We start from the raw sequence: 115,343 nt of genomic DNA, 5'->3' as shown, positions 1-115,343 counted from the left end.
ATGGAACGTTGACTGCTTTTTTACGCGTTTTTACTGTTATTTCTATTGTAACAAACTCACCATCAAAAGCAGTTAATTTTCCTTCAAATGTTTTTGATCCTTCATATGGTTCGTATAAGGAAACAAATATTGTTTTGCCGATATTATCATTAAAATCTTTTTCTTTTTTAAGCGGTCTTTCAGCACCTGGTGAGGACACTTCTAGATAATAAGGTACAGATACAGGATCTTGTTGATCGAGCTGTTCGCTTAATTTTTCGGAAACAATCCCACACTCTTCAATATCTATGCCTCCAGGTTTATCAACAAAAACACGCAGAAACCAATTTTTACCTTCTTTTTCAAACTCAATATCTACAAGTTCTAAATTCATTTCATCTAAAATAGGTTGAACAAGTTTATTCGTTTGATCGGTTACCTTTTCTCCCACAATTGCTACCTCCTTCATTGATCATTTTCTATTTTCTTAAGGTTAGTGATTCAATCATTTTACATATACTAATGTCTACTTAGCTTATACCTTTTCTGAATTTTCATCATTCAAGTTATAGAATTATAAAACCCTTGCCGACTGATGGCAAGGGGAAGCTACTTTCTGAGTGGAATCAATACTTGTTGTCCTTACGTTTGATACGTCACACTAAAAACAAGTATTTATGTGTGAAGAAAGAGTGGGTTTCCCCACTCTTTCTTTAACGTATCTCTTCTTGACAACAATAACTATAGCATAATATGCGGGATTATGCAAATAATGCCTTTAAAACAATTAGAACAATGATAGTTGATTCTTTTCTTCCATACCTTCTAAACACCCATGGTTATCTAAATATTCCAATACGGTTTTTGATATGCGACTTCTCTCGCGCAAATCTTCTTTTGAAAGAAATTCTCCTTGTTCTCTTGCCTTTACGATATTTAATGCAGCATTCGTACCTAATCCATCGACTGAATTAAAAGGAGGGATTAATGTGTTCCCATCTACTAAAAATTCCGTTGCACTTGAACGATATAGATCTACTTTTTGGAAAGAAAATCCTCGCATATACATCTCAAGAGATAATTCTAAAACGGTTAATAAGTTTTTCTCTTTTGGTGAAGCGTCGTTACCTTTTGCGATTATTTCTTCAATTCGTTTTTTCAGTGCGTCGCTTCCTTTAATCATTGTATCTAATTCAAAGTCGCCTGCACGAACAGAGAAGTAAGCAGCATAAAACAAAATAGGATGATGTACTTTAAAGTAGGCTATACGGATTGCCATGAGTACATAAGCTGCTGCGTGTGCTTTAGGGAACATATATTTTATCTTTTTACATGATTCAATATACCAATCTGGTACATCATGCTTTTTCATTTCAATAATCCATTCATCTTGCAGACCTTTACCTTTACGAACAAACTCCATAATTTTAAAGGCTAGAGATGCATCTAATCCTTTATGCATTAAATATACCATAATATCATCACGGCAACCTATTACGTCAGGAAGTTCACATATGCCATCATCAATTAATTCCTTCGCATTTCCTACCCATACATCTGTACCATGTGATAGCCCAGAAATAATTACTAATTCTGCAAATGTTTTTGGCTTTGTATCTTCTAACATTTGTCTTACGAAACGCGTACCGAATTCAGGCACTCCTAATGTTCCTGTTTTACACATAATCTGTTCAGACGTCACCCCTAAGACTTCAGGTCCTGAGAATATTTTCATCACTTCATCATCATCAGTTGGTATTGTTTTAGGATCAATACCACTTAAATCTTGTAACATCCTAATTACGGTAGGATCATCGTGTCCTAATATATCTAATTTCAATAAATTGTCATGTATAGAGTGGAAATCAAAATGCGTCGTGCGCCACTCTGACTCTCTATCATCTGCAGGAAATTGAATTGGCGTAAAGTCATAAATTTCCTTATCATCTGGAACGACGATGATCCCACCTGGATGTTGACCTGTCGTTCGTTTAACACCAGTACATCCTTGAACTAATCGATCAACTTCCACATTTTTAAATTGCAGCTGATTATCTCCTGCATATCCTTTCACATAACCATAAGCTGTTTTTTCTGCTACGGTACCAATAGTTCCTGCTCGATACACTTTGTCTTCACCAAATAACACTTTAGTGTAATTGTGGGCTTTAGGTTGATATTCACCGGAAAAGTTGAGGTCTATATCTGGAACCTTATCTCCTTTAAAGCCTAAAAAGGTTTCAAACGGAATATCCTGTCCATCTTTTCTTAGATCCGAATCACACTTTGGACATTTTTTATCAGGTAAATCAAAGCCACTTCCCACTGACCCATCTGTGAAAAATTCATGATACTGACAGGTTGGACAAACATAGTGCGGTGGCAATGGATTCACTTCAGTAATTTCTGTCAATGTAGCAATTAATGAAGAACCAACAGAACCACGCGACCCTACTAGATACCCATCATCTAAAGATTTTTTAACTAACTTGTGTGAAATCAAATAAATAACAGCAAAACCATGTCCAATGATACTTTTCAATTCTTTTTCTATTCTTTTTTCAACAAGATCTGGTAAATCATCTCCATAAATACTTTTAGCGAAGTTATAGCTCATCTCACGAATTTCTTCTTCTGCACCATCAATATTCGGCGTGTACAAATCTTCTTTCACAGGCTTAATCGATTCGATGTTGTTTGCCATTGCTTGTGTATTCGTTACAACAATCTCATGTGCTTTGTCTTTTCCAAGAAAAGCAAAGCAACCTAGCATTTGATCAGTGGATCTGAATTCTACATCTGGTAATGTTTGACGACTTAATGGATTACCGCTTTGAGACTTGATCAAAATTTTACGATACATTTTATCTTGTGGTTCAAGATAGTGTACATTGCCAGTTGCTACACAAGGCTTGTTCAATTTACTAGCAAGCTCCACTAAATTGTTGATAATGTCAAGAATCTGCGCTTCGTTTTGAACTAATTCCCGATTAATTAAAGGGTAGTAATTAGCTGGGGGCTGTACTTCAATATAGTCATAAAAACTAGCAACCTTTTCAGCCTCTGCTTGTGATTTTTGCATCATTGTTTCAAATACTTCACCTTTATCACAACCAGAACCTACTAATATCCCTTCTCGATAAGCTTGTAACTTGGATCTAGGTATTCGTGGCACACGATAAAAATAATCAATATGCGCTAGTGAAACGAGTTTATAGATGTTTTTTAAACCAACTTCATTTTGAGCAAGTAATGTTGCGTGAAATGGTCTTGCTCTTTGATAAGCATTCCCTTCTCCCATATGGAGATTAAACTGATTATGATTTTCTATTCCTTTTTCTCTTGCCTCTTTTACGAGCTTCCATAATAGATAACCAGTTGCCTCCGCATCATAGATTGCTCGGTGATGCTGTGTTAGTTCAATATCAAACTTCTTACACAACGTATTTAATCGATGGTTTTTTAAATTCGGTAATAAAAATCTAGCAAGTTCTAATGTATCAATGACAGGATTTGTAGATTGCGGAATATCTGCTTTGTCAAAACCTTGATTTAAGAAACCCATATCAAAACTTGCATTATGCGCAACGAGAATATCTGAACCGATCCATTTGTGAAAGTCATGAAGTACTTCAGCTATTTCTGGTGCGTCATTCACCATGTCATCTGTAATACCTGTTAAATCAATCGTTGTTTGTGATAATGGATGGTGCGGATTAGCAAAGGATTCGAATCGATCAACGATATCTCCATCCTTAATTTTCACAGCCGCTAACTCAATAATCGTATCGTAAACGGCTGATAGACCAGTTGTCTCTACATCAAAAACGACATATGTAGCAGTCGCGAGATCAATGTCGTGCTCATTATAAGCAATAGGTACACCATCATCAACAATATTAGCTTCTAAACCATAAATAACTTTGACTCCATGTTTTTGACTAGCTGAATATGCTTCTGGATAAGACTGTGCAACTGCATGGTCTGTAATTGCGATCGCAGGATGTCCCCATTTAGCAGCCTGCTCAACTAATTTCGATGCAGATACAACTGCATCCATTTGACTCATTGTCGTATGCGCATGTAATTCAACTCGTTTTTCATCAGCTGGTGCTTTATCTTCACGCACTTTTGCTTTGACTTCATTTAAGTCACTGATCATCATCGTTAGTTCGTTACTAAAAGTGTCTGTTTGAATGGTACCCCGTGCTTTAATCCACATACCTTTTTTAGCACGTTTAAAGTTCTCAGCATCTTGATCACCTTTTGAAAACATTTTTAAAGTAAAAGAATCCGTGTAGTCTGTTACTTTTAAAATTAGAAGATGTCTACCAGAACGTAGCTCTCTAATTTCAACATCAAAAACGTAACCTTGCATCGTTATGCGTCTTTCTTCTTCAATAATTTCTTTCATCTCTATTGGGTCATCATTAATCGGATAACCTAACATTAATGGTTGATTGTTTTGTTGGCTTTCTGCTTTCTTTTCTCTTTCTTCTTTATCTTTTACTGCTTTTAAAACCATCTGTTGATCTTCAAGCGCTGTTTGTTCTCTAAATTTTTGAATATCTTCGTCTACGGTTTTCGCTTCGACATTTAATGAAAAACTTGCCGAACCAATTTGTTTACAGTACTGTTGAAATGCTGGCTCCAGTCTTTTTTTGAGCGCACTTGCTTCTGCTTCATTTCTTGCTATTAACTTTATTTTGTTTCCTTCCACTACTGGAACTTGTTGATGAATTAGATCATAATAAGCAGGTGAAAGATTTTCAGTTGATGTAATAAATTGCTTCCAATACGAACAAACTTCTTCAGAATCCATGACAGTATCTTCCGCATATAAAGTTAATTGCACAGTAGCAATATGTTTAAATGCTTCTTGAAGCTTTAAGTTAAAGGATTGATAAATTTTAGCGGGTAATACTTTTGGGATGGTGATATGAAAATGCCAGTGCTTTTCTTTTTTATACACTTCTAGTTTTGTTAACTTACTATCATTAAAAAATGACTTATCTGATTCAGTTAACTGAACTTGCTCTAATAGCAGATTTAGTTTCTCATTGCTAGATATGGCCATGTACTTTCCTCCTATACTCCCATTATCCTATATGTAAGCAAAGATTCATAATGACCAATAAACACCCTAGCCATAATGTGACAAGGGTGCTTATTGCTTATGAAATAATTTTACAATAATTCATACATTATTGATAAAAATTCTGAATGTAATCTTTTACTTCCGTGTGATGAAGTTCTAGCTGTTCACCAGTTTCTCTTCGTTTACATTCGACATAACCTTCGCTTGCGCGTTTACCTACAGTGATTCGAAGTGGAATTCCAATTAAGTCACTATCAGCAAATTTAATACCAGCCCGTTCGGTACGATCGTCATACAAAACAGTTATTCCTTGTGATTGAAGCGATTGATATAAATCGTCTGCTAATGCAACTTGATCATCTTTTTTTCCGTTCATAACCAGTAAATGCACTTGTGATGGAGCAATTTGCTTTGGCCATACAATCCCTTTATCATCATGATATTGCTCTACAATTGCTGCTAACGTTCTAGAGACACCAATTCCATAACAGCCCATAATTAACGTCTTCGCTTTTCCTTGCTCATTTAAAAATGTCGCATCAAGCTTTTCTGCATAAAATGTACCGAGTTTGAAAACTTGTCCGATCTCAATTCCTCTAGCAAATTGAAGTTTTCCATTTCCATCTGGAGAAGGATCGCCTTCTTTAACAAATCTGATATCAGCATATTGTGATACTTCAAAATCTCGATCTGGATTTACATTAACAAAATGGTAGCCCTCTTCATTCGCTCCACAAGTCGCATTTCGAATATATTTCACTGCATAGTCTGCTACAATCTCAATATCTTCCGTCGAGTGGATCGGTCCAATTGATCCAAAACCAGCACCTAATAATTGTTTTGCTTCTTCTTCGGAAGCTAATTCAACCGAAGATGCTTGGTAAAGATTTTTTAATTTGATATCATTTACCTCGTGATCTCCCCTTGTAAGTACTAATACAAAAGACTGATCTATTTTAAATAATAGTGTTTTCAAACCTTGTTCCACTGAATGACCGATAAAATCAGATACTTCTTGCATTGTTCTTTGATTCGGTGTCGCTAATTTCTCTAAAGACAACATACTCGCTTCTGATTCTTGATAGGAATCAAGTGTAATAGCCATTTCAATATTGGCAGCGTATGAAGACGTATCTGAAAATGCGATAACATCTTCTCCAACATCAGATAATGCCATGAATTCATGTGTGTCTTTTCCACCCATTGCTCCAGAATCGGCAATAACTGCTCTGAAATTTAACCCCAATCGTGTAAATATTCTGCTATACGCTTGATACATTGTTTCATAAGCTTGATCTAAACTCTCATAAGAATCATGAAACGAGTATGCATCCTTCATAATAAACTCTCTTCCACGTAACAAACCAAAGCGTGGGCGTTTCTCATCACGATATTTTGTCTGTATTTGATACATCGTAATCGGTAGTTTTTTGTAACTATTCAATTCATTTTTAACTAAGCTTGTTATTACTTCTTCATGTGTTGCACCTAAAGCAAATGAACGATCATGGCGATCATTTAAGCGCATTAATTCCGGACCAAATGCATCCCATCTACCTGTCTGATGCCATAATTCAGCAGGTTGTAGAGCCGGCATTAACATTTCATTTGCACCAATCGAATCTAATTCTTCACGAATAACAGATTCCACATATTGTAGTACTTTTTTTCCTAAAGGTAAAAAACTATATATACCAGAAGCAGTCTGCCTAATAAAACCAGCTCGTAGTAGTAATTGATGACTAACTATATCTGCATCGGCAGGTACTTCTTTTAATGTAGGAATAAACGCTTGACTTTGTCGCATAATATCTTACCTTTCTTCACTAAATCATACAACACATCACTGAACTACATTTTCCGTTAATGTTGTTAACGGCTCAAATTATAGTATATGAGCGTATGTTGTATCGATTTCAAATTATATTATTTTGTGCATTAATTGAACATATTTAATTAAACCTTATAAAAATAATCGCTGAATATCGTTCCATGTTACAACGATCATTAATAGCATTAATAATGCAAAACCAATGAAATGTACTATTCCTTCTTTCTCAGGAGACATTGGTTTTCCTCGAATCGCTTCAATTCCAACAAACAATAATCTACCACCATCAAGTGCTGGTAAAGGTAATAAATTAATAATACCTAAATTCACACTTAAAATTGCAGTCCAAGTAATATAGTTAATAAATCCTGTTTGCACAACTTGGTCGGTTGCGTCATAAATTCCTACTGGACCTGAAAGCATATCTATTGAGAATTGTCCGGTAACTAATTTACCTAAGTTAACTAGAATTAATTTAGAATATTCATATGTTTGATTAATACTGTGAGGAATGGCACGCCAAGATGAACTTTCTAACGTTTGCATTACCCCCAACTGACCAATGTCACCCTCTGGTCCTTCCACGGAACGAGGTGTAACAGTTAAGGTCTTTTGTTCGTTATCACGAAGTACCACCATTGTCATCTCTTCACTCGGGTTAGCACGAACAATCTCTTGAAAGGCTGTCCATGTAGAGATCTTTTGGTTATTAATTTGGATTACTTCATCACCAGCTTGAAAACCAGCTTGTGCCGCTGGACTATCTTCTTGAATCGAAGCTAATTTTGCTTCTTCTGATGGGACACCTTGCGTGAAACCAAGAATTGCAAAAATAACAACGGTTAGAATAAAGTTCATTAGTGGCCCAGCAAATAGTTGCATTGCTCTTTGACGTTTTGTTTTTGAAGCGAACTGACGGTCATACGGAGCAATTTGTGTTTCTGTCTCATTCATCACAAAGTCAGCAGTTGGTTCGATGTTAAAAGTAAATAATTCATCTTCTCCAATATCATAACCTTTGATAAACAGATCATGCTCCAAATCAGCCTTTTCCACTTCTATTACTTGTGCATTTGGATGCTTCGATTTATTATTGATAATAATTTTTGAAACAGTCCCCTGATCAGTAAATTCTAGACCGATGTGTTGACCAGGTTTAATATCGATTATCTCAGGATCTTCACCTGCTACACGTACATATCCTCCCATTGGAAGGAGTCTTATCGTATATAATGTTTCATTCTTTTTTATTGAGAAAACTTTTGGTCCAAAGCCAATTGCGAATTCTCTAACAAGCATTCCTGTTTTTTTAGCAAAAATAAAATGTCCAAATTCATGCACAAAAACAAGTAATCCGAACATTAAAATGAATGCAATAATTGTATTCAAAAACAACACACTCCTTTCCAATTCATAAATATGTTACCGTTCATTCTATTGTATCGCATCATTAATATTTCACCTTAACAAATCAGCTTTATTTTGAGTTTATGAAATAAATTGGATAAAATGCAAGAACGGAAAGACAAATAGCCAGCTATCAAAACGATCTAATATTCCACCATGACCGGGTAACAGTTTTCCAGAATCTTTTACATGGTAATGACGTTTAAATGCAGATTCAACTAGATCACCTATTTGCCCAAAAATACTAGCAAATACCGTTACTATGATTACAATAATCATCGATGAATGTACCGGAGCGAGCAGTTGAAATATGATCGCAACGAAACAAGCGAGTAAAATACCTCCAATTGCTCCTTCAATTGTTTTGTTTGGACTTATCTCAGGCCAAAGCTTATGTTTTCCAAATGCCCTTCCAAAAAAATAAGCTCCAGTATCTGTAGCTAATATTACTAGAATGCCATAAAAAATATATTCCAAACCTAACATTTGTGTTTCAATGAAATAATAAAATCCTAAACCTACGTATATTGCTGACAAGACAAGAAACCCAGCATCCTCAAACGTAAATTTATTTTTCACTAAAACCGTGTACCCTAATAAGAGAAGCACAATAAATAAAGTGAATTCAGATTTATTCGTGTCAATTCCATTAAATAATGGATTATCGTTAGGTAATAATAGTATCCATAATAGTACAAGCGTAAAAAAGATTGGAATTGGGTAACTCGTCATTTTTCGCATGTGTAATAATTCCATTAAACCAATAGTCCCTATTAGAAACATTACTGAGTAAAATGGAATTCCTCCAATAAAAATAAAAGGGAAAAATAACAAAATTGCTATTATAGCAGTGATAATTCGTTGCTTCATTTCTTCACACCTATTCTTGTTTCAATTTATTGTTAGTAAGACCGCCAAACCTTCGCTTACGACTTTGATAATCGTGTAATGCCTGTTCAAATACAGTTTCATCAAAATCTGGCCAGTAAACATCTGTAAACCAAAATTCGGCATAGGCAATTTGCCAGAGTAGGAAATTACTTAATCGTTGCTCACCACTTGTTCGGATGACTAAATCAGGATCAATAAAATCTTTTGTGTAAAGATAATTTGATACGATTTGCTCATCTAACTTTTCAATATCCAAAGAATTGGATTGCACATCCCTAGTTATCTGTTTGATTGCTTGCAGTATTTCATCTCTACTTCCATAGTTTAACGCAATATTTAAAATCAAACCATTATTCGCCTCAGTACGTTTCTTTGCTTCATTCACTGCTTGTTGAGTATGTTCTGGTAATAAATCAAATGCACCGATCGTTTTTATTTGTACATTTTCTTCTATAAGTTCAGGCAGATAAATATGTATAAATTCTTTGGGAAGTTTAAGAATGTAATCTACTTCACTTTTTGGTCTTTTCCAATTCTCTGTTGAAAAAGCATATAATGTTAGTATTTTTACTCCGTGTTTATTAGCAGTTCGAACGATGTCTTTAATATTATCCATACCTTGCTTATGACCTGCTAAACGAGGTAGACCGCGTTGCTTTGCCCATCTACCATTGCCGTCCATAATAATGGCTATATGTTCTGGAACATTATGTATCGTATCTATTTGTTGTTTATTTTGTTTGCTTTTTTTAAAAAAAGGTAGTCTAAACATGTATCTATTGATCCTCCAGTATCCAAATCCTAAGCTCAGCGATTATTACCTTTTATCAGTTTACCATGTAATTCTCTTATAAGCACTAGCAAATATTATATCAATTAAATTTCATAAGCTATACGGTAAATTATTTTATATATTCATTTTATTAGGATGAAGAGCATACATAACACTATTCCCCAACTAACAATTTGACTCTCTATTAAAAATTCTATCATAACATTAATTGTGGTTTTCAAAGAAGTGTCTTCTTATTTTCACATGTTACTGATTGTAATTTTTTCTTAATTGTTTGTCAATCAATTTTAATGACAGTAAAAAAGAGGGATTGTCGTTAGACACTCCCTCTCCTAGTATTTTCGTTAGAATTGAATGGAGGTAAAGTAAAATGATACCGAAAAAGTCGGGATCACACTTCCATAATTTCTACTTCTTTTTCTTTAACTAGTGAATCGATCTTAGTAATATGATCATCTGTTTCTTTCTGCACATCATCTTGAAAACTTCTTAAATCATCCTCAGTCAAATCACCATTTTTTTGATCTTTTTTCAATTGATCATTAGCATCTCTGCGAATATTTCTAATTTGGACTTTAGATTCTTCAGCATATTTACCAACAACTTTAACTAACTCTTTACGACGTTCTTCAGTTAAAGCAGGTATATTAATACGAACAACATTTCCATCACTTGAAGGTGAAAGTCCAAGATCTGCTTTTTGAATTGCTTTTTCAATTTCTGAAATAGATGACTTATCAAAAGGTGTAATCATCAATAATCTTGCTTCAGGAACAGATATTGTAGATAATTGATTTAAAGGTGTTGCAGCACCATAGTAATCGACAAGCACACTGTTTAATATGGCTGGATTAGCACGTCCTGCTCGCACAGTCGCTAATTGTTTAGAAAAAGACTGAACTGCTTGCGACATTTTTTCCTTTGCTTCTTTAATAACTTGTGACATAGTTATTTCCCCCTTATAATAGTTCCGATTTGTTCACCTAGTACAGCACGTTTAATATTACCCTCTTCAGAAATAGAGAAAACAAGCAATGGGATCTTATTATCCATACATAGCGAGGAGGCAGTTGAATCCATTACTCCAAGCCCTTCATTTAACACTTGTAAATAAGATAACTCTTCATATTTTTCTGCGTCTTGATTTTCTTTTGGATCTGCAGTATAAACTCCATCGACATTATTTTTAGCCATTAAAATGACATCTGCTTCAACTTCTGCTGCTCGTAACGCAGCGGTTGTATCTGTGGAAAAATAAGGATTTCCAGTACCTGCAGCAAATATTACTACACGTTTCTTCTCTAGGTGTCGTATTGCTTTACGTCTAATGTAAGGTTCAGCAACTTGGCGCATCTCGATTGATGTTTGCACTCTTGTAGGAATACCGAAATTTTCTAAACTATCTTGCAGTGCGAGAGAGTTCATAACAGTTGCTAACATTCCCATGTAGTCTGCATTCGCTCGGTCCATACCCATCTCACTGCCGACTTTACCTCTCCATATATTACCGCCACCTACAACAATAGCGATTTCTATACCTAACTCAGCAATTTCTTTTACTTGTAAAGCAATGGATTGAATTACACTTGGTTCGATTCCATAACCTTTCTCTCCACTTAATGCTTCTCCACTTAATTTTAACACAATTCTTCGGTAGCGAGCAGTTGTCATAATAACCTCCATTTATGTCGTTTTATTATATAGTAATAAAAATGGTTCTATTTATCAATTCTTAAGAAAAGGGAACACCTCGTGTCCCCCTTTTCATTTCATAGTAAAGCAAATACTGTCACTATGAAAAGTTATTTTTTAACTTGGTTCATTACTTCTTCAGCAAAGTTTTCTTCTCTTTTTTCCATTCCTTCGCCAACTTCATAACGAACAAAACCTTTTACAGTTGCTCCTTTATCAGCAACTAGCTTTTTAACTTTTTGATCTGGGTCTTTAACAAAGCTTTGCTCTAATAAACAGATCTCTTCGAAGAATTTTCCTAAACGGCCTTCTACCATTTTTTCAACAATGTTCTCTGGCTTGCCTTCATTTAATGCTTGTGTCTTTAATACTTCACGTTCTTTTTCTACTTCTTCAGCATTAACCGCATCACGTGATACGTAACGAGGGTTAACAGCTGCGATATGCATAGCTATATCTTTAGCGAACGCTTCATCTGTTGTACCTTCAACAACAGTTACAACACCAATATTACCACCCATGTGAATATATGCACCGAATGCGTCTGCATCTGTTTTTTCAAAAATAGTAAAACGACGTAAAGATAATTTTTCACCAATTTTTGCAATTTTAGAATTAATGAATGATTCTAAAGTTTCTCCATCACCATTTAGTGATTGTTGTAATGCTTCTTCCACATCCGCTGGTTTTTGAGACAGAAGGTGACTTCCTAAGTCAGCCAATAATTCTTTAAACTGATCATTTTTTGTTACAAAATCTGTTTCACAGTTCATTTCTAATAGTACTGCTTGATTACCATCTACTGCAACATATGCAGATCCTTCAGCTGCAATACGATCGGCTTTCTTCGCAGCTTTAGAAATCCCTTTTTCACGCAAGTAATCTATTGCTTGTTCCATGTCACCGTTTGTTTCAGTTAGTGCTTTTTTACAATCCATCATTCCAGCACCAGTTTTTTCACGTAGTTCTTTAACCATTTTTGCTGTTACTGCCATTATATTTCCTCCTTATAAGCCTTGTTTTATTAGATGATTTGCTACAAAAAGAACTGAACATCAGAAGATATTATACATAACCCAAATGGATTTATCTTCAAATTAATTTCTTTTAAAAGAGGTGATAAAAGGTTCCCCTCTTATCACCTCTCGCAAACCTTTTTTATTCTTCTACTGCTACTTCTTCAGCTTCTACTTCTTCTGTAACTTCACCTTGTTTTGCTTCTAAAATAGCATCTGCCATTTTACCAGTTAGAAGTTTAACCGCACGAATTGCATCATCGTTTGCTGGAATTACGTAATCAATCTCGTCCGGATCACAGTTTGTATCAACAATTCCTACAATCGGAATGTTTAATTTGTGAGCTTCCGCTACAGCAATACGCTCTTTACGTGGATCAATAATGAACAACGCATCAGGGATTTGCTTCATTTCTTTAATTCCGCCTAGGAATTTAACTAGACGATCTTGTTCTTTTAACAATCCAACAACTTCTTTTTTAGGAAGTACATCAAATGTACCGTCTTCAGCCATACGCTCGATAGATTTCAAACGATTAATACGCTTGCGAATTGTATCGAAGTTAGTTAATGTACCACCTAACCAACGTTGGTTGATGTAATACATTCCTGAACGAATTGCTTCTTCCTTAACAGATTCTTGTGCTTGTTTCTTTGTACCTACGAAAAGTACATTTCCACCGTCTTCTGCAATTTGCTTAATAAAGTTATACGCTTCATCAACCTTTTTCACTGTTTTTTGTAGGTCAATGATGTAAATGCCGTTTCTCTCCGTGAAAATATACTTCTTCATCTTTGGATTCCAACGACGAGTTTGGTGACCAAAATGTACACCAGCCTCAAGTAGTTGTTTCATTGAAATAACTGCCATTCTTTTTTCCTCCTAAAATTGGTTTTATGCCTCCGCTCATTTCATCTTTACAGAAAAACTAATAAAGATTAGCACCTTTTCTATAATCCATAAGCGTGTGTGATTAACACCAAGAATTAATATATCATATACCATGCTTCCGTTCAAGCAATTTAACTATTTTTTTGTTGAAATTTCACTAATAGCTCAACTTCTGTTTTCCCACAATTCAATTTGCGGGCAATTGATTCTATATTATCACCATTATTATATAGTGAAAGTACTTGTGCTTGAAGAGAGGGTTCAAATGTTTCTTCTCCCTCTTCAATTTCTGGCGGCTGATAAGATGCTGTTTGATTTACGGTTGAATAATCTTCAGATGATGAGCGAGTTGATGTATGATTATTCCCATCGTTTGATTCTACAGTTTGGCTTACTTCGCTTTTGTCTTTTTTCTTTTGTATAGTATTTGTTGAATTGTTTAGTGTTTCTACTAGGGTTTCGTTTTCTTCTCTAATTTCTAATAAATATACCGCGAGTAGTTCTTCGATTTCTTTTTTCTGTTCTTTTTGTTTTTTGGCTAATGCCTCAGCACTCAATACTCTATTGTTTAGCGTTTTTATATATATAAAAATAACAATATGAACAATAAAACTAATAAAGATTAATAAATATAACATGCTACATCCCTCTTAACTGTTTATATCAAAACGCCCACCTAGATATGGGTGAGGTATTTTAGAGTCTGGTATATTGTGTTGCTTTCTCTTTCTAGAAATAACCTGTTCTTTCTTGTTACGTTCATTTTTTAATCTGGCACTGTACTCCGACTCATTCACGTTTTTCCGCCTTAACTCATCTTGGATTAATTGTTTAGCTGCTAACGTATCTTGGATGAACTGACCTCTTTGCTGTATTTGCTCTTGAATTTTACTAGCATCCTGCACTCTTGGTAAGGCAACTTGCATCTCAACAGCTTTCCAGCTCATTTGATTCACATCCTTTATATTTTATAGTGAAGTAGTAGTAATTTCACCATTTTTCAAATACATCTGTGAATATTTTCGTGGCTCAGTAATCGTTTTCTTATATTTACCAAAGCTCAGTTCTACATTAGGATAGACAGTACCTTTAACAATTAAACGAACTTCTTCTTCGTCTCCTAAATCAACTTCTAAATCTTCTAGTTGCATTTCTATATCTTTTAATTTATCATCACTTTGCTTTAACGAGTTTCGTTGTTTCAATAATAAAATACGCTCTTTTGCATTCATTTCCTCAGTAGGTTTAGTTTTTAATTTATCCCCGAGAATGTGTAACTTTTTGATATTATCAATTAGCTCTTTTTTTTCTTTAAGCAAAGTCTTTTCTATTTCATGATTTTTTTGGTTAATTCCAATCGAAATCTCTGTTTTAGTAGCCATTTTGTTACCAGCATCTTTGACTTCAATTGACTTTCCAGACGAACACGAACCACCAATAATATGTCCGGACTGACAAATAATCCGCTCTTTTGCAACACAATGACTGTGCATAATAGAATTATTCACAATTATATCCTTACCCGCGTCAATAATTGCTTGATTAGCATATCCAATGGTAATATCCCCATTTGCAATTATCGTTCCTTTTCTAAGTCCAGCAACCCCTTCAGAAATAAAAATATTTCCTTTTGCTTCTAAATATGCACCTTCAACTAGGCCATATACATGAATATCTCCTTCAGCTTCTACACGATAACCGGTTGGAACATTCCCTCTAATAACAATCGAACCAACGAACTGCAAGTTACCAGTTTCTAGTGAAAGATCTTTATTCAATTCATACGTATCAAATACATGAAGTACTTTGCTGCCGACACTTAGTTGACCATCGATTGTGGAATAAAAGGATAGATCTTTTTCATTATAGACAACATTTTTTCCTGCTCTAATTTTCACCGGTTTACCTGGCTTTGCTGGAATCTCCTTATCAAAAACGGATCGACCATCTTGTCCTGTTGTTGGATGAGAAATCACTGCAATTTTTTCACCTTTTTTTAATGAAGGGATTTTTTTCACATCTCGAAAATTTCTTCTCTCGTCATACTCAACCGTGTCATTTTGAGCACATACGTATGTTATTTGACCGTCTGTTCCATTTATAGCCGGTAATCCTTCAGCTATTTGAATTGGATACTGATGCTTTTCTATATCATTATTTACAAGTTCCTTTATATTTTCTCTTTTAATCCCAAATTCTATTTGATGTTCTGATAAAAAAGATAATAGTAAATCCTCTGTTAATTCTTCTGCAGCAAAATCCTCTATTTTATTAAGTGCAACTGACATTTTATCTTTGGATATTTCTATTTTAAAAATTCCATTTAGAGATTCCATCGTTTTATCCCTCTTTTTTATAACAAGTTTTTAAAAGCTGTGGTTAAAGATTTTTTCAATTTAAAAATAGCTTGTTTATGTATTTGAGATATACGGGAGGTAGTTAAGTCTAATATTTTTCCTATCTCTGTAAATGTCAATTCTTCGTTGTAAAATAGACTAATCACCATTTGTTCATTTTCATTTAATAAAGTAATACAGTCTGCTAAATCACTCAAAATCTCTGTGTTAACGATTGTTTCTTCTGGAGATGGATTTCGCTCATCAGGAAGGTTATAACCAACACCTTCTTTATAATTATCTTTTTGGTCCGAAGATCTATCTTCAATAGACAACAAATTAGAGAAAAGTGAATCCTTCATCACTTCTTCAACTTCGCTTTTATTTAATTGTAAAAATTCAGCTACTTCTAAGGCAGTTGGCTCCCGATATAATTGTTGTTCAAGGGTATGAACGGCCTGATCAATTTTTTTTGCTTTTTCACGTGTAGACCGCGGTAACCAATCCTCTTTACGCAAACCGTCAATAATGGAACCACGAATTCGAAAAGAAGCATAAGTCGCAAACTTTAAATCACGTGTATGATCAAATTTATGCAATGCATCAAATAGCCCATATAAACCTAGACTTCGTATATCATCTTTTTCCACATTTTGTGGTAAGTGAGCAGAAATACGTTGAGTATGATAATGAACAAGGTAATGGTAATGTTCAACAAGTTGATTCGCTATTTCATTATCTTTTGTTTGTATCCATTGATCCCATAATAAATCAATGTCCGGGTTCGATGTAGACAAGCTTATCACCTCATTGTTAGCTAATTTCTCTAGAAACTAAATCTGTTTTTCACCCATATTAACTGTTCTTATATACAAAGCACCAGTTGACAAGTTAAATTCAATTGTCCTACCACTACTTCCACCTACATCTTCTGCAATAATAGGAATACCGATTTGTTCAAGGTGCTGTTGTACTGCTTCTTCATTACGTTTTCCTATTCGTAACATGTCGTTTGACGAACTAAAAGAAAACATTTGTGCACCACCTGCAATTTTTGCCTTTAAAGCAAATTTCCTTGCACCTAAATCAATCAATTGTTGATATAACATAGGAATTGCGGTATCCGCATATTTATAATGATTAAACTCACTTTTTTTTGATAAAGTGGAGTCTGGTAACATGACATGAGCCATCCCTGCCACTTTCATTGACAAATCGTATACAACCACACCTACGCAAGACCCTAACCCAGAAGTTCGCAAATAATACGTAGGATCTGTGACTGTTTTTAAATCAGCAATACCGACTTTCACAATATCTTTTGTCTGTAATGTCATTATTTCGAAACACCTAGCTGATCGAAAATCTTTGGAAAGGATTCAGGATCTGGTAATAAGAAAAAATGTCCTTTAATTGGCTCACGTTCGCTGTTAACATCATTTATAAATGTGTCAATAATAATAGCATAGTCACTTTCTTGAGATAACTCTATCAACCCTTGTGTTAATATTGCACCTGCCATATCGATGTGTAATAACGGTACTGATGGTTGTAGTAATATGTGAATAAAATCAGATAAGGCAGATAGATATGAACCTGCCAAAATATTACCCATTTCCTGTAATGCAGACAAACCCATTTCATCAAATGGTGGTTGCATAACCGAAAAATTATCAATACCGGTCATTTCTTTAACAAATGCCTCCGCTTCATCTGGTGATAGGACAAAAAACATATTGCCAGGTGCTTCTCCGTTAATTCTTAGAAAAACAGATACAATTAAAGTGTCAGGTCCTCCAACCAAATCCATCATTTCATCAAAATCTACTACTCGAACAGCAGGAACTTTCATATCTACCTTTCGATGTAAAAGTGTAGAAAGAGATGTAGCCGCATTTCCTGAACCAATATTGCCAACCTCTTTCAATGCATCTAACTGATTTTCATTTAATGATTCAATATAAGACATGCAATCACCTTCTAACTTTCTGTTTGGTATTGCTCTTTTGTTTCGACAATATTCAATACTCGCTCCATATCCAATAAAATAAGTAAACGATCTTCTAATTTTGCCACACCGTGAATGTAATCTACTTGTACGGATCCGATTACATCTGGAGAAGGTTCAACTTTACTTTTAGGTATATCTACAACATCATAAGCTGCGTCAACAATTAAACCTACTTCTACATCATTTATTTGTAAGATAATAATTCGAGTGCTTTTCGTATTCTCATAGTTTGATATATCAAATCTTTCTCTTAAATCAATAATTGGCGTTACTACACCTCTTAAATTAAATACACCTTTAACATATCTTGGTACACCAGGTACACGTGTGATTGGCATCATTGTTTCAATACCACCTACATAGGAAACAGGCAATGCATATTCTTCATTATTTAATTGAAAAACGATAGACTGTAAATACTCATTCTGTGTTTCTGTTATTGAATCTGTCATTTTTTACATCCCCCTTATTTAATTAATGCATTTGTATCAACAATTAAAGCAACCTGTCCATCACCTAAGATAGTTGCTCCAGATATTGCAAATACATCTGTTAAATAGTTTCCTAATGATTTTAGAACAATCTCATTTTGTCCAATGAACGAATCAACAATTAAGCCTGCCATCTTCTCTCCTTGTCTAATAATAACAATGGAGTGGAACGTATCATCTTCTTGCTCACCTGGAACTTCAAAAATTTCTTTCAGATTAATCAACGGCACTACTTTCCCTCTAAAATCAATTACTTGTTTATTGTGTGCATTCATAATATCTTTATTATTAATGATTGCTGTTTCAATAATTGAAGATAAAGGTATGGCATACTTTTCTTTGCCTACTTCGACTAATAGAACAGAAATAATTGACAATGTTAGTGGTAACTGAACAGAGAATAATGAACCTTTACCATACTCTGATTCAATTTTAATGGAACCACCTAATGATTCGATTGTATTTTTAACTACATCTAAACCAACTCCACGACCAGAGATGTCAGATATTTGATCCGCAGTAGAAAAGCCACTAGCAAGAATTAATTGATTGATTTGTGAATCATTCATTGTTGCTACTTGATCTTCCTCAATCACACCATTGCTGATTGCTTTTTTAATAACTTTTTCTTTATTTATACCCGCACCATCATCAGATATTTCTATAAAAACATGATTTCCACTGTGATATGCATTCAATGTTAGTGTGCCTTTTTCTGGCTTACCTTTTGCTACTCTTTCTTCTGGTGTTTCAATCCCGTGGTCTAATCCATTACGTATTAAATGAACTAAAGGATCACCGATTTCATCAATTACCGTTCGATCCAACTCTGTTTCAGCTCCGTGAATAGTCAGATCTATTTTTTTGTTAAGATCTTTTGCCAACTGACGTACCATACGTGGGAAACGATTGAACACTTGATCAATTGGAACCATGCGCATATTTAGAATAATATTTTGAAGATCTCCAGAAATCCTTGTCATATGCTCGACTGTTTCTTGTAACGCTGCATCTTTCATCGTTCCAGCAATTTGCTCTAAACGTCCGCGGTCAATAACTAGCTCTTCAAAAAGATTCATTAAAGCATCTAGTCGATCAATATTCACTCGAATCGTTTTACTTGTTAACTGACCTGTTTTACTTGTATTTTGTTTCTTAGCTTCTTCACTTTTTGAAACTGGAGCACTTTTATTTTCTGATGATTGTGCACTCTCCTCCATTTGAGATGTTTCAGCAGCTGCATTCATTTCAAAAGCAGAAACAAGAACTTCTGAAACTTCAGAGACTTTCATAATTTTTTGTTTTACTGTATCTTGATCATCTTGTGTGATAAGTATTACAGCGAAATCATTTTCAAACTTCTCTTCTTCTAACTCAGCTACCGTAGGCTCAGATTTAATCACTTCACCCATCTGCTCTAAAACTTCAAATACCATGTACACACGAGCAGCCTTTAACAAGCAGCCTTCATCTAATTTAATACTTATATGAAAGTTGTTAAATTGTTTTTCTAATGATTGCTGTAAGACGGTAATCTCAAATTCATCAAGTGAACTTAGCGGAATCATTTGGGCTTCAGTATTAGTTGATTCTGTTGAGGCTAGATTGTCTCCATTTGATTTAAGCTCTTGGATAGGTTCTCCTTCTTCAATAGCTTTTAATTGTGCAACTAGTTCAGAGACATCCTTTTTACCATTTCCACCATCTATAATATCAAACACCATGGATTCCATATGATCAACAGCTTCAAATACAATATCGATGATCGTTGAATCCAAGTCTAATTTATCATTTCTAGCAGCATCCAGGACATTTTCCATTTTATGCGTTAGATCTGCTAAATCTTGATACCCCATTGTTGCAGACATCCCTTTAAGTGTGTGTGCAGAACGAAATATCTCATTAACTGTATCCATATTTTTTGGATCTTTTTCTAATTCTAACAAATTACTATTTAGTGCTTGGATATGTTCCTTACTCTCTTCAATAAAAACATCTAAGTATTCATTCATTTCCATTGCTTTCACCTCTGGATTTCATTTGTTTGATTAGCACATCACTTATTTGTGGCAATTCTGCAACTACGTTTACTAAATTTGTCTTTTCTGCTGCTTGTGGCATGCCATACACAACACACGTTTCTTTCGCTTCTGAAATAGCTATAGTATTTGCTTTTTTCTTTTTTAATCTGATCAGACCATTTGATCCGTCATGTCCCATACCGGTCATTATCACCGCATAAACTTGATATGCATGTAATGAAGCCATTGATTCAAATAACACATCAACAGATGGCTGATGGCCATTTCTCGGATCTTCTTTTGAGATGCGAATTTTACTTATACCACCATTTGTTTCCACCCGCATTTGATACCCACCTGGCGCAATATAAGCAGTACCATTTTTAAGTACTTCTCCATTCTCCGCTTCTTTTACTTCAATTTGTGACATATTGTTAAGCCGCTTCGCTAGAGATTCCGTGAATCCTGCTGGCATGTGCTGAACAATCACGATAGGGGCCGGAAACTCTTTTGGTAGACGAGTTAGAACTTGTTGGAGTGCTCTTGGTCCACCAGTAGATGTGCCTATCCCAACAATGGGTTTCGTGTTTCTAACAGATTGCCTTACTTGCTGTGTAAATGAAGGAACAGTGGGTTCTTTCTTCGGTGTTTCTGCTAGATTAGGAATATTTGCGTCCACTGCCTGCAATACCTTAGCTTTAATCTCGTCTTCTTTTTCTCTTATATTTAAAGAAATAGATCCAGATGGTTTCTCGATAAAATCAACTGCTCCCAGCGAAATAGACTCAATTGTTCTATCCGCACCTTCTCTAGTTAAACTAGAAAGCATGACTACTGGACGAGGTTGTTCTGACATAATCTGCTTTAATGCTGTTATACCGTCCATTAGTGGCATTTCCACATCTAGAGTGACAACATCTGGATTAAATTGCTGTACCTTTTTTAATGCGTCTTTCCCATTACGCGCGGTATCTACCACATGAATTCTAGGGTGTGATTGAAGTATATCTGTAATCATTTTCCGCATAAATGCAGAGTCATCAACAACTAAGACATTTATTGTTTGCATGGCAGTCTACCTTTCTTTTACAAATTTTATTAGCTTGTTTATAAAAGTCGAAGAACCATTCATTCGTTTCCTCGCAGTCCCCGTTTCGTAATTAGCGACTAACTCTTCAAGCGCACGCGAGATCTTAGCATCAGGGTTGAACATTGAAAATGGTGTTTGAGTTAAAACAGCTTTCGACACAACCTTATCTTTGGGCAATACTCCTAACGATGAAATATCTTTTTGTAAAAAACGTTTCATCACTTGTTGTAAGCGCTTTGTTGTTTGCTCTCCTTCTTTTTTAGAAGACGCTTGATTGACTAATAGATGCATAGATTTACTTTGATCGTAGTAATGGATATGCTTCATCATCGCATATGCATCCATAATCGATGTAGGTTCAGGTGTGGAAATTACAAATATCTCATCGGAAGCCAAGATATAATGAATCGTATCTAATGAAGCACCTGCACCCATGTCAAAAATAATATAATCATATTCAAGAATAAGTTCATCTAACTGATTTAAAAAGAAGCGCTGTTTTTCTTCGCTCATTTGAAATAATTCTTTTAATCCAGACCCGCCTGCAATATATGACAGTGAATAAGGTCCTGATTCAATAATATCATAAACAGACAATTCTTTTTCATATAAATCGACAATTGTCTGTTTCGCTTGTAACCCCATTAAGATATCTACATTACCCATTCCTATATCTAAGTCGAATAATAGTACTTTGTTATCTCTCTTAGCGAGAGTAATTGCAAAGTTCAGTGAAAAGTTAGACTTGCCAACTCCACCTTTTCCACTAACTACCGAAATTGTCTTTGCTGAATTCTCTCCATTCATTTGATTAATTCTTTTTCTTAAATTTGCTGCTTGATCAGACATTTTCGTTCGCTCCGACCACTAATTGAGTTATATTATTTGCAGTTACTTCAAGAATATCGTCTGGAACATCTTGTCCAGTCGTCATATAAGCTATACCAACTTCATTTGGAAGACTTAGGTTTAACATCGAGCCGTATGTTACTGTTTCATCTGATTTTGTAAAGATAATCCCTTTTAAAGGAATTTGATTAAATTGCTGATAGATAGACACTAAATCATTTGACTTTGTTGTTAATGATAAAACAAGATATGTGTCAATATCATGTTCTAAATCTACAACCTTTCCTAGTTCTTGTACATACTTAGGATCTCTGAAGTTTCTCCCAGCTGTATCAACTAAAACAAGGTCATAATCTTTAAATTTTTCTTTTGCCGTTTTATAATCTGTCAAGTTGTAAACAATTTCAATTGGAACATCAAGTATTTTTGAATATGTTTTTAGTTGTTCAATTGCAGCAATTCGATACGTATCAGTTGTAATAAGAGCTACACTTTTCTTATCTTTTAACATGGCATTTGCCGCTATTTTAGCAATGGTTGTCGTTTTACCTACTCCAGTAGGACCAACTAAATGAATGAATTGTTTGTCATACGTAATACCTCCACAACCAATTCTATTTAATTCCGCTTGAATATCTGTTCTAATATGTTGCTTTATTTGATCAACAGTTAATTCTTCCTCTGAAAACTGTTCTCTTACTTTGGATACAATATCTTTTGCCAGAGATGCATCAACATCTTGCTCAACTAAACTCGTATACACCGACTCGTAATTCTGAGGGAAAGAACCTATTTGTTGACTTGCATTATTTTCTTCCACCCACTTACGTAATGACCTTACTTCATCTAATACAAGTTTCTGTTCATTTGTCTGCTCAGTCTTGTAGAAAACAGGCTTTGCTGGCGAGGCATTAACCTCTTTCTTTGGTTCAGCGAAATATTCCTGTTTGGTAATATCAGGGTCAATTGCAGCTATCACTTCTATATTTTTCTTTTTAAACAGACCAAAAATGCCACCCGTTTGAATTACTTTTGAATTAAGTATCACAGCGTCATTACCTAACTCTTTACGAATTTTCGACATTGCTTCTGGCATTGTAGGAGCAATATACTTTTTTATCTTCATGCCACATTCACCACCCCTATACTTTGAACGTCCAGATCTGGTTCAAGTTCATTATAAGATAAGACAACAACATGTGGGAAGAAACGATCCAATAATTGCTTGACAAACATTCGAATGGTTGGAGAGCATAATATGATTGGTATCTCTTCTTCTAGGGAAATTGCTTCAACCTTTTCTGTTACAGAACGAATAATTTTTTGTTGTGTATTTGGATCTAGTGCTAGATAACTGCCATGTTCAGTGTTTTGAATATGATCAGCAATCATTTGTTCAACTTCGCCTGCAATGGTTATCACCTTTAACATGCCACCTTGTTGCATATATTGTTTTGTTATTTGTGGAGCTAACGCTTGTCTAGCATACTCTCCTAATAACTCTGTATCGTTTGTCATTTTCCCAAAATCTGCTAATGTTTCAAATATCACCGGTAAATTACGGATAGAAACTTGCTCACGTAATAATTTTGAAAGTACTTTTTGTACATCTCCAATCGATAACGGTTCAGGTGTTACCTCTTCAACCAATATAGGATTAGACTCTTTTAAGTGGTCAATAAGCTGTTTTGTTTCTTGCCTACCCAATAATAAATGGGCATGCTTCTTGATAACCTCTGTAATATGTGTAGACACAACTGAAGGAGGATCAACTACTGTATAGCCAGACAGCTCAGCATTATCCTTATCTTCCTCATCAATCCATTTAGCCGGTAAGCCAAACGCGGGCTCCGTTGTATCTATACCATCAATTTCATCATCTTCACCCGGTATCATCGCTAGATAATGATCTAGCATCAACTCACCTTGAGCGACTTCGTTACCTTTTACTTTTAATTGGTAGGTGTTTGGACTGAGTTGGATATTATCACGAATACGAACAACCGGAATAACAATACCTAATTCAATTGCCAATTGTCTACGAATCATTACAATCCGGTCCATTAGGTCCCCACCTTGATTGGTGTCTACTAATGGTATAAGCGAATAGCCAAATTCAAATTCAATTGGATCCATACTTATTAGATCAACTACATTTTCAGATGATTGCATTTGTGCACTTTCTGCTTGCTCTTCTTCAATTTCATGATCAACAACTGGCTGAGCAGGTGGTCGCGATAACCAATATGCACTAATTCCTAAGATTAAAGCAATACTAGTTGTTAAAAAGAAATTTATTGGAGTAAAACCAAATAAAAATATTGTTCCAGCTGCAATGTATAAGAGCTTAGGGTATCGTAGTAATTGTTCTGTTACATCACTCCCAAGATTCCCTTGCGAGGAGACTCGTGTAACGACAATACCAGTAGCAGTAGAGATTAGCAATGCTGGTATTTGACTTACTAGACCATCTCCAACCGTAAGCTGCATGTATGTACCAATTGCTTCTTGAAAAGTCATTCCCATTTGCATCATACCAATGATTAAACCAAAAATAATATTAATAAGAACGATAATAATTCCGGCAATGGCATCACCTTTTACAAATTTACTTGCACCATCCATTGCACCATAAAAATCAGCTTCTCTTTCAACTTTTTCACGTCTATCTTTCGCTTGTTGTTCGTTAATCATTCCGGCATTCAAATCAGCATCAATACTCATTTGTTTACCAGGCATCGCATCTAAAGTAAAACGGGCAGCTACCTCTGATACACGCTCACTTCCCTTTGTAATAACTAAGAATTGAATAATAACTAAAATAGTAAATACAACGAAACCAACTAACGGATTACCACCTATTACAAATGTACCGAAAGTAGCTACAACACCACCTGCATCTGCTTCTGATAGGATTGAACGAGTTGTTGAAACGTTTAAACCTAGTCTAAATAAGGTTAAAAGAAGTAGTAAAGAGGGAAAAATAGAAAATTGTAAGGGTTCACTTGTGTTCATTGATACAAGTATTACAATTAATGCTAAAGAAATATTACATAATATAAGAACACTCAGCAGCCAACCTGGTAAAGGAATGACTAGCATAACAATAATTAAAATAACACCAAGTAGTACGGACAAATCTCTTACTTTCATCATTTTCTCTCCTAACTTCTAACTATCACGCTTTTTGTTCCATTTGATATACATACGCTAAAACTTCCGCAACCGCTTGAAAAAATGTCTCATCGATGATATCGCCAATTTCTACATTTGCATACAATGCTCTTGCTAAACGTCGATTTTCAACTTGTGCTACTTGATTTGCTTCTGCAATCTCTCTAATTTTCAGTGCAACAAAATCAACACCTTTAGCAACAACATAGGGAGCATCTGCTTTGTTTTCGTCATATTTAATTGCAACAGCATAATGAGTAGGGTTGGTAATCACCACATCAGCATTAGGAACTTCACTCATCATTCTTCTCATCGCCATTTGACGTTGGCGTTCCTTTATTTTCGCTTTAATTTGTGGGTCCCCTTCAATATTCTTATATTCATCTTTAATGTCATTTTTAGACATTCGAATATTTTTTTCATAATCATAACGTTGATAGGCGTAATCAATTACAGAAAGAACGAGTAATGCAATAGCAGAAAAAATACCCATTAATACTGTAACATTACCAAAAAAAGCTAATGCACCATCGACGCTTTTTCCTGCTAACATCATCATGTCATCTTTGTTTAACCACAGAATTGAAAAAGTAATCGAAGCTATTACAACAATTTTCAACAAGGATTTAACTAATTCAACTAAAGCCCTTGCCGAGAAAATTCGTTTTGCTCCTTGAATAGGATCAATTTTATTTAGCTGCATCTTTAATGGCTCACCAGTAAAAAGAAAACCAATTTGCATAAAATTAGCTGCTAAACCTGCTACAATTGCTACCACCATTACCGGGGCGAGCGTTTTTGCTACATAAGCAGTCACTTCAACCATCATCGTATGTAGATTATTCTCTGTCACTTCCCAATGAATGTACTCAGTAAATGACTTTTGATACAACTCCGTCATTTGCCCTTTCCACATACCGCCAATAACGATAAATAACAAAAAAACTAAAAATAATAAAATGGCTGTATTCACGTCTTGACTTTTAGCAACTTGTCCTTTTTTCCTAGTATCCTGACGTTTTTTTGGAGTTGCTTTTTCTGTTTTTTCACCAGCAAAGAACTGCAGGTCTAGCTTTAATTGCATGTTGATCAAGCTCCTCCAAATAATTTAATCAGCACTTGTATCGCTTCTAACATAAGTGTGAAAAGATCTTTTACAATTGAGATGTACATCACGATAAACATGGATATTACAAATAAGGCAACTAAAATCTTTAACGGCAATCCAACCACAAAAACATTTAACTGTGGCACTGTTCTCGCAATAATCCCTAACGCTACGTCTACCAAAAACAAACAACCAACGATAGGAATTGCTAATTGAAAGGCTATTAGAAACAATTGATTGAAAGTCGAAACAATAAATAACGCTAAATTTTCATTATTAAAATTAATTAATTGATCTAAAGGAATTATTTCAAAACTAAACATCGCACCATTAAGAAGTAAATGATGACCGTCAACAGTTAATAAAAAAAGTATTGCTATCGTATAAAAATATTGTCCTACTAAAGGTCCTTGTGCCCCTGTTTGAGGGTCAATGACATTGGCAATCGCAAATCCCATTTGAAAATCAATAAATCCACCTGCAATCTGCACAGCGGCTAGAATCATATATGCGATAAGACCTAATAATAAGCCAATTAATGCTTCTTTTCCTATCAACATGATAAAAGAAAGATCAATTGCAATTTCGGGAGCTTCGATTGTATATAAGGTAATCCACGCTAAGAAAAAAGCAATGCCAATCTTAAATTGATTTGGTATATTTCGATATGAGAAGATTGGTACAGTTGCAAAAAAAGCAACAAATCGAACTAGTATAAGTAAAAAGGCTGGTAAATAATTTAAATTAATCGATTCTAACATTCTACTAACCTACAAACTGATTTAAATTTCGAAATATATTACTCGCAAACTCTACCATCCTTACAAGCATCCAAGGTCCAAAAACTACTAGACCTACTAACACAGCAACGATTTTAGGAATAAAAGCTAGCGTTTGTTCTTGTATTTGTGTTGTAGCTTGAAATATACTTACCAATAAACCAACAATAAGTGCTAATAACAACAATGGACCTGTAACGATTAACACAGTATAAATTCCTTGCTCAGCTAATGTAATGACATATTCTGCACTCATGTGTTCACCTCTTTATACAACTAACTAAACCCTTGCAGTAATGATTCAGTTATCAAATACCAACCATCTACTAAAATAAACAATAATATCTTAAAAGGTAATGAGATCATAACCGGAGGCAACATCATCATACCCATTGACATTAGAACACTAGCTACAGCCATATCTATTACTAAGAATGGAATAAATATCATAAAGCCCATTTGAAAAGCTGTTTTTAACTCACTGATTGCAAATGCTGGTATCAATGTTGTTAACGGAATATCTTCTACCTGTTCAGGCTTTTCGGATTCGCTATAGTTTAGAAACAATGCTAAATCTTTTTGTCTTGTATGTTTTGACATAAACTCCTTCAAGGGTACACTTGCTCTATCGTACGCTTCATCGAGAGTGATCTCTTCTGCAAATAATGGTGAAATGGCCTCTTGATTCACTTGATGAAAAGTCGGTGCCATTATGAAAAAGGTTAAGAATAAAGCAATTCCTATTAAAACTTGATTTGGCGGCATTTGTTGAGTTGCCAATGATGTTCTAACGAAAGAAAGGACTATAATAATCCTAGTAAAACTAGTTAATAAAATAATGATACTTGGAGCTAATGAAAATACGGTTAATAACAGCAGTAATCGAACAGCTGTTGAAACATTACTTGGATCAGTACTTGAAAATAAGTCAACAAATTCATTCATTTTTATCTTCTTCCTTACGTTTGTAGCGATTCGTAATTTTCGTTCTTGTCTGTTTTAAATGATTTAATTCAGACTTAAACATGTTAGAAAAAGAATCTGATATTTCATCTTGATTCTTTTCTTTTTTATTCGATAGATTGCTAAATGTGTTACCAAGTATTTTTGCAACGCTGGCACCGCTTGAGTTATTTGTATCATTTTCTTCCAGCAACTGTTCTTTCATTTCTTGTTCTTTAATTTCTGTTAGAAGTTCAATATTTTCACCAACACCTACTACAAATAAACGGTCACCAATCTGAATGATCTGTACTGATTTATTTGTCCCTAGCGGAATACCACCTAGATTATTCAATAGATTAGATGAACGAGTTAACTTATTTTTTTTGTTAAGTAACTTTAGCATCCCATAAATTAAAGCAACAATGAGCAACAATGCAAAGATAATACGAACGATAATTTCAAAAAAATTAGTTGAGCGATTTTCGTCGATTATCACTTCTTTTGATTCATCAACTTTATTTACTTGATTATCAGTGTTGTTTCTTTCTGAATCATCCTGTTTATTGGCATCATCATTTAACCATTCATAAACATTATCATTGTCTGATGAAGCAACTATCGTATTAGGTATTAAAAAGAGACCTATCAGTAACAAAAAACAAACTGTTATATATTTTTTCTTCATTACTTACTCAACTCAATGCTTTTTGGATTGCTTCTATTACACGGTCAGCTTGAAATGGCTTTACAATAAAGTCTTTTGCGCCTGCTTGAATAGCATCAATAACCATTGCTTGTTGTCCCATCGCTGAACACATAATGATAATTGCATCAGGATTCATTTGTTTAATTTCTTTTAAAGCTGTGATTCCGTCTTTTTCAGGCATTGTAATATCCATAGTAACCAAATCAGGTTTATGTTCTTTATACTTTTCTACTGCTTCTTGCCCATCTTGCGCTTCACCAACAACCTCAAAACCATTCTTCACCAATATATCTTTAATCATCATACGCATGAAAGCTGCATCATCAACAATCAATATTCTCTGTCCCATTTCATTACCTCCATCGGTTCTACTTTAATTTTCTTAATCGGTCTGATTGACTAACAATATCTGTAACTCTCACTCCGAAATTCTCGTCAATTACAACAACCTCACCTTGTGCAATCAATTTATTATTCACATGAATATCTACAGGTTCTCCTGCAAGTTTATCCAATTCAATAATTGATCCAGAAGATAATTCTAATATATCTTTTACTGTATGAGATGTTCTCCCCAATTCTACTGTTACTTGTAGAGGGATATCTAATAACATATCTAGATTTCTTTTTTCATTTTTAGGTAAATCAACTTCCTCAAAGTTAGAAAAAGATGCTGAATGAACCGTCGCATTTTCATGTGTGCTTTCACCTAAATGCTTAGGTGCGGATGGTGTATTTTCACTCATGGCTTGCACATCATTTGTCTGTTGTGTTCGTACTTCCGGTTCTGGAGCTTGACTAGCAGCTTCCGGCTTATCTTTCGCATCATTTGTTGGAGGATTTAATAACCCATCCACCATCTTTTTCGCAAACGGTATAGGCAATATTTGCATGATATTCGAATCAATTAAATCACCTATTTTTAATTGGAAAGATACTTTAATTAACACATCATCTTTAGGAATATATTCGTTATTTTTTTCAGCTTGTACATCAAAAACCATAATTGATGGAGGTGATATATCTACACGCTTGTGAAATACAGTAGACATACTTGTAGCAGCTGTACCCATCATTTGATTCATTGCTTCTTGAACAGCACTTAAATGGATATCGTTTAAATCTTCATTAGCTGATCGGCCATCACCACCAAGCATTAAGTCAGCAATAATTGCCGCATCACTTGATTGTAATACGAACAAATTGACGCCCTCAAAACCATCTGTGTATTGAACCTCAATTCCTACATGTGGTTTAGGAAATTCCTTTACTAAATCACTTTGCTTTATAGTAGATATTGTTGGTGTTGTAATTTCTACTTTTTGACTTAGTAGCGTAGATAGAGTTGTAGCTGAGCTTCCAAATGAAATATTGCCAATCTCACCTAGCGCATCTGTTTCAATTTCAGATAGAACCTCTTCTATTTTTGTTTCTTCATTTTCACTTGAATCACTCAATTGATTATCATCTGTTCCATTAAGTAGTGCATCAATTTCGTCTTGTGACAACATTCCGTCATTCATCAATTGGGTTACCCCCTTTTATTTCTTCTAAAATCTGAACCGCAAGTTTATTCTTTTTCTTACCTGGTTGAACATAAAACAACGGCTCTTGGTCAGCCATCATCACTAATGGGTCTGTGATAGATTGACTTAATTGCATCACATCATTTTTTTGCAAGTTTAATAGATCATTCATAGTAATGCTCGTTTTGCCTAATAATACTTGCATGTCTAATGTTGCACCTTCTAAGTTTTTCGTTAATTTATCATATTCTCCAGGCTTTCTTTCTTTATTCTTTTCTGTTTGCATCCAATAATGAACAGACAATTTAGGTATGATTGGTTCTAATACAACATGAGGAATACAAATATTAATCATTCCACTACTTTCACCAATTGTCGTATCTAAAGACACAACAACAACAGTTTCGTTTGGTGATACTAGCTGTAAAAATTGTGGATTAACCTCAAACTCTTCCAATATTGGATCTATGTCTACAAAAGAAGCCCAAGCTTCCCGTAAATTATCCAAGCCATTTTCAAATAGTTGAGTCATTAAAGTAGATTCAATTTCTGTTAGCGAATCTACCTTATTCACTCCACCACCTTTTCCGCCTAACATTCTTTCAAGCATAGCGTATGCTATATTCGGATTAAACTCAAAAATAATTCTACCCTCTAGCGGTGACATACTATAAATGTTCAATATGGTCATTGTTGGAATGGAACGGATAAACTCCTCATAAGGAATTTGATCAACCGATGCTACAGAAATATGTACATAGGTTCTTAGTTGTGCTGAAAAGTAAGTCGTTAATAACCGTGCAAAATTCTCGTGTATGCGTGAAATACTCCTAATTTGATCTTTGGAAAAACGTAATGCACGTTTAAAATCGTATACACGCACCTTATTCGTCGCTTCATCTTGTTTCAGCTGGTTGGCATCCATTTCACCAGATGACAACGCAGATAACAGGGCGTCAATTTCATTTTGAGATAATATTTCATCAGCCAATCTTCTTCACCTCCTGGACAGGAGCTCTATCATTGTATAATTTTACTAATAATATACACATCGATGATCTGACCATCATCCATAAGCTCGTTCATTTGATCTTTTAATTTTGTTTCTAAAGCTGACAGTCCTTCTTGAAAATCTTTTTCTGTTAAATCAACAGACTCTTTAATAAAAATATTTTTCAATTGGAATTGTCGATTTATTACTTCTTCTTTCGCCTTTTTACTGTCTGTTATCAATTGGAATTGTATTTGTACAAAACTACCGTCTTTTAGATCTGTATTCATTTCTTCTGTTGTATGTGAGTATTCAACCATCTTTTCAATGCTTAATTCTTCTGATGATTCGTTACTATTAACAACGATATAAGCGATAGCACCAACTCCTGCAATAGTGATAACAATTAGTGAAACAATCATCATTTTAAATAATTTAGGATTCATTTTCCTCACTCACTTCTTTAAGAGATCCTTGTAAACCAATACTATGATAATATTGATTGACAGCTTCAACCACTTCCGGATGAGATTCACGAACAACTAGTTTTCTACCATTTGTTAGTGTGATTGTTGTATCAGGAAAAGATTGAATTTGCTCAATATATAGCGCATTTAATGTAAATGTTTCTCCAGTGAATTTTGTAAGCTCAATCATGGATAGTTGGAGCAAGTAATTTAAACTTGCTCCATGCCCCCTTTATTATCGTTTCAGATTAACTAATTCTTGAAGTATTTCATCTGAAGTTGTTATGATTCTAGTATTTGCTTGGAAACCACGCTGAGCAGTAATCATTTCTGTGAATTCTTCAGCAAGGTCTACGTTTGACATTTCAAGTGCACCTGAAACGACAGAAGCTGAGCCTTCACTTTCAGGAATTACAAGATCATTTAGGTTATTAAAAACACCATCATTGTTTTCTGTAAACACGCCAGAGTTATTTGTTAACTGGAATGTATTCGAGCCGCTCTTCTGTAAACCGCCTGGGTTGGAGAATGATGCTAAACGGATTTGGCCGGCAATTTGAACATTATTGTTTTCATCAACGTAATTGACCTTACCATCTGCAGAAATACTAAAACTAGCTGCATTAGATGGAATTTGAATTCGACTTAAATTGCCGCTTAACTCCATATCTCCACCTGCATTTGCTGCACTTCCCTCACCTAATAAATACAAACCATTAGGATTAACGATGAAACCTTCATCATCTAAGTAAAAGTTTCCAGAACGACTAAAACTAATATCTGATGCTTCCATATCAATGTTTGCAGGATCATCTAAATCTCTTCCTAAAACAAACATTCCATCACCTTCAAGCGCCATGTCTAATGCTCTATTTGTGGTTTGACGGTTACCTTGTGTTTGGATATTGTCAATTGTTCCAACTTGTGAACCTAACCCTACTTGAGACGGGTTAATACCACCACGAATATTGGTTGGAGCTTGTGCACCAGACATCGTTTGGCTCATCATATCTTGAAACGTTGCGCGCCCCTTCTTGAATCCAGATGTATTAACGTTAGCGATATTATTACCGATAACATCTAATTTTGTTTGAAACCCTCTCATTCCTGAAATACCAGCATACATTGAACGTAACATGTGACATTCATTCCTCTCGTTTTATAAGTTATAAGTAGCTGCTTCGATCATTCCACAGCTTTTGGCTTCCCGGATAGGGTCCAGCCTAATCAATTACTATCGTTCCATTAATGTTTGTGAAAATTCGACTTTGCATTTCACTTCTATCTAATGCGGTTACGACTGTATTATTTTTTGCGCTTACAAGTAATGTTGCTTCATCTGTAATGACAAGGGAATCAGTAACACCCTTTTGCTTTGCTTCTTTAACTTTTTCAAATATATTATCCCATTTTGATGCATCAATCTTGATATTTCTTTCGTCTAAGCGCGCTTGAGCATGCTTGCTAATTTTAAATGATTGGGCATCTGTTAATACATCTTTAAAATTAGCTTTACTGTCCGCTTTTTTAGATATTTTTGTGTTATTCGGTAATAAAGCTTGTTGATGTACCTGTTGGATACGGTGATCCACAATCATCCCCTCTTTTCTCGACTAATCTACTCCTTTGTAGGCTCTTCTATTTTAATAACCTCATCTGTGTAAATGTTTTGTCCGTTTTCTAACTCAAGAACGGCAAACCCTTTTTTTTCACTAACCGCAACTACGGAGCTTTTTACTTCTTCTTTCGGTTCAATTATTTCTCCAGTTTCCTCATCAAACTTATAGAAAGTTACTTCTTTACCAATTAAGTGACTATATTGTATTACTGGAGAGACAGATTGATTGTTTACTAGATGACTGATTGACTCATTCATGTTCATCATTTGTTCTAAAGAAGAGAATGTTGCCATTTGTGAAATAAACTCTTTATCTTCCATTGGGTTTAATGGATCCTGGTTTGAAAGTTGTGCCATTAAGATTTTCAAAAATTCATCTTTACCTAAATTCGATCCACTAGTACTTCTAGGTTGATTGCTTAAATAATAAGATGGATCAATTTTTGTCACCTTGTCTCACCTACACTTTCTCATTCATTAACAATTCCTTAAAGCTTAATGATTCTTCTGTCATTGATTCGTCTTGATTATCTTTAGTCTCGTCTTCCTGATGTGATGACTCTGACATCTGATCACCAAACTCATGCTGAACATCTTGTTGGGATAAATGCATTTGTTGTGTGTCTTGCTTTTCAATAACAACTTGTTGTGGAGAAAACATATGCTTTAGTTGTTGTAGGTTACCTTCTAATGCATCTTTAGCAAGTTGTGTAGTAGTAGTAATCTTAACAAGCATCTCTCCGTTTTGCTGAATCATTTTGACAGTTATATCTCCAAGTTGCCTTGGGTTTAGACGTAGCAATAATTCATTTGATCCCTTTGCTTTTGAAAGAAACTTACTTGAATTCAAAATCTGTTGAAACTTTTCGATTAACTCATTTTGATTTACTTTCGAATGGTTAGCGTTGGATTGATTCATGTAAATCATATGCTGTTCTACTTTTGAGATAGCTTGACCTGTCGCGCTAGGAGCGACATTTGGATGTTTCACTGCTTCGTTCGTTTCATTTGAATAGTTGCTAAGTGCATTTTTTAACCATTTCGTGACATCTGTTGAAGTAACAGTAGCATTGGATTGGTATGCGCCTTTCATTACACCATTCATTCTTTTTTGGTAAAGACTCATTAACTGATCCCACAGCTTCGTTTCTGGGCCTTTTTGATTGGCAAGCACTTGGTTAGCGATTTGAGGAGCAGTTTGGTTAACATCATTCCATTGCTTCATTAGCTTTAATAATTGAACACTTTGCTCATTTGTTAAACTATCAGCATTCACCTGCTGAAGCACTGTTTGAATTTTACCCCACAATTGGTTAGCTTGATTCAACATCAGTTGGTCATTTTCACCTAGTTTAGCTGAGCCCTGAACATTCACTAACCCTTGAAGCGCAAAAAATTGTTCAGTTTTGAGACCTTGTTCTGTCAAATCTTTTCCAGCACTACTCATATACAGTTGCAACATGGCTGCCTCGACTTCATCTAACTCTGCTAGATTTAGCTTCTCTTGTAGTTGTTGCACTTCTTCTTGACTTATTTTTTCTGCTAGTTCTTCAAGTTGATTATTATCAATCCCTAACAATTCCAATAATTGACCTTTGTCTTCAGTAAATTGTTGTAAAAGCTTCATTAATTCTTGTTTTACACTATCTTTATTCGATAGCATTAATCGAATGGAACTTGTTTCACTATTCAAGCTGCCACTTGAAATAACTTCTAATATATTACCGAAGCCACTTTCATGCCCTTGACTAGAACTAGGTAGGTTTTGGTTAGACTGTAGCATTGGAACTTGTGTAAATAACGCGCCGATATTCATTTTTTCACCCCCTTTCAAATTTTCGCTTACTATTCTAATAAGCTTTGAGTTAATTTAGCCGCAACTTCTGCATCCATTTGACTCAAAATTTCACCACGATTTTCATCCTTCATTTCATTAAGGATTGCAGTAGCTAAACCTTCTTCAACACTGGTTAGTATAGATGCAGCGCGCTCTGGTTCCATTTCTTCATATGATTTTGTTAATTTAGATAAATTTTTTGTTTCTTCTTGATTTCCTTCTTGATTCTCGGTAGCTTGTGTTAATTTTTCTGTTAATTTCACAACTTCTTGATTTAACTCGTCAATTGTCTGACTTTGAGAGGATACCTCTACCTCTAGATTCTCAATCTGGCTATCTTTTTCAGAAATGATTTTTTCAAAGTTGTTTTGTTCTCGAACTTGCTCTTCTTCCTCTTGAGTGGTAACTACTGAAGAAAGGAAAGGAACATTGTTAGCAAATTCTTTCGATGTATTCAAAACATCAATACCCATTAGCGATAGAACAATAGATAGAACGATTATTCCAAAGACAAGTGGGACAATAATGACTAATACCCATTGAAAAAAACCAGCTTTTTTACGTTTTGTTTTTTCTTCTGTTTGAGCCATTGCATTCACCTAATTCCATTCTTTAAAAACTGTCGCATCGACGTTTCATCAAGTTGTTTCGCTTCCTTATATAAAACGTTATTTTTTTCAGTTAATTGTTTGTTTTCAACAATCTTTTCGAATTTTTTCACTTCGATATGTGCTTCCGTTAAACCAGCCTGCTTTATTTCCATCTGTGTTCTTGCTTGATTTACCTGCACTTGAATCGTTTTAATTTTGTTATTTATTTCATCAATGTAAGCATGATGTGTAGCTAACGTTGTAACGGAACCAGTAGATTCTAGATAGTAATTATATTGCATTTGAACTTCTTCTTTTTTCTTTAATAATTGATATAATTTCGTCGCTACCGCTTCAAACTGATCGACAGACTGTTGATACTCCATCTGTGCATTTTTCTTTATTCTTTCTTGGTGGGATAGTATTTTTTGAAAAGCATGTATGCTTGCCATTAATGATTCCCTCCATACAGTGTTGATTTCATCATTTCAAGGGCTTCTTGTCTAGAAATCGATTCATGCATTTCTTGTTTTAAAAAATGAATCACTTTAGGATGAAATTGAATGGCATGATCGACATCTTTACTAGCACCCTTTTTATATGCTCCAATTTGGATTAATTCATAATTTTCTTCATAGGTTGCTAGGATAGAACGCATCTCTTGAGCTAACTGTTGTTCTTTTGATGTCGTAATTTGTGGCATCACACGACTAATCGATTTCAGTACATTAATAGCAGGATATTGCCCTTGTTCTGCTAACTTTCTGTCTAGAACAAAGTGCCCATCTAATATTCCTCTCGTTGTATCTGCAATCGGGTCATTTAAATCATCCCCATCTACTAACACGGTATAAAAAGCAGTAATTGTACCTTTACTACTTGTCCCCGTTCGTTCTAATAGTTTTGGTAACATAGCGAATACAGAGGGTGGATATCCTTTTGTTGTAGGTGGCTCTCCTGTTGCTAATCCTACCTCACGTTGTGCCATCGCAACACGGGTAACAGAGTCCATCATTAAATTCACATTATAATTTTGATCTCTAAAGTATTCAGCTATCGCAGTTGCTGTATAGGCACCTTTAATACGCATTAATGCTGGTTGATCAGATGTAGCAACAATCACTATTGACTTTTTCAACCCTTCTTCTCCGAGGTCTTTTTCTATAAACTCTCTTACTTCTCTACCTCGCTCACCAATTAAAGCAATTACGTTGATATCTGCTTCGCTATTTCGAGCAATCATACCTAGTAAAGTACTTTTACCAACACCACTACCAGCAAAAATACCTACACGTTGCCCTTTTCCTACTGTTAAAAGGGAATCAATCGTTTTAACGCCAATTTGAATAGGTTCCAAAATTCTTGGTCTTGCTAATGGATTAGGTGGTGATTGTTCCGTGTGAAAAGGTAACAACCCTTTTGGTAGAGATGAATCATCTAAAGGTTCACCAATAGCATTAAGCACATTTCCAACTAGTCCTTTTCCAACTTTGATTGTTAAAGGGGCATTTGTGGCTTCGACTAAGCTACCTGGACTTATTTCATTGATAGAGGAATATGGCATTAGCAAAACATTTTCATTATTAAAACCAACTACTTCTGCTAAAATCTTCGTTGTATCAGATGTGTGTATGTAACATACATTCCCAATACTAACAGCAGGCCCAACAGATTCGATCATTAAACCAATTACTCGTTTTATTTTCCCATAATATTTATACAAATCTGCATGCTTAACTTGCTCTCTAAACAGTTCAAGATTCACTATCCATTTCCTCCAACAACGCATGTAACTGATTGCGTAAGTTTTCAAGTTGTGTATCAACACTTGCATCGATTTTTCCAATTGGGGTTACCATTATACAACTGCCTATTTGCAAAGAATCATCCGGATAAAAACTTAATTCAATTTTCGGATCAACAATTGCAAAAAGTTCATCCCTATATTTCTGACAAGTTTGATAATCATCTGGATGGGCATATATCTGGATTGATGGTTGCTCTTTTGCTTCTAGTATTACGTTTTTAACTACCTCGATATATGCGTCCTTCTCTATTAATGACTGGTGAATTATTTTTGTAGCAACTTCCAGACTAACATTTAAAATAAAACGCTCATTCTGTGTAATCATTTCCATTCGATCATTTCTAGTCATATCGATGATGTTCTTTGCTTGTGCAATTAAATCTTGATAGTGTAATAAACCATCTTGCTTCCCTTGATCAAATCCAGCATTATATCCTTCTTTTTTTGCATTTTCAATCCATCTTAACTTTTCTTCTTCCCATGCTTTTTTCTCTTTTTCGATTTGTTGACGTGAGGCCTCTATCCATTGTTGTGTATGCTGCTTTCGTTCTTCTAAGTTTTGCACTTCTTTTTTAACTTGAAGTCTTTCGTTTTCAAAATTTTGTTGATCTGTTTTAGCCTCGGAGTTAGGTACATAAATCGGTCGTAAACCAATCACTTTATTTGAATGGTTAGACAATGATATCATCCCCTCCACCACGAGCAATCACAATCTCTCCAACTTCTTCTAAACGGCGGATAGCAGAAACGATTCTAGTTTGCGCTTCCTCTACATCACGTAACCTGACAGGTCCCATGAATTCCATCTCTTCTTTAAATGTCTCTACCATTCTTGTAGACATATTACTGAAGGCAACTTCTTTAACTTCATCACTAGCTACTTTCAACGCTAGACGTAGGTCATCATTTTCAACTTCACGGATCACACGCTGAATAGCTCTGTTATCCAATGTCACAATATCTTCAAAGACAAACATACGTTTCTTAATCTCTTCTGCTAGTTCAGGATCTTGAATTTCTAAAGCATCAAGTATTGTTCGTTCCGTACTTCGATCTACACCGTTTAACACTTCAACCACAGCTTGAATACCACCTGTTTGAGTGTAATCCTGTGTAACTGTTGCAGATAGTTTTTTCTCTAAAATTTGTTCCACTTCATTAATGATTTCTGGTGAAGTAGAATCCATTATTGCAATACGCTTTGCAATATCTGCTTGCATTTCTTGTGGAAGCTCTGAAAGTATTTGTCCCGCTTGTTCCTTTTCTAGATAGGACAAAATAAGTGCAATGGTTTGCGGATGTTCGCTTTGTATAAAGTTTAATATTTGGGCAGGTTCAGCTTTTCTTGCAAAATCAAAAGGCTTAACCTGTAAAGATGAGGTTAAACGATTTACAATGTTTGTTGCTTCTTCTGCTCCAAGCGCTTTTTCCAATACTGTTTTGGCGTAGTTAATTCCACCTTGTGTAATATAGTCTTGCGCTAACGCTATTTGATGAAATTGATCTAAAACCACTTCTTTTTGATCTGTGTCTACCTTTTTTACAGAGGAAATTTCTAAAGTGAGTTTTTCTATTTCCTCTTCTGTTAAATGTTTGTAAACTTGAGCAGAAACATCCGGACCTAAAGATATTAATAAAATCGCAGCCTTTTGCTTTCCTGTTAGTTGTTTATTTCTTACTACCATAAAGGTCTCCCCCTAATCCTCTGAAATCCAGCTTCGTAATAGCTTAGCGAATTCTTCTGGTTTGTCCTTAGCCATTTTTTCTAGTTGCTTCCTTCTAATTGATGATTCTGTATCAGCTGGATTTTCAATATCTGGTATCTCAATGTTTTGCTGTATGTTTACTTCTTCACCTACAACTTCATCTTCCACTTTTCTTTTTCTTACGAGCATAATAATTAAGCCGATAATACCGAGTAATAAAATAGCTCCCACAATATAAATCCAAGTTGGTATTCCTGTAATTAAGCCATTTTGACCTTGTCCTTGTGTATGTTTGAATGTTTGAAATACGATAGATGTTTTATTCTGAGGATCAATATCTCCATAAGACTCATCTACAGATGTTGATATAATTGAATCTAATATAGATGAGATACTTGCTTCTACATCTGCTTGTTCTTGGGCAGTTAATAGTTCTGGTTCACCATTTTCATCTAGAGTTTCTTTCGAATTATCTACAGCTATTTGAATACCCAAATCTCGAACTTTATAAGGGCTTTCAACGATCTCTCTTGTAATACGATCAAATTCATAATTGATTGATTCTTGAACCATTTCATAATCGCCACTGTTTCCGTCTTCAGCAGCAGGATAATTCGCTATATCTTCTTCACCTACTCCAGGTTGTCCTGCAGCTGCTGCACCTTCACCAGTATAGGTTTCAGTAATTTTCTCGACACTTACCGGCAAACCTTCTTTCTCTTCTTGGTCTACTGGTTCTACAATCTCTTCAAATCTATTTTCTTTCGTAAAATCTATATCAGCTGTAACAGATGCTACCACTTTATCCGCACCAATCATTGTCCCTAGCAACTGTTGCACACGACGCTGAATATCTCGTTCAATATCTTGTTTTATTTGTTGTTGTGTTGCATATGTATCGCCACTCCCGATATTGTTTGATCCATTTTGATCATAATAATTAAAATTTTGATCCATAATGACTATATTATCAGTAGAAAGATTTGGTACTGTCTTCGATACTAAATGATATAAGGAATTAATCTGACTCTCTTCAAATTGATAACCTGGTGTCGTAGTTAAAACAACTGACGCTGATGCAGCATCTTGATTATCACTTATAAAGACTTGCTCTTCTGGCAAATTAATCATAACCGTCGCATCTTCAATACCAGATATACCGGCAATTAAACTAGCTAATTCGGTTTGCATCGCATCTAATTTCATCACATCAAACTCGTTATCTGTCATACCCCACGAAGTGTTCTGACTAAAAAACGAGTAGTCTATACTCCCACTGTCCGGAATACCTTGAGCAGCCAAGTCCACTAATAACATGTCAGCTTGATCACTAGGTACCATAATCGTTGAACCGGCATCTTTTAATTCATATTTAATTCCGCGCGTATCCAATTCAGCTTTGATTTGTCCAATTTCTTGAATTGATAAATTATTATAAAGTGCGACCATGTTTGACCTGGCTAACAAAAGTGTTCCACCTATAACGATAACAAGGAACAAAAGAATCATAGAAAAAAAGAACCCTTTTTGTTTTTTCGTTTTTGTCTGCCAATATTCTATTATCTTGTTTTTGTAGATTTCTATTTTTTGTTTCATCCTTTGCCTCCATAAAACATAAGCAACGCATCTTTCATGTTAATTAAATCTGCATTCGCATTATTTCGTTATAAGCATCTATTGCTTTTTTCTGCACTTCTACTGCTGTGTTCAATGTAATACTAGCTTTTTGAGCAGTAATCATAACATCATGCAAGTCATCAATCTCGCCGTTGACAAGTGCTTTCGTTTTTTCATCAGAAACCACTTGTGAAGTGTTGAGTTGATTAATCGCCTCTTTTAGAGAAGATGCAAATTGTGCTTGTGCTTTATTTGGCGAAATCCTTGTTGACTGATTTGTTTGCACTGAATTATTTGGTGTTAATTGTAAATTAACAATGCCGTTTGTCATCATTCACACTCCTATATTTCAAATTTATTTACCAATTTCCAACGCTTTCATCAGCATGCTTTTCGTTGCATTTAGTGAAGTTACGTTTGCTTCGTATGACCTAGTAGCACTCATTAAATCAACCATTTCTTCCAAGGTATCAACGTTTGGCATTGCTACATAACCATCTTGATTTGCATCTGGATGTCTTGGATTATATACCATGGTAAATGGTTCATCATCCTCTGTAATATTCGCAACTCGAACACCTGAACCAACTGTCGAATTTCTTGTTGCTTTATTTAAGTACGATGAGAATGATGCCCCACTCTCTTGAAAGGTGACCATTTTTCTTCTATAAGGTTCATATTCACCCTGTTCATTAACTGTTGCTCTTGTTGTTTCAGCGTTAGCGATGTTTGAAGATATCGTATCCATGCGCAGTCGTTGAGCCGTTAAAGCACTAGCACTTGTATTAATTGAATGAAAAATGTTCATTAGGCACCTCCTCCTCTTATCACAGTTTGAAGACTATTAAACTTACCATTCAATCGATCTACTAAAGCTTGATAATATAACTGATTAGTAGCCAGATCCGACATCTCTTTATCGACATCTACGTTGTTCCCGTTATGATTGTACTGCGTATTTTTACTAGACACGATTTGAAATGGTTGATTTTTAAATTGATTAAAGGTAATATGCTTTTCATGAGTTCTTTTTGCTTGAAATTCTGACTTTAATTGGTTGTTTAGCACGTCTTTAAAAACAACATTTTTTGCTTTATAATTTTCTGTATCAACATTTGCTATATTGTTTGAAATTGTTTGGTTTTTCAGAGTTGAATAGTCCAATCCATTCTGAAGTGCACTGATCGATCCACCAAATAACGACATAGTATAAACACCTCCTACAAAAACCCCTAAAAAAAATGTATTTTCTATCGAATATTGTAAATTAAATATCACAAAGTGTCTATCCTATTTATGTATATTCTGACTATAGTTTTTACTAGAAAGTCCTTAATTGAGCATAAAGAACCACCATTATTCATAACCTTTCAAATAAAATCCCATTTTATTGTTCAACTTAGTGAATGTTTATACATGTTTACTCATTTTCTGAATGATAACTACATTCCTTCAACCGAACGTTTTAGGTATTTATGCTCATCTTTTGTAATAATCGATTTTTTCTTTTGTTTTTAGGTTTAAAATGCTATTTTTTATTTTTCATCCATATATTTGCGCACAAAAAAAGGCGCTCTGTTAAGAGCACCTTTTTAAAATTAATTTGATTTAATTCGTTGTAATTCTAATAGAAACTTATTGTTTAGAACTTTAATATACGTTCCTTTCATACCTAATGATCTCGATTCAATTACTCCTGCACTTTCTAATTTTCTTAGTGCATTAACAATTACTGAACGAGTAATGCCTACACGATCGGCAATTTTACTTGCCACAAGTAAACCTTCATTCCCATCTAGCTCTTCAAAAATATGCTCAATTGCTTCTAATTCACTATAAGAAAGTGAGCTTATTGCCATTTGTACAACAGCTTTACTTCTCGCTTCTGTCTCAATTTCTTCTGTTTTTTCATGTAGAATTTCCATACCGACAACAGTTGCGCCATATTCCGCAAGTAAAAGATCATCATTGTTAAAACTGTCTGTTAAACGACTTAATATCAAAGTACCAAGTCTTTCACCACCGCCAATGATCGGGACAATAGTTGTTAAACCATTTTTAAATAGATCCCTATTCTCTACTGGGAAAGCCGTATACTGACTATCAATATCAATGTTTGATGTTGTTTCACTAATGTGAAAAAGACTATCTGTATACTCCTCTGGAAATTGTCTTTCTTCTAGCATCGCCTTCATTCGACTATTTTCGATTTGTTGATTTATGGCAAAACCTAATAATTTACCTCTTCTACTTACAACAAAGATGTTAGCAGTAATAATATCTCTTAAAGTAGCTGCCATTTCATTAAAGTTTACTGATTTACCTGTTGTTTTTTGCAAAATCGAGTTTATTTTTCTAGCACGGTCTAATAGTTCCATGATAATCCTCCGTTCAATTGTTCAATTTAAAATACTTTTTCATTTAGCTTCTGTAAAAGAACATTTACTATAGAATAAATTGGCTTAAGTCTTTATCTTTCACAATTTGACCTAGTTTTTCTTCTACATAACCTTTTGTTATTTCTATTGTTGGCATCATTACATCAGATGCTTCAAAAGATAAGTCTTCTAGGAGCTTTTCGAGTATCGTATGAAGTCTTCGTGCGCCAATATTATCTGTTTCTTGATTTACATCGTAAGCCACCTTAGCTATCTCAGCTATTGCTTCATCATTAAAAACTACTTCAATATCTTCTGTTTTTAACAAAGCTTGATATTGTTTCAACAGTGCATTTGATGGCTCTGTTAAAATACGTTTAAAATCCTCAATTGATAGCTTTTCAAGTTCTACTCTTATTGGGAATCTACCTTGCAATTCTGGAATTAAATCAGACGGCTTAGCCATATGAAACGCGCCTGCAGCTATAAACAATATGTGATCAGTTTTTACAGGTCCATACTTTGTAACAACCGTTGATCCTTCAATTATTGGTAAAATATCACGCTGCACACCTTCCCGAGATACATCAGCAGAGTGTTCTGATTTCCCTGCAACTTTATCGATTTCATCAATGAAAATAATACCTGATTGTTCTACTTTATCTAAAGCCAACTGTGTCACTTCATCCATGTCAATCAACTTTTGTGCCTCTTGATGGATTAGAACTTGCCTTGCCTCTTTGACAGGTAGCTTTCTTTTCTTCTTCTTCTTTGGCATAAGTGACCCTAGTGCGTCTTGCATATTCATCCCCATTTGATCCATTCCCGAACCTTGCAGCATATCAAACATATTAGCCGATTGTTCTTCGACTTCGATGGTAACCATTGTATCCTCTAGTTCACCTAATGCTAATTGATGCGCAATTTGTTTTCGTTTTGTTTGAATTTCTTGATTTGCATCAGAAGAATTCTCTTCAGTTTCATCCGCTGCTTGTTGCTGATTGAATAGCATATCAAATGGATTCTTCGTTTGATTTTGTTGTTTTTTTGCAACTGGAACAATGAGTTTTACTAAACGATCATTTGCGTGTTTCTCCGCTCGATCTTGAACTTGTGTCATTTTGTCTTCTTTTACCATTCTAATTGAGGTCTCAACTAAATCACGTACCATTGATTCTACGTCTCGTCCTACGTAACCTACTTCAGTAAATTTCGTTGCTTCAATCTTTAAGAAAGGAGCTCCGACTAATTTAGCTAAACGCCTTGCAATTTCTGTTTTCCCTACACCGGTCGGACCAATCATTAAAATGTTTTTTGGAACAATTTCGTCTTTAATGCTATCATCTAATTTTGAGCGTCGATAGCGATTTCTCAACGCTACCGCAACTGACTTTTTAGCTTGATGCTGACCAATAATGTAACGATCTAATTCCGCAACAATTTGTTTAGGGGACATGCCCATATCCACCTACATAACCTCCTTAAACTAATCAATAACTTCTAATGTTATTTGATCGTTCGTATAGACACAAATCTCGCCCGCTATTTCTAACGCAGATTGTGCAATCTCTTTCGCAGTTTTATCATTACTGTATCGCTTTAATGCTCTACCTGCTGCCAAAGCATAATTACCACCCGAACCAATCGCTAATATACCATCATCTGGTTCGATAACTTCCCCCGTACCAGATACTAAAAGTAATGTATCCTTATTCATCACAATGAGCATAGCTTCTAGTTTCCTTAAAACCTTATCACTTCTCCACTCTTTAGCTAATTCTACAGACGAACGCTGAAGATTACCATTATATGTTTCAAGTTTTGCCTCGAATTTTTCAAAAAGTGTAAATGCATCAGCAACAGAACCGGCAAAGCCTGCTAATACTTGACCTTTAAATATTTTTCGTACCTTTTTAGCTGTATGCTTCATCACAACAGCATTACCCATTGTGACTTGGCCATCACCACTCATTGCGCATTGACCATTATGCTGAATGGCAAAGATTGTTGTTGCATGAAATTCATTACTCATCCTATCACCTCAATCTTTTTTTGCTCTTGGATGACTATTCATATAAATGTTACGTAAACGATCGGTTGTAACGTGTGTATAAATTTGTGTTGATGACAGGTGTTCGTGTCCAAGTAGTTCTTGCACACTACGAAGGTCTGCACCTGCATTTAACATATGTGTTGCAAAGGAATGTCGCAATTTATGTGGATGAAGTTTGATTGTTAACGCTGCATCCTCGACCATTTTATTTAAAATTAACCGAATTCCTCTTGAGGTAATCGGTGTCCCCTTTGCATTTAGAAAAATAGCATTTGTATTTAAATTCGATTTTTCTTTCAATTGTTTTCTTCCATTTTCAATATAACCACTTAACGCATTAGCAGCAAAACTTCCAAATGGAACATATCTTTCCTTACGTCCCTTTCCTAACACGAGAATCGTTTGTAAATCAAAATCAATTGATTCTAATGTAAGGTTAGCACATTCACTCACGCGAACACCGGTAGCATACATCACCTCTAATATTGCTTGATTACGTTGCCCTAAAGGTGTGGTAAGATCACTAATCGAAAATAACTTTTCTAATTCTTCTTCATATAGAAAGTTTGGAATGCGCGATTTATCTTTTGGTAATACGAGTTGCATAAATGGATTGTCTTTTACAACATTTTCTCTTTCTAGGTATGTATAATAACTTCTTAAACTAGAAATTTTTCGAGAAACACTAGATCTCGCCAGTGATTGATCATATAAAGTAGTTAGATACAATCGAACAGTTTGATGTGTTATCTCATGTATCTGATCAATTCCTTCCAAATGTAAAAAATGATAAAACGATTCTATATCTTTTTTGTAAAATTCTATTGTATAACTTGATGCATTCTTTTCTATTTGAAGATAGGATTGAAACGATTGAAGTTGTTTCGTAAATTCGTCCATCTGCACCTCCACTAAGCGATTAAAGCTTAACATAACTATAGTAATCATGCAATAAATTTTACCAAATTGCCACAAAATTCTGAAAGGTATTAATTAGAAATATTAATTAATTGTTTTCTGTAAAGTAAATATACTTACCAATCGAAAATTATAGTATCTTGCATGTGACTTGTCAAACAATTTTTGAAATTGATTAATCTTTCGCACGATTTAAATGAATTATTCCTATTTATCCCCTTATTATTAACTTGTAAACATTTTCGTGACACAAAAAAATACCTGTAGAGAAAACACTTTTTTAAGTGTCCTAACTACAGGTACTATTTAAATCTCTTTTTATTTTTGCGTTTCTTCTTTATAGTCACAAGAAGAACATTGTATTTGAACACCTTTTTTAGATTTTTTCTCAACTAGTAAGTTGTCACATTTTGGACAGGAGCGTGCAATTGGTTTATCCCAAGATAAAAATTCACAATCAGGATAATTATCACAACCGTAAAAGGTACGACGCTTCTTTGATTTTCTTTCTACGATATTACCTGTTTTACAAGTTGGACATTTGACACCTACCTCTTTAAGAATTGGCTTTGTATTTCTGCACTCTGGGAAGTTAGAACAAGCAAGAAACTTTCCATACCTGCCCATTTTATAAACCATTTCGTGCCCACATTTCTCACAATCTATACCAGCAGGTTCATCTCTAATTTCTACTTTTTCCATTTCTTCTTCAGCAATTTTCAAGCGCTTTTCAAAGCCTTGGTAAAACTGATCAATAATTTTCACCCAATCTGTTTTACCATCTTCAATAGCATCTAAATCGCCTTCCATTTTGACGGTGAATTCCACATCAATAATTTGAGGGAAAAATTCTTTTATTAAATCGATAACAATTTCGCCTAATTCTGTTGGGATAAATCGTTTGTTATCCAATGAAACATAGCCTCTACGCTGAATCGTATCTAAAGTTGGAGCATAAGTAGACGGTCTTCCTATCCCCTGCTCTTCCATCACTTTTACCAATCTTGCTTCAGTGTATCGTGGTGGCGGCTGTGTAAAATGTTGATTTGGTTTAATTTCTTTTGCCTCAACAATCATGCCTTCTTCTAATTCAGGTAAAAACTTATCTTCTTCTTTCTTATTGTCATCTGTTCCTTCAATATAAACTTTCATAAACCCTTTAAATTTAATTTTGGAGCCACTTGCACGGAAAATTACACCATTTTGACTCATATTAACGGTCATTGTATCCATTACTGCAGGCGCCATTAAACAAGAAATAAAACGGTCCCAAATGAGTTTATATAAACGATACTGATCTCTTGTTAAAATACTTTTCAATGTATTTGGAGTGCGAAAAGCTGATGTTGGTCGAATGGCCTCGTGTGCATCTTGCGCACCGTCAGCCTTTTTCTTCGTAGATACATTACCAATGTAATTCTCGCCATAATTTTCGCTAATATATTTTTTTCCTTCTTGCTTAGCCAAATCAGACAATCTAGTTGAATCCGTACGCATATAAGTAATAAGACCGGTAATACCACCATCTTTTTCCCCAAGATCAATACCTTCATAGAGTTGTTGGGCTACCATCATTGTTTTCTTAGCTCTAAAATTAAGTTTTCTAGCTGCTTCTTGTTGCAATGATGATGTTGTAAACGGTGCAGATGGATTTCTTTTTCTTTCCTTTTTCTGGACTTTATCTACTTTATATTGTGTTCCTGTTAGTTTTGCTTGCACTTGTTCAACCGCTTCTTTATTTGGTAATTTTGTCTTTTTACCATCCATGCCATAAAAAGCACCTTCAAAGCTAGAAGTATCCTTCATGAATGTACCATCGATAGACCAGTATTCCTCTGGTTTAAAATTGTTAATTTCTCTTTCACGATCAATTATTAATTTAACTGCAACCGATTGAACACGTCCAGCACTTAAGCCTTTTTTTACTTTTTTCCATAATAATGGACTGATATTATAACCAACTAAACGGTCAAGGATACGACGTGCTTGTTGTGCATCCACCAAGTCCATATTAATTTTTCTAGGGTGTTTAAAAGATTCTTTAATTGCATCTTTTGTTATTTCATTAAAAACAACACGACATTCAGAGTGATGATCAATATCCAAGCTATGTGCTAGGTGCCAAGCAATTGCTTCTCCTTCTCTGTCGGGGTCGGCTGCGAGATATACTTTTTTTGCTTTTTTAGCAGCTGTTTTTAGCTCTTTTAAGACAGGTCCTTTTCCACGGATTGTGATATACCTTGGCTCAAAGTGATTTTTCTCATCTACTCCCATTTGACTTTTTGGTAAATCACGCACATGTCCCATTGAGGCTTTAACTTTGTATTTCTTTCCTAAATAACGTTCAATTGTCTTTGCTTTCGCAGGTGATTCTACTATCACTAAATAATCTGACATTTCGCTTCCTCCCAAGAGGGTTTCTACTTTTATCTATTTGATAAATCTTCACTATTATTAAATACTTATTACCATTTTGTCAAACTCAACTTGTTTTCGATTAATGAAAAAAGGCTTAAAAGTGATCGATATTCGACAAAGTTCTATGCCACTTTTCTTTATTTTCGTTCCAATCCACTGTTAAATCATAAGCATTTCGAACTAATTTAGCACCATCTTGAATCATTTTATGACAGCCTTGTGTCTGAACTAATAAAGGTGAGCCTGGAACTGCATATACCTCGCGACCTTGTTCTAAGGCTTGGTCGACAGTAATTAAAGAACCGCTTTTCTCTTTTGCTTCAATGACGATCGTGCCAAAACTCAATCCACTAATTATTCTATTTCGTTCTGGAAAATGATATTTCCTTGGGGGGATATCTGGGGGGTATTCAGAGATTACCAAATGATCTGTAGTTAACCCTTGAAATAATTCTTCGTGTTGTTTTGGATAAATATGTTGTAATCCACTTCCTAAAACAGCAATTGTTTTCCCTTGATAATAATAAGCTAAACGATGTGCTAATCCGTCAATACCTAATGCCATTCCACTGACAAATAACCAATCTTCTTTGATTAATGGACCTAATATAGCTAACATTTTTACCTTTGCTTCTTTAGAGGGATTTCTTGTCCCCACAACACTTAACGATGGTTGATAAGTTAGAAAATCTCGTTTACCAAGACCATATAAAACAACGGGAGGATCTGGTATGAAACGTAATGAAAACGGATAATCATCATCTATAATCGTCCAAATATGGTAATGTAATAAATCATTTTTTACTTTTTCTGAAATTTTCACTTCGTGGAGGTTGTAATACACTTGGTTAGCTTTTTCCTTTGAGATGAGAAATAGTGATTGCATTTCTGTAGGTGTCCATTGATAGAGGTTTTGTAGTGAAGGGTCGTGTTGTAACACTCGATGAATGAATTTTCTTGAGGCGAAAGAAGCACGATAAAGATGAATAAGTCGAAAACGCGTATCCTGCAATAAACTTCACTCCTTATTTACAAACAACTCAGCCTAACAGTGTTAGTAGCTGAGTTGTTTATATGATTTTATAGCTAACTTCATTGTATAAAATCGCCCGATGTTTGTCTATTTTTTTTATTAGGTAAGCCTATTTCTACCTGTTTATCTATTTGGTATATAAAAGCAAAAACTTCTGCTACAGCTTGATATAATTCTTCTGGTATTTTTTCATTTATATTTAATTTAGACAATAATTCAATCAAGTTATGGTCTTCTTGAATGGGGACATTCGCATCTTTCGCTCTTTGAATAATTTCTTCCGCAATGAATCCCGATCCTGTTGCAGATACTTTAGGTGATACGTCTTTCTTCGTGTCATAACTTAAAGCAACCGCTTTTTTAGGCTTGTATTGATCTGTCATACTCGAAAGTCAACTCCTACGCTAGAAACTTGATAATGTTTTGTTTCTAATAATTGTTGCTCTACTTCTTCAGACATCGGTTTAAATTTTATGGATAATAATTGATATTCCTTACTTTCCAATCCTTTTTGAAGCGTTGGCTCTAATTGGTTTAATAAAGGAATAATTTCTTCATATTCGTTGTATATAGTCATGTTAATTTTCCGATTTATAATCGACATATCGATACAAGTATCACCGATTTTTTCTAAAGATAAGTAAAAAACAATATGGCAGTAGTTAGGATCAATCTGATTTTTTTGATTTTTTTTGCTATCCATATTAATTATAATATTTTTATCTGTTCCAAAAAATCCCGGCAGTTGAATAGACGCTTGAATAAAAGCTCCATCTTCTTGGACACTAGAAATCTGTATGCCATTTAATGTATGAACTAATTTTTCTAAATCTCCTGTTGTTATTGAAGTTTGCATTGCTTGAACAAGCAACTGTTTTAATGAAAAATTTTGTCTTAATTCAGTTGCATCATTCTTTAATATTTGATTTTCATCAAGAATACCAGAAAAGTTCAAAAAGTGTTTCATTTGTAGCAAAAATTGATCTTTTGTATTTAAACCAGTATCTTTAGTAACTGTTAATAATTCAAGCAATTTGTTCATCATTTGATTTGGTAATTGCTGATCTGCAATACTTCTCAACATGGTTAATATAGAAGCCGTATTATCTTGTGTTGGAGACATTCTCCAATTCGAAAAATCTGTTCGCTGATTTTCAGGGAACAAACTTGTTAATCTCGCACTTAAATGATGATTATCCAAAAAAGCTTGCAATTGCTGATTCGCCTTTACCATCGATTCATTCGTTTGATTAGTAGAAACAAGTGCTTTTACAAGCTTTTGAAATTGTGACAGTTGTTGATCCGTTAAACCTAGCTGCTTTGAAAATAACTCACCTAGGGTCTTACTAACATAGCTTTCACCGTGTTGTGCAACGACAGACTGAAGCTGGTTATTAATTCCCTCTATTTGTGTCATTGTTTGTTGATTACTTACTAAACCAGCGTGCTTCATTACTTGCAACATGACCTGATCTTTTTGATTTAGCTGTTGCTTAATCGTTTGTAAAACTGGTATTTTTTCATTATTACTATTCATTTCAAAAAACATGCCTTCGAGTCTACTTAACAATGTTTTATAATCTACAGCACCTTGAGAATTAGTCTGTAATTGTTGATAAACATGATTAAGTTGCTGTTGTAATGTGTTATTTTCTGCATGCATCAATGATTGATAAATAGTAGAAGTAATAGGTAGCTGTTTTGCCATCATGTTTAATAGGAATGCTCTAGAATCTTTTGTATCCCCTTGAGTTAATGATAATGCTTCACTTAAGCTATTCGGGTTAAATGGTATATTAGATTGAATTAATTTTTGTACAAATTGTATATTTTCTTTTGTTAAAGGCAGTTGTAGTTGCTTTAGTAAATTAGCCGCTTGCTGTTCTAGAGACTGCTTTCCCGGTTGATCTAAAAGCACCTTCAAATGAACTAATTGATCCGTTGACTGCACTTGAAACCAATAATTATCATTCAAATTTAATGCAGTTTTTAATTGGGCAACTACTTGTCGATCCCCTAGTTGAATTAATGCTTTTTGGTTAGGATAAATCTCCTTTACTTTACCTGTAAGTATTTGACCCACTTTAAGCGGTGGCGACTTTGTTTGAGTTTCATGCATAGATGAAGTACGTGTTGAAGGAAGTCCGAGTGATGAATAAATAGACACTGTAAATCCTCCTTTCTTACTTTTTAATCGGAGCAAACGATTTTCTATGATAAGGTGTGATACCATATTGTTCTATTGCTTCTAAATGAGCTTTTGTGCCATAGCCTTGATTGCTATCAAACTGATAATTCGGGAATTCCTGGTGTAAATCAGACATGATTTGATCACGTTTTACTTTAGCTAGTATACTCGCTGCTGCTATACTAACACTTTTTTGATCCCCTTTGATAATTGAATCAAATGAATATGGCAGATGAGGCAGTGTCATTGCATCAATCAACAAATGATCTGGTTGACAAGGAAGTGTTTGTACAGCTTGTTCCATAGCTTTAATTGTCGCTTGATAAATATTAACTTGATCAATCATCTCATTATCAATTATTCCGAAACTATAAGCAATTGCTTCGTCTTTTATTTGCTGGTCGAATGCCTCTCTTTTTTGACGTGACATTTTTTTTGAATCATCTATACCCGGAAAATATGATGCAGGGTCTAAAATGACTGCAGCTGCAACTACTGGCCCTACCAATGGTCCTCTACCCACTTCATCAATACCTACAATTAATTCCTTCCCCTGAGCATAGCACTTTCGCTCATACGACATCATTTCATTATACTGATCATGAAGTTGTTTCTCTCGTTCAATCTTTTTATAATATTGCTTTATGGCTAATTGAACGCCTTTTCGATTATCCTCACTTAATTGTTGTAATTCTTGATCAGACAATTTATTTTCAGCTAGCCATTGCTTAATTTCTTTTACTGATTTTTGCGGCACCTTTTCTACCTCCATTTATTTATTTATCGACATTTTCTTAAAAAAATAAAGACACCCGATTAGGAATGTCTTCTAACTTATTATAGATTAGGGGATGGATCATGTTATTCAGGTGATTCCAAGGTGATTCTTCCAATTTTTCCGTCTCTTAAATCCCTAATAATCACGTCTGCCGTCTTCTCTAGATTGATATGTCCACCAGTTTCTATACAACCGCGCAAATGGCCAATTGCTTCCATCAATTGATGAACATCAGCATATTCTTCTTCTACCTGAAACCGAGTCTGCAAAGATGAATAGTAATTTTCCGTTAAATAATTCAAAATAAATAAAGCAACTTCTTCTGTGGGTAAAATCTGATCTTTTATCGTTCCAATTGCAGCTAAACGTAAGCCTACAATCTCATCTTCAAATTTAGGCCATAAAATTCCAGGTGTGTCCAGCAATTCAAAATCCTTCTTTACTTTAATCCATTGTTGTGCTGTTGTAACCCCAGGTCTGTCACCAGTTTTAGCAATTTTTCGTTGTGCAAGGCGATTAATTAATGTTGACTTACCAACATTAGGAATACCAATAATCATTGCTCTTGCTGGTCGAGGACGGATGCCTTTTCTTTTTAATCGTTCCATTTTTTCCTTAGACATCTCTTTTGCCGAAGATATAACTTGTTCAATATCTTGCTTTTTTGAAACATCTACAGCTACTGCTGGTATATTTTTTTCTTTATAATAATTCAACCATTTAGCTGTATAAGCGGGATCTGCTAAATCACTTTTCATTAACACATACATCTTTGGTTTTTGATTCAAAATTTGATGCAGCATTGGATTTTGCGAAGAAAACGGTGCTCTGGCATCAACAAGTTCGATTACAAAATCAACTAGTTTTAGCTTTTCTTGCACTTCACGCTTCGCTTTCGCCATGTGACCTGGGAACCATTGTATTGTCATACGCTACCTCCTATTCATCTACAAAGCCGATTCGATCTAACGGCCAATATATAACGGATGCATTTCCTACTAACTGATCATAGGATATAAATCCAATATCAAAAGAACGACTATCTGTAGAATCATTTCGATTATCTCCTAGTACTAATATGTGATCATCAGGAACGACTGTATCATCCCCTGGTAATTGTTCTATAGAAAAATCTTGTGTATATTTTTGTCCTTCTTGCAGCATCGCTTTCTGTTCAGCTAGAAAAGGCTCAGCTACAGCTTTTCCATCAATATATAAAATATCATTTTGTATATGTACGGTTTCTCCAGGTAAACCAATTACCCTTTTTATATAATCTTTTTGCTCTGTTGCATGAAAAACAACAATGTCGAATCTTTCAGGCTCGTTTAATTTATAATTTAATTTATTAACGAGCATATGATCACCGTCTTGTAAATTAGGTTGCATAGAGGGACCGTCTACAACAATTGGTGTGAAAATAAATGTCCGAACGATGATAGCTATGATTGCCGCTATAAGCAAAGCTTTAAGCCAGTCAATCCATTCACTCTTTCCACTCTTTTTTTTGGCCATCTCTGTTTCCTCCAATACCAACTGCACTCATTTCATTTTGTTTAGTACATTTTATCTTATGCAGTTCCAAGAATGAAATTGTTTTATTATGAAGAAAAAGGAGCTTGACATAGCAAGCTCCTTTTACAGTCATCATTAGCGAATTTCTTTAATACGTGCAGCTTTTCCACGAAGATTACGTAGATAGTAAAGTTTCGCACGACGTACCTTACCGCGACGGCTAACTTCAATTTTAGCAATACGTGGTGAATGTACTGGTAATGTACGTTCAACACCTACACCATAAGAAATCTTACGTACAGTGAATGTTTCACTAATTCCACCGTTTTGGCGTTTAATAACAACACCTTCAAACAGCTGAATACGCTCACGCTCTCCCTCTACAACCTTAACGTGCACTTTAACAGTGTCACCTGGGCGGAAATCGGGATGATCTGTACGAAGTTGCTCTTTTGTGATTTCATCAATTAAATGTTGCATTATGTCACACTCCTTCCAAACCAATGCTCATATTCAATGTTGACTAACAGCGGAACATCGTTTATACGGCCTAAGTATTCACTTAAGCACAACAAATAATATACCATAATTTTATTTAGACTTCAACTATATCTTAGTATTCTTTTCAAATTCATTAATCCATTCTTTTTCTTGATCTGACAGCTTAAATACTTCCAATAGATCAGGTCTTCTCAGCCAAGTACGAAAAATTGATTGTTTACGACGCCATGTGTCAATATGTTTGTGGTTCCCTGATAATAATACTTCAGGGACTTCTAATCCACGAAATACAGCAGGCCTTGTATAATGGGGATGTTCTAATAGACCAGTTGAAAATGAATCTTCTGGAGCGGAGTCTTTATTCCCTAAAACACCCGGCAACAAGCGTGTTACACTATCTATTACGACCATCGCACCTAGTTCCCCACCTGTTAAAATATAGTCTCCTATGGAAATTTCATCTGTTATAAGCTCTTGTCGAATCCGTTCATCATATCCTTCATAATGACCACAAATAAACACGAGTTGCTCTTCTTGTGCAAGCTCTTCTGCTTTTTTCTGTGTGAAGGTTTCCCCTTGCGGACACATAAGAATAACACGTGGATTCTTTTTATGTTTTTTTTTCAAATCATCGATTGCATCAAAAATCGGCTGTGGCATTAATACCATGCCTGCTCCCCCACCATAAGGATAATCATCAACCTTATGATGTTTATTTGTGGTATATTGACGAAAATCAACAGTTTGATAAGAGAAAGCTCCATTTTCTTGTGCTTTTTTTAAAATGGAATTTTCCATCACACCTGTAAACATTTCAGGAAAAAGGGTTAATATATCAACGTGCATCAGTCTAACAATCCTTCCATAAGCTCAATGATTACTTTTTTCTCTTTCACATCAACGGTTCTCACTACATCATCAATGTATGGAATAAGAAGGTCTTTTTTGTTTGGACATTTAACTACCCAAACGTCATTCGCACCTGGTGAAAGAATTTCTTTTATTTCTCCTAACAATTCATTGTCCAGTGTATACACTTTACAGCCAATAATCTCATGATAGTAATAAGCGCCTTCATCTAGCGTTTGCAGTTGCTCCTCTTTAACTGTTAACAAGCATTCTTTAAAAGGTTCCACATCATTTATTGAGTCATATGATTCGAATTGTAATAAATCAAATTGTTTGTGTTGACGATGATGTTTTATTGTTAATGGTATTGGCTCACTTTTTGATTTATCAATTAAATACAGTATATTCCCTTTTTCGAAACGTTCTTCAAAATCTGTAATTCTTACGACTTTAACTTCTCCTTTAATACCATGCGTGTTTACAATCTTTCCGACGTTAAATAGTTTATCTTCACTCAATTCATTCACCCGCTTCATCTATCCGTATAATTTTATTGTTTCTTACCACAATTACTTGTTCAGATACTATTTTGTTCCAATCCATTCCAACTTCGACATCAACAAGTGCTTCTATTTCTCTTTCTACTATTTCACTTTCAGACGGTAAATTATGTATTGTTTCTATTTGATTTTGTACTATTATTTGCTTTTCTTTTCGATCATCAATCTCTTTTTGAAATTTACTGATGATTTTTTGTCTGTGAGAAGGATGTTTACGTTCCATTTTCTTCTGTTCAAAAATTAATTGCTGAATTTCTTGTTCAAGCTGTTCGAACCTTTTTTTAAAGTCAGCTGTTAATAATGATCTGCTCTCTTCTGTTATCACTTGTTTCACTTTGATTTGCTTCATGATTTTCATCGACGACACCTCTTTTCAACATGATATATGAGGCTGTAATCTTAAACTATATTAATATTATACCTTTTTATTGTGTAAAGAAAAACAGGGAAAGGTATTTTGCTCCTCTCCCTGTTTTACATAATATCAAGAAAAATTCGTTTTTTGGAATCTGTATTTGCTGCGTAAACAACGGTACGTATTGCTTTAGCTATACGACCGTTTTTACCAATTACCTTACCAACATCTTCAGAATGAACAGTAAGATGATAAATCACCTTACTAGCTTCTTCTTTTACCTCTACCGAAATCTCGTTTGGATTATCAACTAACGGCTTGACGATGCTTTTAATTAAGGCTTCCATTTTATCACACTACTTTACTTTTGGTTTTTCGTGTCGTGGAATTTCTTCATGATGCCTTCATTAGAGAATAAGTTACGAACAGTGTCACTAGGCTTAGCACCTTTTGACATCCAATCTAACGCTTTATCTTCATCTAATTTAACTTCAACCGGGTTAGCAACCGGATTGTATGTGCCAATCTGTTCGATAATACGTCCATCACGAGGAGAACGTGAATCAGCTACAACTACACGATAAAAAGGATTACGTTTTGAACCCATACGCTTTAAGCGGATTTTAACAGCCATATTTCGCACCTCCATTTATTAATGTTTTACACAATTTTAAATTCTATCAGAAGTTTGGAAGTCTGTAAAGTGTTTTTACATTACATGAAAGGAAAATTAAATCCTTTACCCTTTTTTCCTTTCTTCCCTTTTTGCATATTCGTCATTTGTTTCATCATTTTTTTCATTTCATCAAATTGTTTTAGCAAACGATTTACCTCTGATACAGGACGTCCAGATCCTTTTGCAATACGCTTCTTGCGGCTTGCATTCATTAAGCTTGGATCTTCGCGTTCTTTTTTTGTCATAGATTGAATGATGGCTTCAACATGTACAAGCTGTTTATCATCAAACTGTACATTTTTTAGCCCTTTCATTTTATTTGCTCCTGGGATCATTCCAATTAAATCTTCTAATGGACCCATACTTTTCACTTGATCCATTTGCTCAAGAAAATCATCAAAAGTAAATGTAGCAGAGCGCATTTTTTCTTCTAATTCTTGCGCTTTTTTCTGATCTACATTATCTTGTGCTTTTTCAATTAATGAAAGGACATCACCCATACCTAAAATTCGGGATGCCATACGTTCTGGATGAAACGCCTCTAATTCATCTAGTTTTTCTCCCATACCAGCGAATTTAATCGGTTTATTTGTAACAGCTTTAATAGATAATGCTGCACCACCACGTGTATCTCCATCTAGCTTCGTTAAAACCACACCTGTTACATCGAGTTGTTGATCAAAGCTTTCAGCAACATTCACTGCATCTTGACCGGTCATTGAATCTACTACTAAGAAAATCTCATCAGGAGTTACATTCTGTTTTATTTGCTGTAGTTCGTCCATTAGATGTTCATCTACATGTAAACGACCAGCGGTATCAATAATGACATAATCAAGATGTTCTTCTTTAGCCTTGTCGATTGCTTGGTTTGCAATATCGATTGGGCTTGCTTCCGTTCCTAATGAAAAAACGGGTAAATCTAGTTGCTTTCCTAATGTTTCTAATTGATTAATTGCAGCCGGGCGATATACGTCGGCCGCAACAAGCAAGGGTTTTCTGTTGTGCTTTTTACGAAGCAAATTGGCTAATTTACCAGTTGTTGTTGTTTTACCGGCACCTTGCAAACCTACCATCATGATTACTGTTGGAGGACGTTCACTTACCGCTATCTTGCTTTGTTCTCCACCCATTAAAGCGGTCAGTTCCTCTTTTACTATTTTAATTACTTGTTGACCCGGTGTTAAGCTTTCCATTACATCCTGACCAACCGCTCGTTCCTTGATTCGTTTGACAAGATCTTTAACTACTTTAAAGTTAACATCTGCTTCTAATAAAGCGAGACGTACTTCTCTTGTCATTTCTTTTACATCTTGTTCACTTACTTTCCCTTTACCTGTCATCTTTTTGATCGTCTGTTGTAGACGTTCAGATAAGCCTTCAAATGCCATAAAGAGTATCCTCCTACTCTAATTCTTTTAAGATAGATAATAAATCTAACGCTTCTTCATGATCTTCTAATACTGTTGTCAATTGATCCACTATTTGTTGACGGGCAATAAATTTCTTGTATAATTGTAATTTCGTTTCATAATCTTCAAGCATTGCTTCTGTCCGACGAATATTATCGTATACAGCCTGTCTAGAGACATCAAATGATTCTGATATTTCACCTAAAGAATAATCTTCTAAATAATACATCTCCATATAATTACGTTGTTTTGGTGTTAATAATGATTGATAAAAATCAAATAAAAAATTAACCCTAGTTGTTTTTTCTAACATAACTAAACACTCCTCGTTAAGTGAAACATCTTTACATTTAATAGTAGATGATGGATGAATTCACTGTCAAGCAGTTATGCTTTATCCGATTCAATCATATCAGCGAATAAACCGTACACAAATGCATGCGCATCAAAAGCTTCTAAATCGGTTACTTTTTCACCTAAACCTACAAATTTAACTGGAATATTTAATTCTTTTCGAATGGCTAGTACAATTCCACCTTTTGCTGTTCCATCCAGTTTTGTTAAAACAATACCTGTTACATTTGTTGCTTGAGCAAATGTCTTCGCTTGACTTAATGCATTTTGACCTGTTGTTGCATCTAAAACTAACAACACTTCATGTGGTGCATCCGGAATCTCTCGCTCAATCACTCGTTTTACCTTAGACAATTCATTCATTAAGTTTACTTTATTCTGTAATCTCCCTGCTGTATCACATAATAAAACATCTGCATTTCTTGACTTTGCAGCCTGAATACCATCGTAAATAACAGCTGAAGGATCACTACCTTCACGATGCTTCACTACTTCTACACCGACACGTTCTCCCCATACCTGTAACTGTTCAATTGCACCCGCACGAAATGTGTCACCTGCAACAAGGACCACTTTCTTCCCTTGTTCTGTTAACTGATGAGCTAGTTTGCCGATTGAAGTTGTTTTCCCAACACCATTAACCCCGACGAATAAGTACACAGAAAGATCATTTTCTTTTAGAGTAAGACTTTCTTTTGTAATGTCATCTTCTCCAGCATAAATTTCAACTAGTTTTTCAGAGATAACATCTTTTACACCCTCTGTATCTTTAATATTTTGTCTTTTCACTTCCATTTTTAATTCATCAATTAAATCCATTACCGTTGTTACACCAACATCTGCTTGAATTAAAATTTCTTCAAGATCTTCAAAAAAATCTTCATCCACTTTGCGATATCGCGCAACTAAATTATTAATTTTTGTTGAAAATGTATCTCTTGTTTTTGTTAAGCCTGACTTATATTTGTCAGAAACATCATGTTCTTCTTCTGACCCTGAAAATTTATCTTTTAACTTTTTGAAAAAACTCATATTAAATACTTCCTTTCTAGTTCATTAAACGCCTAAATGTACCATATCGTTCGTTTCCTCTAATTTGACAGAAACTAATCGAGACACACCAGATTCTTGCATTGTTACACCATAAAGCACATCTGCTTCTTCCATTGTTCCTTTTCTATGTGTAATAACAATAAACTGTGTCTTGCTGCTATACTCTCTTAGATATCTAGCAAACCTGTGAACGTTGGCATCATCCAATGCCGCCTCCACTTCATCCAACACGCAAAAAGGGACTGGACGAACACGTAAAATAGAAAATAATAGCGCTATCGCGGTTAAAGCGCGTTCTCCTCCAGATAATAAAGCTAATTGTTGCGCTTTTTTACCAGGTGGTTGTGCTTTTATTTCAACACCAGTTTCTAATAGATCATCTGGATCCGTTAGTTGTAATGCAGCATTGCCACCTCCGAACAGTTGCTGGAATACATAAGAGAATTCTTCTTTGATTTTCATAAATGTTTCTTCAAATCGGCGTTGCATTTCTTCATCCATTTCAGCAATTACTGTATAAAGTGTATCCTTTGCTTCATTTAAATCTGTTTGCTGTTCGGTTAAGAATTGATAGCGCTCTTCAATTCGCTCGTATTCTTCTATTGCACCTATATTTACCGTGCCCAATTCTTCAATAGACCGCTTAAGTAATTTCACTTCTCGACTAGCTTCTTGAACATTTTCTGCCTTTTGGTAAAGCTGTTGTGCTTTTTCAAAGGTAATTATATATTCTGTTTGTAAATGGGTTAATTTATTTTCTAACTCCACATCTAAACGATTTGCTTTTACTTCATTCGCTTGAATTTTTTCAAGAATAGCTTGCCTTTGATTTTGGATTGTTTTAATTTCTCTTTCTGCATCTTCAATCTGTTGTGTTTTAGACATTCTTGTTTGTCTGTTTTGTTGTATTTCTTTCGTTATATTATGCTTTTCATCTTCTTTTATCTTAATCTTTTCTTCAATCTCTTCTTGCATATTTTGTCTTGTTTTAAATGCTAGTAAAGAAGCAAGCTGTTCATCGGCTTCTTGTTTAGATTGATTTAATTCGTCAAGCGTTGTTAACACATTTGTTACCTTTTCTTTTTGGTGATAAACGTTTCTATCTTGCTCGGCTAATTGAATGCGTAGCTGATGTAAATCTTCTTGTAATGTTTGGTGATTTGCTTGATCTTCATTTTGCTTCTGTGTAAGATCTTCTATTTCTTCTTTCAGTTTTGCTACACTTTCGTTCATATGCTCTAGTTGTTCATCGATCTTCTGCTTACGATCAGTTAAAATCTGAATTTCTTGGGCAAATTGATCAGTCTCCTGGTCAAAAACTGTCATCGTTTCATTGATGTGACGAAGCTGTACATTCTTCTCTGTGTACTGTGCTTGTAGTTCATTCTCTTCTTGCTGCATAGCTTGTATTTTTTCTCTGATCGTTTCTAGCTCAAACTCTTTATTTTCCAGTTGCTGTTTTTGCTTATTTACGTTTTCTTCAAAAGCAATCGTGCGCGTTTGATAGGTTTCAATTTTTTCATTAAGTTCTTGTAACTCTTTTTCTCTTGTGAAAAGAGATTGATTATTATTGCGCTTTGCCCCACCTGACATCGATCCACCTGGGTTTACGACATCACCTTCTAATGTAACAATTCGAAAGCGTCGCTCTGATAATTTCGCTAAATCTGTTGCATCCTTTAATGTATTGGCAAAAATTGTGTTCCCTAATAAGTTGTGAATAACGGAATGATAGTTCTGGTCAAATTGAATTAACTCTGCCGCCACTCCAATAAAACCAGAATGACTATCTAATTGTTTCCTTAAAGGAGACGGAATTACTTTTGGACGCATCGTTTGTAACGGAAGAAAAGTAGCACGTCCGTTGTTTGATTGTTTCAACCATTGAATGGCTTGTCGCCCCGATTTTTCATCATCTGTTACAATATGCTGTGATTGTCCGCCTAGAGCAGTTTCCATAGCCGTTAAGAATTGCTTTGGGATATCTATCAGTTCAAGCACAGCGCCATGTATACCTGATAATTGTGACTTTTCTCTTGCTTTCAAGACAGCTTTAACACCCTGAAAATAACCTTGAAAATCTTCCTTCATATCAGCTAACATTTCTTGTTTTGATTTTAGCTTCTCAATTTGTTGATAGCCTTGCATCAATTTTTGTTGCGAATCCTGATATGCGGCTTTCTTGTGTTCGATATCTTTTCTTACGGAGTCAAGTTGTATTTGCTGGTTGTCTATTTGTTCTTTGTGTATTTTCAGCTTGTCGCTTAACTGATTAAGATTGCTTGATAATGAATCTCTCGTTGATAATTGATCAGTAAATTTACCTTTGTGATTTTTTTGTTTAAAATCTAATTGTTCTAGCTGTTGTAAAATAGACTGTTTCTCATTCCGTTTAGCCGCTTGTTGGTTTAAAAAATCAATGTATTCCGATTTTTTTTGTTCAATAATTTCTTCAATATTTTCTTCTTTGCTATCTAATTGTTGCTCTAGTTCTTGCAACTTTTGCTGAATTTTATTGCGAGTAGATGTTAAACTCTCTAATGTTTGTTTTTCGGCGTTATACTGCTCTGAAGAAGTGTTTATCTTTGTCTGTAGTGATTCTATATTAGAAGTTAACTGTGCCTTGTTATCTTCAAAATGACGCGAACGTTCTTGCATTACCTTCTTGTTTCCCTCTAAACTCTCCAATTCTTGTGTGCATGTCAACAACTTATCCTGTAAATGTTGAATCGTTTCATCCATTTCTTGCATAACTTGACGTTCTTTTTCAACATCCGCTTCGTTTTTTTGGAGAATAGTAGTTTTTTCTATATCATCATTTTTTTGTTGTTCAATTAAATTTAAATATGCTTGCCAATCTTCATGTAATTGTTCAATTTCAGCAATTAATAAAGAAATCTCTTCTCCTTTTAACTGCTCTTTTTTATCCAGATATTCTTTAGCAACCGAAGCTTGTTCTTTTAATGGATCTAACTGCCCTTCAATTTCATAAATAATATCTTCTACTCTATTTAAATTCTCTTGTGTCTCTGCAAGTTTATATTCTGCTTTCTTTTTGCGATTTTTATATTTTAAAACACCTGCAGCTTCCTCAAAGATCGTTCTGCGCTCCTCTGCTTTAGAGCTCAGAATTTCTTCTACCTTTCCTTGGCTAATAATAGAAAAGGCCTCTTTTCCAAGTCCTGAATCCATAAACAAATCGACGATATCTTTCAAACGACAATTTTGTTTATTCAATAAATATTCACTTTCACCTGAACGGTAAACGCGTCTAGTGACACTTACTTCTTCATAATCAATTGGCAAGGTTTGATCTTGATTATCCAATACAAGGGTTACTTCTGCGAAATTTAATGGCTTACGCGTATCACTACCTTGAAAGATAATATCCTCCATTTTTGTACCACGTAATGATTTCGCTGATTGTTCACCTAATACCCAACGGATTGCATCTGTAACATTACTTTTTCCACTTCCATTTGGTCCAACGACAGCGGTTACCCCAGGTACAAAATCAACAGATATTCGTTCAGCAAAAGATTTGAAACCAACAGATTCAATTTTTTTTAGGAACATATGCATTCTCCTATTTTATCTAACAATATAAGTATGTATTTTGACTTCATGTTTTCTTTTCAGCTTATTTATTTTATCATAAAGTAGGAAGAGTTAGAAGATTAGTTTGTAATAGAGGCATTATCTATCCATTAATCAAACTAGTTATTAAACGGTAAATAGAAAGGAGAGAAAGATATATGGCACAATTAAATGAGGCGACACCAGAAAATTTAACGTATTTACTTGAAGAAATTACTGCAAAACTAAAAGTAGTTAACTCATCAATCATGGATCCAGCGGATTATGACTTGAGTAAGTATGATCAATTAAAGTTATTGTATGATATGTTACAACAGAAAGGCCAGCTAAGTGTTTCCGAAACACAAGCTTTTATTCAAGAACTTGCTTCAATTAGAAAATAATTACGATTCTTTAATTACGAGAGGAGATATACTTACCCTCTCGATAAAATGATTGTTGGCTTGTTTTTACGAATAAACATTCATAAAAACGAGCCAACCATCACAGATTTATGCGACAAATTATTTTTTGTAATAGTCTAATGCTTGCTTAGCAGCCCGCTGTTCTGCTTCCTTTTTTGTGCGACCATTTCCTTCACCAGAAACGTCGTTATTCACCTTTACTTGTGCTACAAATTCACGGTCATGTGCAGGACCATTTTCTGCTACAATTTCGTATTCAATGTCTGCTGTTCGTTTTTGTTGAATTAATTCTTGCAGTTGACTTTTATAATCCAATCCATGAAAAAAAGCACCTTGACTAATTTTAGGATAAACATATTGTTTTAAAAATTGAATAACAACTTCGAATCCTTGATCTAAATATAATGCACCGATAAATGCTTCAAACACATCAGCTAACAAAGCCGGTCTATGCCTGCCCCCAGTGCGTTCTTCTCCTTTTCCTAAAAGAACAAATTGATGAAAAGTCAATTCTTTAGCAAAATCAACTAAAGCTGGTTCACAAACAATTGCAGCGCGTAATTTTGTTAAATCACCTTCAGCCATATTAGGAAATGTTCGGTATAAAAATTGTGACACACCCAACTCTAGTACAGCATCACCTAAAAACTCTAATCGTTCATTATCACTCAATGGTTGTTTTTTATTTTCATTCACATAAGAAGAGTGAGTAAATGCTTGTCGCAATATAGATTCATTTTTGAATTGTATATTTAATTGATTTTGTAACGGCTGAAAATCCATATCCCTCTCCACCTTGACAAATATTTTTTAGATGTGGTAAAAGTCCCGCTTTTCAGCGAGACTTTTATTTTCGTCATATTTTTTGTTACGATTGGCTATCTATGTAATTCACAGCGTCACCAACTGTACCAATTTTTTCTGCATCTTCATCGGCAATTTCCATATCAAACTCATCTTCTAATTCCATAACAAGTTCAACTACATCTAATGAATCAGCTTCTAAATCATCTTTAAAAGAGGCTTCCATTGTTACTTTTTCCTCTTCTACATCTAAGCGATCAACCACGATTTTCTTTACACGATCAAAAGTCTCTGCCATCTTGCTGTCACCCCCTTTCAATGTATTTTTTATAAGTGCATTCTTACATTACCATACCACCATCTACTTGTATAGTTTGCCCTGTAACATAAGCTGCATCATCAGAAGCAAGAAAACGAACAACATGTGCAACATCTTCTGCTTTACCTAATCGCGCTAATGGAATTAACTCTGCCATTGCCTTATGTTGCTCTTCTGTTAACTGATCTGTCATATCTGTTTCAATAAAGCCAGGTGCAACCGCATTTACTAATATGTTTCTACTAGCTAACTCTTTTGCCGCTGTTTTTGTCATTCCAATCACACCAGCTTTTGCAGCAACATAGTTTGCTTGACCTGCATTCCCGCTAATACCAACGACAGAGGCAACATTAATGATACGACCATGTCGTTGCTTCATCATTTGTCTCGTTACAGCTTTAGTAGTTAAGAATACACCTTTCAAATTCGTTTGAATCACGTCATCAAATTCAGACTCTTTCATTCTCATTAGCAAATTATCTCTCGTAATTCCAGCGTTGTTAACAAGAATATCAAGACTGCCAAATGTAGAAATTGTTTCCTTTACCATTTGTTTAACTTCTGCCTCAACAGCTACGTTCGCTTTAATCTTGATTGCTTTTGAACCCAACTGTTCAATCTCGTCAACAACTGCCTGCGCCTTCACTTCATTACCAGCATAATTCACAGCTACAACTGCGCCCTTTTTAGCTAGTTCCAATGCAATTGCTCGCCCAATACCTCTAGAAGCTCCTGTTACAAGAGCAACTTTTCCTTCAAACATTAGGATTCCTCCTTATACCACATTACAAAATCATTTAATGATGCAGGATCTTGAATTGTAAAAGTCTTCATTCTACGATTAATTTTTTTGATTAATCCAGTCAACACTTTTCCATTACCTATTTCTACAATGGCATCAACATCAGATTCTATTATGTTATTAATGATTTCTTCAAAACGAACACTGGAATACAATTGTTCCACTAATCTTTGTTTAATTTCTTCTTTTGTCGATACAATATCCGCCGTTACGTTTGCATAAGTAGGTAAGGTAATATCGTTCATTTGAATTTTATTCAATGATTCAGCAAATGACTCTGCTGCCGGTTTCATTAGTGATGAGTGAAACGGTCCGCTAACACTTAAAGGTAGTACACGTTTCGCTCCGGCTTCTTTTAATTTCGTCATCGCATCGTCTATTGTTCCTTTATCACCTGAGATAACAATTTGTCCAGGACAATTTAAATTAGCGATTTCTATAATTTCATTTGTCTCCTGTGCAATCTTGTCTAATTCAATTTGAAGCTGATTCTGCTCTAATCCAAGTACTGCAGCCATTGCGCCTTTTCCTTTGGGATAAGCTTCCTCCATCAATCTACCTCTCGTTTGAACTAATGAGAGTGCGTCTTCAAACGAAAATGCCTTCGCTGCTACAAGTGCACTGTACTCTCCTAGGCTATGCCCTGCTACAGCACTAGGAGTTATTCCTTCTTCCTCTAATAGTTTAGTTATCACACTACTAACTAACAAAAGAGATGGTTGTGCATATTCAGTCTGTGTTAATGTTTCAATCGGACCTTCAAACATTAAATTTGTAATATCTGTCTGGAGTATAGCATCGGCTTGTTCAAACATCGATTGAGCAGTAGGTGATTCTTGAAATATTGCTTCACCCATGCCTACTTGTTGTGACCCCTGTCCTGGATACACAAAAGCAACTTTTTTCATTTTATTCCTCCTCTGGGAGTGTACCAATCTTAGCTACTGTTTTTTCTATCGTTTCTGTTACATTGTTCTCTACCATGTAACGTGCTTGTTTAATTGCACTATAAATAGCCCTTGCATCTGAAGAACCATGTGCTTTGATTACTGGTGCGGATAGACCAAATAAGCCTGCACCACCATATTCAGCATAATCAAGCTGATTTTTTAACGCCTTTAAGTGATCTTTCATCATCATTGCTGCAAGCTTAGTTTTCAAATTAGCGAAAAATGATTGTTTTAACATAGCAAACAAGCTTAGAGCTGTTCCCTCAATCGATTTTAATGCGATATTCCCGCTAAACCCATCTGTTACAACCACATCAGCTTTTCCTTCTAATAACTCTCTTGCTTCAATATTACCAACAAAATTAATCGGCGCATCCTTCAACATCGTAAATGCTTGTTTCGTTAATTCATTGCCTTTCCCATCTTCTGAACCAATATTTAATAGTCCTATTTTAGGTTCTTTCACTCCCCGAACCTTTTCAACATACACACTTCCCATAATTGCATATTGTAGTAGATGCTTTGGCTTGGCTTCGACATTAGCACCAACGTCTAATAGTAAAAAACCTTTTTTATCAATCGTTGGTAAAGTAGGAGATAACGCTGGACGTTCTATCCCTTTAATTCTTCCAACATGAAATAATCCTGCACTCATTAATGCGCCAGTATTTCCGGCTGAAATACATGCGTCAGCTCTATTTTCTTTCACTTCTTTGGCCATTAAGACAAGTGACGCATCTTTTTTTCTTCTCACTGCTCTAACAGGTTCATCTTCACCAGTAATAACAGTAGTAGTATGCATAACGGTGATACGTTCAGAATCTGTTAAATATGGTTTGATTTTTTCCTCATCACCAATTAAAATAATCTCCAATTTATTCATATTTTTAATGGCTTTCATTGCGCCTTCAACAATAGCTTGTGGCGCATGATCTCCACCCATGGCATCAATTGCTAGTTTCATTATCATCTGCTCCTTTTTGCTCGCTTGATCGATACATATCAAAAACCCCAGAGAAAACTATTTCATTATCAACATAACTATCAACCGCTACTTTTGTACGTCGATTCTTAGTTGATGAAGAAACAACTTTTGCTTTGGCAACGACTCGCTCTCCTTGCTTTACTTGTCGAGTGAACTTTATATCCGCCTTCATTGTCAAGGCTAGCTCATCATTAATAACAGCAACCGCCAAAGAATTGGCTTGTGCAAATAGATGGTGCCCACGAGCGATATGATTACGTGAAAAGACATGTTCTTGCCCAATATCTAAAATAGATATTGCTCTATCGTCTAATTCCAAATCAATCACTTCACCAATCACTTCATCTATCGGCAAAGCTTTAACCGTCTCATTCCATTGATCTGTAGCAACTGATTTAATTCGTTCTCTAAGCTCAGGTATAGATAATTCCATACGATCTAAACGTATCGTTTGAATGCTAACATAAAATTGATTCGCCAATGCTTCATCTGTTATAAATGGTGACTCTTCTATTGTTTGACGAAGTTTTTCTTGTCTTTGTTTTTTTGGCAATTTCATTACTTCACCATCCTAGTAAAATAAATACGTTTTATGACTAGGTACTAATAGTAATATATAATACCTCTCTCGTTCTTGCAAGTCATTTTTTAATCAAATGTTACCTCACCGTCATTAAACGTTTGTTTTAAATATTTATTTAGAACTTGATAATTAGTATCCTTTGTCAATAGTTGGTTATAAACAATAGATTGCGCATCATTTCTAGCCGTTTCAAGTGCACGATAGTCCTGTACAATATCAGCAACTTTAAACTCTGGAAGTCCACTTTGTTTTTTGCCGAAAAAGTCACCAGGCCCCCTTAATTGTAGATCCTGCTCCGCTAATTCAAATCCATTTGTCGTTTCCGTCATAATCTTCATGCGTTCTTTACCTACATCACCTTTTGGATCAGCGATTAAAATACAATAACTTTGAGCATTTCCACGCCCAACACGCCCTCTAAGCTGATGAAGTTGGGATAAACCGAAACGCTCTGCATCATAAATTACCATTACTGTTGCATTTGGAACATTTACACCAACTTCTACTACAGTGGTGGAAACTAATACTTGTACTTGATTCGATGCAAACTGTTGCATCACTTCTTCTTTTTCATCATTATGTAATCGACCATGTAGTAGTCCTACATCGATTTGGTAAGAAGAATACGCTTCTTGTAATTGTTGGTACAAATCGACTGCATTTTGAATATCCAACTTATCTGATTCCTCAATTAATGGACAGATAACATAAGCTTGAAAACCTTGCTCGACCTCTTTTTGAATAAATTGCAATACTCTTGTTAACATATTGTCTTTTACCCAATATGTTTCTACTGGTTTTCTACCTACTGGCATTTCATCGATTTGGCTAACATCCATATCACCAAAACTTGTAATTGCCAACGTTCTTGGAATTGGGGTTGCTGTCATGAACAAAACATCTGGATCAATTCCTTTATCTCGCAATGCTTTCCGTTGATTTACGCCAAAACGATGCTGCTCATCGACAATAACTGTACCTAAATTAGCAAAATGAACATCTTCTTGAATTAATGCATGTGTCCCAACAATAATATTAATTGATTTCTTCTCAACCATGGCTAATATTTCTTTGCGCTTTTTCCCTTTAACCGATCCTGTCAATAAAGCGATCGAAACATCTTCTCCAAATAATGCTTGCAAAGATAACATATGTTGCTCTGCCAATATCTCGGTCGGAACCATTATTGCCCCTTGTTTACCAGCAATCACAGATGCATAAAGACTTATTGCCGCAACAGCTGTTTTTCCCGAACCAACATCCCCTTGTAATAAACGATTCATCCGATACGGTGAACGCATATCTTGAAGAATCTCTTGTAAAGATCGATTTTGCGCTTTCGTTAATTGGAAAGGCAGTTTATCAATAAATTGATTAACAAGTGCAAGATCGAAAAGCTGACTATTCCCTTGTGTTCGTTCTCTATTATTCTTTCGCAACAATTGCATTTTCAATTGAAAAAGCAACAGTTCTTCATAGATAAACCTTCTTTTCGCTTGCTTTAATGCTTGAAAACTAGTAGGAAAATGTATTTCTTGCAATGCCTTTACGCGTGTAAGCAGCTTATAGCTAGTTAAATAAGTAGAGGGTAATAGTTCATCAATTTGCCCTTCATATTGTGCTAATGCCTTTTTTATTATCTTTTTTAATTGAAAGGATTTAATCGGTTGCTTTACGTAATAAACAGGTTGGATTGGTTGATCTGTTTTCGCCTTCCCTTTTTTATATTGCTCAACCGTAATTTGCAATCGATGTTGATCCCATTTCCCTGTCAATGTGACGATATCTCCTGGCTCAAGTTGTTTTTTTGCAAAGGGACGATTAAACATCACACCCTTTACTATTGCATGTTCAACTTGAATACGTAAGACAAGTCTAGATTTTTTACGACCATAATACGTTACAATAGGATCACCAATGACTTGACCTTCGATGGTAACTTTTTCATCATGTATTAATTCACTTAATGGTTTAATTTCATAATTTTCATAGCGATTTGGAAAATAAAATAATAAATCTTGAACAGTTTTAATCCCTATTTCCTCTAATTGTTCTTTTAATTTTTCTCCTACCCCATCAACAGTATTAATTGGCCAATTCATCAATGCATTCACTCTTTCGTAACATTATTTCCGGCAATTTGAGCTGCTAAGGCTCTACCAGTCGGGGTTGCCGCCAGTCCACCTTCAGCAGTTTCTCTTAACGAACTAGGCATTTGTTTACCTACTCGATACATTGCACCAATTACTTCATCACACGGAATTTTACTCGTTATACCAGCAAGCGCCATATCGGCTGACACAATAGCGTTTGAGGCACCAGCGGCATTTCTTTTCACACAAGGTACTTCTACTAAACCAGCAACAGGGTCACAAACTAGACCTAGCATGTTTTTCAGTGTAATCGCAAATGCCTCTGCACTTTGTTGTGGTGTTCCACCTGCCATCTCTACAACAGCTGCTGATGCCATCGCAGCCGCCGAGCCCACTTCAGCCTGACATCCTCCTGCAGCACCAGATATAAAGGCGTTATTCGCAACAACAAAACCAAATGCACCTGAAGTAAACAGGAAATCAATCATTTCTTCTCTAGTTGGATTCAAACGCTCTTTTACAGCAAACAAAGCTCCGGGTACACATCCTGCACTACCCGCTGTTGGTGTAGCACAAATAATTCCCATTGCTGCATTTACTTCGTTCGTTGCCACAGCTTTACTTACTGCATCAAGTACTAAATCACCTGATAAAGAATTACCGGTTTTTATGTATTCTTGTAAGAGCAATGCATCTCCACCAACGAGTCCTGATTGTGAATGCGCACCCTTTAATCCATCCTCTACTGCTTTTTCCATAACAGATAGATTTTGTTCCATTTGGCCGATAATCTCTTCTCTTGATCTATCATGTATATCCATTTCTTGTCTAATCATTGCTTCAGCTATTGTTATATTTTCATTCTCCGTAATGGAGATTAATTCTGCTACTGTTCGAAACATGATGTAATCCTCCTCAAAACTGTAAAACCTTCATAAAAACCAGCATCATTAGCATACCTGGTAACTTCTATGTACATATTTAGATTTATAGTTAATTATTATTTTTATTAAATTGAATCAATCAACAATTTTTGACACTCGCAAAATATGGTTGGAACTTGATAATTCTTGCTCAATAAATGGTTCTATATTTTGATCTAATTCAATTACCATTAGGGCTTCTTTGCCAACGTCCTTTCTAGACACTTCCATTCTACCGATATTGATCTCATGCTTAGCTAAAACTTGTGTGACAGCAGCGATTGCACCAAATCGATCATTATGCATAATTAAAATAGATGGATGATTCCCAGAGAGGTGGAGCTCAAAACCATTCAATTCCGTAATTTCGACTTTTCCCCCGCCAATTGAAATACCTACAAGCTCCATACTCTCTGAAGCATTTCCTATTTTCATTCTCACTGTGTTCGGATGATCAACAGCTGTATCTTCTTCATGAAAATTTATTTTAATTCCTTTATCTGTGGCAATTTTAATTGCGTGACGGATTTTTTCATTGGCTGTATCATAATCTAACAGCCCTCCAACTACAGCAACATCGGTTCCATGCCCTTTATATGTTTTTGCAAATGAACCATAAAAAATTATTTCGGCATAAGTTGGCTCTTTACCGAACAGATTACGAGCTGCTCTCCCAATACGCGCAGCACCTGCAGTATGTGAACTAGATGGCCCTACCATCACTGGACCAATAATATCAAAAACAGATTTGTATTTCATAAATATACCTCATTTCATTGTCCTTCTATAAACAACAACACATATTATAGTATAACTTTTTCATTGTTAGTTGAAAAGCTAGACTGCATAGTAATTAATGCTTTCCTCATTCACAACTTTGATTGCATAAGAAAAGCCCAGGAATTAACCTGAGCTTGATATATTATTCAATTGAAAAGATAAAAGAATAAATAGGTTGTTGTCCATTATGAACTTCAATTTCTATATCCTCATACGTTTGTTCTAAAAACTCTTGAATAGCCTGAACTTCTGATTCTGTTGCATCTTCACCTTGCAAGATAGTAATAATTTCATCATCTTCAGAAATCAATTCATTCAATAATTGTTTTATAACAGACAGTTTATCTTCATCAGTAGCTTTTATTTTTCCATCAGCTAGTCCCATGAAATTACCGTTGCCAATTGTCATACCATCAATTTTCGTGTCCCTGACAGCATACGTAACTTGCCCAGTTTTCACTTGTTGGCTAGCTTCTAACATAGCCTCTTTATTATCATCTAATGCTACTTCAGGATGAAATGCCAGCAAAGCACTCATACCTTGAGGAATCGTTTTAGTAGGCACAACTACTACTTCATCTTCGCTTAATTGAGCTGCTTGCTCTGCAGCCATTACAATATTTTTATTGTTTGGTAAAATAATAACCTTTTTAGCATTAGCTTGTTTAATTGCTTCAGCAAGATCTTGAGTACTAGGATTCATCGTTTGTCCACCTTGAATAACAACAGATGCTCCCAAGCTCTCAAATAGCTCCTTAATGCCGTCACCCATCGCAACTGAAATAATGCCATACTCTTTCTTTTGCTCTGGCTTTTCTTCTTTAGCAGACTTGTCACCTACAATAGAAGTATGCTGTTGACGCATATTTTCGACTTTGATACTAATAAAGCTACCAAAACGTTGGCCTAGATTTAATGCTTGACCAGGATATTCAACGTGGACATGGACTTTAATAATTTCATCATCTGATACCACAAGTAAAGAATCTCCCAATTCACTTAATTCATTACGAAAAACTTCTTCGTCATATGGATTATCTTTTAATTTATCTTCTTCAAATTGAATCATAAATTCTGTGCAATAGCCGAACTCAATATCTTCTGTTTGCATAAAATCTTGTGCTAACTTATGGTGTTCTGCATTAACCATATCATCCATCTTAGCAGTAGACGTATTAATTTCCGGTAATTCCTCTCCTTTTAATGAAGCAAGGAATCCTTCATATATTACAACTAATCCTTGACCACCACTATCAACAACACCTACTTCTTTTAAGACAGGTAATAGATCTGGTGTAGACTTTAAAGATTTTTTTGATGCTTTTACTACTTCTTCCATGAATGTAATAAAATCATCTGTCTCTTCCGCCAGTTTTTCAGCTTGTTTAGCTGTATCTTTCGCTACTGTTAAAATTGTTCCTTCTACCGGTTTCATTACCGCTTTATATGCTGTATTAACACCAGATGTTAATGCCTTTGCGAATTCTTTTGGTGTAAGTGATGAAGCACCATCTACCCCTTTAGAAAATCCGCGGAATAATTGAGATAAAATTACACCAGAGTTTCCTCTAGCTCCCATTAATAGTCCCTTTGCTAATGCATCAGCAATTTCTCCTACACTATTTGCAGGTAGGTCTCTTACTTCATTTGCACCAGATGTCATAGACAAATTCATATTTGTACCTGTATCTCCATCTGGAACAGGAAAAACATTTAGTGCATCGATCATTTGAGCATTGTTTGTTAAGTGATTTGCACCAAGAAGTACCATCTGCTGAAATGCAGGACCCTCTAACCTTTGTAACACCACTACAACTTCCTCCTTCATAAGCTAAACAACACGATTACATGTGTGTTTATGAACTACTTTGTCATTTATAAGTCAGTAATCTTTTATTATTCTGCTTGTACGCGTACACCTTGGATAAAAACATTTACAGAATGCATAGACAATCCTAAAGTTTTATCGAGTGTGTATTTCACTTGTGATTGTACATTATGCGCAACTTCGGAAATCTTTGTTCCATAACTCACAATGATATACATATCAATACTAATTAAATCATCATCTTGACGTACTACTACACCTTTTGAGAAATTTTCTTTTCGTAAAATCTCAGCGATACCATCTTTTAATTGGTTCTTTGATGCCATTCCAACAATACCATAACATTCAATAGCAGCACCGCCAGCTACTGTTGCAACTACTTCATTTGTAATAGTAACTTGCCCATCTTTTGTTTTTAACTCAATAGCCATTCTACTAATCCTCCTCTAATCTCTGAGAAAATATATTTAAATTAACTGTTTAAAGAGTTTTCTTGACTATCTTTTTTAAAAAAAGGTTTTTATTAAGCCTATTTTACAATAAGCAGATCTTTCATGAAAGTAATTTTAATGTATTTTTAATTTTGAGTTAATTCTTTTTTACTACATAGATAATTTCATTTTACCAAGACAAACCCCTTTATACAATGAACTAAACTTTAAAATCTGTCAAGTGCTTCTACTTTATATCCATTTCATTCCCCACAACACGAATAGCTTCCTATATACAAGCTGTCGATCATGATAAACTTGGAATTCTGTCATTGCAAAAATAAAAAAGGTATGATAAATTATATAAGTATGTAATGAGATAGATGTATGTAGGAGGGATAATTATGGGACGTAAATGTGTCGTTACTGGTCGTAAAACAACTACTGGAAATAACCGTTCTCACGCTTTGAACGCTAATAAACGTAAGTGGAAAGCTAATGTACAAAAAGTACGCATCATGGTTGATGGTAAACCGAAACGTGTTTATGTATCTACTCGTGCGCTTAAATCCGGAAAAGTAGAACGCGTATAATTAATTGATTATCCGGGATAACAAAAAGCACCTTTTTTATAAGGTGCTTTTTGTTGTTTTGGTAGGCTAATGACTAGTTTTTCTTGAATGTACCGATAACTACACGTACAAAGCCACCAATGAACCTCGGGAGTTTAATAGTATAAAACTTCATGAGAACCCTCCTCTTTTCCATCTGACGAAGACATGATTCATCGTAGTATATGAATCTTCTACTTAAGAAGTACATCACAGCTCTTTATTATTATTAATATGCCTCTATCAAATGAAAAAGTACCTTTTTTGGAAAGAAGCTTGTTAGAAAGACATCTAGTTGAGCCCCATGAAAGTGTATATTTATTCAGCGGATAATAAAATCCACTTAAAGATAATCCCTCTATTGTTTCAGTGAAAGAGAGGAAAGAAATATCAGTATATATTTCAGATTGTTCTACCTCATAGATTCCTGGTTCATATAATTGGATTGTATTTTGATTATCTACAATAATGGCTTTGATTTGCTTTTGCAAAAACGGTAATAGTTGTTGCACATTTGCTAAAGTATGGTCCATCCTACCGCCTGTTACTCCAAAGAAATACAATTGCTCTGGAGATCGTTCAAGTGCATATTTTACCGCTAGCTCTAGATCTGTTTCATCCTTTTCAATTGGATATGAAACAATCTGTTTAGCTTGTTCAGCTACATTTTCAAACGCTTGTTGATCGATTGAATCGAAATCGCCAACTGCAAGATCTATTGGCAATTGATATTTAAGTAAAGTGACACAGCCATAATCAGCACCTATCCAATAATCGATGACATGCTTGTACTTTTCAAGGTTAGGAATAGATTCGTCCGGTCCACCAGCAACGATTCCGATCGTGTATATGTTTTTCCTCATGTGTTTATTTTCTTCCTTTAATTGATTATTTCGCAGCGTAGCGAATTCTTTCAATTGCTTCAGCCCTATCCTCTTGACCGAAAATTGCGCTTCCAGCTACTAAAACATCAATTCCTGCATCAACACATCGTTTTGCTGTCTGTTCGTTAATCCCGCCATCAACCTCGAATTCTACATGAGGAGCAAATGCTTGGCGCCATTCATCTACTTTTTCAATTTTTTCTACAACGTCATTAATAAATTTTTGTCCACCGAAACCTGGGTTTACTGTCATAAATAAAACAAGATCTACATCCTTTAAAATAGGATATATTGCTTCCGCAGGTGTGCCAGGATTAATAACAACACCTGCTTTTATACCTTTTTCTTTAATTGCATGAATGGTTCTATGCAAATGAGTACAAGCTTCAGCATGTACAGTAATAATATCTGCTCCAGCCTTCACAAACGCATCAATGTATTGATCTGGATTATCAATCATTAAATGTACATCTAACGGCAAAGTAGTAGTTGGTCGAATCGCTTCAACTATTAATGGTCCGATTGTGATATTAGGAACAAAATGTCCGTCCATCACATCTACATGGATATAGTCTGCGCCTGCTTGCTCAACCTCACTAATTTCTTTTTTTAATTGAGAAAAATCCGCTGATAAGATAGATGGTGCAATTTTAATCATTTTTAATACCTCGGCTTTCTATTTTGAATTTCTTGATAAAATTGAAGGTAATGCTCATAGCGAAACTTAGCAATATCATTTGCTTCAACGGCTTGCTTAATTGCGCATTTTGGTTCCTTGACATGCAAACAGCCTCGGAATTTACAATCTTGCTGCCTTTCTTTCATTTCTGGAAAACATGAGGCCAAAGCTTCAAGCTCTAATGTCTCAAATTCAAGTGAACTAAATCCAGGCGTGTCCGCAACCAAACCTTGATAAATATCAACTAATTCCACATGCCTAGTCGTATGTTTTCCTCTCCCAAGGCTTGTTGAAATTTCATTGGTTTCAATATTCAAATTAGAATTTAAGCGATTTAATAGAGATGATTTTCCAACACCAGACTGTCCCGCAATAACGGATATTCGATTTGTAAAATAGTCACTTAATTGGTCTAAGTCTCTGTCATCTTTAACAGAAATCATTTCAACTTTATAGCCAATCTCCCGATAAATCGTTTGATAATCTTGAATTGCTTCAAATTCTCTACTTGAAAGCACATCTACTTTCGAAATGAATATAATTGGTTCAATATCATTAGTTTCAACTAAAATTAAAAAGCGGTCTAGCAACAGTGTACTAAAATCGGGCTCTTTTGCTGAGACAACGATAATTGCTTGATCGATATTAGCTACAGCAGGTCTTTTTAATTCATTACGTCTTTCTTTTATTTCTGTAATATATCCGTCCTTATTTTCTTGTATATCAAATACCACATTATCACCAACTAGAGGTGTTACCTTTTTTTTGCGAAAAAGTCCTCTTCCTCTACATTGATATATGTCATCTGCTGTTTTCACATAGTAAAAACCACTAAGTGCCTTCATGATTTTTCCTTCAGGCATGCAGTTAATCCCCTTCCACTTCATCATAAGTGATTGTTTTTTGTAATATAACTTCATCATCTCGTTCGACTTTGTAAGTAGCCTCTTGCCCTGGTGCAATGGTTAGTCGAATAGTGAAATCCGTATCTTCTCGAATTGTTTGTGTCTCATACAATGTTGTTAGGTCATTATTCATGTCATCTACATATACACGGACAAACTGGGGCGCATTCCCATTATTTGCAGATTCGCCTTGTCCTTCTGTTTTACCGATATAAGGTACCGTAAATGATACATTATGACTTATTGGCGGTTTTTCCTTTTGACCAAGTGAAATAACTAATTGAACTGTTTCGCCTTCTTCTAATTCGGCACCAGATTTTGGTGAGTGAGAAATAACCTCACCCTTCTCGACATTTTCAGCATACTCTTCTGTTGTATCATAGGACAAATTATTATTAGATAAATAATCTTTCGCTTCCGCTTCGCTCATTCCGATTAAATCATCCAGTTTTAGCTTTTTCTTTCCTTTGCTAATTTCAAATTGAACAACTGTATCAGAAGGAGCAACCTCTGCATCTGGTTGAGGAGACACTTGCGCAATAATTTGACCAGCTGGGTCATCTGAATGAACCTCTACATACTCTACATCCTTGTACCCTTTTTCTAATAGAATTTTTTTCACTTGATTGAAGTCTCTACCAACATAATCTGCTATCTGCTCTTTTTCTTCCCCAAGACTAACATAAACAATAACTTCTTTTCCTTCTTTTGTTTTCGTATTAGCACTTGGATTTGTCCGAATAACATGATCTTCTTCTACTTCATTTGAATATGTTTCTTCTTTCACTACTTTTAAACCAAGATCTGATAAAGTTTGTTCCGCATCAGCAAATGTCTCTTCGGTCACATCTGGTACAGTCACATCATCAGGTTGTAGCCAATTTGGTAAAACGAACAATGCGAACAATCCTGAAGCAATTAAAATAAAAAATGACGCGATCAACCAAATAATCAATTTTTTCTTCTTTTTCTTTGGTTTTTCTTCTTTTGTGCTAGATACTGATGAATTTGGCATCGTACTCGACTTCGTGTGGATAAGTGTGTCTTCATTACCTGCATGCGTATTATACGATTGGTCATTAATTACAGGAATTGCTTTTGTTGCTTCTCCCTCTTCTTCAGGTGAAACATATGGTGGCTCATTTAACCTACTTGGGTCTAGAGCTGTCGCCATATCGTCTTCAAAAGCACGCACCGTGTCATATCGATAAAAAGGATCTTTCGTTGTTGCTTTTAATACAATGTTTTCAATGCTCTGTGGAATATCTGGATCCCACTCTCTAACAGATGGTGTATTTGCTTGTAAATGTTTAAGCGCAATAGATACGGCTGATTGTCCCGAAAAAGGAATATGTCCAGTAAGCATTTCAAAAAAAACAATACCTAATGAATAAATATCCGATTTATTTGTCGCCATTCCACCCCTTGCCTGTTCTGGAGATAAATAATGCACAGATCCTAAGACAGAATTTGTTTGTGTTAAAGAAGTAGCGCTTAAAGCCAACGCAATACCAAAGTCAGTTATCTTAGCTTGACCGTAATCATTTATCAATATATTTTGCGGCTTAATATCACGGTGAACAATATTATTTTCATGCGCATGCTCCATCGCAGCTGTTAATTGCTTCATAATCTCAATTGATTCTTGCACTGGAATCGGTCCATACAGCTGTATATACTTCTTTAATGTCACACCTTCAACATGCTCCATTACCATATAGTAAATGTTATCCTCTTCTCCAACATCGTATATATTTACAATGTTTGGATGAGATAAGCTTGTAGCAGATTGAGCTTCTCTATGAAAACGAGATATGAATTCATCATCATTCGCATATTCCAAGCGCAAAACTTTTATCGCAACTTCACGATCTAGTATCGTATCATGGCCTAAATAAACATTGGCCATGCCTCCTCCACCAATCATTCTAATTACTTGATAACGTTCACTCAACAAGCGACCTTCTAACAAGAGGAATCACCTGCTTCTTCTTTTGGATAATCAGATATAACCAATGTAATATTATCTTCTCCACCACGTTCATTAGCTAGATTAACTAACTCTTTTGCCTTATTTTCTAATGACACTTCCTTTGTTAAGAAAGATAGTAATTCATTCTCTTTCATTTTGTTGGATAAACCATCTGAGCAAAGTAATAGTTTATCTTCAGGCTCCCATGACCTTGTGATAATATCAGGAGCAATCTGCTCTTCTGTACCCAACGCTTTTGTTATTACATTTTTTCTAGGATGAACCTCTGCATCTTCTTTTGAAATTTGACCAGAACGGACAAGTTCATTAACAAGTGAATGATCTTCTGTAATTTGTGTAAGATTACCAGATGATAAATGGTAGCACCTGCTATCACCAATATGCGCAACACTGATAAAGTCTTTCTCATAAATTACCGCTATGACGGTAGTTCCCATTCCAAAGCATGATTCGTTTTCTTGTGATTTTTTAAAAACAAGCGTATTTGCACTTTTAATCGTCTTTTCCAACCAATTTTCAGCAGCAAACTGATCAAGTAATCGCTCAGATAACTTCCATTGTTCTTGTAAATGTTCAACTACAAGCTGGCTAGCTACATCACCTGCTTTATGACCCCCCATTCCATCAGCTACAACGGCCAGATATTGCTTCGATTTGTTTTGAAACACGCCTCCATTATCCTCATTATGCGGTCTAACTTTGCCTCTGTTCGTCAAAAAATAATGCATTTAATTCACCTCATACACTCATTTTACTTTTATCTCATTATTGATTTTTCAAACGTAATCTCGTTAAAAAGAAACCATCAGTATGATAATCGTCAGGAAAGATTTGCAACCCTACGTTAGATAAACCAAATGAAGCTTGTATATCATTTGGCAGAGAGTCAAAAAATGTCGGATCTACTTCGAATTTCGGATTTTCTTTTAAAAACGCTTGTACGACTTGCTCATTTTCTTCTTGATCTATCGTGCACGTACTATATAAAATTTTACCATCTTTTTTGAGTAATGGGGAAATATTTTCTAACAATTGCTTCTGTATATTAGCTAAATTAGAAATATCTTGTTCTGTCTTCTGGTATTTAATATCAGGCTTTCCCCTTATTACCCCTAAACCAGAGCACGGGGCATCAATTAATACTCTATCAAACGTACCTTCAGTATGAAAGTTAGCTAAATTTCTTGAATCTGCGGCTTGTGTAGTGATATTTGTTAAACCGAGATCAGCTGCTTTATTTTTTACAAGTTTTGTTTTCTTTTCATGTAAATCATAAGCAAATATTTGACCTGTATTATTTAATTTTTCACCAATATGTGTTGTCTTCCCACCAGGTGCACTACAAGCATCTAAAACAGTCATGTTATCAGATAAATCCATCATTTCTGCTACAAGCATTGAACTTTGATCTTGGATAGTTAATAAATGCTGCTTAAATAAAGAGCTTTTCAAAACATTTCCTTCTACAATTATGCCTTGGCTTGAGAAAATAGATGGCTTAACCTCATAACCTTCCTGTTGCAGTTGTAACATCGCTTCTTCACGAGATATTTTTTGAGGTTGAATCCGGACAGAAAATGGTTTCGTTATTAAATTCTCTTCACACATCGAAGTTGTTTTTTCATAGCCGTATTGCTCGATCCAGCGATTGACTAACCATTGCGGATGACTAGCTCTAATACTTAATTTCTCGGACTCATCTACTATATTTTCGAAATCTGGAAATCCTTCTCTTTGAGCTTGACGCAACACCCCATTAACAAATGAAGCAATTCCTTTATGCCCACGCTCTTTAGCGATACCAACCGCTTCATGGATAACCGCATGATCGGGTACTCTTTCCAAGTAATACATTTGGTAAAAAGAGAGGTACAGTAACCATTTCACCCAATCATCCAATTTTGCATTTTTCTTGACGAATTTTTTCGTAAAATAAGCTAAAGTCAATTTTCTTTGTATTGATCCATACACAATTTCTGTTAATAAACCGTGATCTTTTTCTGCTACTCGATTTGATTTTATCAATTGATCGATTAATAGATGACTATATGCTCCGCCATTATCAACTCTAAGTAAAATGTCTAATGCACTGGAACGCAATTTAAATTTTGTCATGTTACTCTCCTAATCTATCTCCTATTTGCAGGTTTTTTCCTTTTCCTCGCAAGAAATCTTCTACAGTCATTTGCTTTTTACCTGCAGGCTGTACTTTCGTTATATTAATGCACTGTTGATCACCACAGCAAACGATCAAGCCCTTCGAATGTAACTCTACAATTTCACCAGGACGTTTATCAACTTGCTTTTCCGTCAGCTCACCCCACCAAATCTTCATGTTCTCTCCATTCAAAGTGGTACTCGCTACTGGCCAAGGATGTAACCCACGTATATGGTTATAAATTGCTTCACCTGATTGAGTCCAATCAATTTTTTCTTGATCACGAGTAATATTAGGTGCGTATGTTGCTTGTTGATCATCTTGTTCCATTGGATTAATCTCATCAGTAAATATTTTTGGTAATGTTTGATGTAGTAATGAAGCACCAACGCTAGCTAATTTATCATGTAATGTGCCAACATGATCCGTTGATTCTATTGGTATACTTTCTTGAGAAATAATCGCTCCAGCATCTAATCTTTCTACCATATACATAATAGTAATGCCTGTTTCTTTCTTGCCTTGCAAGATCGAATAATGGATGGGCGCACCACCACGTAGTTCTGGCAATAAAGAAGCATGTACATTTATACACCCATATGGCGGTGCTTCTAGTAGACCATTTGGTAAGATTTGACCAAATGCAGCTGTTACAATGATATCTGGTTCATAAGCTAATATTTCTTCATATGTATCTTTTACTTTCTCTGGTTGATAAACAGGGATGTGGTGCTTTTCAGCTTCTACTTTCACTGGAGGAGGGGTCAAAACACGCTTTCTTCCCTTAGGTCGATCAGGTTGAGTAACAACGAGCACAACCTCATATTCATCTTTAATCAATTGTTGTAAAACCGGAACTGCAAAGTCTGGCGTTCCCATAAAAACTATTTTTTTCATTTTAACGGTTCACTCCTACATTAATTGGTACGGTTGAAGATCAATCTGAATAAACAAATCCTCTTTTTTCATCTCGTCTTCAAAGTAAGCTAATATTTTTTTTAGTATCTTTCGCTGATTTGGTTCGTTTTTGTATTTTACCATGCATTGATAGCGATATCTATCTTTTATCTTAGTAATTGGAGATGGTGTCGGTCCAAGTATTCTAGCTTGATCAGATAAGTGTTTTCGCAATAATAAACTAATGGTTTTCGTAACTTCCATCACTTTCAATTGATTCGGATGAGAAACCGTAATTAAGGTTAAAAAGTAATAAGGTGGATATTGATATGTTTTTCTGATTAACATTTCTTTCTTAAAAAAGGCATCATAATCATATGTGGAAGCAAGATCGATGCTGTAATGCTCAGGTGTATATGTTTGAACGATAACTTCTCCAGGTAATTGATGTCTTCCTGCCCTACCACTCACTTGAGTAAGTAATTGAAACGTCTTTTCTGAAGCACGGAAATCAGGGATGTTTAACATACTATCAGCTGCTAAAACTCCAACTAGTGTAACATTTGCAAAGTCTAAACCTTTTGCAATCATCTGCGTTCCTAATAAGATATCTGCTTGTTTATTTCCGAATTTCGTTAATAGCCTTTCATGCGCTCCCTTTCTTCTAGTCGTATCGACATCCATCCGAATGATGTTAGCTTCTGGCAGCATTTCTTGCAATGCTTCCTCAACCTTTTGTGTCCCAGTTCCGAAATATCGAATCGTATCACTTTCACACTCTGGACATTCACTCGGCATTCTTTCCTCATAATTACAATAATGACACTTTAACCTTTGATTATGCCTGTGATAAGTTAATGCAATGTCACAATGTGGACAGTTGTTGACATGACCACAGTCTCTACACATTACAAAAGTAGAATAACCGCGACGGTTTAGAAATAGTACAATTTGTTCTTTTCTTGCAATTCTTTCTTCCATCGCTTGTTTTAATTGTCTTGAAAACATCGTTCGATTTCCTGCATGTAGTTCATCTCGCATGTCTACTAGTTGCACTGTTGGCATTTCCGCTTCATTCATTCGTTGCGGCATGGATAAAAGTTGATAGATCCCTTTTTGAGCTCGAGCGAAGGACTCAAGTGAAGGTGTTGCGCTACCTAACACAACAGGACAATGATGATATGTTGCACGTTGAATCGCTACATCACGCGCATGATACCTTGGATGTTCATCTTGTTTGTAGCTTGTTTCATGTTCTTCATCAATAATAATTAAGCCAAGATTTTCAAACGGTGCAAAAACAGCTGATCGTGCTCCAACAACCACTTGTACTTCTTTCCGATGGATTTTTCGCCATTCATCATAACGCTCACCTTTCGATAAAGCACTATGCATCACCGCAACCTTCGGCCCGAACCTCGCTTTAAAACGCTCAACCATCTGTGGCGTTAATGCTATTTCTGGAACTAAAACAATCGCTTCTTTATTTTTTTCCATCGCATGTTGAATTGCTTGCAAATAAACTTCTGTTTTTCCACTACCTGTCACACCTTGTAACAAAAAGACACAATGAAGATTATCATCTAGTGCTTCACAAATCGGATCCATAGCTTGTTTCTGTTGATCCATTAGTGGTAAGGGGCTTGATCTTTCAACCTCTTTATTTTGATAAGGGTTGCGATAGACCTCTATTTTTTCTTCTTTTAATAAGCCATCATTAATTAGTTGTTTCACCGTATTATGTGTTGTATTTAATTGATTAAATAATTGCTTTTTTTCTATTGGTTTTGTTTGTTCTTGAAAAAACCTTAATATCTGCTTTTTTTTCGTTGCTTGTTTAGGCAGATTTGCAATTGCTTCTTCCAGTACTAAGGGCTCTACCTTGGAAAAAATCATTGTTCGTTTCTTCGTTGTTTCTTTTGAGTGAACATGATAAATCACTTCAATGTCGCCAGCTTGGATTGCCTGCTGTAAATTTTGATAAGACCCTCCTGCATCAATAAACGATTGATAGGAAATATAATCTCTTCCAGCAAAAAAAGTTTCTAAATTTTGTGGTAATACATCAGTTAAACGATGTATTTCTTTTTCATAAGATGCTTTTAATGCTTGTGGTAGCATAGCTTGAAATGTTGAAATGTAAAAACTTAATGTATAGTCAGCTAACCACTTTCCTAATTCTAATAACTCTTTAGTTAAAACAGGAGTAACATCCATTAAATCATTAATGGGTTTAATTTTATCGATGTCAGAATGGTTCGTAACTTCTAAGACATAGCCCATAATTTTTCGCGGACCAAATGGCACAATTACACGCATACCAGGAAACACTGATTGCTCCATGTGTACTGGTATTTCATAATCAAATATTCGATTAGTTTGTGCAACTGGCACATCGACAACAACTTTTGCAAACCTCACCGCTAATCAACCTTTATATCTTTATTTATTTGAACTAAAATTTGTTTTGCTATTTCTTTCTTTGATGCTAAATCAAACGCCACCTTATCACCAGATTGATGCATATAAATGACTTCATTCGTATCCGATTGAAATCCTGCTCCTGGAGATTTAATGTTATTTATAACAATAGCATTTAAGTGTTTACTTTTTAGCTTTTCCTCTCCGAAAACAAGCGGATCATTTGTCTCAGCGGCAAAACCGACTAAAAATTGTTTGGTTTTCTTTTGTCCAAGTTCCTTTAAAATATCTTTTGTACGCTCTAATTCAATCGTTAAATCTCCATCTTTTTTCTTCATTTTATCATCATAAGTAACTTTTGGACGGTAATCAGCTACAGCTGCTGCTTTTATCACAATGTCACTCTTTTCAAAATAAGAAAGTGTATGTTGATACATTTCTTCTGCAGTTTTAACATCAATTCTATTTACATTTGCTGGTGTTTCAAGAGAAACTGGACCAGCTATTAATGTAACAGATGCTCCCATTTTAGCTGCTTCCTCTGCTAATGCAAAACCCATTTTACCTGATGAATGATTGGTGAAAAATCGAACTGGATCTACCTTTTCTTGTGTTGGACCAGCAGTTATCAGAATTTCTTTTCCTTCTAATATCGACTGTTCTCTTTGATTCTTAATGATTACATTTACGATTGTTTCTGGCTCTTCTAACCTACCTTTACCTACATAACCACAAGCTAAGTAACCTTCCCCAGGTTCAATAAAACGATAGCCCCATCTCTCCAACGTTTTCATATTTTTTTTCACTGCTGGGTGCGCGTACATATGCACATTCATGGCAGGTGCGATGTACACATCTGCTTCAGTAGCTAATAAAGTGGTCGAAAGCATATCATCTGCAATACCGTTCGCAATTTTGCCGATAATATTAGCTGTTGCTGGTGCAATAACAAATAGATCTGCCCAATCAGCCAAATCGATATGAGCAATCTTGCTTGCATCCTTTTCGTCAAATGTATCTATATATACCGGATTTCTTGAAATAGCTTGAAAGGTTATAGGAGAAACGAATTTTTGAGCACTTTCTGTCATGATTACCTTGACATCTGCTCCTTGCTGAACCAATTTACTTGTTAGTGCGCAAGCCTTGTATGCTGCAATACCACCCGACACACCTAATACAACTCGTAGGTTATTTAACATAGCGTTCACCTCTTAAATAATATGTCTTTTAACGATATTCAGTTATAGAAGAAACCCTCGTCTACATATGGTAAACGAGGGAACAATAAAAAAGGAAGTTGTTATCTTCTTTCTTTTACTTCTGTAGCAGTATAAGTAAGCTTTTTTGCTTCAATTTCTTCTAATGCAATACCTACGTTTTTCGCAGACTTAGGATTTTCAAGTTGATACCTTTTTACTTCCTGAATTTGACGTGCTCGCTTGGCAGCTAATGACACCAAAGTATATTTCGAATTAATAATTGTTTGCAATTTATCAATTGATGGTTCTAACATCATTTTTCTTCAACCTCCAGTACTTTTTTATATAGACTCGCAACACGCTCTCGCTTGCAGTGCTCACTCTTAACAATCGCTTGTACTTTATCTACAGCTTTGTTAATTTGATCATTAACAACAACATAATCATAGGCATCCATCATTGCTATTTCTTGTTTAGCTGCATTTAATCTGTTCGTCACAAGATCTTCACTTTCTGTGCCACGATTAACGATTCGATTTTTTAATTCCTCTAGATTTGGCGGTGACAAGAATATAAAAACACCTTCTGGAAAATTCTTTTTTACCTGTAAAGCTCCTTGCACTTCAATCTCCAGGAATACATCTTTTCCTGATTCTAATGTTTCGGTCACATATTTACGCGGGGTTCCATAATAGTTCCCAACATATTCCGCATATTCAAGTAACTGATTATCTTGAATCATTTGCTCAAACTCTTCTCTTGAGCGATAAAAATAATCAACGGCTTCTGATTCGCCTACCCTTTTGTTTCTTGTTGTCATCGAGATGGAATATTGCAAATCCGTAGCTCTTTCAAACAATGCCTTACGAACAGTTCCTTTACCCACACCAGATGGGCCAGATAAAACAAATAAAATACCCTTTTCTTTAATCAAAATAGATCCTCCTGTTTGTCAAACGCAGCAATGGATAGCCGCTTATTCATCTTATTCCTCAGTTATTTCTTCATGACTCAACACACGTTGCCCAACAGTTTCAGGCTGAACTGCTGAAAGAATTACATGGTCACTATCACTTATAATGACAGCTCTCGTTCTACGACCATATGTCGCGTCTACTAGTTTATCATTCTCTCTTGCTACCGTAATAATACGTTTTATCGGTGCCGATTCAGGTGATACAATTGAAATAATTCGATTTGCTGACACAACGTTACCAAATCCAATATTAATTAACTTTATACTCAATCTTGTTCCTCCTCAAAATAAAAACCATACTATATTCATGCATATTCCGTAAGTAAAGTGAGATTCAATCTCTATTCTAATCTTTTTTATTATAGTACAAACTTGAATCAGATGAAAATTATTATTCTATATTTTGAATTTGTTCTTTTATTTTTTCCATCTCTGTTTTTAAAACTACTACCCAATGACTAATCAACGTGTCGTTAGACTTCGAACCAATTGTATTCACTTCACGTTGCATTTCTTGTAAAATAAATCCCAGCTTCTTTCCAATGACCTGTTCTTCATGTACCGTTTGTATAAATTGTTTTACATGACTATGTAATCGAGTGATCTCTTCGGTGATATCACCCTTTTCTGCTAACAAAGCTACCTCTTGATGAATTTGTGCGGAGTCTTCCATTTGACTATTGTTTAGACTGAAGATTCTATCTAAAATTCTATCTCGATACTCCATTATAACAGTTTCTCTTCGATCACCCAACTGATTTATTATCTTCTTTGCTATTTGTAAACGATGCATCATATCTTCAGTAATTAACTGCCCTTCCTCTTCTCGCATATTAATTACTCTATCACAACTAAGTTGAACGGTTTCAAGTATACCATTTACGTAGTGTTGAGCTAATTCATTTTTGTTCTTTAAAATAACCTCTGGTATTTGAGTTAATACAGACAGAGCTTCATTTATGGAAATATTATATTTTGTTTGGACCGCTTGAACGGCATCCATATGTGTGGCCAACAAACTCCAGTTAATTGATAAGTCCGATTGATCCTCTTTTTTATTTTCAATCGTAATTTTACATTCTATTCTTCCTCTTTCAAAATTTTTTTGAATTATTTTTTTTATGTCATTCTCTAAACGATAAAGATTAGTAGGCGTCTGAATAGAAACATCTAGAAATCGATGATTCACTGTTTTTATTTCCACAGAAATTATTTCATTATTTGTAATTATAGAACCTTCTCCAAATCCTGTCATACTTTTTGGCATTTTATCACATCCATTATAAAAGGAGTTTTTTAATCACTTATCTACCTATATATTTTAACAAATTAAAAAGAAAGTAGATAGGAGATTCCCCTTCTACTTTCCTAATTGGTTATTTTTTTGTTGGTATAAAACCAAATAATACAGTAGGTATTGCGGCCATACTTATTACATAGATCAAATCATTTAAACGGATTGGAAGTGTTTCAAAAATAATTTGTAATGGTGGATAATAAATGACTACTAACAATAAAGCGATGGAAGATATTACTGCTATGATTAGATACAAATTTTGAAAAGGATTTCTAGCAAATACAGAACGCTCGCTACGACAATCAAATACATGTATTAATTGGGCCATTACTAAAGTGGTAAATGCGATCGTTCGTGCGTAAGTTAAATGTAATGGATCATTTTGATAAGCTGTCATAAAAGCGAACAATGTAACTAATCCTATCATAAAACCTCGTGTAAGGATTTTAACACCTAATCCCCTAGAAAAAATACCTTCTTTTACCGGTCGTGGAGGCATCTTCATTACATTTTTCTCTGGTTGATCTAACCCCAAAGCCATTGCTGGTAGCCCATCAGTGACTAAGTTTACCCACAAGATTTGGACTGGAATTAATGGTAAAGGATAAGATAACATAATCGCAAACAGCATTACTAATATCTCACCCACATTTGATGCTAGTAAATAACGAATGAATTTTCGAATGTTTTCATAAATATTTCTTCCTTCTTTAATTGCCGCTTCGATAGTAATGAAATTATCATCTAACAGCACTAAAGATGAGGCTTCTTTGGCCACATCAGTGCCCGCAATCCCCATACTAATACCGATATCACTTGCTTTTAATGCTGGTGCATCATTCACACCATCGCCAGTCATTGCTACAATATGGCCTTTTTGCTGTAATGCTTGAACAATTCGTAATTTGTGTGTGGGTGTAACGCGAGCGAATACATAAATATCATCAATTTTTTCAGATAAAGCTTGATCAGACATTTGATTAAGTTGAAAACCAGTTAAAACAGCATCTTCTTTATTAATTAAATGTAATTGTTTTGCTATAGCAGTTGCAGTCTTTGCATGGTCGCCTGTAATCATTACAGTTTTTATACCTGCATCCTTACACGCTTTGATCGCTTGCTTTACTTCTTTTCTTGGTGGATCAATAATTCCCGCTAGGCCAACAAAAGTTAAATTATTTTCAATAGACTGGTGATTTCTTAATGATTCGGTTGATAGTGGTTTAATACATATGGCAATTGTTCGCAATGCATTAGCAGCCATATCGTCGATTTGTTGATTTATTTTATTGCTGTCTTTACTAGTAATTGGCCTTCTTCCTTGCTCATCAAGAATATAATTTGTTCGAGGTAACAGAACATCTGGTGCACCTTTCGTAATCGCAAATCGTCTTTTTGAGTCATCTTCAACAATAACAGTCATTCGCTTTCGATCTGAATCAAATGCAATTTCATCTATAATTCTATATGATTGAAGTGACTGTTCATTTAGATTAGCTTTATGTGCGGCTACTAACAATGCAATTTCAGTAGGGTCACCATCCATCACCCATTTATTTTTTTGTTTTTTTATTGATGCATGACTGCACAACATTCCATACAACAACGCTTCTTTTATTAATCTATGTTGTGTTTTCTGTTGATTCACATAAAAGTTTCCCTTTAACTCATGGCCATCACCAGTGACTTCCATTAATTGATGGTTTGTATACAATTGCTTCACAGTCATTTTATTTTCAGTTAATGTACCTGTCTTATCTGAACAAATAACTGTTGTATTTCCTAACGTTTCAACCGCAGAAAGTTTTCGAACAATTGCTTTCTTTTTGATCATTCGTTGCACACCTAGTGAAAGTGCTACAGTAACAATCGCAGGTAACCCCTCTGGAATTGCAGCAACTGCTAAAGATATTCCTGAAAGAAACATGTCGTATAGTGGGTGGCCTTGCCAGATCCCAACTGCAACTACCATTGCCGTTAAAAATAGAGCAATTACAATTAAAATCTTACCTAAACTTTCTAATCTTCTCTCTAATGGTGTTGGTTGAGCTTTTGTATTTACCAATAAATCTGCAATTTGCCCCATCACTGTCTCCATACCAGTAGCGACAACAACTGCTAGTCCACTTCCTTTTGTTACTAAAGTACCCATATAAGCCATATTATGTTGATCGGCAAATTCAATATGATCTTCATCAATTTTATTAGCAGTTTTATTTACTGGTACAGATTCTCCAGTTAATGCAGACTCCTCAATCTCTAGACTTCTTTCATTAATGATCCGCATATCAGCAACAATTCTGTCACCACTTGATAATTTAATGATATCTCCTACGACGACATCTGTAGAAGGAATAGCCTTCCATTCTCCGCTTCTTAATACATGTGCCACAGGAGCAGAAAGTTCTTTCAACTTCGCCAATGATTTCTCTGCTTTTTGTTCTTGAAAAAAACCTAGTATACTATTCATCAATACAATAACGATAATTGCAATTGCATCTACATATTCACCTAATAAACCTGACAATAAAGTCGCCGCTAACAACACCAACACCATAAAATCTTGAAATTGCTTCAAAAATAAAAAAAGAAGCGAAGAACGTTGTTTCTGATTTAGTTGATTTAAACCGAATTTTTTTAACCGAGCTGCTGCAATATCATCCGTTATCCCTTTTACTTGATTCGTTGAAAGCTTGTCCATTAATTCACGTTCATTTAATTGATACCATTTCACTTCGCATTCCTCCATTACATTCGCTCCTAATCAAATCTATGCAGAATAGGAGTAAAAAATGTATAATATGTTCATGAGGTGATAAAAGTGACATTCGATGGTGTGGTAACACGTGCAATGACAAGAGAATTACAACAAAATATAGAAACAGGTAGAGTATTGAAAATATATCAACCAACACAAACGGAATTAATTTTGACTATACGTACACAAGGGAAAAATAAATCCTTACTATTGTCTGCTCATCCAAGTTACGCAAGATTCCACTTAACGGAAGATATCTATCAAAACCCAACAGAACCACCAATGTTTTGTATGCTTCTACGTAAACATCTAGCCGGTGGATTTATTGAAGCAGTCGAACAACATGAAAATGAGCGTGTTGTGTTCTTTTCTTTTAAAGTAAGGAATGAAATCGGCGATGAAACTAGAAAAACGTTAGTGATGGAAGTTATGGGGAAACATAGTAACATTATTCTTATTGATCAAGATAAGGGGCATGTACTTGATAGTATTAAGCATGTATCTCCCTCTCAAAGTAGACATCGAACCGTTCTACCAGGGCAACCATACATTCTGCCGCCAAATCAAGGAAAAACAAATCCGTTAAGTACTGAAACAGATGCATTTCGTAAAAAATTAGATCTTAATGCAGGTAAAATTGATCAACAAATTGTTGAATCTTTTATGGGAATCTCACCTTTATTAGCTAAAGAAATTGTTCACCGTGCTAACCTAGGTTCTTTAACTGATTATGAAACTGCTTTTAATCAATTAATGTCTAGCATCAACGAAGATAATTTTGAGCCATGTATTTATCAGAATAAAAAAGAAGATTTCTATGTATTACCGCTAACACACATAAAGTCAGAAAAAAATCTATTTGCTAGTACGAGTATCATGCTTGATGCTTTTTACTCTGGCAAAGCTGAACGTGATAGAGTTAAGCAACAAGCAGGTGATTTACTTCGTCTATTAAAAAATGAAATTGACAAGAACAAACGTAAAATTAAAAAACAAGAACAGACACTTAAGAAAGCTGAGAAAGCAGATGATTATCAACGCTACGGGGAACTATTAACAGCACATATGCATAATATCTCAAGCGGCGATAAAGAAGCAGTTGTATTAAACTATTATGATCCAGAACAAAAAGAAATCACTATCCCGCTTGATCCAAACAAAACACCTAGTCAAAATACGCAAGCATATTTTAAGACTTATCAAAAATTAAAAACGTCAAAAGTTAAAGTAGAAATTGAAATTCAAAAGGCCGAACAGGAAATTTTATATTTGGAAGAAATCATGCAGCAAATTGAAGTCGCTAGGGAGCAAGATATTGAGGAAATACGTGATGAACTGAAAGAACAAGGGTATATTAGAAAGCGAGCTAAAGCACGTAAGAAAAACAATAAACCAAAAAAACCCGAGCCCGAGAAGTTCATGTCCAGTGATGGAACAACGATTTATGTTGGGCGAAACAATAAACAAAATGAATACCTCACTACTCGATTAGCAGCTAGAACTGATATTTGGCTGCATACAAAGGATATTCCTGGATCACATGTTGTTATTCGTGGAAATACACCATCTGAAGAAACGCTGGCCGAAGCAAGTCAATTAGCAGCTTTATTCAGCAAAGCTAAATCTTCTTCCTCTGTGCCGGTTGATTATACTGAAATACGTTATGTAAAAAAACCAAATGGTGCAAAGCCTGGTTATGTTACTTATGATAATCAAAAAACCCTATTTGTAACTCCAAATGAATCTTTTTTAAATAGCTTAAAGAAATTAAAATAGAGTAATTAGATACAATAAGTATATTATTTGCATCAATTAAAGAAATGTGTAAAATAGTATAATGCTACTGTAGCATTATACTATTTTTAAATTAGCATTTTGTTACATTAATAGTAAGCAAAATACAAAATGAGGAAAATGCAAACAATGAAAATCACAAAAAAATCTATTCAATTTAACACTCTACTCTTTTTAGGGATTATGTTATTTATCTTTGCTTTTAGTGCAGCTTTTGGTAAAGAAAACTTCCTGATTGGTGTTTCAACAATTACCGCAATGCTTATGTTTTTAGAGCGTGATTTAACCGCTCACCCGATAACAAATACTTTTAAACTAATTTCATTAAACTTATTTATTGGTATCGCAGCTTTTTTAGCAGGATTTAATGTCTGGCTTGGTATACCCATTAACTTTATTGCCATGTTTGTAATTAGTTATTTGTTAATTTTTAACTTAAAAAACCCACTTTATTTTCCATTCTCTTTACAATACATCTTTCTTTTATCTACACCCGTTACGGTTAGTGAAATACCTTTACGGTTAGCATCATTAGTATTTGGTGGTATTGCTATCATGGGGTTACAAATGCTTGTTAACCGTAACCGTGTGAAGAAAAATGGAGACAAAAAAATAAAAACAATAGCAACTTCTTTAATTCAAAAAGTCGAGCAATTTAAGAACAATGAGGACACAACTGAGATCTATGAACAAATTGCATCAGATATTAATAGTTTGCGAAACATGATTTATGACAAGAGAGAAGAAGACTTTTATTTAACAAAAGAAGGACGTCTTAAATTAAATTTATCTGCATCATTTGATAAAATAAATCTACTGTTATCAGATTTAACCAAAGAAGAAATCGATCACGAGATACTAGATGACTTACATCAATGCTTAACACTTGTATGTAATGGAATTGATGACACAAAAACAGCGAAAGAATTAGATGATGCATTTAATACTATCCTTAATAAATATGACGACAAAGAGATTAACACGCTATTTGTTTTACGCCTGCTAAGTAACATCGCATTTCTTAAAGAAGATTTAATCGCAATTCGAGCCTTGGACAGATCCCATTACGATGTCGTGGAAAAATTTGAACAGATTCCAACAAAATTCAAGCAGTTTACGTTGGGTGGAAAAACCGCGCATCATACAACATCCATTAAATTCTCCTATGCCGTTAGAATTGCATTGGCAATTACTATTGGTGCGTTCATAACAGACTTTTTCGATTTAAATGAGGGACGTTGGATCTTATTCACTGTTTTATCTGTGATCATTCCAATTTTCGAGCAATCAAAAAGAAAAATGCAAGATCGTATTTTTGCAACATTTGTCGGTGCAATTCTGATTAGTGTTCTGTTTACGTTATTTGATAGTGAGCTGTCAAGATCGATTATATTAATGATCGCTGGTTACTTAATGAATTTTATTAAAGTATATCGATACAGTACAATTATAGTTACATTTACCGCAATTGGTGGTGTAGCGTTAGCAACTGAGACTACTCCTTTTCTAACAATTGAAAGAATTGCTATGGTTATATTTGGAGTTATACTAGCATTGTTAATTAACCAGTTTGTCTTTAAATATGATCTAGAGGATAGCAATCAAGATTTAAAAGACATGTATGACGATACAATTTTAGCAATGCTGAACGAACTAAGAGGCAATGTTCGAGGTGATGACAACAAGCATAGTGCTATGAACATGTTGATCATTACCAATATGATCGAAGACAGATTAAAGTTAAATAACCAAAACTTAGACGCGCCATGGTTGCTCCATTATCGCCTACTAGCGTCTAATCTGTATGAATTATATCAATGGATTGATGCACACGAACTTAAAAAAGACTTACTTGCACAACTAATTACTCGTATTGAACAATTATCTAAGCATTTAGAAAACAACACATTTGATACTTCGTTAATTTTGGAAATTGAGAATCAAATAACATCGGTACGATATACTGATAGAAAAATCACATGGAGTATCATGCTAGATATTACTTTAGAAGTGCAACAAATTCAGAAAAATAACTAATTAAATAGATAAATAATACAAAAAGCCGATTGATCATTGTACAAGTAGCGCGAGTTTCCTTGACGAATTATTAATCGGCTTTCTTTTTTATTTTGGTTGATTATTTTTTCTAGCCTAGTTCATTTCTCCATTCGATTAAGCTTTGGTACTCTTCGTTGTTAATCTTATTTTCTTCTAATAAATGATGTACAAGTGTATCAAAATTAGTTAGTGTATGTAAGGCAAGATCATGTGCTTCAAATGAACGATTAGCATGTGACAATCCATAAGTAAAAATTGCAATAACAGCTAATACTTCTACCCCTTCTTTACGTAAAGCCTCTGCAGCTTCAATCGCAGACCCACCTGTAGAAATAAGATCTTCAATAACAACTACTTTTTGTCCGCTTGTCACTTTACCTTCAATTTGATTTCCTTTTCCATGTCCTTTTGGCTTGGAACGTACATAAGTCATTGGTAAATTTAACTTTTCAGCTAACCATGCCGCATGAGGAATCCCCGCAGTTGCACAACCAGCAATACAATCAGGCTGTTCTTCTAATTGTTTTACTGCTTCTACAAAAGCATCTGCAATTTTATTTCGAATATCAGGATAGGATAATGTTAATCGGTTATCACAATAGATCGGTGATTTTATTCCTGATGTCCATGTAAATGAACGATCTGGCTTGATTTGAACTGCTTTTATTTGATATAAGTCGTTTGCTAATTGTTTATTTATTGACATTGTTACACTCCTTTAATGCTTGCTCATAGATTTGTTTAGGATTCTCTGCTTCCGTAATACTTCTACCGATAACTAAATAATCCGCCCCGATTTGTTTAGCTAATTTAGGTGTTGCAACTCGTTGTTGATCATTACTATTTGTATCTGCTAACCGTATACCAGGAGTAACAGTTAAAAAATCATCTCCACACACACTTTTAATTTTAGCAGCTTCATGCGCAGAACAAACGACACCATCGGCACCTTGATCCTTCCCCATTTTTGAAAAATGCGTTACCATTTCCGCTAATGGGTGTGGAATTCCTAGTTGATTAGTCAATGTATCTTGATTCATCGATGTCAATATAGTAACGACTAATAATTTAGGCTGGCTTTTACCATGAGGTGTACCATCAACTAACCCCTGTTTAGCAGCTTTAATCATATCCGCTCCGCCAAGTCCATGAACGTTTACAAAGTCAACTCCTAGCTCTGCTAGATTACGCATCGATTTATAGATCGTTGTCGGTATATCATGTAATTTCAAGTCTAGAAAGATAGAATGATTTTGTGCTTGTAATTTTTTTATCACATCAGGACCTTCACGATAAAATAATTCCATTCCTACTTTAACAGGAATTCCTTCTAAATTATTTTTTTGCAAAAAATCGTTTGTTTGTTCCCATGTAGGAAAATCAAGCGCTAAGTATATTGGTTTATTCATTGATATGCCCCTTCCCAATTGCATCTTCTACAGATGAAAAACCGTATTTCTTAAGTACTTCAGGTAATTCCGCAATAATCTCCGGACAGATAAATGGATTTTCAAAATTAGCTGTTCCAACTGCGACAGCATTCGCTCCAGCTAATAAAAACTCTAGTACATCTTCCGCACACGTGATACCACCCATTCCAATAATCGGGATATCAATCTGTTGCTTCACTTGATAAATCATTCGAATGGCAACCGGTTTGATAGCAGGACCAGATAAACCTCCAATTTTATTTGCTATGATAGGTTTTCTAGTTTGAAGATCAATTCTCATCCCAGTTAATGTATTAATCATTGACAATCCATCTGCACCAGCTTTTGCAACTGCATTAGCTATCTCAACAATATTAGTTACATTTGGTGATAACTTGACATACAGCGGAACATCACTTTGCGCTTTAACTCTTTTTGTAACTTCTGAAGCTAAGTACGGATCTGTACCAAATTGTACGCCGCCCTCTTTCACATTTGGACATGAAATGTTTAACTCAAGGGCTTCGACTTGCTCTGTATTTTTAAAAGCTTTGGCTACCATTTCATATTCTTCTATTGTACTTCCTGCAACGTTAGCTATAATTGGTGTATCATATACGCTTAATGCCGGTAATTCATTAGCTATGATATTATCTACACCTGGATTTTGAAGGCCAATCGCATTTAACATGCCTGCAGAAGTTTCTGCAACACGTGGTGTCGGATTACCATATCTAGCTTCTGCTGTTGCTGCTTTAATGATAATTGCACCTAATTGATTTAAATCATAAAATTTACTATATTCTGCCCCAAACCCAAAACAACCAGAAGCAGGCATAATTGGATTTTTCAGCTTTAAGCCTGGTAATGAAACGGATAAGTTCATGCTAAAATCACCTCACTAGCATCGAATACTGGACCTTGTTGACAAATTTTCTTATAGCCACCATTCACACTCGGAATGACACAAGCAAAACATGCGCCTACTCCACACCCCATCCGTTCTTCCAAGGAAATATAACCTTGTTTTTCTTTTAAGTCTGTTGTTATTCCTTTAAGCATAGGCGTTGGTCCACAAGAAAAGTAATAATCGAAGCTAGGTTTTACTGCATGATAGACATCTGTTACAAATCCACTATGCCCGTAACTCCCATCATTTGTTGCAACATAAACGTCTCCTAATGCTTTAAATTCTTGTTCAAAAAAAACATGTGATGCCGTTTGGAATCCCAAAATTGTAGTAACTGATACACCTTTTTCAACCAATTGTTTCGCTAAATAGTACAGAGGCGGTACACCAATTCCTCCTCCAATTAATAGTGCATGATCCATTGTCAAATTATCTATTGGATAAGATGATCCGCAAGGCAATAATGCGTCAATTTTTCCGCCTACTTTTTGCTGACTCAAATAACTAGTGCCTTCACCTACCGTTTTAAAAATAATTTTAATTATTTTATTGGTATGATCTACGTCAGCTATTGAAATAGGACGACGCAATACGTGGGAGTGATCCTGGCCAATTTTTATATGAATAAATTGGCCAGGCTTAATGTCTAACGTTGATGCCTCACTTAAAACATGGAGTAAAAATGTTGATTCAGCTATTTTTTCATGATGAACAATCGTTAAATTAGCTTTTCTAATCATCTGATCACCTCTTGATTTACTACTGCTGGCTGTGCAGAAAATGTCGTCGAATCAATCACATTTAAAATTGCAGTTGCTGTATCTAAGCTAGTTAAACATGCAATACCGTGCTCCACCGCTTCTCGACGAATGCGAAATCCATCTGATCTAGGACGCTTACCAGAATTGAGTGTATTAATAACAAATTGTACTTCTCCATTCTCGATAATAGACAGTACATTTTTTTCTCCTGTTCCTATCTTCCCAACAGTAGTCACTGGTAATTGGTTGTTTGATAAATGGGATGCTGTCCCCTCTGTTGCAAATAATTGAAAGCCTAATTGATGAAATCTTTTTGCTATTTCAGCCGCTTCCTGTTTATCTTTATTTGCAACAGTCAATAACACTGATCCTTCCATTGGGATGTTTAACCCAGATGCAATTAATCCTTTGTAAAGTGCCTTTTCCAAAGTTTTATCTCTTCCAATTGCTTCACCAGTCGATTTCATTTCAGGACCAAGCGTGATGTCCACACTTCGTAATTTATTAAAAGAAAATACAGGTACTTTTACTGACACATGTTCTGGCTCATCTAGCAAACCATCTTGGTAACCCATTTCCTTTAATAATTCACCCATAATACATTTTGTTGCTATTTTAGCCATCGTAACGCCTGTTATTTTACTAAGGAACGGAATTGTTCTACTTGCACGAGGATTAACCTCTAACACATAAACAGCATCGTGATGCACAACAAATTGAATATTAATTAATCCTTTCACACACATTTCTTTTGCGATTTTTATCGTTATATCAATTATCTCTTGTTTAATTTCTGGTTTAAGACGTTGTGTTGGATATACTGCTATGGAATCTCCAGAATGAACGCCAGCACGTTCAATGTGTTCCATTATTCCCGGGATCACCGTTGTCTCTCCATCACTAATCGCATCAACTTCTACCTCGATTCCAGTTAAATATTTATCTATAAGTACTGGGTGTTTATGTTTCATTTTTGTATTTTTCTCTAAGTAAGCAAAAAGCTCCTCATCACTATATACAATCTCCATTTGGCTTCCACCAATAACATAAGAAGGGCGTACTAACACCGGATATCCTATCTCGTTTGCAGCTTCCTTCGCTTGATCTAGCTGTTTTACGCTTTTCCCTTTAGGTTGCGGAACATCAATACGTGACAGCATTTGCTCAAACTTATCACGATCCTCTGCAACATCTATTGCCTCTAGTGCCGATCCTAAAATACTGACACCTCTTCGTTCTAACCCTTCTGCTAGATTAATCGCTGTTTGTCCACCAAATTGCACAATAACACCAAGTGGCTTTTCTAATTCCACTACATGCATGACATCTTCTAACGTTAACGGTTCGAAATAAAGTTTATCTGATACACTAAAATCAGTTGATACTGTTTCTGGATTGTTGTTTAAAATAATCGCTTCAAACCCAGCCTCTTTTAAAGCTATTACAGAATGTACCGTTGCATAATCAAATTCAATACCCTGGCCTATTCTAATTGGTCCTGAACCTAGTACCAACACTTTTTTACGATTAGAGATGATAGACTCTTGTTCATCTTCATACGTACTATAGTAATATGGTGTAGCAGATTCAAATTCGGCTGCACATGTATCTACCATCTTATATACAGGTAAAATCTTTTCATTCATACGTTGTTGATAAATGTTATCAACTTCCACCTTCCACATTCTCGAAATCTGCTCATCTGAAAAGCCTATTTCTTTCGCTTCTCTTAATCTTTCTATTGATTGTGGAGCTTCAGATAGTTTCTTTTCCATTGAAATAATATTGTGTAATTTCCATAGAAAATAAAAATCTATTTTTGTCAGATGATGAATTTTATCTATGGACATGTCACGTCGCATAAGCTCGGCTATAACATACACGCGTTCATCATCTAGTTGCAGTAATTTTTCTAATAACTGATCATTAGATTTATCTGTTAGATAAGGTAGATGAAAGTCCTCTTCACTAATATCAAGGGAACGAATGGCTTTCAGAAAAGATTCTTCGAAAGTTCTACCAATTGCCATTACTTCGCCTGTAGCTTTCATCTGCGTCCCTAGTGTTCTGTTTCCTGCAGTAAATTTATCAAATGGAAATCTAGGAAACTTTGTTACTACATAATCTAGAGCAGGTTCAAATGCTGCATAGGTTGTTTTCGTGATCGGGTTTTTAATTTCATCTAGTGTTAAACCAATTGCTATTTTTGCTGCTATTTTTGCAATTGGGTAACCTGTAGCTTTAGAAGCAAGCGCAGACGAACGACTAACTCTTGGATTAACTTCGATAATGTAATAATCAAAGCTATCCGGATCTAGTGCTAACTGAACATTACATCCACCTTGGATTTCTAGCGCTCGGATGATTTTTAAAGATGCATTGCGCAGTAGTTGATACTCTCTATCACTTAATGTTTGTGAAGGAGCAACTACGATAGAATCACCTGTATGTACACCTACTGGATCAATATTTTCCATATTACAAACAACAATCGCTTGATCATTCTTATCGCGCATCACTTCATATTCTATTTCTTTAAAACCAGCAATATTTCGTTCGATTAAACATTGATTTACAGGTGACAAAGCTAAGCCATTTCGAGTGATCGATTTTAGTTCTTCTAGGTTGTAACACATACCTCCACCTGTTCCACCTAACGTATAAGCCGGTCTAACAATTAAAGGAAAGCCAATTTCGCCTGCGAATTGAACAGCTTGATCAACAGTCGTAACGATTTGACTTTCTGGCACAGGTTCATTTAGTTCATGCATTAGATTTCGGAACTTTTCCCTGTCTTCTGCTAGTTGAATAGCTTCTAATGACGTCCCAAGTAATTCTGTGTTATTCGCTGCCAGGATTCCATTTTCTTCAAGTTCAACAGCTAAGTTAAGACCTGTTTGCCCCCCTAACGTTGGTAAAATGGCATCTGGTTTTTCTTTGCGAATAATTTTTGCCAAAAAATCTACAGTCAATGGTTCCATATATACGGTATCTGCTATAGTAGCATCCGTCATAATTGTTGCAGGATTAGAGTTTGCAAGAATCACTGTGTAGCCTTCTTCTCTTAAGGCTTGACATGCTTGTGTGCCTGAGTAATCAAATTCCGCAGCTTGACCAATAATAATTGGTCCTGATCCAATAACAAGTATTTTATTTATATCTGTTCGCTTTGGCATGTAACCGACTCCTTTGAAGTGAATTTATACGTATCAATTTCAGTTATAAACTGATCAAACAAATGACTAGTATCTTCTGGTCCTGGTGAACTTTCAGGATGATATTGCACTGAAAATGCAGGATATTTCTTATGAGAAATTCCTTCAACTGTTCCGTCATTCAATGCAACCTGTGTCAAAGACAAATCTGTTTTTGCTAGTGAATCTACAGTTACTGCATAGCCATGATTTTGAGATGTAATATATGTTCTTCCTGAATTTAAATCTTTAACAGGATGATTCGAACCACGGTGTCCAAACACCATTTTTTCTGTGTCCGCTCCACACGCCAATGCTAATAGTTGATGTCCTAAACAAATACCAAAGATCGGAATATCTCGTATCACATTAGCAATCATTTCAATGGCATCCGGTACATCTTTAGGATCACCAGGACCATTTGTTAAAACAATTCCGTCCGGCTTTAAACGCAGAATTTCTTTTGCACTATAATGATAAGGAACAACAGTAACATGACAATTCCTTTTCGTTAATTCTCTTAAAATACCATGTTTCATCCCAAAATCTATTAAAACAATGCGTTTCCCTCTACCTGGAACAACATATGGTTTAACTGTTGATACTAGACTCACTTGATTATGCATTAACTTTGCAGCTTTTAATCTATTTTCATACTCTTTATCAGCAAACTCTAGGTAACCTTCTGTCAATATCCCTTTCATTGTTCCATGTTTTCGAATGATTTTTGTTAATTTTCTTGTATCTATATTTGAGATGCCTGGTATTTCATTTGCTTGTAAAAAAGAATCTAGTGACTCTCCACTTCTAAAATTTGAAGGATGTTGACAAGACTCTTTTACTACTAACCCATGAATAGAGGGGGTAATCGTTTCAAAATCTTCTCTATTGATTCCATAATTCCCTATTAATGGATATGTCATCGTAACAATTTGACCACAATAAGAAGGATCTGAGAGGATCTCCTGATAGCCTGTCATACCTGTATTAAAAACAACTTCACCGACACTTTCTTCTAAACTGCCAAATGCTTCTCCTATAAAAACAGTACCATCCTCAAGAATGAGCTGACGTTTATACATAGTAATCCTCCTCAAAAACAATTTCACCTGCTACAATAGTTAACACAGGTTTACCCGTTACTTCCCATTTATCAAATGGGGTATTTCTTCCTTTTGAAAGAAAAGTATCTTTATCAATACACCATTCTTTTGTTATATCTAGTAAAGTTAGATCAGCTTTAGCTCCAACCTTTAAGCTCCCCACTTCCATTCCAAAAACTTGAGCAGGTTTGACTGATAACCAATCAAGTAACTGTTTTAAAGTTACAATCTTATTTTTGACAAGATGTGTATATAAAAGTGAAAATGCTGTTTCTAAACCAACAATCCCAAACGGGGCATCGTTCATCCCTCTCGCCTTTTCCTCCTCTGTATGTGGAGCGTGGTCGGTTGCAATAAAATCAATCGTTCCATCAAGTAGTCCCGCCAATAATGCCTGCTGGTCTTCTTTAGCACGAAGAGGAGGATTCATTTTATAATTTGAATTTGCTTCTGTAATGTCAGACTCATCTAACAATAGATGATGTGGTGTGACTTCTGCGGTCACTCTTATGCCTGCACGCTTTGCATCGCGTATCACTCGAACAGATTCTTTTGTGCTCACATGACAAACATGATAATGACATCCAGTTGCCTCTGCTAATAAAACATCTCTAGCAATCTGTACTGATTCACAAACAGAAGGTATTCCTTTCAAATGCATTCGTTCACTAGTTAATCCTTCGTGCATTACTCCACTATGTATCAATGAATTATCTTCACAATGTGCAACCACAGCCAAATCTAAGGATGCCACTATTTCCATCGCTTGCAGCATTTGGTCAGCTGTTTGTATACCCACCCCGTCATCTGTAAATGCAAAAGCTCCTGCATCTTTTAATTCCTTCATATTAGAAAGTTCTTCACCTTTTAAACCTTTTGTAATAGAAGCATATGGCAACACATTTATTTTTGCTGTTTTTTGAATGCGCTCATACAACCAATCTAACGTTTGATGATTGTCAGGAACTGGGTTTGTATTTGGCATTGAACATATCGTTGTATAGCCGCCTTTAGCAGCTGCATTTGTTCCTGTCGCAATGGACTCTTTTGCTTCTCCACCTGGTTCGCGCAAATGAACATGCACATCAATAAACCCGGGTGAAATGACATGTCCTTTGCCATCAATTATTTTATCATCATGAGCTTGCTTTACGTTTTTTCCAATCTCAGTTATTACCCCATTTGACATCCTAATCTGGCATAATTCTAATTCATTATTGAACAATACTTGGTTGACATTTTTGATGATAACTCCCATAGCTAATCCCCCTCGATTGAAATAAGTGTTCTATTACAGCCATTCTTGTTTTTACTCCATTTTCCATTTGTTTAAAAATACGCGATTGTTTACATTCCACTAGATCGCTATCTATTTCCACTCCTCTATTAACTGGAGCAGGATGCAAGATTATTGCATGACTCAACATATGATTAGCTCTTTCTTTAGTTAACCCATATTGGGATAAATAACTTGTTTTATTAAAACGGTCATGTTGCACATGTCTTTCCTCTTGAATGCGTAATAACATTATTACGTCACATGATTTTACTGCTTCATCAAGGTCAATATAAGAAAAGTCCAGACTTGTATCTTGCCATTCTTTTTTACAAGATAGAAACACGTTTGCACCAAGCGTTCGTAATGCATATGCATTAGAACGGGCTACACGACTATGTTTGATATCACCTACAATGGCAACATTCAATCCACGAAAAGCATTAAACTCTTGGTAAATCGTATATAAGTCAAGTAAGCATTGAGTCGGGTGTTCACCAGTTCCATCCCCAGCATTTATTATTGGAATTTTTATTTTATCTGCTAACTGTTGTGCTGTATTGTTTAACGGATGACGAATGACTAAAAAGGAAGCTCCAATTGATTCAAACGTCTTTGCTGTGTCATATATACTTTCTCCTTTTTTCGTGCTTGATGACTCTTGATGGAAGTCGAGTATCTCAATGCCTAATTTTCTTTCAGCAACAACAAAACTCATTTTAGTGCGTGTACTAGGCTCAAAAAATAAATTTGCTGCAAACAATTGCTTTTTAAAAGGCGTATAACTGTTTTTATCCATTTTGTTACTCAATTTAATGAGATGCATTAATTCATCAGGTCTAAGATCTTTCATTGATACAAAATGTTCCACATTTAATCCCTCCTTAGAATAAGGGACTGTTCTCCTTTAGAAGACAGTCCCTTTTCATACTTAATTTTCATCCGATTTAAACATATTTCCATTTCCATAACCAGATTCTTTGCCTGGTAAAATCAGATTTAAAATAACTCCAGTGATTGCAGCTAATGCCATACCAGCTATTTCTACATTTACACCAGCAATATTTATCTTTACCAATGCTCCACCAATACCAATAACTAAAATAACTGAAGCAATGATCAGATTTCGATTGTTTCCTAAATCTATTTGGTTATCAACAAGCATGCGTAGTCCACTTGATGCGATAATACCAAACAAGAGTATAGATACGCCTCCCATAACTGCAGTAGGTATAGAATTAATTACATCAGGAATAAGCCCAATGAATCCGAAAGTAATTGCTAAAACGGCAGCACCACCAATAACAAACACACTAAACACTCTTGTAATAGCAAGCACACCAATGTTTTCACCATAAGTAGTGTTTGGTGGTCCACCTAAAACAGATGCAATCATTGTCGCTACACCATCACCTAAGATCGAACGATGTAAACCAGGTTCCTTTATGAAGTTTTTTCCTGCTACTTTAGATAACACCATCTGATCACCAATATGCTCAGCTATAGTTACAATAGCAACTGGTACCATAATCCAGAAAATACTTCCGCTAACAACCTCAAATGGGTTGTAATCTTTAAAAGGTATAACGAAGTCAGGTAGTACAAACACAGCACTAAAGAAGGCGCCAACTGAATCAGCTTGGATGATTGATTCCCAAGTAGCAACAATTGCAGATGTGTCCACAATTCCTTGTATTAAAGCAAATATATAACCAGAAACAATTCCGATTAAAATTGGTATAAGTCCAAAAAATCCTTTAAAAAATAATGAGCCTATAACAGTAATTGCAAGTGTAACTACTGCAACTAAAAAGTGTTTTCCACTATAGCTTCCATCCACATTCATTGCCATGTCCACAGCTGTCGGAGCTAATCCTAGACCAATAACAATAATCACTGGTCCTACAACGATTGGAGGTAAAATTTTCATTAACCAATCTAAGCCAAAAGATCCGATTAATAGTGATAAAACACCGTACACTGTTCCCGCTAGAAAGCTACCAACCATTGCACCTGGGATACCACTTTCTGCAATTGCTGCTCCAATTGGCGCGATAAACGCGAAACTTGATCCCAAATAGGCAGGGATTCTGCCTTTTGTAATAATTAAGTATGCAAGTGTACCTGATCCACTTGAGATAAGTGCAACTGCTGGCGGTAAACCAGTTAAAAATGGAACTAAGATGGTTGAGCCAAACATCGCAAATAAATGCTGTAAACTTAACATAAACCATTTTGTTTTTGGTGGTACATCTCTTATATCCATTACCATATCTAATCTTGACATCTTACAATTCCCCCTCAGATTCTTTCCATAAAAAAACCTCTTTGCAATGTCGCAAAGAGGTACACATGTAGTTAAAAGCATACACGTATCCTATAGCAACCTTGCAAGCCTCTCTGGACTTCATTAAAGGTCAGTTATTATTTTTCAAATATACTTACTTGATCTTCTTGATCCGTCTCATTTAATGCAACCATGATTATTTCATCTTGTGATGTAGGAATGTTTTTCCCTATATAATCAGCTCGAATTGGTAATTCTCTATGTCCCCTATCAATCAAAACAGCTAGTTGAATTTGGGAAGGTCTTCCTTGATCAATCACAGCATCCATTGCAGCTCGAACCGTTCTTCCAGTGTATAATACATCATCAACAAGAATGACTTTTTTACCAGCAATTTTCGTTTGAAAATCTGTATGATGTAGTTCTGGCTCGTCATTTTCAACAGCATGACTTAAGTCATCACGATACAATGTAATATCAATTTCTCCTATTGGTACATCTACACTTTCAATCGAATTTATTTTTTCTTGTAGCCGCTTAGCTAACGGAGCACCTCTTGTTTTAATTCCAACAAGCATGAGGTTGTCTACACCTTTATTTCGTTCTAAGATTTCGTGTGCGATTCGTGTAAGCGCACGGTTAATAGCTGCTTGGTCTAGTAGTATTGCTTTTTGTTTCATTACACTATCGCTCCTTTTTAAAATGATAAACCTTTAAGTTATAACAGCAAAAAAAATCCTTTTCTCCAGTGAGAAGAAAAGGATTTTAACATACGTATACCATCGTAATAGTTACCGTTTCCTTCTCAGCCTCACGGGACTGTTGTTAAAGGTCATTTGATTACTATTGATTATTTCATTAGTTGTTTGTTTTGTCAATATATTTCTTTCACTTTTTCTAATGTGTCTAAAAAGATAGTAGGTGGTTCTACTTGGAAATGCATCCACTCGTTTGTTCGAGGATGTTCAAACCCTATCTCTTTAGCGTGTAATGCTTGTCCATCGATTTTTAACGTTTTTCTAGGGCCATATTTCGGATCTCCCACTAATGGAAAGCCAATATATTTCATATGCACACGAATTTGATGTGTTCTGCCCGTCTCTAATACGCATTTCACATGTGAAAATCGATCATTTATACGATTTATTACTTCAAAATGTGTGACAGCCTCTCTTCCTCCTGTCACAACAGCCATCTTCTGGCGATCTTTAGTATCTCGTCCAATTGGCGCTTCGATCGTACCGTATTCATGTGGAACAGAACCATGAACAATGGCTTCATAAGAACGTTTTACTGTTTTAGCTTGCAATTGCTCTGCCAATCGTTGGTGTGCCATATCATTCTTTGCTACCATCAATAACCCACTAGTATCACGATCAATACGATGAACGATACCTGGTCGAATCACTCCATTAATTCCAGATAAATCTTTACAATGATACATCAATGCATTCACTAACGTACCATTTGGATGACCAGCTGATGGATGAACGACCATTCCTCTTGGTTTATTTACAACAAGTACATCCTCATCTTCAAACACGACCTCTAACGGAATATTCTCAGGTTTGATGTGAAGAGGTTCCGGCTCCGGTATTTCCCAAGAGATAACATCCTCTGCAACACATTTATAATTACTTTTTACTTGATTTTGATTTACTAGGCAGTAACCCTCTTTAATCCACGTCTGAATTTGCGATCTAGACGTATTAGGTAGAACACTAGACAGTACTTTATCAATTCGCATGCCTTGCTCTTCCTGTTTAACTATATATTCATCTGATATCATGCGCGTTTATTCCCCTTCTTTTTTTCGTCAATAAATGTAGCAATAAAAACCAATATTACTCCAATAACTAATGATGAGTCCGCAATATTAAAGATTGGATAATCATAACTGCCAATATAAACATCAAAGAAGTCCACTACCTCTTTACGGAAAAGACGATCAATAAAGTTACCAATCGCTCCACCCAAAATGAGAGCAAGGGATATCCCGGTTAATAAACTATCTTTAGCATACTTTTGGATATAATATACTATTACAATAACAACAATAGTAGTAATAATATAGAAAAAACCCATTTGTCCTGCAAGAATCCCCCAAGCAGCACCAGTGTTTCGATGTGATGTAATATAAAAGAAGTTTTCTATAATTGTAATACTTTCTCTTAACTCCATATTAGCAACCACCCACCACTTTGTGAGTTGGTCAATCATAATGATAATAAATGCGATGATGTAATAACGCATCTGGCTCCCCCGTCTCTTGATTAAATTTACTCTTATGCATTTTACCATAAAGTAGACCTTCAATCCATTCTACAAGCGAACAATGATTAATAAAATTTCATTACATTATATATTTTTATATTAAAATATTTGCTATATTATTAAGAATGATAAAATATCAGCCTTGAGACTGTTTGACTATTCATGCTAATGAGCTATGCTAATAATCAGTTTTAGTTCATTCGTGCGCTTTGGGGTGTGAAAGTAAAAGGGGAGAAAATATGAATGTTTTTCGGAATTATCATAGAAATATAAAAATTAGAATCGGTCAAATCTTTCTAACAGATATGGTTGCAGGTGCAATATTTCCTTTTATCGCTATTTATTTTGCAAACTATTTTGGAGCTACCATTACTGGGATTCTTCTGATTGTTAATGTACTAATCAGTTTAGTTGTAGGGTTATATGGTGGATATTATTCTGATTTAATTGGGCGAAAAAAGTTGATGGTTATAGCTGGTATTATTCGTATGGTTGCTTTTGCGATCATGACATTTGCCAACTCTGCTATTTGGCTCTCTCCTGAAATCACATTTGTTATGGCAATTTTAATTACCGCTTCTTTTGGATTAGATGGGCCTGCAGCCGATGCTATGATTATTGATATTACTAAACCAAATGAAAGAAAAGGTGTGTATGCCTTATTATATTGGAGTTTTAATCTTGCATTTGCGGTCGGTGGAATACTAGGAGCATTAACTTTTAATGATTATTTATTTGAACTGTTATTAACTATGACCATGACAAGTGTTGCTTCTAACATACTGATTATCTTTTTCATTTCTGAAACGATGGATAAATCAGTCACAATCGACAATAAAAACGTGTTAAAACAAATGTTTCATAGCTATAAAAATGTCGCAGGAGATAAGCTTTTTATTCTATTTGTATTTGCTGGCCTGCTCATTCAATCCATTGAAAATCAACTTGAAAATTATATTGCTATTCGATTAGACAATGACATGCCAGTACAAGAGATATTTGGTTTTGGAGTATCAGGCGTTGAAATGGTAGGTTTCTTAAAATCTGAAAATACAATTATCGTTGTTGTTTTAACTGTATTCATTACAAAACTTGTATCTCGTTTTAATGAAGGGAACACCTTCTTATGGTCTATTGCCATTTTCACAATGGGATATGTTGGTATAAGCTTTTTTGATAATGTTTGGGTATTATTTGGATTTATGATACTCGCTACCGTTGGAGAATTGATGCGTGTGCCAATCCAGTCTGATTTCCTTGCAAGTATACCTACAGATGATAAGCGAAGTTCTTATATGGCTGTATACGGTTTAGTTTTTAACGGTTCCATGATGATTAGTTCCTTTTTTGTTACACTTGGTGGGATTTTCTCTAAGGAGACGATGTCTATCTTAATTATGCTTTGTGGCTTAACTGGATTTATCATTATGAAGTACATTATGAATGATTTAAAAGCCAGAAGAGATGCACAAGCAACCTAAAAAGATAGCTTAAGGTAAAGCAAATATATAATAGACAAAAGACGAACTTTTATTCTGAAGAGAATTAAAGTTCGTCTACTTGTTTGAACTAATATATTTGCTGTGGAAACACACAACACTTCGGCAGGAACAGCGAGAACTGAAGTTCCACTCCGTAAAGTGCTCTTTACTTTACGGAGTTAATTGAGAACGTGGTTGCGGAAATGGAGTGTATTTCCACAACATTAATATAAGTTCGTATCTTTCTTTCATATCTTTTTTAAAGCTTATTAATTTTGTTTAAGTTCTCAAGCAAGGTCTGTTGCTGACAATTAATCTTGATAGTGTTCTTTAACAATCGATGCACAACGAACACATAACCCCGGATGTTCAGCAACTTCTCCAACAGAATCAGCAGCTACCCAACAACGCTCACATTTTTCACCTTCATGCTTCTCAACCTTAACGGTAACTAATTCATAATCTGTTCCGTCAGTTAATTCAGAAGTTAACTCCACTTCAGAAACAATAAATAATTGGTGCAAATGCTCGATATTTTCTAAAAGATCTTTTGTTTGTTGATCTTTAGCTACAATCTTTAATTTTGCTTCTAAAGATTTTCCGATAATCTTTTCAACACGTGCTTCTTCTAATGCTTTTAACACGTCATCACGCACATTCATAAATAGATCCCATTTTTTTTGTAGTTCTACTTGATTAGCAATATCACGAGCAACAGGCATATCCGTTAACTGCGCTTTTTCTTCTTCTACACCAGGAATAAACTCCCATGTTTCTTCAGCAGTATGCGTAAGAATTGGTGTAAGTAATTTCACCAAGCTGTGGATTATTTCATAATAAACCGTTTGAATGCTTCGACGTCTATCACTGTCTTGAGCTTCAATGTACAATACATCTTTCGCAAAATCTAAATAGAATGCACTTAACTCAATGGAACAAAAATGATGAATAGAATGATAAACAGTAGAGAAATCATACGCATCATAAGCTTTTGTAACTTTTTTAATTAATTGTTGTAATCGAAGTAGCATATATCGATCTACTTCTTGCAACTGATCATCCTCTACCACATGTTTCTTAGGATCAAAATCTGCTAAGTTACCAAGTAAGAAGCGGAATGTGTTTCGGATTTTACGATACCCTTCCGAAGTCTGCTTGATTATCTCATCAGAAATTCGTACATCTGCTTGATAGTCTACAGATGCAACCCATAGACGAAGAATATCTGCACCATATTGCTTCATAATCTTAGACGGTACAACTACATTACCGACAGATTTACTCATTTTACGACCTTTACCATCTAAAGCAAATCCATGACTGATTACTGTTTCATATGGCGATTTTCCTGTCACTGCAACTGCAGTTGAAATAGATGAATTAAACCAACCACGGTATTGATCAGACCCTTCTAAATAAACATCTGCAGGACGACGTAATTCTGGTCTTTCTTCTAGTACACCTTGATGCGAGGAACCAGAATCAAACCATACATCCATAATATCCATTTCTTTTGTGAATGTGCCATTAGGACTATGCTCTGATGTGAAACCTTCTGGCAATAAATCTTTTGCATCCCATTCAAACCAAATATTAGAACCATGCTCTCTAAATAATTTAGAAACATGTTGAATTGTCTCATCTGTAATGATTGGTGTTCTGTCTTCGCCATAGAATACTGGAATAGGCACACCCCATGTACGTTGACGAGAAATACACCAATCTGCTCGATCACGAACCATATTATACAGGCGTGTTTCGCCCCACTTTGGCAACCAGTTAATTCGGTTAATTTCAGCTAAAATATCTTCTCTAAAGTCTTTAATTGATGCGAACCACTGATTTGTCGCGCGGAAAATAGTTGGTTTTTTTGTGCGCCAATCATGTGGATAAGAGTGTGTAATGAAGTTAAGGTGTAGTAATGCACCTAACTCTTCAAGCTTTTGAGTAATCTCTTTATTTGCTGAATCATAAAACAAGCCTTCAAATCCTGGTGCTTCATCCGTAAATACACCTTTTTCATCTACTGGACATAACACATCTAACCCGTATTGCTTAGCGATATTAAAGTCATCTTCCCCGTGTCCTGGTGCAGTATGAACCAGACCGGTACCACTTTCTGTTGTTACATGATCACCTAAAATAACAAGAGAATCACGATCATACAATGGATGCTTAGCGACTAACTTCTCTGCATCTTTACCTTTAAACGTTTTTACCGTTTCAGGATTTTCCCAAGTTAACACTTCCGCAATCTGATCAATCATATCTTCTGCAACAATATACTTCTGATCAGCTACTTTTACCACTGCGTAGGAAAGCTCAGGATGAAGCGCAATTGCTAAGTTTGCTGGTATTGTCCATGGTGTCGTCGTCCAAATAATGAACTTCTCATCACCGTCCAGTAATGTACCAGGTTCTTTTACATCAAACGCTACATAAATAGAAGCAGAACGCTTATCTTGATATTCAATCTCAGCTTCTGCAAGCGCTGATTCAGATGAAGGTGACCAGTAAACAGGTTTTAACCCTTTATAAATGTATCCTTTTTTAGCCATTTCACCAAACACTTCAATTTGTGCTGCTTCATATTCTTTATTTAAGGTAATGTACGGATGATCCCAATCGCCACGCACACCTAGTTGTTTAAATTGTGTTCGCTGATTATCTACTTGTTTCAACGCATACTCTTCACATTTAGTTCTAAATTCTGCTGTAGTCATTTTTTTGCGATTTACTTTTTTCTTCGCTAAAGCTTGCTCAATTGGTAATCCATGTGTATCCCATCCTGGTACATACGGTGCATGAAAACCACTCATTGATTTATATTTAACGATAAAGTCTTTTAAAACTTTATTTAGAGCGTGCCCCATGTGGATGTCACCATTCGCATACGGTGGTCCGTCATGTAAGACAAATAAAGGTCTTCCTTCTGTACGTTTTTGTATTTGTTGGTATAAATTGCTCTCTTCCCATTCTTCTTGCATTTTTGGCTCTTTATTCGGCAAATTCCCTCTCATGGGAAATGCCGTTTGTGGCATTAATAACGTATCTTTGTAATCCATTTGATTTCCTCCTATTTTACTTTTGTATAGTTTGTTTATTCAAATTGATTGTTAGTTTTACAAACAAAAAGAGTCCTCTGCATCCCAGCAAGGGACGAGAAGACTCGTGGTACCACCCTTCATAAATGAAGATAACTAACTATATCTTCATCCACTCGGCATCGTAACGTGATGTGGACGTCTCATTTTACTCTTCTTTCAAACGAGAAGCTAAAGGGTGATCTTCAAATAAGAGACTGTATTAGGCTTTCACCATTTCCTAACTCGCTTCAACAGTGTTTCTTATTTTACTCTCCCTATCATTGCTATTTCAATTATGAATTCTATTTTCACCTTATGTGAATGAATTATATGTAAAAATACTTAAAACGTCAAGGACTAATAATTATTTGCTTCTGATTCTTCTTGCTCTGGATACGCATCGTCCATTGCTGTATCAAGTAATCCATCCCAATCATCGTTCTCAATTAACTCTAATTGAGCTTCAACAAGCATTTTTAAACGCGTACGGAATACTTTTGCTTGTTTCTTGAGTTCTTCAACTTCAATTGCAATTCGACGAGACTTTTGTAATGCTTCATTAATAATTCGATCAGCATTTTTTTCAGCCTCTTTAATAATTAATTTAGATTCTTTTGTAGCATTTCCTTTTACTTCTTCAGCAGTTTCTTGGGCAATTAAGATCGATTTATTTAATGTTTCCTCGATATTTGAAAAATGACCTAACCTGTCTTTCATGTCATCTACTTGTTGTTTTAATTCTTTCTTCTCACGCATAACAATTTCGTAATCTTTAATTACCTGATCTAAAAATTCGTTAACTTCATCTTCGTCATAGCCTCTAAATCCACGTGTAAACTCTTTATTATGAATATCCAATGGTGTTAATGGCACAATGGCCACCTCCTTATGAAGTGTTGTTTAAATTTTTTCTTGTCATTGTAGATATATTTCGACATTTATAGAGAAATTCCTGCCTCATTAAGCTAAAATATAATATTTAATAATCCATTTATCTTTTTTGGATTGACCTAATACTTCCACTAATTTACTCCGACCTTTTCCTCTAAAAGAAAAGATATCACCCGATTCAACAAGAAAAGCAGGATTTTCTACTTTTTTAAAATTAACCTTAATAAGACCTTTTGCTATCGCTTCTGATGCAGTTTGCCTAGAAACACGGTATATTTCTTTCATCAATACATCTAATCGCAAACTGCTCACAGTAGCCTGTCGTGCATGCCATTGTTCTTTACTCTCTATGGCTTTATCAAGCGGCACCTTATTCCATTGTATCGATGCTTTCTTTATTGAATTAACATTCATTTCAACAAAAGAAGCTATATCCTCAGATACTGCGATTTGAATATGGTGGTCATCAATTACAATATCTCCTAATTTACGTCTGATCAATCCTTGTGAAAGGAATGCACCTAATACATCACGATGTTGTATTGCAACAAATTTTTTTGGATAACTCGCTTGCAACAATGTAATCGGAAAATCAGAACGATCAATGGTATGATAAAAAGGAGCTAAGATCGCTTGTTGTCTTTCTGTTTGTTCAGCTCCACCAAAAAACTTAATGTTAAATTGTTCATCATTTCCGATTAAGCTTTTAAAGATTTGTTGCTCACGCGGATCTAAAAAATCACTGTGTTTAGTACGATGCTGAATTTCCACTTGCTCTTTCCAAGTTAACACTTGATCAATAAATGGTTGCTCATCTTTTCTAAAATGCTGGTATATATCCATTTGCTCACCACACTACTTTTCGTTAAATAAACCTCTTACTTTTACCAAATAAACCAGCTAAACAGTACTCTAATACCATTTGGAATAAGATAGGTCAATACTAAAATAGCTACAATAGGTGAAATATCAAGCATTCCAATTGGAGGGATTATTTTACGAAACGGCTCCAAATAAGGTTCACAAATCTTGGCTAAAAACTCCCCAATGGACGATTCTCTTGCTCCAGGAAACCATGACATAAGTATATAGATGACCAATGCCATACTATATAAGTCAATTAAACTCATAATAATTCCATATAAACCCATAAAACTTACCACCCTTGTTCAAAGTCTTCTTCTTCACTAACTAACTGTGTAATACTTC

Annotated in this window: 114 protein-coding genes and 1 other annotated feature (2 of these 115 cut by a window edge); of the genes, 5 read left to right on the top strand and 109 right to left on the bottom strand. The window is 35.1% G+C overall.

The genetic code is table 11. The features are described 5' to 3' along the window. The 66 genes from rimP to smc form a co-directional block, all read right to left on the bottom strand. Nucleotides 1–430, bottom strand: the 5' portion of a protein-coding gene (gene rimP / locus HP569_RS00880; protein ID WP_246366861.1) for a ribosome maturation factor RimP. 44 nt of this gene lie to the left of the window's left edge; only the first 430 of its 474 coding nucleotides appear in the window; its start codon is at nucleotides 428–430; its stop codon lies beyond the left edge, outside the window. Nucleotides 431–766: 336 nt separating this feature from the next. Beyond that, nucleotides 767–5,056 carry a PolC-type DNA polymerase III gene (locus HP569_RS00875; protein ID WP_182199192.1) on the bottom strand — a complete coding sequence of 1,430 codons (4,290 nt, stop codon included), beginning with the start codon at nucleotides 5,054–5,056 and terminating at the stop codon, nucleotides 767–769. 127 nt (nucleotides 5,057–5,183) lie between these two features. Then, on the bottom strand, nucleotides 5,184–6,884 hold the full coding sequence (locus HP569_RS00870) for a proline--tRNA ligase (RefSeq protein WP_182199191.1): 1,701 nt from the start codon (nucleotides 6,882–6,884) through the stop codon (nucleotides 5,184–5,186). 156 nt (nucleotides 6,885–7,040) lie between these two features. Continuing rightward, entirely contained in the window at nucleotides 7,041–8,297 is a 1,257-nt protein-coding gene (rseP, locus tag HP569_RS00865; RefSeq protein ID WP_182199190.1) for an RIP metalloprotease RseP, read from the bottom strand. A gap of 99 nt (nucleotides 8,298–8,396) precedes the next feature. Next, nucleotides 8,397–9,185 carry a phosphatidate cytidylyltransferase gene (locus HP569_RS00860; RefSeq protein ID WP_182199189.1) on the bottom strand — a complete coding sequence of 263 codons (789 nt, stop codon included), beginning with the start codon at nucleotides 9,183–9,185 and terminating at the stop codon, nucleotides 8,397–8,399. A gap of 10 nt (nucleotides 9,186–9,195) precedes the next feature. Next, entirely contained in the window at nucleotides 9,196–9,978 is a 783-nt protein-coding gene (gene uppS / locus HP569_RS00855; protein ID WP_182199188.1) for an undecaprenyl pyrophosphate synthase, read from the bottom strand. Between the two features lie 412 nt (nucleotides 9,979–10,390). Further along, nucleotides 10,391–10,945, bottom strand: a complete 555-nt coding sequence (frr, locus tag HP569_RS00850; protein ID WP_182199187.1) for a ribosome recycling factor — start codon at nucleotides 10,943–10,945, stop codon at nucleotides 10,391–10,393. Between the two features lie 2 nt (nucleotides 10,946–10,947). After that, the gene (gene pyrH / locus HP569_RS00845) at nucleotides 10,948–11,670 is read right to left on the bottom strand and encodes a UMP kinase (protein WP_182199186.1); all 723 of its coding nucleotides are present in this window, start codon (nucleotides 11,668–11,670) and stop codon (nucleotides 10,948–10,950) included. Between the two features lie 131 nt (nucleotides 11,671–11,801). After that, on the bottom strand, nucleotides 11,802–12,686 hold the full coding sequence (tsf, locus tag HP569_RS00840; RefSeq protein ID WP_182199185.1) for a translation elongation factor Ts: 885 nt from the start codon (nucleotides 12,684–12,686) through the stop codon (nucleotides 11,802–11,804). 163 nt (nucleotides 12,687–12,849) lie between these two features. Then, nucleotides 12,850–13,578 (bottom strand): 30S ribosomal protein S2, encoded by a 729-nt coding sequence (gene rpsB / locus HP569_RS00835; protein ID WP_182199184.1) that lies wholly within the window; start codon nucleotides 13,576–13,578, stop codon nucleotides 12,850–12,852. A 152-nt stretch (nucleotides 13,579–13,730) separates the two neighbouring features. Next, entirely contained in the window at nucleotides 13,731–14,237 is a 507-nt protein-coding gene (locus HP569_RS00830) for a DUF6115 domain-containing protein (RefSeq protein ID WP_182199183.1), read from the bottom strand. A gap of 12 nt (nucleotides 14,238–14,249) precedes the next feature. Beyond that, the gene (locus tag HP569_RS00825) at nucleotides 14,250–14,546 is read right to left on the bottom strand and encodes a hypothetical protein (protein ID WP_182199182.1); all 297 of its coding nucleotides are present in this window, start codon (nucleotides 14,544–14,546) and stop codon (nucleotides 14,250–14,252) included. Between the two features lie 21 nt (nucleotides 14,547–14,567). After that, on the bottom strand, nucleotides 14,568–15,935 hold the full coding sequence (locus HP569_RS00820) for a flagellar assembly protein A (RefSeq protein ID WP_182199181.1): 1,368 nt from the start codon (nucleotides 15,933–15,935) through the stop codon (nucleotides 14,568–14,570). Between the two features lie 17 nt (nucleotides 15,936–15,952). After that, complete coding sequence (locus tag HP569_RS00815) at nucleotides 15,953–16,732, bottom strand: FliA/WhiG family RNA polymerase sigma factor (RefSeq protein WP_246366859.1); 780 nt, start codon at nucleotides 16,730–16,732, stop codon at nucleotides 15,953–15,955. Between the two features lie 36 nt (nucleotides 16,733–16,768). Next, complete coding sequence (locus tag HP569_RS00810; protein WP_182199179.1) at nucleotides 16,769–17,272, bottom strand: chemotaxis protein CheD; 504 nt, start codon at nucleotides 17,270–17,272, stop codon at nucleotides 16,769–16,771. Continuing rightward, nucleotides 17,272–17,904 (bottom strand): chemotaxis protein CheC, encoded by a 633-nt coding sequence (locus tag HP569_RS00805; protein ID WP_182199178.1) that lies wholly within the window; start codon nucleotides 17,902–17,904, stop codon nucleotides 17,272–17,274. Before HP569_RS00805 ends, HP569_RS00810 begins: the two co-directional genes overlap by 1 nt. Nucleotides 17,905–17,915: 11 nt before the next feature. Continuing rightward, the gene (locus tag HP569_RS00800) at nucleotides 17,916–18,398 is read right to left on the bottom strand and encodes a chemotaxis protein CheW (RefSeq protein WP_182199177.1); all 483 of its coding nucleotides are present in this window, start codon (nucleotides 18,396–18,398) and stop codon (nucleotides 17,916–17,918) included. Nucleotides 18,399–18,412: 14 nt separating this feature from the next. Continuing rightward, nucleotides 18,413–20,455 (bottom strand): chemotaxis protein CheA, encoded by a 2,043-nt coding sequence (locus tag HP569_RS00795; RefSeq protein WP_182199176.1) that lies wholly within the window; start codon nucleotides 20,453–20,455, stop codon nucleotides 18,413–18,415. Continuing rightward, nucleotides 20,442–21,527: a protein-glutamate methylesterase/protein-glutamine glutaminase gene (locus HP569_RS00790; protein ID WP_182199175.1), complete on the bottom strand. Its 1,086-nt coding sequence runs from the start codon at nucleotides 21,525–21,527 to the stop codon at nucleotides 20,442–20,444. The genes HP569_RS00795 and HP569_RS00790 overlap by 14 nt, the downstream gene beginning before the upstream one ends. Before the next feature lie 6 nt (nucleotides 21,528–21,533). Continuing rightward, nucleotides 21,534–22,397, bottom strand: coding sequence for a MinD/ParA family protein (locus HP569_RS00785; RefSeq protein WP_182199174.1), 864 nt, complete (start codon nucleotides 22,395–22,397; stop codon nucleotides 21,534–21,536). After that, nucleotides 22,390–23,523 (bottom strand): flagellar biosynthesis GTPase FlhF, encoded by a 1,134-nt coding sequence (gene flhF, locus HP569_RS00780; protein WP_182199173.1) that lies wholly within the window; start codon nucleotides 23,521–23,523, stop codon nucleotides 22,390–22,392. The genes HP569_RS00785 and flhF overlap by 8 nt, the downstream gene beginning before the upstream one ends. Beyond that, nucleotides 23,520–25,550, bottom strand: a complete 2,031-nt coding sequence (gene flhA / locus HP569_RS00775) for a flagellar biosynthesis protein FlhA (protein WP_182199172.1) — start codon at nucleotides 25,548–25,550, stop codon at nucleotides 23,520–23,522. The genes flhF and flhA overlap by 4 nt, the downstream gene beginning before the upstream one ends. Before the next feature lie 25 nt (nucleotides 25,551–25,575). After that, nucleotides 25,576–26,655, bottom strand: a complete 1,080-nt coding sequence (flhB, locus tag HP569_RS00770) for a flagellar biosynthesis protein FlhB (RefSeq protein WP_182199171.1) — start codon at nucleotides 26,653–26,655, stop codon at nucleotides 25,576–25,578. 5 nt (nucleotides 26,656–26,660) lie between these two features. Continuing rightward, nucleotides 26,661–27,440 (bottom strand): flagellar biosynthetic protein FliR, encoded by a 780-nt coding sequence (gene fliR / locus HP569_RS00765; protein WP_182199170.1) that lies wholly within the window; start codon nucleotides 27,438–27,440, stop codon nucleotides 26,661–26,663. A 4-nt stretch (nucleotides 27,441–27,444) separates the two neighbouring features. Next, nucleotides 27,445–27,714, bottom strand: a complete 270-nt coding sequence (fliQ, locus tag HP569_RS00760) for a flagellar biosynthesis protein FliQ (protein WP_182199169.1) — start codon at nucleotides 27,712–27,714, stop codon at nucleotides 27,445–27,447. Nucleotides 27,715–27,734: 20 nt separating this feature from the next. Next, nucleotides 27,735–28,403: a flagellar type III secretion system pore protein FliP gene (fliP, locus tag HP569_RS00755; protein ID WP_182199168.1), complete on the bottom strand. Its 669-nt coding sequence runs from the start codon at nucleotides 28,401–28,403 to the stop codon at nucleotides 27,735–27,737. Further along, on the bottom strand, nucleotides 28,396–29,058 hold the full coding sequence (locus HP569_RS00750) for a flagellar biosynthetic protein FliO (RefSeq protein WP_182199167.1): 663 nt from the start codon (nucleotides 29,056–29,058) through the stop codon (nucleotides 28,396–28,398). Before HP569_RS00750 ends, fliP begins: the two co-directional genes overlap by 8 nt. A 37-nt stretch (nucleotides 29,059–29,095) precedes the next feature. Beyond that, nucleotides 29,096–29,458 (bottom strand): response regulator, encoded by a 363-nt coding sequence (locus HP569_RS00745; protein WP_182199166.1) that lies wholly within the window; start codon nucleotides 29,456–29,458, stop codon nucleotides 29,096–29,098. Nucleotides 29,459–29,477: 19 nt separating this feature from the next. Beyond that, nucleotides 29,478–30,635 (bottom strand): flagellar motor switch phosphatase FliY, encoded by a 1,158-nt coding sequence (fliY, locus tag HP569_RS00740; RefSeq protein WP_182199165.1) that lies wholly within the window; start codon nucleotides 30,633–30,635, stop codon nucleotides 29,478–29,480. Beyond that, nucleotides 30,625–31,626: a flagellar motor switch protein FliM gene (gene fliM, locus HP569_RS00735; protein ID WP_182199164.1), complete on the bottom strand. Its 1,002-nt coding sequence runs from the start codon at nucleotides 31,624–31,626 to the stop codon at nucleotides 30,625–30,627. The genes fliY and fliM overlap by 11 nt, the downstream gene beginning before the upstream one ends. Nucleotides 31,627–31,655: 29 nt before the next feature. Next, nucleotides 31,656–32,072, bottom strand: a complete 417-nt coding sequence (locus HP569_RS00730) for a flagellar basal body-associated FliL family protein (protein WP_182199163.1) — start codon at nucleotides 32,070–32,072, stop codon at nucleotides 31,656–31,658. Continuing rightward, nucleotides 32,062–32,283 (bottom strand): flagellar FlbD family protein, encoded by a 222-nt coding sequence (locus tag HP569_RS00725; RefSeq protein WP_182199162.1) that lies wholly within the window; start codon nucleotides 32,281–32,283, stop codon nucleotides 32,062–32,064. The genes HP569_RS00730 and HP569_RS00725 overlap by 11 nt, the downstream gene beginning before the upstream one ends. A 45-nt stretch (nucleotides 32,284–32,328) precedes the next feature. Then, a complete protein-coding gene (gene flgG / locus HP569_RS00720) occupies nucleotides 32,329–33,231 on the bottom strand; it encodes a flagellar basal body rod protein FlgG (protein WP_182199161.1) in 903 nt (300 codons plus the stop codon). Between the two features lie 85 nt (nucleotides 33,232–33,316). Next, nucleotides 33,317–33,685 (bottom strand): TIGR02530 family flagellar biosynthesis protein, encoded by a 369-nt coding sequence (locus tag HP569_RS00715; RefSeq protein WP_246366858.1) that lies wholly within the window; start codon nucleotides 33,683–33,685, stop codon nucleotides 33,317–33,319. 26 nt (nucleotides 33,686–33,711) lie between these two features. Beyond that, nucleotides 33,712–34,161, bottom strand: a complete 450-nt coding sequence (gene flgD / locus HP569_RS00710; RefSeq protein WP_182199159.1) for a flagellar hook assembly protein FlgD — start codon at nucleotides 34,159–34,161, stop codon at nucleotides 33,712–33,714. A 10-nt stretch (nucleotides 34,162–34,171) separates the two neighbouring features. Beyond that, the gene (locus HP569_RS00705; protein WP_182199158.1) at nucleotides 34,172–35,527 is read right to left on the bottom strand and encodes a flagellar hook-length control protein FliK; all 1,356 of its coding nucleotides are present in this window, start codon (nucleotides 35,525–35,527) and stop codon (nucleotides 34,172–34,174) included. 29 nt (nucleotides 35,528–35,556) lie between these two features. Continuing rightward, entirely contained in the window at nucleotides 35,557–36,138 is a 582-nt protein-coding gene (locus HP569_RS00700) for a MotE family protein (RefSeq protein WP_246366884.1), read from the bottom strand. A gap of 5 nt (nucleotides 36,139–36,143) precedes the next feature. Next, entirely contained in the window at nucleotides 36,144–36,590 is a 447-nt protein-coding gene (gene fliJ / locus HP569_RS00695; RefSeq protein ID WP_182199156.1) for a flagellar export protein FliJ, read from the bottom strand. Beyond that, nucleotides 36,590–37,903 carry a flagellar protein export ATPase FliI gene (gene fliI / locus HP569_RS00690; protein ID WP_246366857.1) on the bottom strand — a complete coding sequence of 438 codons (1,314 nt, stop codon included), beginning with the start codon at nucleotides 37,901–37,903 and terminating at the stop codon, nucleotides 36,590–36,592. The genes fliJ and fliI overlap by 1 nt, the downstream gene beginning before the upstream one ends. Then, nucleotides 37,893–38,624 (bottom strand): flagellar assembly protein FliH, encoded by a 732-nt coding sequence (gene fliH, locus HP569_RS00685; protein ID WP_182199155.1) that lies wholly within the window; start codon nucleotides 38,622–38,624, stop codon nucleotides 37,893–37,895. Before fliH ends, fliI begins: the two co-directional genes overlap by 11 nt. Beyond that, nucleotides 38,617–39,630 (bottom strand): flagellar motor switch protein FliG, encoded by a 1,014-nt coding sequence (fliG, locus tag HP569_RS00680; RefSeq protein ID WP_182199154.1) that lies wholly within the window; start codon nucleotides 39,628–39,630, stop codon nucleotides 38,617–38,619. Before fliG ends, fliH begins: the two co-directional genes overlap by 8 nt. 12 nt (nucleotides 39,631–39,642) lie before the next feature. Further along, entirely contained in the window at nucleotides 39,643–41,247 is a 1,605-nt protein-coding gene (fliF, locus tag HP569_RS00675; protein WP_182199153.1) for a flagellar basal-body MS-ring/collar protein FliF, read from the bottom strand. A 43-nt stretch (nucleotides 41,248–41,290) separates the two neighbouring features. Further along, nucleotides 41,291–41,602 (bottom strand): flagellar hook-basal body complex protein FliE, encoded by a 312-nt coding sequence (gene fliE / locus HP569_RS00670; protein ID WP_484555935.1) that lies wholly within the window; start codon nucleotides 41,600–41,602, stop codon nucleotides 41,291–41,293. A gap of 21 nt (nucleotides 41,603–41,623) precedes the next feature. Further along, on the bottom strand, nucleotides 41,624–42,076 hold the full coding sequence (gene flgC, locus HP569_RS00665; RefSeq protein WP_182199151.1) for a flagellar basal body rod protein FlgC: 453 nt from the start codon (nucleotides 42,074–42,076) through the stop codon (nucleotides 41,624–41,626). Further along, entirely contained in the window at nucleotides 42,076–42,474 is a 399-nt protein-coding gene (gene flgB, locus HP569_RS00660; RefSeq protein WP_182199150.1) for a flagellar basal body rod protein FlgB, read from the bottom strand. Before flgB ends, flgC begins: the two co-directional genes overlap by 1 nt. 392 nt (nucleotides 42,475–42,866) lie before the next feature. Beyond that, complete coding sequence (gene codY, locus HP569_RS00655) at nucleotides 42,867–43,646, bottom strand: GTP-sensing pleiotropic transcriptional regulator CodY (RefSeq protein ID WP_182199149.1); 780 nt, start codon at nucleotides 43,644–43,646, stop codon at nucleotides 42,867–42,869. Nucleotides 43,647–43,713: 67 nt separating this feature from the next. After that, nucleotides 43,714–45,108, bottom strand: a complete 1,395-nt coding sequence (gene hslU / locus HP569_RS00650; protein ID WP_425501804.1) for an ATP-dependent protease ATPase subunit HslU — start codon at nucleotides 45,106–45,108, stop codon at nucleotides 43,714–43,716. Nucleotides 45,109–45,132: 24 nt separating this feature from the next. Beyond that, the gene (gene hslV, locus HP569_RS00645) at nucleotides 45,133–45,678 is read right to left on the bottom strand and encodes an ATP-dependent protease subunit HslV (RefSeq protein ID WP_182199147.1); all 546 of its coding nucleotides are present in this window, start codon (nucleotides 45,676–45,678) and stop codon (nucleotides 45,133–45,135) included. 9 nt (nucleotides 45,679–45,687) lie between these two features. After that, complete coding sequence (gene xerC, locus HP569_RS00640; RefSeq protein ID WP_182199146.1) at nucleotides 45,688–46,599, bottom strand: tyrosine recombinase XerC; 912 nt, start codon at nucleotides 46,597–46,599, stop codon at nucleotides 45,688–45,690. Between the two features lie 336 nt (nucleotides 46,600–46,935). Then, nucleotides 46,936–49,014 (bottom strand): type I DNA topoisomerase, encoded by a 2,079-nt coding sequence (gene topA / locus HP569_RS00635; protein ID WP_182199145.1) that lies wholly within the window; start codon nucleotides 49,012–49,014, stop codon nucleotides 46,936–46,938. A gap of 115 nt (nucleotides 49,015–49,129) precedes the next feature. Continuing rightward, nucleotides 49,130–50,047, bottom strand: coding sequence for a DNA-processing protein DprA (dprA, locus tag HP569_RS00630; protein WP_182199144.1), 918 nt, complete (start codon nucleotides 50,045–50,047; stop codon nucleotides 49,130–49,132). A gap of 80 nt (nucleotides 50,048–50,127) precedes the next feature. Next, the gene (locus HP569_RS00625; protein WP_182199143.1) at nucleotides 50,128–50,451 is read right to left on the bottom strand and encodes an EscU/YscU/HrcU family type III secretion system export apparatus switch protein; all 324 of its coding nucleotides are present in this window, start codon (nucleotides 50,449–50,451) and stop codon (nucleotides 50,128–50,130) included. Further along, nucleotides 50,448–52,235, bottom strand: a complete 1,788-nt coding sequence (locus HP569_RS00620; protein WP_182199142.1) for a hypothetical protein — start codon at nucleotides 52,233–52,235, stop codon at nucleotides 50,448–50,450. Before HP569_RS00620 ends, HP569_RS00625 begins: the two co-directional genes overlap by 4 nt. 16 nt (nucleotides 52,236–52,251) lie before the next feature. After that, the gene (locus HP569_RS00615; RefSeq protein ID WP_246366856.1) at nucleotides 52,252–53,013 is read right to left on the bottom strand and encodes a ribonuclease HII; all 762 of its coding nucleotides are present in this window, start codon (nucleotides 53,011–53,013) and stop codon (nucleotides 52,252–52,254) included. Between the two features lie 104 nt (nucleotides 53,014–53,117). Further along, nucleotides 53,118–53,963 (bottom strand): ribosome biogenesis GTPase YlqF, encoded by an 846-nt coding sequence (gene ylqF / locus HP569_RS00610; RefSeq protein WP_182199140.1) that lies wholly within the window; start codon nucleotides 53,961–53,963, stop codon nucleotides 53,118–53,120. A 10-nt stretch (nucleotides 53,964–53,973) separates the two neighbouring features. Then, nucleotides 53,974–54,549, bottom strand: a complete 576-nt coding sequence (gene lepB, locus HP569_RS00605; RefSeq protein WP_182199139.1) for a signal peptidase I — start codon at nucleotides 54,547–54,549, stop codon at nucleotides 53,974–53,976. A gap of 135 nt (nucleotides 54,550–54,684) precedes the next feature. Further along, entirely contained in the window at nucleotides 54,685–55,029 is a 345-nt protein-coding gene (rplS, locus tag HP569_RS00600) for a 50S ribosomal protein L19 (RefSeq protein ID WP_182199138.1), read from the bottom strand. Nucleotides 55,030–55,155: 126 nt separating this feature from the next. Further along, nucleotides 55,156–55,896: a tRNA (guanosine(37)-N1)-methyltransferase TrmD gene (trmD, locus tag HP569_RS00595; RefSeq protein WP_182199137.1), complete on the bottom strand. Its 741-nt coding sequence runs from the start codon at nucleotides 55,894–55,896 to the stop codon at nucleotides 55,156–55,158. Next, nucleotides 55,896–56,435, bottom strand: a complete 540-nt coding sequence (gene rimM / locus HP569_RS00590; protein ID WP_182199136.1) for a ribosome maturation factor RimM — start codon at nucleotides 56,433–56,435, stop codon at nucleotides 55,896–55,898. Before rimM ends, trmD begins: the two co-directional genes overlap by 1 nt. Next, nucleotides 56,419–56,817: a YlqD family protein gene (locus tag HP569_RS00585; RefSeq protein ID WP_182199135.1), complete on the bottom strand. Its 399-nt coding sequence runs from the start codon at nucleotides 56,815–56,817 to the stop codon at nucleotides 56,419–56,421. The genes rimM and HP569_RS00585 overlap by 17 nt, the downstream gene beginning before the upstream one ends. A 116-nt stretch (nucleotides 56,818–56,933) precedes the next feature. Continuing rightward, nucleotides 56,934–57,161, bottom strand: coding sequence for a KH domain-containing protein (locus HP569_RS00580; protein ID WP_182199134.1), 228 nt, complete (start codon nucleotides 57,159–57,161; stop codon nucleotides 56,934–56,936). A 14-nt stretch (nucleotides 57,162–57,175) separates the two neighbouring features. Further along, nucleotides 57,176–57,448, bottom strand: a complete 273-nt coding sequence (gene rpsP, locus HP569_RS00575) for a 30S ribosomal protein S16 (RefSeq protein ID WP_182199133.1) — start codon at nucleotides 57,446–57,448, stop codon at nucleotides 57,176–57,178. 80 nt (nucleotides 57,449–57,528) lie between these two features. Continuing rightward, the gene (gene ffh / locus HP569_RS00570) at nucleotides 57,529–58,881 is read right to left on the bottom strand and encodes a signal recognition particle protein (RefSeq protein WP_182199132.1); all 1,353 of its coding nucleotides are present in this window, start codon (nucleotides 58,879–58,881) and stop codon (nucleotides 57,529–57,531) included. 13 nt (nucleotides 58,882–58,894) lie between these two features. After that, on the bottom strand, nucleotides 58,895–59,215 hold the full coding sequence (locus HP569_RS00565) for a putative DNA-binding protein (protein WP_182199131.1): 321 nt from the start codon (nucleotides 59,213–59,215) through the stop codon (nucleotides 58,895–58,897). A gap of 74 nt (nucleotides 59,216–59,289) precedes the next feature. Beyond that, a complete protein-coding gene (gene ftsY / locus HP569_RS00560) occupies nucleotides 59,290–60,288 on the bottom strand; it encodes a signal recognition particle-docking protein FtsY (RefSeq protein ID WP_182199130.1) in 999 nt (332 codons plus the stop codon). Between the two features lie 24 nt (nucleotides 60,289–60,312). Then, complete coding sequence (gene smc, locus HP569_RS00555; protein ID WP_182199129.1) at nucleotides 60,313–63,885, bottom strand: chromosome segregation protein SMC; 3,573 nt, start codon at nucleotides 63,883–63,885, stop codon at nucleotides 60,313–60,315. 179 nt (nucleotides 63,886–64,064) lie between these two features. Between smc and HP569_RS00550 the strand changes: the two genes are divergently transcribed. Further along, nucleotides 64,065–64,289, top strand: a complete 225-nt coding sequence (locus HP569_RS00550) for a DUF1128 domain-containing protein (RefSeq protein WP_182199128.1) — start codon at nucleotides 64,065–64,067, stop codon at nucleotides 64,287–64,289. A gap of 120 nt (nucleotides 64,290–64,409) precedes the next feature. Here the strand turns inward: HP569_RS00550 and rnc are convergent, their stop codons facing one another. From rnc to HP569_RS00495, 11 genes are all read right to left on the bottom strand, one after another. Then, on the bottom strand, nucleotides 64,410–65,093 hold the full coding sequence (gene rnc, locus HP569_RS00545) for a ribonuclease III (protein WP_182199127.1): 684 nt from the start codon (nucleotides 65,091–65,093) through the stop codon (nucleotides 64,410–64,412). An 85-nt stretch (nucleotides 65,094–65,178) separates the two neighbouring features. Continuing rightward, nucleotides 65,179–65,412, bottom strand: coding sequence for an acyl carrier protein (locus tag HP569_RS00540; RefSeq protein ID WP_182199126.1), 234 nt, complete (start codon nucleotides 65,410–65,412; stop codon nucleotides 65,179–65,181). Nucleotides 65,413–65,455: 43 nt separating this feature from the next. Next, entirely contained in the window at nucleotides 65,456–66,196 is a 741-nt protein-coding gene (gene fabG / locus HP569_RS00535) for a 3-oxoacyl-[acyl-carrier-protein] reductase (protein ID WP_182199125.1), read from the bottom strand. Next, nucleotides 66,196–67,143 carry an ACP S-malonyltransferase gene (gene fabD, locus HP569_RS00530; RefSeq protein WP_182199124.1) on the bottom strand — a complete coding sequence of 316 codons (948 nt, stop codon included), beginning with the start codon at nucleotides 67,141–67,143 and terminating at the stop codon, nucleotides 66,196–66,198. The genes fabG and fabD overlap by 1 nt, the downstream gene beginning before the upstream one ends. 1 nt (nucleotide 67,144) lies before the next feature. Beyond that, on the bottom strand, nucleotides 67,145–68,149 hold the full coding sequence (gene plsX / locus HP569_RS00525; protein ID WP_182199123.1) for a phosphate acyltransferase PlsX: 1,005 nt from the start codon (nucleotides 68,147–68,149) through the stop codon (nucleotides 67,145–67,147). Continuing rightward, nucleotides 68,133–68,729, bottom strand: coding sequence for a transcription factor FapR (fapR, locus tag HP569_RS00520; RefSeq protein ID WP_182199122.1), 597 nt, complete (start codon nucleotides 68,727–68,729; stop codon nucleotides 68,133–68,135). Before fapR ends, plsX begins: the two co-directional genes overlap by 17 nt. Before the next feature lie 89 nt (nucleotides 68,730–68,818). Beyond that, entirely contained in the window at nucleotides 68,819–70,858 is a 2,040-nt protein-coding gene (gene recG / locus HP569_RS00515; protein WP_182199121.1) for an ATP-dependent DNA helicase RecG, read from the bottom strand. Between the two features lie 5 nt (nucleotides 70,859–70,863). Continuing rightward, the gene (sdaAA, locus tag HP569_RS00510; protein WP_182199120.1) at nucleotides 70,864–71,748 is read right to left on the bottom strand and encodes an L-serine ammonia-lyase, iron-sulfur-dependent, subunit alpha; all 885 of its coding nucleotides are present in this window, start codon (nucleotides 71,746–71,748) and stop codon (nucleotides 70,864–70,866) included. Between the two features lie 117 nt (nucleotides 71,749–71,865). Continuing rightward, complete coding sequence (gene sdaAB, locus HP569_RS00505) at nucleotides 71,866–72,528, bottom strand: L-serine ammonia-lyase, iron-sulfur-dependent subunit beta (RefSeq protein ID WP_182199119.1); 663 nt, start codon at nucleotides 72,526–72,528, stop codon at nucleotides 71,866–71,868. A 163-nt stretch (nucleotides 72,529–72,691) separates the two neighbouring features. Further along, a complete protein-coding gene (locus tag HP569_RS00500) occupies nucleotides 72,692–74,359 on the bottom strand; it encodes a DAK2 domain-containing protein (protein ID WP_182199118.1) in 1,668 nt (555 codons plus the stop codon). A gap of 86 nt (nucleotides 74,360–74,445) precedes the next feature. Beyond that, nucleotides 74,446–74,808 (bottom strand): Asp23/Gls24 family envelope stress response protein, encoded by a 363-nt coding sequence (locus HP569_RS00495; protein ID WP_182199117.1) that lies wholly within the window; start codon nucleotides 74,806–74,808, stop codon nucleotides 74,446–74,448. 404 nt (nucleotides 74,809–75,212) lie between these two features. Between HP569_RS00495 and rpmB the strand changes: the two genes are divergently transcribed. Beyond that, nucleotides 75,213–75,401, top strand: coding sequence for a 50S ribosomal protein L28 (gene rpmB / locus HP569_RS00490; RefSeq protein WP_182199116.1), 189 nt, complete (start codon nucleotides 75,213–75,215; stop codon nucleotides 75,399–75,401). A gap of 73 nt (nucleotides 75,402–75,474) precedes the next feature. On the opposite strand, the gene spoVM is transcribed toward rpmB, so the two are convergent. From spoVM to HP569_RS00415, 15 genes are all read right to left on the bottom strand, one after another. Next, nucleotides 75,475–75,555, bottom strand: coding sequence for a stage V sporulation protein SpoVM (gene spoVM, locus HP569_RS00485; RefSeq protein WP_182199605.1), 81 nt, complete (start codon nucleotides 75,553–75,555; stop codon nucleotides 75,475–75,477). Between the two features lie 58 nt (nucleotides 75,556–75,613). Further along, a complete protein-coding gene (locus tag HP569_RS00480; protein ID WP_182199115.1) occupies nucleotides 75,614–76,282 on the bottom strand; it encodes a thiamine diphosphokinase in 669 nt (222 codons plus the stop codon). 25 nt (nucleotides 76,283–76,307) lie between these two features. Beyond that, nucleotides 76,308–76,961 (bottom strand): ribulose-phosphate 3-epimerase, encoded by a 654-nt coding sequence (gene rpe / locus HP569_RS00475; RefSeq protein ID WP_182199114.1) that lies wholly within the window; start codon nucleotides 76,959–76,961, stop codon nucleotides 76,308–76,310. Nucleotides 76,962–76,963: 2 nt separating this feature from the next. After that, on the bottom strand, nucleotides 76,964–77,845 hold the full coding sequence (gene rsgA, locus HP569_RS00470) for a ribosome small subunit-dependent GTPase A (protein ID WP_182199113.1): 882 nt from the start codon (nucleotides 77,843–77,845) through the stop codon (nucleotides 76,964–76,966). A gap of 4 nt (nucleotides 77,846–77,849) precedes the next feature. Then, nucleotides 77,850–79,859, bottom strand: a complete 2,010-nt coding sequence (gene pknB / locus HP569_RS00465; RefSeq protein ID WP_182199112.1) for a Stk1 family PASTA domain-containing Ser/Thr kinase — start codon at nucleotides 79,857–79,859, stop codon at nucleotides 77,850–77,852. Further along, complete coding sequence (locus HP569_RS00460) at nucleotides 79,853–80,608, bottom strand: Stp1/IreP family PP2C-type Ser/Thr phosphatase (RefSeq protein ID WP_182199111.1); 756 nt, start codon at nucleotides 80,606–80,608, stop codon at nucleotides 79,853–79,855. Before HP569_RS00460 ends, pknB begins: the two co-directional genes overlap by 7 nt. Before the next feature lie 37 nt (nucleotides 80,609–80,645). Continuing rightward, complete coding sequence (rsmB, locus tag HP569_RS00455; RefSeq protein ID WP_182199110.1) at nucleotides 80,646–81,995, bottom strand: 16S rRNA (cytosine(967)-C(5))-methyltransferase RsmB; 1,350 nt, start codon at nucleotides 81,993–81,995, stop codon at nucleotides 80,646–80,648. Nucleotide 81,996: 1 nt separating this feature from the next. Then, the gene (gene fmt, locus HP569_RS00450; protein WP_182199109.1) at nucleotides 81,997–82,935 is read right to left on the bottom strand and encodes a methionyl-tRNA formyltransferase; all 939 of its coding nucleotides are present in this window, start codon (nucleotides 82,933–82,935) and stop codon (nucleotides 81,997–81,999) included. Between the two features lie 15 nt (nucleotides 82,936–82,950). Then, nucleotides 82,951–85,356, bottom strand: a complete 2,406-nt coding sequence (priA, locus tag HP569_RS00445; protein ID WP_182199108.1) for a primosomal protein N' — start codon at nucleotides 85,354–85,356, stop codon at nucleotides 82,951–82,953. Nucleotides 85,357–85,358: 2 nt separating this feature from the next. Next, nucleotides 85,359–86,558 (bottom strand): bifunctional phosphopantothenoylcysteine decarboxylase/phosphopantothenate--cysteine ligase CoaBC, encoded by a 1,200-nt coding sequence (gene coaBC / locus HP569_RS00440; protein ID WP_182199107.1) that lies wholly within the window; start codon nucleotides 86,556–86,558, stop codon nucleotides 85,359–85,361. A gap of 101 nt (nucleotides 86,559–86,659) precedes the next feature. Then, nucleotides 86,660–86,875, bottom strand: a complete 216-nt coding sequence (gene rpoZ / locus HP569_RS00435) for a DNA-directed RNA polymerase subunit omega (protein WP_425501784.1) — start codon at nucleotides 86,873–86,875, stop codon at nucleotides 86,660–86,662. Continuing rightward, nucleotides 86,872–87,492 (bottom strand): guanylate kinase, encoded by a 621-nt coding sequence (gene gmk, locus HP569_RS00430; RefSeq protein WP_182199106.1) that lies wholly within the window; start codon nucleotides 87,490–87,492, stop codon nucleotides 86,872–86,874. Before gmk ends, rpoZ begins: the two co-directional genes overlap by 4 nt. Nucleotides 87,493–87,543: 51 nt before the next feature. Further along, the gene (gene remA / locus HP569_RS00425) at nucleotides 87,544–87,804 is read right to left on the bottom strand and encodes an extracellular matrix/biofilm regulator RemA (protein WP_182199105.1); all 261 of its coding nucleotides are present in this window, start codon (nucleotides 87,802–87,804) and stop codon (nucleotides 87,544–87,546) included. A 121-nt stretch (nucleotides 87,805–87,925) separates the two neighbouring features. Then, nucleotides 87,926–88,801 carry a YicC/YloC family endoribonuclease gene (locus tag HP569_RS00420; protein WP_182199104.1) on the bottom strand — a complete coding sequence of 292 codons (876 nt, stop codon included), beginning with the start codon at nucleotides 88,799–88,801 and terminating at the stop codon, nucleotides 87,926–87,928. Between the two features lie 109 nt (nucleotides 88,802–88,910). Then, a complete protein-coding gene (locus HP569_RS00415) occupies nucleotides 88,911–91,565 on the bottom strand; it encodes a cation-translocating P-type ATPase (protein WP_182199601.1) in 2,655 nt (884 codons plus the stop codon). Nucleotides 91,566–91,652: 87 nt separating this feature from the next. Here HP569_RS00415 and HP569_RS00410 point away from each other — a divergent pair, with 87 nt between their 5' ends. Both HP569_RS00410 and HP569_RS00405 read left to right on the top strand, forming a co-directional pair. Next, nucleotides 91,653–93,365, top strand: coding sequence for an Rqc2 family fibronectin-binding protein (locus tag HP569_RS00410; RefSeq protein WP_182199103.1), 1,713 nt, complete (start codon nucleotides 91,653–91,655; stop codon nucleotides 93,363–93,365). Between the two features lie 147 nt (nucleotides 93,366–93,512). After that, nucleotides 93,513–95,420, top strand: coding sequence for an FUSC family protein (locus tag HP569_RS00405; protein WP_182199102.1), 1,908 nt, complete (start codon nucleotides 93,513–93,515; stop codon nucleotides 95,418–95,420). A 109-nt stretch (nucleotides 95,421–95,529) separates the two neighbouring features. Here HP569_RS00405 and pyrE read toward each other — a convergent pair whose 3' ends face one another. The 12 genes from pyrE to lspA form a co-directional block, all read right to left on the bottom strand. Then, on the bottom strand, nucleotides 95,530–96,147 hold the full coding sequence (gene pyrE, locus HP569_RS00400) for an orotate phosphoribosyltransferase (protein ID WP_182199101.1): 618 nt from the start codon (nucleotides 96,145–96,147) through the stop codon (nucleotides 95,530–95,532). Then, entirely contained in the window at nucleotides 96,134–96,850 is a 717-nt protein-coding gene (gene pyrF / locus HP569_RS00395; RefSeq protein ID WP_182199100.1) for an orotidine-5'-phosphate decarboxylase, read from the bottom strand. The genes pyrE and pyrF overlap by 14 nt, the downstream gene beginning before the upstream one ends. Next, complete coding sequence (locus tag HP569_RS00390) at nucleotides 96,843–97,757, bottom strand: dihydroorotate dehydrogenase (RefSeq protein ID WP_182199099.1); 915 nt, start codon at nucleotides 97,755–97,757, stop codon at nucleotides 96,843–96,845. The genes pyrF and HP569_RS00390 overlap by 8 nt, the downstream gene beginning before the upstream one ends. Further along, complete coding sequence (locus HP569_RS00385) at nucleotides 97,754–98,521, bottom strand: dihydroorotate dehydrogenase electron transfer subunit (RefSeq protein WP_182199098.1); 768 nt, start codon at nucleotides 98,519–98,521, stop codon at nucleotides 97,754–97,756. The genes HP569_RS00390 and HP569_RS00385 overlap by 4 nt, the downstream gene beginning before the upstream one ends. Further along, on the bottom strand, nucleotides 98,518–101,718 hold the full coding sequence (gene carB / locus HP569_RS00380) for a carbamoyl-phosphate synthase large subunit (protein WP_182199097.1): 3,201 nt from the start codon (nucleotides 101,716–101,718) through the stop codon (nucleotides 98,518–98,520). Before carB ends, HP569_RS00385 begins: the two co-directional genes overlap by 4 nt. Continuing rightward, a complete protein-coding gene (locus HP569_RS00375; RefSeq protein ID WP_182199096.1) occupies nucleotides 101,697–102,818 on the bottom strand; it encodes a carbamoyl phosphate synthase small subunit in 1,122 nt (373 codons plus the stop codon). The genes carB and HP569_RS00375 overlap by 22 nt, the downstream gene beginning before the upstream one ends. Beyond that, nucleotides 102,811–104,097 carry a dihydroorotase gene (locus HP569_RS00370; RefSeq protein ID WP_182199095.1) on the bottom strand — a complete coding sequence of 429 codons (1,287 nt, stop codon included), beginning with the start codon at nucleotides 104,095–104,097 and terminating at the stop codon, nucleotides 102,811–102,813. Before HP569_RS00370 ends, HP569_RS00375 begins: the two co-directional genes overlap by 8 nt. After that, a complete protein-coding gene (locus HP569_RS00365; protein WP_182199094.1) occupies nucleotides 104,054–104,986 on the bottom strand; it encodes an aspartate carbamoyltransferase catalytic subunit in 933 nt (310 codons plus the stop codon). Before HP569_RS00365 ends, HP569_RS00370 begins: the two co-directional genes overlap by 44 nt. Nucleotides 104,987–105,046: 60 nt before the next feature. Further along, on the bottom strand, nucleotides 105,047–106,402 hold the full coding sequence (locus HP569_RS00360) for a solute carrier family 23 protein (RefSeq protein ID WP_182199093.1): 1,356 nt from the start codon (nucleotides 106,400–106,402) through the stop codon (nucleotides 105,047–105,049). 137 nt (nucleotides 106,403–106,539) lie between these two features. Continuing rightward, nucleotides 106,540–107,082 (bottom strand): bifunctional pyr operon transcriptional regulator/uracil phosphoribosyltransferase PyrR, encoded by a 543-nt coding sequence (gene pyrR, locus HP569_RS00355; RefSeq protein ID WP_182199092.1) that lies wholly within the window; start codon nucleotides 107,080–107,082, stop codon nucleotides 106,540–106,542. A gap of 194 nt (nucleotides 107,083–107,276) precedes the next feature. Further along, nucleotides 107,277–108,191, bottom strand: coding sequence for an RluA family pseudouridine synthase (locus HP569_RS00350; RefSeq protein ID WP_182199091.1), 915 nt, complete (start codon nucleotides 108,189–108,191; stop codon nucleotides 107,277–107,279). Beyond that, nucleotides 108,188–108,655 carry a signal peptidase II gene (lspA, locus tag HP569_RS00345; RefSeq protein ID WP_182199090.1) on the bottom strand — a complete coding sequence of 156 codons (468 nt, stop codon included), beginning with the start codon at nucleotides 108,653–108,655 and terminating at the stop codon, nucleotides 108,188–108,190. Before lspA ends, HP569_RS00350 begins: the two co-directional genes overlap by 4 nt. A gap of 260 nt (nucleotides 108,656–108,915) precedes the next feature. On the opposite strand from lspA, the gene HP569_RS00340 reads away from it, so the two are divergent. Beyond that, the gene (locus HP569_RS00340) at nucleotides 108,916–110,157 is read left to right on the top strand and encodes an MFS transporter (RefSeq protein WP_182199089.1); all 1,242 of its coding nucleotides are present in this window, start codon (nucleotides 108,916–108,918) and stop codon (nucleotides 110,155–110,157) included. Nucleotides 110,158–110,468: 311 nt separating this feature from the next. Here HP569_RS00340 and ileS read toward each other — a convergent pair whose 3' ends face one another. The 5 genes from ileS to HP569_RS00315 form a co-directional block, all read right to left on the bottom strand. Then, nucleotides 110,469–113,222 (bottom strand): isoleucine--tRNA ligase, encoded by a 2,754-nt coding sequence (gene ileS, locus HP569_RS00335; protein WP_182199088.1) that lies wholly within the window; start codon nucleotides 113,220–113,222, stop codon nucleotides 110,469–110,471. Nucleotides 113,223–113,309: 87 nt separating this feature from the next. Continuing rightward, nucleotides 113,310–113,534, bottom strand: a binding site (T-box leader). 66 nt (nucleotides 113,535–113,600) lie between these two features. After that, nucleotides 113,601–114,116, bottom strand: a complete 516-nt coding sequence (locus HP569_RS00330; RefSeq protein ID WP_182199087.1) for a DivIVA domain-containing protein — start codon at nucleotides 114,114–114,116, stop codon at nucleotides 113,601–113,603. An 87-nt stretch (nucleotides 114,117–114,203) separates the two neighbouring features. Then, nucleotides 114,204–114,977 (bottom strand): YlmH family RNA-binding protein, encoded by a 774-nt coding sequence (locus HP569_RS00325; protein ID WP_182199086.1) that lies wholly within the window; start codon nucleotides 114,975–114,977, stop codon nucleotides 114,204–114,206. Nucleotides 114,978–115,018: 41 nt separating this feature from the next. Beyond that, nucleotides 115,019–115,285 (bottom strand): YggT family protein, encoded by a 267-nt coding sequence (locus HP569_RS00320; RefSeq protein ID WP_182199085.1) that lies wholly within the window; start codon nucleotides 115,283–115,285, stop codon nucleotides 115,019–115,021. Between the two features lie 5 nt (nucleotides 115,286–115,290). Continuing rightward, nucleotides 115,291–115,343: the 3' portion of a cell division protein SepF gene (locus HP569_RS00315; protein WP_182199084.1), read on the bottom strand. Its footprint extends 382 nt past the window's final position; 53 of the gene's 435 nt are visible here — the last part of the coding sequence; the start codon falls outside the window, past its right edge; it ends in the stop codon at nucleotides 115,291–115,293.

Origin of the sequence: Paraliobacillus salinarum (assembly GCF_014083865.1) — a bacterium.
GTDB classification, from domain to species: Bacteria; Bacillota; Bacilli; order Bacillales; family Amphibacillaceae; genus Paraliobacillus; species Paraliobacillus salinarum.
This window is presented reverse-complemented; position numbering and strand designations above follow the sequence as displayed.

Excerpts from the sequence above, each read along its gene's own strand:
- plsX (WP_182199123.1), bottom strand. The coding sequence starts at position 68,149 with ATGAAACTAGCAATTGATGCCATGGGTGGAGATCATGCGCCACAAGCT.
- HP569_RS00810 (WP_182199179.1), bottom strand. The coding sequence starts at position 17,272 with ATGACATTACAGACAAAAGATATTGTGAAAGTCGGTATTGCTGATTTA.
- fliR (WP_182199170.1), bottom strand. The coding sequence starts at position 27,440 with ATGTTAGAATCGATTAATTTAAATTATTTACCAGCCTTTTTACTTATA.
- xerC (WP_182199146.1), bottom strand. The coding sequence starts at position 46,599 with ATGGACGAATTTACGAAACAACTTCAATCGTTTCAATCCTATCTTCAA.
- flgB (WP_182199150.1), bottom strand. The coding sequence starts at position 42,474 with ATGTCGTTATTTGGTGGATCGATCAGTGCACTTCAGAATGGATTGGAC.
- HP569_RS00460 (WP_182199111.1), bottom strand. The coding sequence starts at position 80,608 with ATGCATTATTTTTTGACGAACAGAGGCAAAGTTAGACCGCATAATGAG.
- HP569_RS00730 (WP_182199163.1), bottom strand. The coding sequence starts at position 32,072 with ATGAATCCTAAATTATTTAAAATGATGATTGTTTCACTAATTGTTATC.
- rplS (WP_182199138.1), bottom strand. The coding sequence starts at position 55,029 with ATGCAACATTTAATTGATGAAATCACAAAAGAGCAACTTCGTACAGAT.
- trmD (WP_182199137.1), bottom strand. The coding sequence starts at position 55,896 with ATGCACGTTGATATATTAACCCTTTTTCCTGAAATGTTTACAGGTGTG.
- codY (WP_182199149.1), bottom strand. The coding sequence starts at position 43,646 with ATGGAACTATTAGACCGTGCTAGAAAAATAAACTCGATTTTGCAAAAA.
- fabG (WP_182199125.1), bottom strand. The coding sequence starts at position 66,196 with ATGTTTGAAGGAAAAGTTGCTCTTGTAACAGGAGCTTCTAGAGGTATT.
- HP569_RS00820 (WP_182199181.1), bottom strand. The coding sequence starts at position 15,935 with ATGGAATCTCTAAATGGAATTTTTAAAATAGAAATATCCAAAGATAAA.
- HP569_RS00745 (WP_182199166.1), bottom strand. The coding sequence starts at position 29,458 with ATGGGACAGAGAATATTGATTGTTGATGATGCAGCTTTCATGCGTATG.
- HP569_RS00830 (WP_182199183.1), bottom strand. The coding sequence starts at position 14,237 with ATGTTATATTTATTAATCTTTATTAGTTTTATTGTTCATATTGTTATT.
- HP569_RS00495 (WP_182199117.1), bottom strand. The coding sequence starts at position 74,808 with ATGGCTATTGAGTTAAAAACAAAAGATGGGCAAGTTACTATTACAAAT.
- rnc (WP_182199127.1), bottom strand. The coding sequence starts at position 65,093 with ATGGATTTTCAGCCGTTACAAAATCAATTAAATATACAATTCAAAAAT.
- ylqF (WP_182199140.1), bottom strand. The coding sequence starts at position 53,963 with ATGACAATACAATGGTTCCCAGGTCACATGGCGAAAGCGAAGCGTGAA.
- HP569_RS00370 (WP_182199095.1), bottom strand. The coding sequence starts at position 104,097 with ATGGGAGTTATCATCAAAAATGTCAACCAAGTATTGTTCAATAATGAA.
- fmt (WP_182199109.1), bottom strand. The coding sequence starts at position 82,935 with ATGAAAAAAATAGTTTTTATGGGAACGCCAGACTTTGCAGTTCCGGTT.
- pyrR (WP_182199092.1), bottom strand. The coding sequence starts at position 107,082 with ATGAAACAAAAAGCAATACTACTAGACCAAGCAGCTATTAACCGTGCG.
- HP569_RS00790 (WP_182199175.1), bottom strand. The coding sequence starts at position 21,527 with ATGCAAACAATAAATGTCTTAGTTGTTGATGACTCTGCATTTATGCGG.
- fliP (WP_182199168.1), bottom strand. The coding sequence starts at position 28,403 with ATGAATGAATTTGTTGACTTATTTTCAAGTACTGATCCAAGTAATGTT.
- rsgA (WP_182199113.1), bottom strand. The coding sequence starts at position 77,845 with ATGCCTGAAGGAAAAATCATGAAGGCACTTAGTGGTTTTTACTATGTG.
- coaBC (WP_182199107.1), bottom strand. The coding sequence starts at position 86,558 with ATGTTAAATAACCTACGAGTTGTATTAGGTGTGTCGGGTGGTATTGCA.
- HP569_RS00625 (WP_182199143.1), bottom strand. The coding sequence starts at position 50,451 with ATGACAGATCAATACAAGCCTAAAAAAGCGGTTGCTTTAAGTTATGAC.
- HP569_RS00405 (WP_182199102.1), top strand. The coding sequence starts at position 93,513 with ATGAAAATCACAAAAAAATCTATTCAATTTAACACTCTACTCTTTTTA.
- fliE (WP_484555935.1), bottom strand. The coding sequence starts at position 41,602 with ATGATGACAAACGGCATTGTTAATTTACAATTAACACCAAATAATTCA.
- sdaAB (WP_182199119.1), bottom strand. The coding sequence starts at position 72,528 with ATGAAATACAAATCTGTTTTTGATATTATTGGTCCAGTGATGGTAGGG.
- ftsY (WP_182199130.1), bottom strand. The coding sequence starts at position 60,288 with ATGAGTTTTTTCAAAAAGTTAAAAGATAAATTTTCAGGGTCAGAAGAA.
- HP569_RS00565 (WP_182199131.1), bottom strand. The coding sequence starts at position 59,215 with ATGTTAGAAAAAACAACTAGGGTTAATTTTTTATTTGATTTTTATCAA.
- carB (WP_182199097.1), bottom strand. The coding sequence starts at position 101,718 with ATGCCAAAGCGAACAGATATAAATAAAATACTTGTTATTGGATCAGGA.
- rimM (WP_182199136.1), bottom strand. The coding sequence starts at position 56,435 with ATGAAGCGGGTGAATGAATTGAGTGAAGATAAACTATTTAACGTCGGA.
- flhA (WP_182199172.1), bottom strand. The coding sequence starts at position 25,550 with ATGAAAGTAAGAGATTTGTCCGTACTACTTGGTGTTATTTTAATTATT.
- HP569_RS00340 (WP_182199089.1), top strand. The coding sequence starts at position 108,916 with ATGAATGTTTTTCGGAATTATCATAGAAATATAAAAATTAGAATCGGT.
- HP569_RS00875 (WP_182199192.1), bottom strand. The coding sequence starts at position 5,056 with ATGGCCATATCTAGCAATGAGAAACTAAATCTGCTATTAGAGCAAGTT.
- hslV (WP_182199147.1), bottom strand. The coding sequence starts at position 45,678 with ATGAGTAATGAATTTCATGCAACAACAATCTTTGCCATTCAGCATAAT.
- fapR (WP_182199122.1), bottom strand. The coding sequence starts at position 68,729 with ATGAAATTGCCAAAAAAACAAAGACAAGAAAAACTTCGTCAAACAATA.
- lspA (WP_182199090.1), bottom strand. The coding sequence starts at position 108,655 with ATGCGTTATTACATCATCGCATTTATTATCATTATGATTGACCAACTC.
- HP569_RS00705 (WP_182199158.1), bottom strand. The coding sequence starts at position 35,527 with ATGAATATCGGCGCGTTATTTACACAAGTTCCAATGCTACAGTCTAAC.
- rpe (WP_182199114.1), bottom strand. The coding sequence starts at position 76,961 with ATGATTAAAATTGCACCATCTATCTTATCAGCGGATTTTTCTCAATTA.
- sdaAA (WP_182199120.1), bottom strand. The coding sequence starts at position 71,748 with ATGTTTCGAACAGTAGCAGAATTAATCTCCATTACGGAGAATGAAAAT.
- HP569_RS00390 (WP_182199099.1), bottom strand. The coding sequence starts at position 97,757 with ATGAACTTATCCGTTTCATTACCAGGCTTAAAGCTGAAAAATCCAATT.
- HP569_RS00420 (WP_182199104.1), bottom strand. The coding sequence starts at position 88,801 with ATGCCAAAAAGTATGACAGGATTTGGAGAAGGTTCTATAATTACAAAT.
- pyrH (WP_182199186.1), bottom strand. The coding sequence starts at position 11,670 with ATGACAACTGCTCGCTACCGAAGAATTGTGTTAAAATTAAGTGGAGAA.
- HP569_RS00375 (WP_182199096.1), bottom strand. The coding sequence starts at position 102,818 with ATGTATAAACGTCAGCTCATTCTTGAGGATGGTACTGTTTTTATAGGA.
- lepB (WP_182199139.1), bottom strand. The coding sequence starts at position 54,549 with ATGGCCAAAAAAAAGAGTGGAAAGAGTGAATGGATTGACTGGCTTAAA.
- flhB (WP_182199171.1), bottom strand. The coding sequence starts at position 26,655 with ATGCAATTAAAGCTAGACCTGCAGTTCTTTGCTGGTGAAAAAACAGAA.
- fliG (WP_182199154.1), bottom strand. The coding sequence starts at position 39,630 with ATGGTAGTAAGAAATAAACAACTAACAGGAAAGCAAAAGGCTGCGATT.
- fliJ (WP_182199156.1), bottom strand. The coding sequence starts at position 36,590 with ATGGCAAGCATACATGCTTTTCAAAAAATACTATCCCACCAAGAAAGA.
- fliF (WP_182199153.1), bottom strand. The coding sequence starts at position 41,247 with ATGAAACAAAAAATAGAAATCTACAAAAACAAGATAATAGAATATTGG.
- HP569_RS00585 (WP_182199135.1), bottom strand. The coding sequence starts at position 56,817 with ATGAAAATCATGAAGCAAATCAAAGTGAAACAAGTGATAACAGAAGAG.
- HP569_RS00325 (WP_182199086.1), bottom strand. The coding sequence starts at position 114,977 with ATGGATATATACCAGCATTTTAGAAAAGATGAGCAACCATTTATTGAT.
- flhF (WP_182199173.1), bottom strand. The coding sequence starts at position 23,523 with ATGAAGATAAAAAAGTATATTGCTCCTACAATGCCAGAAGCAATGTCG.
- spoVM (WP_182199605.1), bottom strand. The coding sequence starts at position 75,555 with ATGAAGTTTTATACTATTAAACTCCCGAGGTTCATTGGTGGCTTTGTA.
- rpsB (WP_182199184.1), bottom strand. The coding sequence starts at position 13,578 with ATGGCAGTTATTTCAATGAAACAACTACTTGAGGCTGGTGTACATTTT.
- HP569_RS00725 (WP_182199162.1), bottom strand. The coding sequence starts at position 32,283 with ATGATTGAGCTTACAAAATTCACTGGAGAAACATTTACATTAAATGCG.
- pyrF (WP_182199100.1), bottom strand. The coding sequence starts at position 96,850 with ATGAATAAACCAATATACTTAGCGCTTGATTTTCCTACATGGGAACAA.
- frr (WP_182199187.1), bottom strand. The coding sequence starts at position 10,945 with ATGTCACAAGTTATTAAAGAAGCAAAGGAAAAAATGTCGCAAGCAGTT.
- topA (WP_182199145.1), bottom strand. The coding sequence starts at position 49,014 with ATGTCAGATTATTTAGTGATAGTAGAATCACCTGCGAAAGCAAAGACA.
- HP569_RS00350 (WP_182199091.1), bottom strand. The coding sequence starts at position 108,191 with ATGATATCAGATGAATATATAGTTAAACAGGAAGAGCAAGGCATGCGA.
- HP569_RS00385 (WP_182199098.1), bottom strand. The coding sequence starts at position 98,521 with ATGATTAGAAAAGCTAATTTAACGATTGTTCATCATGAAAAAATAGCT.
- HP569_RS00825 (WP_182199182.1), bottom strand. The coding sequence starts at position 14,546 with ATGAGCTGGAAAGCTGTTGAGATGCAAGTTGCCTTACCAAGAGTGCAG.
- HP569_RS00805 (WP_182199178.1), bottom strand. The coding sequence starts at position 17,904 with ATGTCTTATATTGAATCATTAAATGAAAATCAGTTAGATGCATTGAAA.
- rpmB (WP_182199116.1), top strand. The coding sequence starts at position 75,213 with ATGGGACGTAAATGTGTCGTTACTGGTCGTAAAACAACTACTGGAAAT.
- HP569_RS00860 (WP_182199189.1), bottom strand. The coding sequence starts at position 9,185 with ATGAAGCAACGAATTATCACTGCTATAATAGCAATTTTGTTATTTTTC.
- flgC (WP_182199151.1), bottom strand. The coding sequence starts at position 42,076 with ATGAACATTTTTCATTCAATTAATACAAGTGCTAGTGCTTTAACGGCT.
- smc (WP_182199129.1), bottom strand. The coding sequence starts at position 63,885 with ATGTTCCTAAAAAAAATTGAATCTGTTGGTTTCAAATCTTTTGCTGAA.
- HP569_RS00795 (WP_182199176.1), bottom strand. The coding sequence starts at position 20,455 with ATGGAAATGAATGAATACTTAGATGTTTTTATTGAAGAGAGTAAGGAA.
- hslU (WP_425501804.1), bottom strand. The coding sequence starts at position 45,108 with ATGGGCATGTCCCCTAAACAAATTGTTGCGGAATTAGATCGTTACATT.
- HP569_RS00870 (WP_182199191.1), bottom strand. The coding sequence starts at position 6,884 with ATGCGACAAAGTCAAGCGTTTATTCCTACATTAAAAGAAGTACCTGCC.
- HP569_RS00580 (WP_182199134.1), bottom strand. The coding sequence starts at position 57,161 with ATGGAAGCCTTAATTAAAAGCATCGTCAAGCCGTTAGTTGATAATCCA.
- HP569_RS00540 (WP_182199126.1), bottom strand. The coding sequence starts at position 65,412 with ATGGCAGAGACTTTTGATCGTGTAAAGAAAATCGTGGTTGATCGCTTA.
- flgG (WP_182199161.1), bottom strand. The coding sequence starts at position 33,231 with ATGTTACGTTCAATGTATGCTGGTATTTCAGGAATGAGAGGGTTTCAA.
- rpoZ (WP_425501784.1), bottom strand. The coding sequence starts at position 86,875 with ATGATGTTAGAACCATCAATTGATAAATTGCAAACAATTATTAATTCG.
- HP569_RS00360 (WP_182199093.1), bottom strand. The coding sequence starts at position 106,402 with ATGTCAAGATTAGATATGGTAATGGATATAAGAGATGTACCACCAAAA.
- uppS (WP_182199188.1), bottom strand. The coding sequence starts at position 9,978 with ATGTTTAGACTACCTTTTTTTAAAAAAAGCAAACAAAATAAACAACAA.
- ileS (WP_182199088.1), bottom strand. The coding sequence starts at position 113,222 with ATGGATTACAAAGATACGTTATTAATGCCACAAACGGCATTTCCCATG.
- pyrE (WP_182199101.1), bottom strand. The coding sequence starts at position 96,147 with ATGTCAATAAATAAACAATTAGCAAACGACTTATATCAAATAAAAGCA.
- rpsP (WP_182199133.1), bottom strand. The coding sequence starts at position 57,448 with ATGGCTGTTAAAATCCGCTTAAAGCGTATGGGTTCAAAACGTAATCCT.
- HP569_RS00320 (WP_182199085.1), bottom strand. The coding sequence starts at position 115,285 with ATGGGTTTATATGGAATTATTATGAGTTTAATTGACTTATATAGTATG.
- rsmB (WP_182199110.1), bottom strand. The coding sequence starts at position 81,995 with ATGACAAAATTTAAATTGCGTTCCAGTGCATTAGACATTTTACTTAGA.
- fabD (WP_182199124.1), bottom strand. The coding sequence starts at position 67,143 with ATGAAAAAAGTTGCTTTTGTGTATCCAGGACAGGGGTCACAACAAGTA.
- ffh (WP_182199132.1), bottom strand. The coding sequence starts at position 58,881 with ATGGCATTTGAAGGCTTATCTGAACGTCTACAACAGACGATCAAAAAG.
- HP569_RS00550 (WP_182199128.1), top strand. The coding sequence starts at position 64,065 with ATGGCACAATTAAATGAGGCGACACCAGAAAATTTAACGTATTTACTT.
- HP569_RS00700 (WP_246366884.1), bottom strand. The coding sequence starts at position 36,138 with ATGGCTCAAACAGAAGAAAAAACAAAACGTAAAAAAGCTGGTTTTTTT.
- HP569_RS00480 (WP_182199115.1), bottom strand. The coding sequence starts at position 76,282 with ATGAGGAAAAACATATACACGATCGGAATCGTTGCTGGTGGACCGGAC.
- HP569_RS00800 (WP_182199177.1), bottom strand. The coding sequence starts at position 18,398 with ATGACAGATTCAATAACAGAAACACAGAATGAGTATTTACAGTCTATC.
- fliQ (WP_182199169.1), bottom strand. The coding sequence starts at position 27,714 with ATGAGTGCAGAATATGTCATTACATTAGCTGAGCAAGGAATTTATACT.
- HP569_RS00785 (WP_182199174.1), bottom strand. The coding sequence starts at position 22,397 with ATGTCTGATCAAGCAGCAAATTTAAGAAAAAGAATTAATCAAATGAAT.
- tsf (WP_182199185.1), bottom strand. The coding sequence starts at position 12,686 with ATGGCAGTAACAGCAAAAATGGTTAAAGAACTACGTGAAAAAACTGGT.